This window comes from Halobellus marinus (assembly GCF_032113415.1).
Taxonomy (GTDB): domain Archaea; phylum Halobacteriota; class Halobacteria; order Halobacteriales; family Haloferacaceae; genus Haloquadratum; species Haloquadratum marinus.
The window spans coordinates 57672-170173 of the sequence record NZ_CP134946.1 but is presented as its reverse complement, the minus strand read 5'-3'; the positions used below and the strand labels follow the sequence as shown (position 1 = coordinate 170173).

Genomic DNA, 112502 nt, shown 5'->3' with positions numbered 1-112502 from the left:
AAAGCCTATCCGATCTATTGTTAATGGAATTAAATACAGAAATGTAATGAGAGAACGGCGTTCTAGTATTCCAGAGTCCTCATCACGGGATCAAAACCGGTTCCAGTACGCTAATGAAATGAATGCCAGGATTAGAGAATTCCTCGCTGAAAGCGATGAGGACACATTTGTGGTAGCGAATTATATGGATATTCATCCACCTCTGGACGCGAGTGACGAAGCGCTCGAATTATTCTGCTCAGACTACTCGCGTGAGGAAATACCGATTGGCATCCGTGGACAGGACGTATACGAGCAGTTCAGAGATGGCGACAAAGTAATTGCTGAAAAGATGAGCGCTCTACTTCGTGCAGCTATCTGGGACACTGACCGAAAAGTCGCTTCACTTGTAGAATCACTACTCGATCGAGATGCATTCGTCGTCGTTACTGCAGACCACGGCACATGGTTCAAGCGTGAAACTGAACTTGATGAGGAGCGTATACACGTTCCGTTACTCATTTTTGCTCCGGACGCTACTCCGCAGAAAATAGATCACACCGTCAACCTTCAATCACTACCGAAAACTACACTCGCTGCACTAAATCGATCTGACGCTGAGCAATTTAAGGGTCGTGATCTTCTCGATATCGACGAAGATACTGTGTCAGTTACCGAATTCATTTATAATGCAGATGAAAAGGGAACCCCAGTTAATCCAACGGGGGATGAAACAGAAAATATACGATTTGATATGGCTGCTGTTCGTGGTGAGGATAGAGTTGATTATATTGCCGGAGACTATGTCACACAGCGTGGTGAAAACCACGACGAATTGAGAGAAGAAATTGAGGTTAGGCTCTCTAATGCCCCCGAAGGTAGTTATAGAGAGATCCAGTATGATGAAGAGGTCAGACAACGACTGAAGGATTTTGGTTATCTATAAATATTCCATATATTGAAAATTTTGGTTAACAGATGGAGAACTAAGATGAAATATTAATTTCTGGTTTGGTTATAAGATTGTCTTCTATTGCTAGTGCATCTAAACCTGTTGAATAGAATGTTTCGATCGCTTGAGTAGGTGACTCAATAATCGGATCTCCCGCTTTATTGAAGGAAGTATTCAACACCACAGGAGTTCCAGTTAACTCTCCGAATTTTTTATCATATTATAGTATTTTGGATTTGATTCTTCACGAACAGTTTGGGGACGTGTCGTACCATCTACGTGAGTGACTGCAGGTATCTCCTTTCGTTTGGTTTCATCAACACCATCCAATAATATCATAAATGGTGCTTCATCACCGTGAACTAGATACTCGTTCCGGGCTTCGTACAGCATACTCGGCGCGAATGGCCGCCAGGCTTCTCTCCCCTTAACATTTGAGTTCACTTTATCCATATATTCTTGCTTAGTTGGGTTTGCTAGGATGCTTCTGTTACCTAATGCTCGGGCACCATACTCCATCCGCCCTTGGAACCAACCCACCAGATAACCTTCTGCGAGTAATTCTGCAACCTTTGTACTAATATCGTTTTTCTGTTCGAATTCTATTTTATACTCCGATAGCGTTTCGTAGACTTCATTATTAGAATACTTAGGTCCGAAATATACATTTTCATATTCAACATTTGGTTTTTTTCCAGTTACTCTATAGAATGCTTCTAATGCAGCTCCAAGACAGATTCCTGAATCATTAGCCGCTGGCTGGATAAATAGATCATCAACACAGTCCAAATTTAGAATTTCACGATTCATTTTACAATTCATTGCGACGCCCCCAGCTGGCACTGTTCAGATAAGATCGAAAAGTGAGGCGGTCGTAGTTCGTTGGTGCCTATGCAAGAACCGGACCGCCTCATCGGATGTAGCGACTTTCCGGAGTTAGAGTTTGTGGAGCGAGAGGCGACACCCGAGCCGGCGATGAAGCTGGGTATCCAACTGCATTTAGCGGGATTATCGCTGTCGGATACCGTCTCAGTCCTCGCTGGCCTGGGTGTCGATCGGTGTCGTTCTACCGTTCACAACTGGATTCAGAAGGCTGATCTACAGCCAACAGGGGGTCACGATCCGAATTACGTCGCGGTTGATGATACCGTAATTCGAGTGAATGACCAGCGCTACTGGCTGTTTTCGGCGGTCGACCCCGACACGAACCGCCTGCTGTATATGCGACTGTTCCCGACCAGGACCCAGGCACTGACCGAGATGTTCCTCACGGAACTCCGCGAGAAACATCTCGTCGACGACGCGATCTTCCTGGTCGATGGCGCGCCTTGGCTGCAGGCGGCCTGCCATCGCCACTCGCTCCGATTCCAACACGTCACCCACGGGAATCGGAATGCCATCGAACGCGTGTTTAAAGAGCTGAAACACCGAACCGAAGCCTTCGCTAACCACTTCAGACACGCTGATCCGACCACTGCAGAAACGTGGCTCCAAGCGTTCGCCGTCTGCTTCAATCAGCTAATCTGAACAATGCCCTGTGATAACCGCCGGACGAGGCGAGTCTCGTCTGCCTTCTGTGCGTCTCTCATCGCCTGATCGAGTTCTTCTTCCGACAAGTGCTTCACCAACTGCCCTCCGCGACTACTCTTCATCAAGAGATAGACGCTCTCTCAAGGCTCAACTCTTTCGCAGACCACTCAAGTGCACGATGTTCTAAGCCAGTAACTTCCTATAATAGTAAAAATATCGACTATAGTGTGTGAAGACTTCTATGACACGCTCCACGAATGGGTAATTATGCTTTCGATTGGATCGTATATAACTCAGCATACTCTCCTTCCTCCGCTAGTAACTCCTGATGCGTCCCGGATTCGATGATCTCACCGTCATCGACAGTGTAGATCCGATCCGCGTTCTTCACCGTCGACAACCGGTGAGCAATCACGATAATCCCGTAATCGCGATCCATTGACTCGATAGCCGCCTGCACTTCCTTCTCCAGATTCGAGTCGAGATCACTCGTCGCCTCGTCCAACACCAGAAAGTCAGCGTCCTTAAGCAACGCTCGCGCCAGTGCCACCCGCTGTCGCTGTCCACCTGAGAGGCGAACACCATCGTCGCCTAGCTGGGAATCATATCCATTCGGAAGGTTGCCGACGAACTCGTCGACCTTTGCGATCTCACAGACGCGTTCGACCTCACGGCGCGTCGCATCCCGATTGCCGATAGTCACGTTATTCTCCAGTGTGTCGGTGAAAATGAACGGCTTCTGTCGAACGACTGCGATCCGCTCGCGCCACTCTCGGATGTCGTACTCGTCGATTGGCGTTCCGTCGGCCCGAATCTCACCGGCATCGGGATCGTACATCCGCGAAAGCAGCGAGACAATCGTCGACTTTCCGGCACCGGATTGCCCCACGAACGCAATAAACTCTCCTTTGCTAACGTCGAATGAAATCCCACCAAGCACTTGTTCGTCCTCGTTGTAGGCGAAACGGACATCGTCGAACTCAATAGTGGATACAGATGAAACCGACTGCTCACCGCTGTATTCCCGTCGGTCACCGATTTCATCAAGGAACTCGTGCGTACGAACAGCGTGCGAAAGGTTCCCTTCCGTCTTATACACTTTTGAATTAAGGACGCTCACTTTCGGTGCAAGCTGGAACATCGCGATCAGGAAAATCCCGAGTTCGCCGAGCGAGAGACCGGTGAACGTGAACCCAACGTAAATCAACGTGAAGATGATGAGTGCAGCCGACAACTCGAAGAAGTTCTTGATCGCAATCTCGTTCCGGCTGAGGTTGATCTCCGAACGAGCATACTTGTCGATAGCATCCGAAAAACTCGAAAACACTTCCGAACGCAGTCCGAAGAGTTTCACGTCGCGAATCCCTTGTGTACCGGCCTGTACCGTCTCCTGGACGCGCTCGTTCGCCTCCGCCACCCGTGTGCCGACAGTCACTGCAGGTTCGATCACGAATCGAAGGGTTCCGGTGATACCCCCCAGTAGTACAATAGCGAGGAGCGTCATCGTGGGTGTGATGTAGAACATTACGGCGACATACATCAACACGAGAAAAAGCGTCTCAAGCATCGCAATACCCTGCTTGATTACGCGCCCCGAGTATCGCGTCTCCGTAATAATCGCGTTCAGAATGTTGTCAGTACCCTCTTCATCGTAGTACCCGACTTTGGCATCGAGTGCGCGATCAAACGCACGCGTACGCAGTTCTTTCTCGTACTGTTTGCCGAGCACCGCCGCCAGCCACCGCACCAAGAACGACATCGTATACCGAACCGTCATCACGAGCGCGACACCGACAATCAGATAGCCGAGCGAGAACGGAATATTAAAGAATTGATACGTGCTGACGAAGGCCTCCATCACGGGGCCCCCCACGTTCGTCGGCTCCTGGGCCTGTGCGGTCTCGATTATCGGGTAGATGAAACTCAGCCCGATCCCCTCGAGGAAAGCCACGAAGGCGCCAAGCACCACGAGCCCGGCCGCGAACGTCGGCCGATATCGAGCGACCCGTCTGAGGGCCTGCAGCTTCTCTTGGGTCGACAGCGTCTCGGAGTCAGTCGTCATTACGAGATACCGAGTTTCATTCCGTGATGGTGATAAGGGTGCTGTTTGTCCACGACCAGCGTTTAATCGGCTGTGTCGAACCACCGGCCATAGCCGTCATACTGCTCAGAGATGATAATAGGCGGAGCTCAGATACGAATAGGCAAGCAGGTGGGTCGACCAACTGAGCAATTGCATTCCTAACGGGCTGCAAATTGGAGATTTTCGGCCACCCAGAAGACGGGGCCTTCTGGTAGAGTGAAAAACAAGAGCGTCCAGATCTTTTTACGTCTAGTTCAGTGTTTCGTCTGTTTATTTGGAAACCACCCAGAGTCGAAACACGTATCCAACTACTCTAGAAAGCCACCCTATGCGCGTCCTCGTCACCGGCGGTGCCGGATTCATCGGCGGCCACATCGCCGAACAGCTCGCCGCCAGCGGCCACGATGTTACGATCCTCGATAAGTTCGTTCCGTACTACGACCTCGGCATCAAAGACCACAACGTCGAGGCGATACGCGAGGCCGCCACAGCGAACGGTGGCTCCTGTACACTCGTCAGGGATACGCTTACCGATGCAGAACTCGTCGACGACCTCGTCGCCGACACGGACGTCGTCTACCACCAGGCCGCACAGGCCGGCGTGCGAAAGAGCGTCGAGGAGCCGGCGAAAGTCAACCGCTACAACGTCGACGGAACTGTCAACGTCTTAGAGGCGTCCCGCAAACACGACGTCCAGCGCGTCGTCATCGCCTCCTCGTCGTCGGTCTACGGAAAACCCGAGTATCTCCCCTACGACGAGGATCATCCCACGACCCCAGTCTCGCCGTACGGCGTCTCGAAACTCGCAACCGAGCAGTACGCCCGCGTCTACAGCGAAATCTACGGTCTCCCGACGGTCTCGCTGCGATACTTCACCGTCTACGGCCCGCGGATGCGGCCGAATATGGCGATGACGAACTTCGTCTCCCGGTGTCTCCACGGCGAACCCCCGGTAATCTACGGTACCGGCGAGCAGACGCGGGATTTCACATACGTCGAAGATATCCGCCGCGTCAACGAGCAGCTGCTCACCGACGACGGCGCCGACGGCGAGATTCTCAACATCGGCTCGACGGACAACATCGATATCCAGACGCTCGCAGAGGTGATTCGCGACGAGATCGATCCGTCGCTGGATATCGTCTACGACGATCCCCGCGAGGGAGACGCCGAACACACTCACGCCGATGTCTCGAAAGCGAACGAACTGCTGGGCTACGAACCGACGGTCGATATTCGCGAGGGCGTGAGCAAGTTCATCGACTGGTATCGCGAGAACGAAGACTGGTACGATCCGCTGGTTCGCCAGTCCTGACGTCCTGTCAGTGGCTCGGATCGCTTATTTGACCAGTCCCATCCGAGGAGAGACGTATCGAACGGAAAGACATTTCTCGGCATACCATTTCAGTACCTCTATGAAAGCTGTCGTTCTCGCGGCGGGGCAGGGCACGCGTCTCCGACCGCTCACCGAAGACAAGCCGAAAGCGCTCGTCGAAGTCGCCGGGGAACCCATCCTCAGTCACTGTTTCGACCGCCTGCTGGAACTCGACGTCGGCGAACTGCTCGTCGTCGTCGGCTACAAAAAGGAGAAGCTCATCGAGTACTACGGCGATTCCTACGAGGGAATTCCGATCACGTACGCTCACCAGCGTGAGCCGAAGGGGCTGGCTCACGCCCTCCTCACAGTTGAGGAACACATCGACGACGACTTCATCCTGATGCTCGGCGACAACATCTTCGATGCGAACCTCGCGGACGTCGTCAACCGCCAGCGCGAGGACCGCTCCGACGCCGCGTTCCTCGTCGAGGAGGTCCCCTACGAGGAAGCCTCCAGATACGGTGTCTGCGACACCAACGACTACGGCGAAATCGTCGAGGTCATCGAAAAGCCCGACGAGCCGCCGACGAACCTCGTGATGACGGGGTTCTACACGTTCACGCCCGAAATCTTCCACGCGTGTCACCTCGTCCAGCCCTCTAACCGTGGCGAGTACGAACTCTCCGATGCGATCGACCTGCTGATTCAGTCGGGACGGACGATCGACGCCATCCGAATGAACGGGTGGCGCATCGACGTCGGCTACCCCGAAGACCGCGACGAGGCCGAGCGGCGGCTCGAAGAGGACTACGAGGTCGAATCCACGGAGTCGAGTGCAGCTGCGGAGTGACGCATCTGGTTCTTCTGTCACGTGACGAATGAGACGTCCTAAATCCGCTCTCGTCCGCTTAACAAAAGGCTTATTCGCCCTTTCCGAAACAATCTCTCCATAATGGGTTCGCGTAGCGAAACAGACGATAGAGGAGGCCAGTCGGTCCTCGATCTGGTAGAAGACTGGTATCAGGTCCCCGCACTCCTTCTCGTAGTCGGTGCGATGTTCGCCGTCCGGATGCAGTCGTACTCGAACTTTATCCGAGACGGCGAGGTGTTCTTCTCCGGCAACGACGCGTGGTACCACTTCCGGTCGACGATGTACGCGGTACAGAACTGGCCCTCCACAATGCCGTTTGACCCGTGGACGGGCTTTCCCTACGGCACGTTCGCTGGCCAGTTCGGCACCCTCTACGATCAGACCGTCGCGACTGTCGCCCTCATCGTCGGTCTCGGATCGCCGAGTCCCGAACTCGTCGCCAAAACGCTCCTCGTCGCCCCCGCGGTGGCGGGAGCGCTCGCAGCCATCCCGGTGTACTTCCTCGGGAAGCACCTCACGGGACGTCTCGCGGGCCTTTTCGGTGCGGTCGTTCTTCTGCTCCTCCCCGGAACGTTCCTCAGCAGGACGCTCGTCGGTACTGCCGACCACAACGCCGTCGAACCGTTCGTGATGACGCTTGCGGTCCTCGGGCTGGTGATCGCTCTCCGGAAGGCCGCTTCGACGATGCCGGTCTGGGAGGTCGTCCGCGAGGAGGTCGTCGAACACCGCGAACTCGACACGATCGAAGAGCCACTGAAGTGGAGTCTTCTGGCGGGCTTTCTCACCGGCATCTACCTCTGGACGTGGCCGCCGGGGGTCGTCCTCGTCGGCATCGTCGGCGTCTTCACCCTCGTGAAAATCACGAGCGACGTCGTCAACGAGCAGACGCCGGAACCGACGGCGTTCGTGGTCGCGACGAGTATGATCGTCGTGACACTGATGGGGCTTCTCGATCTCGAACTGCTCTCGTTCGGGACGAACGATCCCACGCTGCTGCAGCCGTTGGCTGCGTTCAGCGTTGCTATCACCGCTGTCGTCCTCGCGTGGCTCGCACGCGTATGGGAGTCCACCGACCTCGATACGAACCTCTATCCGGTCGCGGTCGCCGGCCTCGGGGTCGTCGGGATTGGCCTCCTCGCGGTTCTTCCGATCGGAATCGTCGACACCATCGCGAACAATCTGCTCCGCATCGTCGGCTTCTCTGCCGGTGCAACCGCCCGAACCATCGGCGAGGCCCAACCGTTCATCGCGCCCTCGACCCTCCAGCGCTACGGCGTCGAGGCCGCCGGCCGAATCTCCATCGAATACGGCCTGACCTTCTTTTCCGGGCTCGCTGCGGCCGTCTGGCTCCACGCCCGCCCGCTCGTCCGGAAGGGAACAACCCGCGCGTACGGCTACATTGCGGGCGCACTTGCGATCATCACGCTGCTGTTCCTCGCCTCCCCGCTCCTCAACGGCATCGAAAGTGTCACCGGCGTCGACGAGCAGGTCGCCGGCCTGCTCATCGTCTCCGCGCTCATCGTCGGCGCGACCTACCTCGCCGAGTACGACGCCGATAAACTCTTCCTCGTCGTCTGGGCGGTGTTCATCACCTCGATGGCGTTCACGCAGGTGCGGTTCAACTATTACCTCGCCCCTATTGTCGCCGTCTTCAACGCGTATCTCTTCGGTCAGATTCTCCAGTGGCTCGATCTCGACGTCTCCGGGCGCGAAGCGGTCGACGACATCGACGGCTATCAGGTACTGGCCATCGTCGCTACGGTCCTGCTCGTTCTCGGCCCCGCTCTGGCGGTCCCGATCACAGTCGGTAACACCCAGACGTCGCCCGCCTGGGATCAAGCCGAGAACAACGGTCCCGGCGCAGTCACCGTCTGGGACGAATCCCTGGAGTGGATGCAGGGCAACACTCCCGAGGAAGGTAACCTCGGCGGTGCAGGCAACGCCGATCAGATGGAGTATTACGGCACCTACGAGTACACCGATGACTTCGAGTATCCGGACGGTTCCTACGGCGTGATGTCGTGGTGGGACTACGGCCACTGGATCACCGTCCGCGGCGAGCGGATCCCGAACGCTAACCCCTTCCAGCAGGGCGCGACCAGCGCCGCGAACTTCCTGCTCGCCCCCAACGAGACCCAATCGGAGGAAGTCCTCACCTCTCAGAGCACCGAGGGCGATAACACCCGCTACGTGATGGTCGACTGGCAGATGGCGACGCCGGGGTCGAAGTTCGGCGCGCCGACGGTCTTCTACGACGCCCAGCAGAACGTCTCCCGCGATGACTTCGTCCGAACGCTGTATCGCTTCGACGACGAGAACCAGGGGCGGTTCGTCGGGACCACCTCGGTCCGCACGCAGCGCTTCTACAACAGCACGATGACGAGACTCTACTACTACCACGGGAGCGCTCGGGCTCCCTCGCCGGTCGTCGTCGACTGGGAGGACAGGCAGGTTCAGACCGGCAGCGGCGACTCGGTGACCGTCCCCTCGAACCCGCAGGGTGAGAGTTCGTTCGTCCGGACGTTCGACAATATGAGCGCCGCCGAAGAATACGTCGAGGAGGACGGGAGCGCTCAGATCGGCGGCATCGGATCCTACCCGGCCGAACGCGTCGAGGCGCTGGAACATTACCGTCTCGCACAGGTCAGCGAAACCTCCGCCGGGAACTCCATCCTCCGGGAGACCGGCCGCAGCGCACAGATCGCCGGGTACAACCCGCAGGTGGCCGTGCCGAGCAACCCCGCGTGGGTGAAGACCTTCGAGCGGGTCCCCGGCGCGACGGTCGAGGGCAGCGGCGCGCCCGCGAACTCGACTGTCACCGCGCAGACGGAACTCCGCGTTCCGAACACGAACTCGACGTTCACCTACACGCAGCAGGCGGAGACGAACGCCGACGGCGAGTTCGAGCTGACGCTGCCGTACTCGACGACCGACTACGACGAGTACGGCCCGGAGAACGGCTACACGAACGTCAGCGTGCGCGCGACCGGTCCGTATACGGTCTCGACGCCCGGCTCGCTCAACGAGAGCGGCTACATCGTCACCTACCAGTCGAACCTCTCGGTCTCCGAGGGGGACGTCAACGGTGACCAGGACGGCTCCGTCGAGGTCGAACTCGAGCGGAACGCCCAGCAACTTCAGATCGGGGGCAGCTCCGGCGGCGACGGCTCCTCCGAGTCGACGACAGACGGCAGCAACGACGGTTCCGGCGGCGACACGCAGTCGTCGCTACGGAGTTCGGCAATCGGCGTCGACGCCGCACGCGCGAGCTGATGTCCCGCTCGGAAGGATAGACTCAGCCGGCGTCAGTTTCATTTGTCAACGCTGTCAACGCGCTCGTATGGGAACGAAACAGATCCGAGTGAGCGAGGACCTGTACGCCCGGGTGAAATCCGAAAAGCGGCCGGACGAAACACTCGGCGAGGCGCTCGAACGGCTCGTAGGTGGCTACTCCCTCACGGACTTCGCCGACGACGCCGCCGAACTCGACCTCGATTTCAGCGTCGAAGAGGCGACCGACGGAGCGGTCGGAGCGACGCCGCCGTCCCAGGAATGATCCTTGACACGCAGTTTCTCGGTGCGCTCGTCGACGGAAGCGACGGCGCCCGTGCGAAAGCGGCAGAAATCGACGACCGACGGGTCCCGACTCGCGTTCCGACCGCGGTTGTCTGGGAGGCGTACACTGGTATCGGAAACGCCGCCTCAGCCGAGACAGCCGAACAGTTGCGCGGACTGTACGAACGATTGCTGGCAAACCACTCGACAGTAGCGCTGACACCCGATGTCTCTCGGAGAGCCGGCGAGTTGAACGGGACGCACCTGAACTCGGATACGCTGACCGATCTCGACGGCGCGGACTCGATCGTCGCCGCTCACGGACTGCTCCGCGACGAACCGGTCGTCTCGAACGACGGAGATTTCCAGAACATCGACGGCCTCGAAGTCGTCACGTACTAGATCACGATACCCGAATCGACACGTCGTCCATCTTTAGAAACGCCGTCTCGTAGCCGTCGTGACGTGCGACCTGCGGCGGCACCGTCGTCGCGATCGTCAATTCGTCGCCGTCGCGGACCCCATCGACACTCGCTCCGTAGTGATACCCGAGTTCGGGATCGAGCGTACGCTGTAGGCGAGTCTCCGCGAGAACCTCGCCGTCCCGCCGCAGCGTCGCTTCCAGTCCCATCATCGGCAACACGAAACGGTTGTGCGGCGTCCGGGCCGACACGAAGAGATACGGCTCCGAGCCGAATCGCCCGTCCGCACTCCCGGGATCGACCGCGAAAACCTCGAAGACTGCATCGCCGGACTGTGCCCGGCTGCCCGAGGCGCTCTGCGCCTCGCTGTCGCCGCTGCGTGTGCTTCCCAGGTGTCGTCCCGGAAGCGATTCGACTTCGGGCGCTCGGCCGACCGGAACGCCGTCCATCTCCATCGGCGGGATCGCCCCACGCTCGCCCGCGTTCTCCGGCTCCGACAGCGACACGTCGTGCAGCTCGGCGGTGTCGAACGTGAACGGTATCGTCGCCGTCGCTGCCGACTCGAACGCATCGGCGAAGCCACCTGTCCGACGGAGCGAAACGCCGCCGATCTGCACGCGCGCCTCGTAGTCGCCTTCGCCGTCGAGCGCGTAGTTCGCGCCGTAGTGCATCCCCATCTTTTGCGACAGCATCGGATAGGCGACCTCCTGGGAGACGAGCCCGGAGTCGTCGCGGATCTCGATCGTCACGCCGGAATCCAGCGGGAGCACCTGCCCCGTCTCCGTGTCCCACAGCGAGGCCATCAGGTGGACGTCGTCGTCGGGCTCGACGACCGTCTTCGAGGTCTCCGTCCCCGAGAGCGTCCAGAAACGGTGCGGGTAGGAGTACGTGAGCGCGACGCCGTACCGGTCGACCGTGGTCCGTCCGTACATCCCCATTCCTTCGGTCACTGCAGGGACGTAGACTGCATCGGGGCGATCCTCGGCCAGCGGCGGGTCGCGCCAGGCGGATTCCCGCTGGAATCCGAGCGCGCCCAGACAGCCGGCGGTACTGAGCAGGCCGCCGGCCGCGAGGCTGCCGAGAAACGCACGTCGGGTCGGCGAGTGTCCGGATCGCGACCTGGATCCTGAGTCCATACTCTCTGTTCAGGTGTTAGGTTCCGACGATGATGACGGTTCCGAAGACCTCCGCCGCGTCCGCAGACGCGTGTGCGATGATTCGATCTGTGATCGTTGGTGAAACAGTATAGTCATCCACAAATTATTATACTGTGATATCGTACGTTAGCGTAATGCCTGACCGTTCGACCGGTCCGGAAGACGTCAACGAGCGCGCCGTCGACGAGTGGGTCGCCGAGACCACACCGTTCGAGCGCGTACACGGCGTCGTCCGGCGAACGTACGACCCCCAGTCAGCGGCCGAAATCAGCGAACGCGCCCGCGTCTCGCCGACGACCGCACGCAAACACCTCCGAACACTCGTCGACGTGGGGGAAGTTGTGACCGAAGCGGACGACCGGACGACGCTGTACCGGCGGTCGAAAACTGCGGTCGTCACCGAGCACGCCCAGCAACTACTCGCCGAGCGGACGACCGAAGAGATCGCCGCCGGGATCGCCGATATGAAGGCCGAACTCAGATCCTGGCGGGAGGAGCACGGCGTCGAGTCGCCCGAAGCGTTCGCCCGGGAACTCGACGTCGGCGACGCAGACACGGAACTCGGGGCCGTGCTCAGAGAGTGGCAGACCACGCGTCGCAACCTCGCACTCGCGGAGGCGGCACTCGCGATCGGTGAAGTCTCGAACGTCGGCCAGCGCTCGGATGTCGACGGCGACGACGGGGAATCCGACTCTTCTGTCGTCGTATGACCGAACGGGAGAGGACCGACGACGAACGGCTCGAGGGATTCGGTCCGATCGACGCCGGGGCCTTGCGCAAGATCCGCGATCTCTTCGTCGAAGTGGAACCGCTCGTCGACGAGGCGGAACTGGACGATCCACTGGATCCACAGACGCTGTCGATCGAGTTCGCCGACGGGATCAACGACGCGACGGCAGCGCGGTTCGACGTCCGGTGGAGCGTCACCGGTCACTACGCGTTTCATTATACCGACGACAACGGTCGCGACTTCCGCTTCGACTGCCATCCGAAGCCTGACGCGCCGACCCGACACTTTCGCCCACCGCCGGAGGCAGCTACTCGCCCGGTCGAGACCTCCTGTATCGAGATGACTGAGCTTCCGACCGTCACGCGGGCGGTGGTGGAGCGCTGGCGTGACGCCTACGAAGGGGGAACTCTTCAACGTCTCAACGACGGGGAGAATCCGCCCTGAACGCTCATTCCACGTCCTCGCGCGTGAGCCAGTCGTACTCCGCGTCGGCCCGTTTTTGCGCATCGCTTCGGATCCCCCCGTAGTTCCGGACGATGTCCGTCGTCGAGACGATTCCGACGACGTCGAGGTCGTCGACGACCACGAGCCGGTGGATGTCGTGGTCGTCGAGCATCTCGGCGGCTCGCCGCGCGGTCGCCGACGGTCCGACCGTGACGAGCGGCGCGCTCGCGGCCGCCCGCACCGGAATCGACGACAGCGGCTCGTCGGTCCGGTGCGCCGCGCGGAGGACGTCGCTCTTGGTCAGGATACCAACCGGCTCCTCCGCGTCGACGACGACCGCGCTCCCGACGTCTTCGTCGAGCATCCGGCCGACGGCCGTCGCAAGCGAGTCACCGACGTCGACAGCGACGACAGACGACGAACAGATGTCGCTGACGCGCATACGGCTGAATCGAACCGGGCAGTAATAAAACAGCCCTCGCATCGGCGACAGAACGAATAGCGCTGCAGCCGGATACCCCTGTATGGCGGACGGATCCGGGACGGCCGCGCTCACGGCGGCGCTCGGCGACTGGCGCCGCAATATCGGTGCGCTCCTCTTTGCGGTGGCAGTTCTCGCGCTCGCGGCGGTCATCGGGACGAGAGTGGCGTACTACACCGCGGTACTCCTGCTCTTTGCGACGTGGATGGCCTGGTTCGTGTTCGCCTGCATCGAGTGGATCAGACACGCCGAGTTCTGATACGGACTGTCCCCACTGTGTTCCGGTGATCGCTCACCCGTTGACAGTACTCACCGAGACGATAACAGTCTGTATCAGATGTCTGCCGGATCAGTTCGGCGCACGATGCCGTCGAAGTCGTCGTCGAAACTCAGCACTCGATCGATCCCGTGACGCTCTGCGAGCGCAACGGTCGTCGCGTCCGTGAAGCTCAACCGCTGATCGTCGTATCGTTCGAATATCGTCACTGCATCGTCGAAGACGGCCGCAGAGACGCGAATCATCTCGAAGACAGCCGGGAACGCTTCGGCTCCGCGGAGTCGGTCGCTCAGTCGCTTGGCCGAAGCGAACGAACCCGTCCGTCTGCGGGCGAGCGTGACCGCCTCGTCGAACACGTAGTCGCTGATGTACGGATGACCCATCTCTCCGTCGTAGACTGCTTCGAGCGCCGTCGCCGCCGACTCGTGTCTCGTCGCGTCCGTGTCGTGGTCGGCGTACAGGACGCCCGTGTCGACGAGGACGGTCATCCGTACAGGATCTCGTCGACGTCTTCCTCGTCGGTTTCGACGCCCGAACTGATCCGCCCCTCCCGCATCGCTTCTTTCTCTGCCGCCGAGAGCGGGACGGGAGACGCACGAAAGGAGTCGATGACCGCTTCGCGCGATTCGTAGGCGTCGTCGATCAGGCGCGTCAGGAGCTCCTGTTGGGTGACCTTCTCGCCCGTTCGGAGACGAATCTCGGCCTGGAGCTCTTCGAGCCGGGACTTCGCGGCCTCGTCGACCTTTACCGCCGTGGCCATACTGAAGGTTCGGCCCGAACTGCGGTAAACGTTTCCACTCAGTTCACTCCGCTACTGATAGAGGTGATACATCGAGACGCCACTGGCGATGAGAGCGTCGAATCTGCGACAGGGACGTCGGAAAACGAGAGGTGGATCGGTCGATTCGGAGCCCGGTTACAGGAAGTCCTCGACGTACTCGGCGACCTCGTCCGGCGTGTCGCCGACAGGGACGCCCGCGTTGTTGAGCGCGTCGATCTTCGATTCGGCGGTGCCCGTCCCCGACCCGGAGACGATGGCGCCCGCGTGGCCCATCCGCTTGCCCGGCGGCGCGGTGCGGCCGGCGATGAAGCCCGCGACGGGCGTGTCCATATTCTCGGCGATGTACTTCGCGGCCTGCTCTTCGTCCTCGCCGCCGATCTCGCCGCACATCACGACCGCCTTCGTCTCCCTGTCGGCCTCGAAGGCCTCCAGGGCGTCGACGAACGAGGTCCCGATGATCGGGTCGCCGCCGATGCCGATCGCGGTGGTCTGGCCGATCCCCCGCTCGGTGAGGTTCGAGACGACCTGATACGTGAGCGTCCCCGAACGGGACACGAGGCCGACGTCGCCGGACTCGAAGATGTTGCCGGGGAGGATACCCAGTTTCGCCTCGCCGGGCGTGATGATCCCGGGGCAGTTCGGCCCGATGAGGCGCGTGTCGACCTCGGACAGTCGCTTGTTCACCTTCGCCATATCCTGCGTCGGGATGCCCTCGGTGATGGCAACGGCGAGGTCGAGATCGGTGTCGAGCGCCTCGAAGATGGCGTCGCCCGCAAAGGCTGGCGGGACGAAGATGACGGAGGCGTCGGCGTCCTCGGCCTCGACGGCGCCGTCGACGGTGTCGTAGACCGGCACGCCCGCGACCTCTTGGCCGCCTTTGCCGGGGACCGCACCGGCAACGACGTTAGTGCCGTACTCGATCATCTGTTCGGTGTGGAACTTGCCTTCCCCACCGGTGATGCCCTGTACCACGACGCGCGTGTCGTCGTCGACGAAGATGCTCATTGGCTTGCCTCCTGTGCGTTTTCGACCGCTCTTTGGACTGCGTCTTCGAGTGTCGCCTCCACGTCGACGAGATCCGTGTTCAGGATCTCCATTCCCTCCTCGGCGTTCGTGCCGGCGAGGCGGACGACGACCTTCTTGGGGATCTCGTCGAACTGCTCGAGCGCCTCGTTGATCCCTTTCGCGACCTCGTCGCCGCGGGTGATCCCGCCGAAGATGTTGAAGACGACGGCGTCGACGTTCTCGTCGGAGAAGACCATATCTAAGGCGTTCGTGACGCGCTCGGCCTTCGCCCCGCCGCCGATGTCGAGGAAGTTCGCCGGCGCGCCGCCGTAGTGATCGACGAGGTCCAGCGTCGTCATCACGAGGCCGGCGCCGTTACCGATGATGCCGACGTTGCCCGAGAGGCGGACGTAGTCGAAGCCGTACTCGTTGGCCTTGGCTTCGAGTTCGTCCTCCGCGGCCTCGTCTTCCATCTCCGCGAGGTCGGGCTGGCGGAACAGCGCGTCCTCGTCGATGTTCATCACGGCGTCGGCCGCGACGACTTCCCGATCCGCGGTGACCATCACGGGGTTGATCTCGATCTCGGAGGCGTCCTTCGACTCGTAGAGGTCGTAGAGCGTCGAGAGGATCGACGCGACGTCGCCCGCGATGTCGCCGGCGATTCCAGCGTCGTAGACGATCTTCCGCGCCTGGTAGGAGTGTAGGCCGAACGCGGGGTCGATATGTTCGCGGGCGATCGCTTCGGGATTCTCCTCGGCGACGGACTCGATGTCGACGCCGCCCTCAGTCGAGACCATCGCGACTGGCATCCCCTCGCCGCGGTCCATCGTGATTCCGACGTACAGTTCGTTCTCGAAGTCGACGCCGGCCTCGACGAGGACCTTGTCGACGGTGTAGCCCTTCAGGTCCATCCCGAGGATCTCCTCGGCGTACTGGCGGGCCTCCTCCTCGTTCGTTGCGATCTTGATCCCGCCGGCCTTGCCGCGGCCGCCGACGTGTACCTGTGCCTTGATCGCCGCCGGGAAGCCGATGTCCTCGACCGCCTCGAGGACCTCCTCGACGGTGGTCGCGAGGTCCGAATCGGGCACCGGAATGCCGGCGTCGGCGAAGACACCCTTCGCCTGATACTCGTGTAAGCGCATCGTCCGAATGAGGGGTGTGCGCCTGCATAAAGCCCGTCGATATCAGTTTCCGGCACGCGGAGTCTCCCGGGGGCCGGAGACACCTGATTCATCCGCTCAGACGGCCGAATCCGGCCGTCTCGACCTCACTCGACGTACCGTTGTGTTTCGGTCAGGTGCTCCGCGAGCGTCCCGAGGAACCGGGCCGCGTCGGCACCATCGACGACCCGGTGATCGAAGCTCAAATCGAGCGTGAGCCGCTTTTCGGTGCCGATGCCGTTCTCGCTGTTCTCCTCGGGCACGACCGTCTCGCTGATCCGGTTCACGCCCAAGATTGCCACCTCCGGCGGGTTGATGACGGGGGTAAAGGAGTCGACGCCGAGCGGGCCGAGATTCGAGACGGTGAACGTCCCGCCCTGGAAGGTACTCATCGAGTACTCGCCCGCCCGAACGCGCTCTGTCAACTGGCGGCGCTCCTGCGCAATCTCGGCAAGCGACTTCGAGCCGACGTCTTCGAGCACGGGCGTGACGAGCCCGTCGTCGATGTCGACCGCGACGCCGACGTTGTGCTCCGCGTAGATTCGGTGTGTGCCGTCCTCGAACGTCGCGTTGAACGCCGGGTGTTCGGCCAGCGTCTCCGAGAGCCCACACAGGAGCACGTCGACGACGGACGGGTCGACGGACTCGCCGTCCACGTCGAGTTCGGTATCCGCCGCCGTCAGCATCGATTCGGCCGAAATCTCACGGCTCACAGTGACGTGAACGGCCTCCTGGTAACTCTCCTGGAGCCGGGAGGCGATCGTCCGCCGCATCGGGCTCAGCGACCGCTCGCTCGCGACCGTCCGTTCGGCTGGCTCGTCACTCGTCATTCGGCACCATCCACGCGAGGGTGTCGCCGCGGGCGAACTCGTCGTCCTCGCCGGCGACGATCTCTTCGAGCGTGCCGGCGACGGGCGCGAGCACGTCGACGCTGACCTTCTCGATCTGCACCTCACAGAGACTGGCCGATTCGTCGACTGCGGCCCCCTCGCGGACGAACCAGTTCACGATGACGCCCTCGTCGCTGTCGGCGTCGTCCGGCCACGCCGCGAGCGTCACCGCGACGCGATCGTCGTCCGACATTGTCACTGTGTCCGTCGCACGGCCGCTTCGATATCACTGGCGTCGGCGACGACCTCGTTCTCAAGCGGGCGCGAGTACGGGATGGGAACGTCGGGGAGCGCGACCCGTTCGACGGCGTCGAGCGCCCCGAGCGCCTCGTCGGCGACGCTTCCGACGATCTCGCCGGTCACGCCGTACGAGCGGTAGTCCTCGTCGACGACGACGAGGTTCCCGGTCTTTTCGACCGACTCGACGATCGTGTCGGTGTCCAGCGGAACCAGCGACCGGAGGTCGACTACCTCGGCGTCGATCCCGTCGGCAGCGAGGGATTCGGCGGCCTCGAGCGCCCGGTGGACGTGCAGGCCGAGCGTGACGACGGTCACGTCTTCACCCGCGCGCTTCACGTCGGCACTCCCGAACGGGATCGTGTAGTCCGTCTCCGGAACGGGCGTCTTCGGCCCGTCCGGCGCGGGCAGCCAGCCGATCCCCATCAGCCGCTTGTGGAACAGGTAGACGACGGGGTCGTCGTCGCGGATGGCGTTGTGCATCAGCCCCTTGGCCTCGTAGGCGGTCGAGGGAACGACGACCTTCATCCCCGGCATATGGGCGAACGTGCCGTAGAGGGTCTGGGAGTGCTGGGCGGCGTCGTTGTACGTGCCCCCGACGGCGGCGGTGAGCACCATCGGCACGGAGACGTTCCCGCCGCTCATATACGTGTTCTTGGCCATCTGATTGTAGATCTGGTCCATCGCGACGCCGAAGAAGTCGACGAACATCAGTTCGGCGATGGGGCGCATCCCTTCCTGGGCGGCGCCCACGGCCGCGCCGAGGTAGGCCGTCTCGCTGATCGGCACGTCCATAATCCGGTCGTAGCCGAACTCCTCGAGAAGGCCCTGCGTCGAGTCGAAGATGCCGCCGTAGTCGGCGACGTCCTCGCCCATATAGAACACCTCGTCGTTCTCGCGCATCTCGTCGCCGATGGCCTCGACCATCGCGCGGCTCATCGTCAGTTCGCGGTCGATCGTTTCGGACATCAGTCGTCACCCCCCGCAAGGTCGAAATCGGGCTCGCTATCTGTCACGCCGCTCGGCGGATTGACCCACATATCCTCGTGGGCGGCCGCCGGGTCGGGCTCGGGCTGTTCTTTGGCCCACTCGATGGCCGCTTCGACGCGAGCCTCGGCCTCCTCCCGGAGGGCATCGAGCTCCGCGTCGTCGGCGCCGGCGGCCCGGAGGTCGTCGGCGAGTCGCTCGATCGAGTCGCGCTGGGTCGCCGCCGTCTGATCCTCCTCTGGGCGGTAGCTCTCCGGGTCGCCCATGAAGTGGCCCATCCGGCGGTGGACCTGGATTTCGAGGACCGACGGGCCGTTCCGGTCGCGGGCGCGGCCGACGGCCTCCCGGGCGGCCTCGTAGACGGCGACGGCGTCGTCGCTATCGACCCGGCGACCGGGCATATCGAACCCGTCGGCCCGTTTCGACCCGTCTTCGAGGTCGGTCACGCGCTCTTTGGGCATACTGATCGCCCAGTCGTTGTCCTCGATGACGAACACGACCGGGAGGTCGTGAACGGCGGCGAAGTTGAGCGACTCCAGGAATGCCCCCTGGTCGATGGCGCCCTCGCCTAAGTACGCAACGGCGATGCTGTCCGTGTTGCGCTTCTTTGCGGCGAGTCCAGCGCCTGCGGCCGGAGGACAGCCCTCGGCGATGATGCCGCTACACGCGAAGTTGACGTCCGGATCGAAGAGATGCATATGGCCGCCTTTCCCCTTTCCGAGTCCGGTCTCCCGGCCGAAGATCTCGGCCGTCATTCGCTTCAGATCTACGCCCTTCGCGATCGCGACGTGATGCGGGCGGTGCGGCGCAGTGACCGTGTCGTCGTCACGGAGGTGCTGACAGACGCCGGCACCCGCGGCCTCGTGGCCCGCCGCGAGGTGGAGTTCGCCCGGGATCGGCCCCGCGGAGATGTCGAACGCCGGCTGTTTTCCTTCCAGGTACTCCTCCTGGAGGCGTTCTTCGTAGTGACGCGCCGTCACCATATCGCTGTACATCTCTTTGAGATCGTTAGCTGACAACATATATCACATACTACGATTAGGAATTCTCGCATATAATAGTGAGTATTGGACTGTCACTTCAAGAGCGGCGGCGGCGTGTCGACCCGGTGCAGCCGGCCATCCGCTTTCCGTGCCGCATCCGCCGTCTTTTATACCCTTCTGTCCCGAACAGCCGTCCGATGCGCGCAGTCAGATTCCACGAACACGGCGGCCCCGAGGTACTGACAGTCGACGAAGTCGACGAACCCGAACCCGAGTACGGCCAGGTCGTCGTCGACGTCGAAGCCGCCGGGGTGAACCCGGTCGATACGTACTTCCGCGAAGGCGCCTATCCCGTGCCGCACCTGCCGTTCATCGGCGGCGGCGACCTGGCCGGCACCGTCGCGGAAGTCGGGCAGGGCGTCGAGCGCTTCGCCGTCGGCGACCGCGTGTACGGAACCGGACTCGGCAACGGGATGCCGGGATCGTACGCCGAACAGGCCGCCGCACCCGCAGACCACATCGCACACCTCCCCGACGAGATAGACTTTATCGAGGGCGCTGCACTCGGTACGGTCGGCGCGACGGCGTGGCAGGCGCTCGTCCACCACGCCGCGGTCGACCCTGCCGAGACGGTGCTCGTCCACGGCGGCAGCGGCGGTGTCGGTCACCTGGCCATCCAGCTCGCGGAGACGATGGGCGCTCGCGTCCACGCGACGGCCTCGCCCGAGCACGCCGACGACCTCGAAGCCCTCGGCGCCGACGAGGTCTTCGATTACAGCCGCTCGGACCTCGCGGACGCCGTCGTCGACGCCGGCGCCCCGGACGCCGTCGTCGACCTGCATATGGACCAGTACCTCCAGTTCAACACCGACGTCGTCAACACCGGCGCGACGGTCGTCGGCATCGGTAACGACACCGCGGAGGGCGGCTTCGACAACATCGGGGCCACGAAGGGCAAGGAGGTCACGTTCCAGTTTATGTCGCTTTTCAACGCCGACGACCTCAGCGCGATCCTCGCGCCGCTCGCTGATCTCGGTGCCCGCGGGGAACTCGCGCCGGTCGTCCACCGGACGTACGACTTCGAGGACGCCGGTGAGGCCCAGCGCGCGGTGCTGGAAGACAGCTTCGTCGGGAAACTCGTCTTAGAGCCGTAGCGACCGGTAACATCTCATAGAATTATTCGCGGCCGATCAGGCGAGTTGCGTATTTCTCGTTTCCATTTACCAACCTCATATGGTGTTCTGTCCGTCCTGCAAGTGAGGGGTGCGAATATTTGGTAGTACACTAGGTCAAACACAGCGAGACTTCCGACCCGCGTGTTTTTTAATCGCCGTAGTCAGGTTAGTGATATGCCAGACCCACCGCTGAACATCGATTATTGGGCTTCGCTCTATCCTGCATTCACAGAGTATGCAGAACAATACGAAAATGCGATGGAGTATTCAACGGTGACAGATCGAGCCTACCATCTCTGGGAGTGGAAAGGCTTGAATCGGAGTGTTCCGTTTGGTGAAATCAGCCCCGTAATCCAACAATTGGATTGGGACGACTATCTCAGTAAAGATCGTAAAGAAGCAATTGAGGCCGTTTCATCTGAACTGAATGAAGCGGGAGTCGTCAAAACGGCCAGTCTCGTTACATCGGCATTCCTTCTTCATTTGGCTGCAAGTGGCGAGCAGTATTCGACAGAATATCCGATCTATGATAGTCGCGTCTGGAATGCGTACGTGTATCTCTGGGGGCTTCGAGATACAGACGATCAACTGTATGCACAAGCGAGTCAGGACACTACTGAATACGACAATTTCTGCACTGATTTTACTCAGACGTGTCCCGATGGAAAAGCCCAGTCATACGAACGCGCATTATTTATGTTCGGACGTTTCATCGCAAATCTGCCACCAAAAGGGTCCGCAACCCCAATAGAACGAATAGATGAGCACCTAGAGAAACAAGAGCGGTCACTCGCTGACAGGTGCGATGAAGCGAGCTACATCTTAGTTGATACCGAGAGTCGAAAGAGGTAGCATCTTCGCTCTGTGAGAGAACCGTGGCAATTGAAAGCTTACGGTGATTTATCGAATTGCTCACTGCAGTGATCGTCGCCCGATTCGGCTAATCCATCGGTTACTTGCTCCCAAAAGTTTTCTTCGAGGAATCTTGCAATGTCAGCTGCATCCGCATCTTCAGGGGGGCGATCCATAGTTCTAAGTCACAATTGCATTCCAAGAGCTAAATAGTCATTTTGCTACTCGTTGTTGGCTAGGGGAAATCGGAGAGAATAGACACAAACCGAGGATGAATCGGCCATTTGTAACCCTATACAGGGCGCCCATCATATCCGTGAGAAGCACTCTATAACACGCTATTCGGAGCAAACAAGTCGGTCTCTGAACCCCATCAAGTATCACCGGCGGCGGACCAGCGCCGTCTCGCCCGGATCTATTTACAATTATCATCCGCAATTCGTCCGCTAATCGCGCCGCTTATCACACGCGTACCGAGTAGCCCGAGTCAGTATGAGTCAACGAGAGACGTGGGCGACGCGGGTCGGGTTCATCCTCGCCGCGGTGGGTTCGGCGGTCGGCCTCGGGAACATCTGGCAGTTCCCGTTCAAGACCTCCGAGTACGGCGGCGCGACGTTCCTCGTCGTCTATCTGATCGCCGCGGTCGGTATCGGGCTCCCGGCGATGCTCGCGGAGTTCGTCGTCGGGCGGCGGAGCAACCTCAACGCAATCGGCGCGTTCGGGAAACTCGGACACGAGAAGTGGAAGTGGGTCGGCGTCCTCGGCGTCGCGACCGGCTTCTGGATCCTGTCGTACTACAGCGTCGTCGGCGGGTGGGTGCTCCGCTACATCGGCGGCAGCGTCACCGGGGCGTACTTCGCCGATCCCGGGGCGTACTTCGGGAGCGTCTCGGCGGGCCTCGACGCGCTCGCGCTCCACGCGCTGTTTATGATCCTCGTCGTCGTCATCGTCGCGGGCGGCGTCGAGGACGGCATCGAGAAGGCGACGAAGCTGATGGTGCCGAGCATCGTCGTGATCCTGGCCGTCCTCGCGGTCTGGGTGTTCACGCTGCCCGGTGCCGCCCCGGGCTACAGCTACTTCCTCTCGCCGGACCTCTCGACGCTCAGCCTGAGCGTCTCCTTCGATCCGCTCCCTTCGTTTAGCGGGCCGCTCACGGAGGTCATCCCCTTCGCGGTGAGTCAGGCGTTCTTCTCTTTGTCGCTCGGGATGGGCGCGATGATCACCTACGCCTCCTACGTCGGCGAGGATCAGAGCCTCTTCGGCGACAGCATCACCGTCGTCGTGCTCAACAGCGCCGTAGGGATCCTCGCGGGGCTGGTCGCCATCCCGCTGCTCTTCGTGCAGGGCGTCGAACCCGGCAGCGGCGGCGCGGGGGCGCTGTTTGTCAGCCTCGCGACCGCGTTCGCGGAGTTGCCGGCCGGTCGCCTCATCGGCGGCGTCTTCTTCGTCGTCGTCCTGATCGCGGCGCTGTCTTCGGCGATCAGCCTGCTGGAGGTTGTCGTCTCCTACGCCGTCGACAACTACGGCGCGCGCCGGCCGCAGATCACCACCGCTCTCGGCGGACTCATCTTCCTGCTCGGAATTCCCTCCGCGCTGGACACCGCGTGGCTGACCTGGTTCGACACCCTGGCGTATCAGCTGTTGCTCCCGCTTTCGGTGCTCGGCGTCCTGGTCTTCATCGGCTGGGTGTACGGCCGGCCGGCGGTCGAGGAACTCCTCTCGGGGTCGTCGATGGGGGCGGGCGTCGGCGCGACCTGGCTGTGGCTGGTGCGGACGGCCGTGATCCTCGCCGTCCTCCTGACGCTGTGGCTCGGCGTTCAGACGCTCTTCTTCGCCGAGAGTCCCGCGATCGTTCCACCGCTGTAGGGCGATCGTTCCGCCGTGGTAGCGTCCCGGGACGCGCTTTCGCAGGCTGACCGGAGCGTCTTACATCTCCGCCGACTCGCCGCGACACTGCCTGATGACTTCGCCGACGACGTCGCGGTCGGCGGCGATGATGTACCGACGCCCCTCGATCAGTTTCGTCGAGTGCTGGACGGCGACGTGCCCGTCGGTCTCGGCGACGACGACCGATCCCTCCGGGAGGGCGTCCGAGACGACCTCGCCCGCGGCCGGGGCGTCGTAGCCGACCCGGATGTCCAGAATTTCGAGGTCGCCGGTCACCTCTTCGAGGGTCCGGACGTCGCTCCCGGAGAGGGCGTTGACCGCCGCGCGGACGCTGGCGCGCTCGGGGAAGTAGACCTCGTCGACGTACGCCTCGTACGCGTCGCCGGCCCGCTCCTCGATGCGGGCGACAGTCCGGAGTCCGGTGGCGTACCGCTTTGCCGCCATACAGACGACCAGATTCGTGTCCTGCTTGTCCGTGAGCGCGCCCACGACGCCGGTCCGCTCGGTGATGGCCGATTCGAGCACTGAGGGCTTCGTGGCGTCTCCCTGGAGCACCTCGATCCTGTCGCTCTCGATGTCCCAGTCCGGATCGGGGTCGATGACGGTGACCTCTCGCTCTCGGTCGGCGAAATGCTGTGCGACTCGGTGACCGACACGTCCGCTTCCGGCGATCACGACGTGCTCCGCATCAGTCATATTTGATCATTATAATCCTGGTAAATAAGCCTCTCCCCGGACAGTTCGTGGTATTCAAACCGGCAACCCCGTCGTCGCCGACCCGTCAGCCGTGTCGCTCCAGGACGTCGTCGGCAGAGCGGAGCAGCGACCGGAGGTGGTCGGCGTCCGGCAGCACTCGAATCTCGGCGTTCGGGAGCCGCGCACAGAGCCGTCGAGCGTCTGCGAGCGGGACATTCGTGTCCGAGTCACCGTGCCAAAGGCAGGTGTCGGCGTCGACGTTCGCGAGGTCGATTCCCCACTCCGCCGCCGTCAGCGATAGCTCGGTCACCGCGCCGGCGGCAGTGTGAGCGAACGCCGTCAGGAAGTCGTCTTTCACGACCGCTGCGACCGCGTCGGGAATCCCCTCGGCGCCATTCTCACCTGTGTACTGGGCGATGACGAAGGCGGGTGCAAGCCGTTTTGCGAGCATCGACTGCCCGCGGAGCAGTCCGCCAAGCAGCGTCGGTGTCGTCGAAGCGAGGCCGACGAGTACCCGCTGCACTGGGGGGTACTGGCCGGTGACTTCCGGGGGCGTCGCGCCGCCGACGATATCGACGCGCGTCACGCGGTCGGGGTGTGTCGCCGCCGTGGCGAGCGCGTGGGGGCCCCCGCCGGAGAACGCGACCAGTCCGGCAGACTCGACCCCGACGTCGTCGAGGACGGCAGTGACGAACTTCCCTGCGTCGCTCATCGTGCGGTCCGGCCACGCGTCGGAGTCGCCGTAGCCGGGTCGATCCGGCGCGAGCAGTCGGATCCCGTGCGCTTCTGCCGCCGAAGCCAACACCCCGCCGAGTCGCCGCGACCCCGGCGTGCCGTGGAGAAACACGACCGGCGTTCCGTCGGGGTCGCCGTACGTTGCGTAGGCGAGTTGTCGACCGCCGTCGAGAGAGATCGTCGACAGCGGTGATGAGTCAGGTGATTCCGACGACGAAATGGAGGGCTGTGTCGCCATTACCGGTGGCGACGGGATCCGGCTACGAGAAAGTAGTGATGCGTTCGCGGACAGCCGGCTTTTCCGGATCGTCGACGTCCCGCAAACGGGGCACTCCGAAAGCGACTTACTCCCGAATTCGAGAGAGGTGATAATGACACGTGAGACGTGGGCGACGCGGGTGGGCTTTATTCTCGCCGCCGTGGGGTCGGCTGTCGGCCTCGGGAACATCTGGCGCTTTCCGTGGGTCACCGCCGACAACGGCGGCAGCGCGTTCCTGCTCGTCTATCTGGCCGTCGTGTTGCTCGTCGGCGTCCCGGGACTCCTCGGGGAGTTCGTCATCGGCCGGCGCGGAAAGCAAAGTCCCGTCGGCGCGCTTCGGAATCTCTCGGGCTCGCGGTCGTGGGGCGCGTGGGGTGTCTTTTATGTCGGCACCGCGGTCGCGTTGCTTTCGTTCTACAGCGTCGTCGGCGGGTGGATCCTCCGGTACTTCGCCGAGAGCGCGGTCGGGATCGTCGGCGGCAGCCCCGCGTACTTCGCCGCGCCCGGACAGTACTTCGGGGGCGCTGCAGCCGGGGTCGACGCCCTCGGCTTTCATCTGCTCTTTCTCGGCCTGACCGCGCTCGTCGTCGTCGGGGGCGTCCGCCGCGGGATCGAACTCGGGACGAAAGTGATGATGCCCGCCGTGCTCGCGCTGCTCGTCGGCCTCGCGGTCTGGGCGGGGACGCGACCCGGTGCAGCCGACGCCTACGCCTTCTACCTCCGGTTCGATCCGACGACGATCCGCGCGAATCTCTTCGACGTCCTCGCGCCGGCGGCCGGACAGGCGCTCTTCACCCTCTCGCTCGGGGCGGGGACGATGATCACCTACGCCTCCTACATCGACGAGGATCGCTCTTTGCCGTTCGACGGGACCGTCATCGCCGTCCTCAACACGCTCGTGGGCGTCCTCGCCGGACTCGTCGTCTTTCCCCTCCTGTTTTCGCTGGGCGTCGATCCCGCACAGACCGAACCGGGGCCGGGCGCGCTCTTCGTCGGACTGGCAGGGGCCTTCTCACAACTCCCGGCGGGCGCACTCGTCGCGACGGTGTTCTTCGGCGTCGTCGTGCTCGCGGCGCTGTCCTCGTCGATCAGTATGCTCGAAATCCCCGTGTCGTTTCTCGTCGACGAGTACGGGGTCGGCCGGCGGCGGGCCGTGGGGCTGGTCGCGGGCACCGTGGTCGTCACCGGCAGCGTCTGCGCACTCGATCCTACGATCGCCGGAGTCGGGGTGTTTGGGTTCGTCGCGGGCCCGCTCGTCGACACACTGCTCACGGCCGGTCTCGCGGCGGCGCTTTTGTTCGTCGGTTGGGTGATGGGTCGCGACGCAGTCGCGGAGTTCCGCGAGGGCGCGGGGCGGGCGGCCGCACTCGCGACGCCGTGGCTCCTCACCGTCGGCGTCGTCCTCCCAATCTTCCTCGTGTTCACACTCTTGACGACCTTCGGCGTCGACGCTCGGCTCGGGGTCTGGCCGACCGTTCTCGTCTCCGTCCTCGTCGGCGCCGTTGCGTTTCTCGGTCTTCGGACGGAACGGTCGGTGGTGTGACAGCCGCGTTCGACCCGTGTCAAAAACTGACTCGATTACGAATCCAGCGAGAGCGTCCGCCGCCGGATCGCACCGCAGCTCGGACAGACGTGCCGGTACTGGACCGTCCGGCCGGCGGTCGCCGCCTGCCACTCCCCGTCTTCGTCGTCGTAGCCACACGACGGACAGACGAGGTCGACGTCGTTGTACTGCGTGCGGAGTCGTTCGAAGGGTGATCGGTGCGTGCTCGCCATTGTGCTAGTGAGTACCACAACGTCGAGCGGCATAAACATCACTATTCTTCATATTAGATACTGTGGAAACAGCCCAGAGATATCGACGATCGACGAACCGGGCTGTACGGATTGCGGAAACCCTTTTGCCTCCCGTCGGTACGTACGTGACGATGATCGGAGGTGGTCCGACGTGACGATGGAGGACCGGATCGAGGAGCTGCGCGAGAAGCGCGAGCGCGCGCTGAAGGGCGGCGGCGAAGGCCGTATCGACGCCCAACACGACAAGGGCAAGATGACCGCCCGCGAGCGCATCGACTACTTCCTCGACGACGGGACGTTCAACGAGTTCGACCAGCTCCGGACCCACCGGAACCACAACTTCGGGATGGAGGAAAAACAGCTCCCGGGCGACGGCGTGGTCACCGGCTACGGCGAGGTCGACGGGCGGAAGACGTTCGTCTTCGCCCACGACTTCACCGTTTTCGGGGGCTCGCTCGGCGAGGTGTTCTCCGAAAAGATCACGAAGGTGATGGACAAGGCCGTCGAGGTCGGCGCGCCCGTCGTCGGTCTCAACGACTCCGCGGGCGCACGCATCCAGGAGGGCGTCCAGTCACTCGGCGGGTTCGGCGAAATCTTCCGCCGGAACACCGAGGCCTCGGGCGTGGTCCCGCAGATATCGGCGATTATGGGCCCCTGTGCCGGCGGCGCAGTCTACTCGCCGGCGCTCACCGATTTCACCTTTATGGTGAAGGACACCAGCCACATGTTCATCACCGGGCCGGACGTGATCAAGACCGTCACCGGCGAGGAGGTGAGCTTCGAGGAACTCGGCGGCGCGGTCACGCACGCATCCACCTCGGGCGTCGCGCAGTTCGCCTGCGACAGCGAGGAGGAGGCACTCGACGACATCCGGCGGCTGCTGTCGTATCTCCCCCCGAACAACGTCGAAGATCCCCCGCGGGTCGAACCGTGGGACGACCCCGACCGCGAGGACGAATCGCTGAATGCGGTCGTGCCCGACGAGCCCAGAAAACCCTACGATATGCACGACGTCTTCGCGGGCGTCCTGGACTCCGACTCCTTTTTCGAGGTCCACGAGGGCTTTGCGAAGAACGCACTCGTCGGCTTCGCGCGCCTCGACGGCCACTCCGTCGGCATCGTCGCCAACCAGCCACGCGTCAACGCCGGGACGCTCGACATCGAGGCCTCCGAAAAGGCCGCGCGGTTCGTCCGCATCTGCGACTCGTTTAACATCCCTATCGTCACCTTCGTCGACGTTCCGGGCTTCCTCCCGGGAACCGACCAGGAACACGGTGGCATCATCCGCCACGGCGCGAAACTGCTGTACGCCTACTCGGAGGCGACGGTGCCCCTGCTGACGGTGATCACGCGGAAGGCCTACGGCGGCGCCTACGACGTGATGGCCTCGAAACACCTCGGCGCCGACGTCAACTACGCGTGGCCGACCGCCGAGATCGCGGTGATGGGGCCGCAGGGCGCGGTCAACATCCTCTACGACGAGGAGTTGGCGGCGGCTGAGGACCCCGAGGAGCGCCGCGACGAACTCATCGAGGAGTACCGCGAGGAGTTCGCGAACCCCTACACCGCCGCCGATCGGGGCTTCATCGACGCCGTGATCGAACCGCCGGAGACGCGGGCGCGCCTGATCGACGATCTGGAGATGCTCCGCTCGAAGCGCTCGTCGCTTCCGGACAAGAAACACGGTAACCTGCCGATCTGAACCGATGAGGGCCGCAGACGACACCGGCGCCGACGACTTTCTCGATCGGCTGTCGCTCCCTGCCGACGCCGACGACGAGGAGGCGGCCGCCATCGCCGCCGCCGTCGCCGCCCACCTGCGGGACGGCGAGTTGGCCGCTGCGGCTGTCGCGGCCGCAGCCGGGGAGTCGGAGCCGACGTGGGACGGCGAGAAGTGGACGTTCGCGGGACGCGTCGCCGCGACGACCGGCCGCCGCGTCGACCGCGTCGCCGACGGCGCGCCGCGGGACAAATGGACCGCTGCCGGACGGGTCGAGCGGTTCTGATCCGGTCCGGTGCGGAAGACCCGGTTCGATGCGGACTGCCCGGTTCGGTGAGAGACGCGCTCCGCTGTCGATACCGGCGGCTACCGACGCGACGACACCGAGAAGGAAGTCCCGATCAGGCCGACGAGGAGGGCTTCGAGCCGCCCTTCTTCCGCGTAATGTAGCCCGCGATCCGGTTGCGCACACCCTTCGACTCGACGTTCGTCAGGGTCGCGACGCTCTCTTTGTTCGTCTCGAAGTCCGTGTTGAACGCTTCCGGATACTTCTCCAGCAGCACCTTCCCGAGCTGTTTGACGTATTTGGGTTTGATCGCCATATCCTCTCTTCCGCCAGCGCGCACAAAAACGATTCGTTCCGACTTGCGGACGGCCACGCGACGGACAGCGAGCGCCGCCCGTAACCCGCTACGGCGCCCGGCCGAGCCGCTCGTCGAGGATGAGCCTGGTCTTGGTATCCTGCACCTCGTCGAGTTCGCGGGCGCGCGTGATCAGTTGGTTCACTGCCCCCGTGTCGGCGGCGTCGACGATCAGCACCACGTCCTCCTCGCCGGAGACCTGCCAGACGAAGTCGACCTGCTCCCAGGTGGCCATCTCCTCGGATACCTCGGTCGTGTCGACGTCGACCTTCACCGAAATTTCGATCATCGCCTTGATGTTGCCCGTCCGCGTCGAGACGGTGAACCGCTCGATGATCCCCTCATCGAGCAGTCGTTCGACGCGGTTCCGGACCGTTCCCTCGGAGGTGCCCACCTGCGAGGCGATCTCCGTGTAGGGGGTCCGGGCGTCGCGTCGGAGGATGTCCAGGATCTGCCGATCGAGATCGTCCATACGGGGCCAACGGGTTCGGGGGGCTTACAGATTACGAAATTCGTAACTCAGCTACGAAAGTAACACTTATACCCCCAGATCACGTCCGTTTCTCGTAATGTCGGACGCCTACCTGGCCCTGGAGGACGGCCGCGTGATCGAGGCCCGCGGGCGCGCTCCGGGACGGACCCGCGGTGAACTAGTGTTCACGACTGCGTATACGGGATACGAGGAGAGCCTGACGGACCCATCCTACGAAGAACAGGTGCTCACCTTCTCGTACCCGCTCATCGGGAACTACGGCGTCCGAAGCGAGCGGTTCGAATCCGAACGCGTCCACCCGCGTGCGGCCGTCGCCCACGAGTTCACCGAGGACGTCGCCGAGTGGCTTCAGTCGGAGAACGTGCCGGCGATCGATCACATCGACACCCGCGAGTTGGTCACCTCGATCCGCGAGGGGGGTGCGATGAAGTGCGGGATCGCCGTCGGCGATGACGTCACGCCGGAAGACGCAAAAGCAGAACTGGAACAGTGCAAGGGGATGAGCGAGCACGTCGACATCGGCAAGCGCGTGACGACCGTCGAACACACCACACACGGCGACGGCGACACCGACGTCGCGCTCATCGACTGCGGCGCGAAGAAGTCGATCGTCGACTCGCTGGTCGAACGGGACGCGACAGTCCACGTCCTTCCGTACGACACGACCCCCGCCGAACTCGCCGACCTCGACCCCGACCTGCTTTTCATCTCGAACGGGCCCGGCGACCCGGCGAACTTCGAGGCCGCCGAGACGCTCGTCGACGAGTACGTCGGCGAACTGCCCATCGCGGGCATCTGTCTCGGCCAGCAGGTCGTCGCACGGGCGCTCGGCGGCACGACCGAGAAGATGGACTTCGGCCACCGCGGCGTCAACCAGCCGGTTCGTGATCTCGACTCCGGCCAGGTCGTGATGACGACACAGAACCACGGGTACACCGTCGGCGAACCCGGCGACGAACTCGACGTCAGACAGGTCAACGTCAACGACGGCACCGCCGAAGGACTCGCAAACGACGACCTCGGCGTCATCACCCGTCAGTACCACCCCGAAGCCCACCCCGGCCCTCACGACTCGCTCGGTTTCTTCGACGACGTCCTCGCGCTGACCGAAGAGAGCACACGCGCGGTGGCCGGCGACTGATACCGATTACTCTCACTTTTTATCGCCAATCGCCACCCTCGTTGACGGCGAATCCGTCCCTGACTGCCGCTACTCCTGTTGACGGATCGGCGACAGAATTCTCCCGTTCGGCCGGAATACCCACGGATTTATGACGAAACGGACGGTGGACTGATTTATGAGTCATCCGGAGATCGTCCAGAACGACCTCGCCGACGAAGACGTGGTCGCCCGCGTCGACCTCGGCAGCGAGGACGAACTGTACGTGACGCCGACGCGGACGCTGGTCTACCGCGCGGAGGGGTTGCTCTCCGACGAGTCCGTCGAGGAATACGCTCACGACGCCGAGCGGATCACGGTCTCGGAGGGGCGTCGGAAAGCGAAGATCACGCTGGACTACGGCCTCGACGGCCAGAAAACGATCTCGCTGCCCGCAAAGCGGCTCGAACGTGCTCTCCAGCCCATCCTCGAGGGGGTGTTCAAGGCGAACGACGTCCTCTCGGACGAGGAATCGATCGAGCGGCTGTTCCGCTTCAGCGAACTCACGATCGCGATCGCAGAGGAGCGCGTTGTTCGCCACATCGGATCGAACCTCTGGGACGAGGACTTCGAGTCGTACCACTACGAGGACGTGACAGATCTGGCATTCGAGGACGGCAGCGTCGCTACCTCGGTAGTCCTGAGCGTCGCCGGCCGCAGGGAGCGCTTCAAGGCGCCGAACGAGGACGCCCGCGCCGTCCGCTCCGCGCTCGAATCGACGCTTCTCTCGTACTGGGAGGTAGACTCGATCGAGGAACTCCGCGCGGTCACCCAGCCCGACGACGACGACGAGACCGACGGAGACGACGTGTCGGCGGAGGCTGCGGGCCGGGACGTGTCGTTCGGCGACGGGCCCGACCCACTGATCGCCGATCCGGCCGAGCCCGACGATCTCCCGGAGAACGCCACGCGGGGGAGCGTCGAGGAGCCGGCCACCGGGAACAGGTCCGCCGAATCCGAAGGTTCGATCGCAGCCGGGGACGCCACAGGAGCGGAGGAGCCGACCGCAACACAGCCGACCGCAGAATCGAGCGAAGGCGAGTCGGGTCCGGAGTCGGTCACACAACCCCTCGAGCAAGGGAGCACCGGGTCCGAAACGGGGACTCCAACCGACGCTGGAGGGACCGCACCGACGTCGACAGGCGGATCTGAGCCGGACGCAACCGAGACATCACCGGCGGATCCGCTCGGGGAGACTGCACAGGGTGCGTCCGCGTCAGAGACCCGATCCCCGACGGAAACGCAGTCCACATCCACGGAGGGTACGGAGCCGACACCGGGAAGCGAGGCTACCAGCCCGCAACAGGATGACGTGCAACAGGATCCGAGACGGGCGTCCGAAGAAGGGGCAACGGCGCCCGCGGAAGCGGTTTCCGAACGGGGGGAGGCGAGAAACAGCGCCGACTCGCAGGGCAGCGACGGATCGACCAGCGACAGGTTTGCGGGCTCAGGCTTCGAGTCGGCCGCGCCGGCGGCGGACGAACAGATCCGCGAGGAACTGTCGGAACTCCGCGCGGTCGTCGAGCGGCAGAACGAGGAACTCCGGGCGCAGCGGGAACTCTTAGAACAGCTCATCGAGGAGCTTCGACTCGGGCGGTAGCGGGCGTCTTAAACTGGCTCGTCTCGGAACCGGACGATTGGAACCTCTGGGATACCGTCGTAATCATCATCGGCACCGACAAGCAGCAGCCCGTCGACGGTGGCTGCAGTTCCCAGTGCGAAGGCGTCGCCGAGTGCAGGCGAGTAGCGAGACTTGAAGTCAGCCGCAGTCGCCCACGTCTCTTCGGTATCGACTCGGCGAATCCCGCTTTCCCGGAGGACGTCGACGACAGCATCAGCGCGATCCTCGCCGTCGATCGCACGCACGATATAGTGGACCTCAGCGAGATTGACTGCAGAGATAAATCCCTCCGCAAAACCTTCGACGGCATCGAGGTACCGCTCGACGAGGTCACTGCCCGGTTCGTTGCAAAAATAGGCGACGAGTGGTTCCGTGTCGAAAACGACTGTTTTCGGGATGTCAATCTCGTCGCTCATTCGTCGTCACTGTCTTCGACGTATCGCCGGCGCAACTCGGCCTCGCTGGCCGCGTCGGTGTCCCGCTCGTCTCGCAATCGCTCGGTTGCCGAACGACCTTGCTCGTCGGTTTTGCCTTCCAACACGCCGCGCAGGTCTGTGACCGACGTGATGGGACGAACGACGATCTCACCGTCTTCGGTCCGAACGAACTTCACCCGGCCGGGCGTCTCGATACCTAACTCCTCCCGGAACTCTTTGGGAATTGTCGCCTGTCCGCGGGAGGAGACTGACACAACTTTTTCAGACTCTGCGCTACTCATACTTTTTCACTTCATTACTTTATGTGATTCACACATAAGTATGTCGTGAGTGTCGAGCGACTCATTCACGGCCGAGAACCTTTTTGACACACGAGGGGCCGAACGGCCCCAGTTTGCCGGCCTCGAATTTGACGAAGTGCCCGGTCGAAAGCCCGGCGCCACAGCGCCGGCACTCGTAGTCGCCTTCCCGCTTGACAACCTGCCGTTCGAATCGGACGTACGTGCCCCCGCGACGTGTTCGGATCCGACCGTCCTCGCGCTCGATGATTCCCCGGAGCTCGGCCGTATCGAGGATCTCCCGCGTGAGCGCGGGATTGGTGGTCACGGTCTCGATGCGATCGACGGCCGCCGAAAGCGACAGCGATTCGGTTTCGACGTGTGCCAGCAGGTCGACGCCGAGTTCGACGCGCTCTGTGCGGTCGAGTTCGGCGACAGTCGGGTGAGTGGTGTTCGATTCGGTACTCACCTCTACCGGCGGGATATCGGACTCCTCGCCAGTTTCGGGTTCGGTCCCCTCGACGTGGGCGTGGTCCGCTCCGACGTCGTCGTCCGCTCTGGCGTGGTCCGCTCCGGCGTCGGCGTCCGCTCTGGAGTCGTCCGCTCCGGCGTCGGCGTCGCTCTCGGTATCGTTTGCAGACTCGAACGCCGACAGGTCCGGCTGCTCGTCGTCGACCACGGTTCGCTCCCTCGTCGGCGCCGCGGGAACAAAACAACTGTTATGCCCGCCCGGCCGCGACGCGGGCACGATGGATCGCTCACGACTCCGAAAGCGGGTCGTCGTCGGGGCGGCCGTTGCAGTCGTCGCTGCGGGCGCGCTCCTGGCCTCGCCTGACGCCGTGCTCTCGCGGGCGGCGTGGCTCGTCGCGGATCCGATTCGGCTGCTGGTGGCTGCGGCCGTGCTCGCGGTCGTTCGGCCGCTGCTCGCGTGGCCAACGACGCTGCTCGCCGTGCTCCTCGGCTACGGACTCGGGTTTGTGGGTGTGCTACCCGCGCTCGCTTTGGTCACGCTCACGAGCGTGCCCCCGTTCCTCCTCGCCCGACGGTACGGCCGCGGCGGCAGCGTCGCCGACGCGGGCGAGGCGTTCGTCGACCGCGCGGGCGGCGTCCGGAGCGTCGTCGCGAGCCGACTCGTGCCGGCGCCCTCGGACGTGGTCTCGATCGCTGCGGGGATGGCAGGCGTCCGACTCCCGACCTTCCTGCTTGGGACGGCGATCGGCGAGGTGCCGTGGGTACTCGCTGGCGTCCTCGCGGGGGCGTCCGCAGAGCGGCTGACCGCCGGCGCCGTCGCGGGCGCGGCCGACCTCCGGGTCGTCGTGGCTGCGGGCGCGGTCGCCGTGCTCCTGCTCGGTCCGACGGCGTACAGGTGGGCCGTCGATCGATTCGCAACCGCCGACGGGTCGGTGAAGATCGGGGAGTCGTGACCGGACTGACACCCGCGCCGTCGTCGGAGTTGCGAAGGTTTAAGAGCGTCATCGGACAACGAGGAGACGAGCCCGGGTGGCTTAGCTGGACATAGCGCCGCACTCATAGGGTTTCCCGAGATTCGGTGCGGTTCGCCTTGGAAGCCTCCGCCGCTCCCCACGGGGCCCGCCGAGCCTCGAACCTGGGACATGCGGAGATCGTGGGTTCGGAGCCCACCCCGGGCACTCGTCGTATTTTCATACGCTACGACTCGCTGGGACTGCAACGGCGACTTCTAGGAGCGGGTGCCGGGAAAGCCGACGATATCAATCTCAACGTTTGGACGGGCTAAGATGTATATCCTTCCGGACCCCACTCCCTGTATGAACCAAAACGTCGGCGCGACCGACCGTCAGCTCAGAACCGCCCTCGGAGCCATCTTTGGCACCGGATCACTCGCGATTCTCGCAGGCGTGGGCTCGCTTCCGACGATACTCTCGCCCGTGCTGGGAGTGATCGCCATTATGATGCTCGGGACGGCAGCGACAGGGACCTGCGGCGTGTACTCGGTCCTCGGCGTCAGTACGTGTCCGATGGAAGCAGAGAACTGATACTGTCGGAGGTATCTCTCTGGAAATCCTCGCACCACGAGGTGTCGGAATATTCCACGAACGGACGTCCGACAGTATGACAAAGGGGTGCATTCCAGCCGATGGACGGCGTCGGGACGCCACGAAACCGGCTGTGGTGGCTTGCAGGCAGGTGATGGCGTTTTGTTCGTCGACTCCCTGAAACACATATGAGTAGACGTCCGGAAACCCTCGCTGATGTGTCCGACGTCGACTGTACCGGGCTGCAAGCGCTGATTACGGGCTCGACGAGCGGGATCGGTCGTGCCGCCGCCCTGGCGCTCGGTCGACTCGGCGCGGATGTCATCGTCCACGGCCGGGACACACAGGCGGGCGCGGCGGTGGTCGACGAACTCGCCCGGATCGGCGCCGACGCCAGGTTCCTGCAGGCGGACTTCGCAGATATCGAGGCAGTCGAAGCGCTTGCGACCACCGTGCGCGAGGAGACTGACGGGCTGGATCTGCTCGTCAACAACGCCGGCGGGCTGTTTCGGCACGGAAAGCTGACCGACGCAGGCGTCGAGTACACCTTCCACGTCAACCACCTGTCGCCGTACCTGCTGACCGCCGAGTTGCTCGATCACCTCCGTGAGGGTGCCCGGGTCGTCACGACCGCCTCCGGCGCACACCAGGGAACCTCGCTGAACCTGGATCGAGTACGCGGCCCCGACCGATACACCGGATTCACGGCGTACAGCCACTCGAAGCTCGCAAATATCCTCTTTGCGACGGAACTCGCCCGACGGCTCGACGCAGGGGGTCGCGAGATCACCTCCAACAGCATCCACCCGGGCGCGATTCCGGGAAGCGGGTTCAGTCGGTTTCTTCCCGGCCCGCTGCCGAACCTGTTCCAGCGACTCGAAGCAGTCCCCGGGATAACGTCCGTCGCCGACGGGGCCGCCGAGATCCTCTTCGTTGCCGTCTCCCCACGCACTGCGGCCGTGTCCGGCCGGTACTTCGCGAATCAGCAGCCACGCACGCCGTCGGAGGCCGCCCGGGACGGCGAAGCTGCCAGGCGGCTCTGGGCGGAGAGTGCAAGGCTTCTCGGGATCGACGAACCGCTAGCGGAGTACGACAGACACCCCGCCGCGGCCGGCGATGGAAACGTCCCGGAAGACGCCTGATAATGATTACTCTCACTGTTTCCCACCGAGCGCCACCCCCCGGTGGGAAGAGACGAGAGTAATCATTATGAATCCACTGAGATGACGCACGATCGCATCCACGCACGGGAGCCCGCACACCACCGTGATCGGTGGTCGGTCGGGAGGATCAGGTCGATCACGGAGCGGGATGGCCACTGTGTCGTCACGGTCGATTCCGAAGATGGCGGGTCGATGGAACTCGTCGTCACGCTCGCCGTTCGGGACCTGTTCGTGAGTCGGCTAGATATCGACGAGGGGGAGTCACCCGTCGGCGAGCGTGTCTGGTACCGGAAACACGGCGAGGATTAGCGGTTTCGCAGTTCGCTATAGCGGGCCTCGACATCGATCATCGGCCGTGGGTAGTCGGTTCCCAGTTCGACGCCGTACTCCGCTTGCTCCTGATCGCTCATTCGCCAGGGCCGATGCGCGGACTCCGGCGGGAGGCCCGCGAGTTCGGGAAGCCAGGTCGTGACGTAGTCGGCGTCGCCGTCGTACCGGTCGGCCTGCGAGAGGACGTTGAAGTGGTTGTCCCGGGAGTCGTTGCCGACGCCGGCCTGGTAGGCCCAGTTGCCCCAGTTCGAGGCTACGTCGTAGTCGACGAGTCGCTCCTCGAAGTAGGCCGCACCCCACCGCCAGTCGACGCCGAGCGCGTCCGCCAGGAAGGAGGCGACGTTCTGGCGGCCGCGGTTGGACAGATAGCCCGTCCGGTTCAGTTCGCGCATATTCGCGTCGACGAAGGGAACGCCGGTCTCGCCGTCAGCCCAGCGCCTGAACGCCTCGCGGTCGCGGTCCCACTCTTTGTGGACGTCGCGGATGCCAGTCGGGGCGAAGAAGTCCGCGCCGTGTTTGCGGAACTGGAACTGGAAGAAGTCGCGCCACAGCAACTCGAAGACCAGCCAGTAGGTGTCCTCGTTTTCGACTCGTTCGTCCTCGTAGCGCTTGACTTCCCGGTGAATCCACCGCGGGGAGAGACACCCAGCAGCCAGCCACGCCGAGAACTTCGAGGAGTAGTCTGCCCCCAGCAGCCCGTTGCGTGTCCCCTTATATTCGCGGAGGTGATCGCCCTCCCAGATATACTCCCGAACCCGGTCTTTGCCCGCGGACTCGCCGCCCGAAAAGTGGAGGACTGCGCGGTTGTCTGCCGGCGAGACTTCCCGATCGTCCGCCGAGAGCGACGGGACCTCGCCGGGATCGAGTCCACGATCGGGCGTCGGCACCGTCTCGGGAGCGGCGACCGGGTCGCGGACCGAGGCGCCGGCTTCGACCTCTTTGCGCCACGGCGTGAACGTGTCGTCGATACGATCGTACGGTGTCGGCAGGTCCGAAAGATGGTACAGCGTGTGGGTCCACCGGCGCTCGAAGGCGACGTCCTCGGGCAGCGCCCGGCGAACCGCGTGCTCTCTCTCCAGTTCCTCTGTCGCGGGCTTCGTCTGCGCGTAGACGGCGTCGGCGTCGACCCGCTCGGCGAGATCTGGCACGACCGATTCGACCCGGCCCGCACGCAGTAGTATGTCACCGCCGCGCTCCCGGAGAGAGTCTCGGAGATCGAGCAGGCTTTCGCGGCGGAACCTGCCACGGCGTGGCCCGCGCTTGTCGGTCCCATAGCGGGTCTCACCTCGCCGGCGGGGGTCAGCGACGTAGACTGGGAGGACCTCGTCAGCGGCGGCGACGGCGTCGGTCAGGGTCGGGTTGTCGTCGAGGCGGAGGTCGTCGCGGAACCAGACGACGGCTGTGTCCATACCGACGGCAAGGACCGGTCCGGTATGAAATTGGGGTAGTCGTGAGTTCTCAGGTGGGCTACGGCGGGAGTGCGATTCGCCGGCGTCGGCAGCGGGCGTCCTTTCCGTCCTCAATTGCGGGCGAACCCGCTGTGATTCGGCACCGGGTGCTCCCGGAGCAGTGCTGCGACAGGATCACTCCGCTTCGAGCGCGAACAGCGCTCCGGCGATGTTGCCGACGTAGAGCCTCCCCCCGACGACTGCCGGCGAGGAGAAGACGGGACTGCCGGTCTCGAAGGACAGTTGCCGATCACCGTTCGCTGCGTCGAGTCCATAGACGTGGCCGTCGTTGCTGCCGACGTAGACCGTTCCGTCGACGACTGCCGGCGACGAGAAGATCGACCCCCCGGCTTCGAAGATCCACTCTGCATCGCCGCTGGCTGTATCGACGGCGTACAGGTTTCCGTCGTCGCTGCCGACGTAGACAATCCCGTCCGCCACCGCCGGCGACGAGAAGACGGAGTTGTCGGTCTCGAAGGTCCACAGCGGCTCTCCGTCCGCCGCGTCCATCGCGTACAGCCGTCGGTTGTCGCTACCGACGTAGAAGGTCCCGTCGGCGATCGCTGGCGAGGAGACGCCACCAGAGAGGGTGCCGTACGTCCACCGCGACTCCCCGCTTGCGGCGTCGAGCGCGTACAGGCCCCGGTTGTCGGTCCTGAGATAGACGGTCCCGTCGGCGACTGCCGGGGATGAATACACCGCCCCGTCGGTCTGGTAGGCCCAGATGCGCTCGCCGCTGGCCGCGTCGATCGCGTACGCGTAGCGGTCGGTTCCGCCGACGTAGACGGTCCCGTCGACCACCGCCGGCGACGACTGGACGGCAGCCTCGGTCGCGAACGACCACTGCCGGTCGCCGTCGGCCGCGTCGAGCGCGTAGAGGTTCCCGTCGTTGCTGCCGACGTAGACCGTTCCGTCGACGACTGCCGGCGAGGAGACCACACCGTCGTCGGTCGCGAACGTCCACCGTTCGCTGCCGTCGTTGCGGTCGACCGCGTACACGTGTCCATCCCGGCTTCCGACGTAGACGGTCCCATCGACGACTGCTGGGGATGACCCCACCGCGTCGTCGGCCGTGACGGTCCACCGGCGCGTAACACCGTCTGTGGGTCCGGTCGCGGTCCGCGGGTTCCCGGTGTTCGCGGCGTCGGACCGGTACATCGGCCACTCACCGTCGGCCTGTGGGGGCTGCTCGCTCTCGCCGGAGTCGTTGGAGAGCGCCGAACAGCCGCTCGTGAGCGTCAGTCCCGCTACACCCAGGAATCCACGGCGCCTCATTGTGTGTGTCTGTGTCTCACAGGGCAAAATGGTTGTTGGCGGGCGGAGTCCGGAGTCAGAGTGCACTCCGGAGGCTACGAACCGATCGCTACACGGACTCGGTGCGACCGATTGAGACGGGCTAGGCATCGGTCAGATCGTCGGTATCCGCCTCGGCACCGCGCTCCGGCAGGAACACGAACACGACGCCGGCAACGCCGGTCAGTCCCGCGAGCAGGAAGAACGACTCCGCGAACAGGTCCGCGTCCGCCAGCGCGCCCACGGCGGTGGAGCCGAACGAGCCGATGATGAAAAAGCCCGTTCGGAGCGCGCCCCACGCGGTCCCCCGGATCTCGGTCGGGAGCAGCGCGACGATGTAGGCGTTCGAGATGGGGCCGACCGAAAGGCGCATCCCGAGGAGCGAGACGGCAGCAGCGAGTGCGGGGAGCCCCTCGGCGTACGGAAGCGCGACGAGTGGGACGATGCCTACGAAGGAAACAACCGCGAGCACCCGCCCGTGGCCGTAGCGGTCGGCGAGCGCTCCGCCGCCGGACTGAAACACCGCGGCGCTGAGAAACAGCAGGCCGAAGAGCGTCCCGGCGGTCGCCTCGGAGAGCCCCTTCGCCGTGACGAAGTACGTCGTCAGGAACGCGGTCACGCCCTGGAAGACGAAAAGCATCAGGGTCGCACCGGCGACAGCGAGTCCGACCTTTCGCGAGGAGACCGCTCGTTTGACGGCGGTTGCGCCGGATTGGACGCGTGCGACTGCGTCGCTGTCCCAGACGTTGGTATCTGACGTCTCGGCGGTGCCATTCGAATCTTCGCGTGAGTCGAATTCCGGGACGAACGCACGCAGTGCGAATCCGGCGATCAGGAACCCCGGCGCGGTCAGCGCGAGCGCGCCCCGCCAGCCGACAAGCCCCGTGGCATAGGTCGCAGCGGGCGGGAGCACGGCGGCGCCGACGCTCCCCGCGGCGAGGACCGTTCCGAACGCCGCGCCGTCGTGCTCGGTGTAAACCCGGGAGAGCAGGGTTCCTCGCGGCGGGCCGAATAGGCCGGAGGCCAGCCCGAATCCGGCGGTCGCGAGCAGGAACACCCCGAAGGTCGGCGCGACTGCGTACACCGCCATCGCAAGGGCGCCGCCGACTGCGCTCGCTGACAGTAGCGTCCGCTCGCCGAGTCGGTCGATTAAGGCGCCCACTGGGAATTGCATTGCGGCGTAGGTAACCCAGAGTAAGGTGATCGCGGCGCCCGCGACAGTGTCCGAGACTGGAAAATCGGCTCTGATGGCCGGGAGGAGCGCGGGAATCACAAAGCGAAGTCCGAGAACGAAGAACCACCCGCCCGCGACCGCCGACACCGTCCAGCCGCGGCCTCCTCCGCGGAGTGCGTCGACCGCCGACGAGACACGGGCGGCGATGAAATTGGGCACGGATGTGATTACTGTGAGTAGTCGCGGTAAAAAGACCCTGACGAATACGGCAGACGTCGGTGGACCTGCGATGACACTATCGCTACCCGATAGCGTCGAAAGAAGTCGAAGGTGAAAGCCGGAGTCGGTTCCGGTAGTTCTCTGTTTTTCAGCCTAGTCTCGCCGTTCCCATCGAAGATGGAAGCTCGCGAGAACGTTAGTTCTCGCGGCGGATCGCGAGCAGGGCTGCGGCGAGGAGCGCGGTGAGCGCGACGAACACACCGAATCCTGGCGTGGAGGTCGGCGTCTCAGTGTCCGGCTCCGGTGTGTCCGTGTCCGGCTCAGGCTCGGCCGTCGTCGTGTCAGGTTCAGCCGTGGCGGTGTCCGTATCCGGTTCCGGCGTGTCCGTCTCCGGTTCCGGCATCGGCGTACTCGTATCGACTACTTCGACGACGGTGCCGTCTTCGGTCACTTGGTCAGCGCCACCCGAGCCGTCGTTGATGACGATCTCGTAGGTGTCGCCGACGTTCTGCTCGCTGAAGTCCAGGTCCGCGTTCCAGGTCCGGTCGGACTGGACCACGGGCGATGCGGTCTTCAGGAAGCTCGGACTCGTGCCGTCCGTACTGCGCACGCGGAGCGTTAGTTCCGTGCCGGGTGCGAGCGTCGTCGTGCCGCTGACAGTCTGCTCGGCCGCGTCCGAGACGTTGTACGGGGTGCCGACCGAGAGTTCGGGCTCGACGACCTCGTAGTCGACGAGGGTCTCCGCATCCTCGTCGTCGTCGAGGTCATCCGGCGCGAAGTCAAAGCCGTTGTCGTTGTAGACGGTGAAGTTCGCGGTCAGCCCTTCGTCGTCCGGGATGTCCTGATCGCTCCGTGTCGTGTTGATTTCGTCGGTGTCGAACAGCACGTAGTAGGTGTCGTTCGCACCGTCGGCGATGACTGTCGTGTTACTCTCGTTGAGCAGCACCTCGAACGCCTGCTGGTTCGCACCCGCTTCGGACTGTTCGACGGTCAGATCGTAGACGCCGGCGTCTTTGATCGTGTAGAACCGATCGGTGACGTCTTCAGTCTGCTCTGCACCGAGCGCGCCTTCGAGACCGGAGCTCTGCAGCTCGTGAACCACGATATCGCCGTTAGCGATCTCGGAGGACTGCGTCAATTCGCCGTTTTCGACAGCTTCCGAGACGTCTTCGAGGTCCGAGATGGAAACGTCGTCAGGTGCCGTCCAGGTCCGGAACTCCGTCGTTCCGCGATCCTGCAGGCTCACGGTTTCGACGTCGGTCGATTCAGTACCCGAGACGCCCGCGTCCGGACGCGCTTCGAGGTCGTACTCGCCGGCGTCGATCAGGTCCGAGGTGTTGGTCGTAAGGTCCCAGTTGCGGACTTCGTCGTCGCTGTCGTCATCGACGCTCCACAGCGAGGTGCTGCTGCTCTCTGTGAGTTCACTGCTGCCGGTCTCGCTAACAGCCCACAGCGAGTAGGTGTTCAGGTAGACAGTGACCTGATCGTCGCCGTTGTTGTCTTCGACACTCACGTTGGAGACCACACCCTGGCTTTCCGTGCCGAACGTCAGCGTCGCCGTGTCGGTCTGTTGGGTTTCGACTGTGAATTCTATCGTGTCACCACGCTGGTCGGTGACGACGCTCTCAGTGAAGTCTGCGCTCTTATCGCCCGCCTCGCTGACGGTGACGTCCGAGGACTCGACCTCGACGCCGGAGTAGTCGTCGGTCACGTGAACCGTGTAGTTACCCGTATCCAGGTCCAGCCCGGAGCTGGACGGATCGAAGCTGAAGTCGTACGATCCCTGCCCGCTGAGGGTCGCATCGGTCGTCGACCCGTCGACGGTGTCACCGCTGCTGTCGAGCAGTTCGACGGTGATGTCGCGATCGGACGCGCTGGCCTCGACGGTGCCCTCGATCGACTCGGCGGTCGTCACGTCGGTATCGTCGACGGTGAGTTCGAGGCCGAGGTCACGGAGCGTGAGTTGCGTGTCGTCGATGTTGCTCCCGGCGATGCTGATGTCGTACTCTCCGAGGTCGCGGTCGCTCGTATTGAACACGAACACCTCGCTGTTCGTGTCGGTCGAGCCCGAGAAGTAGTAGCCGTTGGGCCCTTCGATTTCGACGTCTTTGTTGTTACCGCTTTCGCTGACGATTGCGATGTTGCCGCCCTCGTAGGCGTTCTTGTCGTCGTCCTTTTTGACTGTCACCGGCGCGAACGTGACGGAGTTGTTGCCGGTGTCGGAGTCAATAAGGCTGTTATCGTCTGCGTCTTCGATATTACTCGACAGTTCGACTTCCAGATCGCCGGTGAGAATCGTGCTGTCGGTAGTGATGAAGACGCGCTCGGTGAATCCGGTATCTTGGACGGTGTAGTCACCGACTTCAGATTCGTCCTCGTAAAGGGTGATATCGCTTGCGGAAACGTCGACCGCTTCACTGAATGCGAGTTCGACACCCACGCCCTCGTCACCCGTATCGTCGTAGTGCGTGGCACTACTGAGTTCAGGGGAGCCCGAAGCCGTATCTTGGACGGTTAACGTATCGATTACGGTCGAGTCTTCGAAGGTGTCATCGGTGTTGTTGTCGACAGCGAACGTCGCTTCATAGTTAGTATTGCTCGATACGGACGGCGCTTTTACACCTGTGAGATCGAACGTGAGATTGATCTGTTCCGTATCGAGTCCACTACCGTCCGGATCGACGGTAGCAGTGAAGTTATTGTTTCCGTCGTCAACTGAGGTGCTTGTAATCGATACGTTATCCGCACTATTAATCTGGACTGTAGAATTGTCGGTTCCAGAGAGATCGAATGCTGCACCGTTCGGGAGTGAAAAGATGTAGTTTACGGGCGTAGTGTTAGAGGTATTTAGTGTCCCGTTGAGCTTAATCGTATGTGTGTTGTTGGAAGTCTCCACTACCGTCGTATTGGTAACATCGCCGCCATTTGTCTGCGGATCGTTCACAGCAGCGACGCTCCCCGAAAACGCGACGGTCCCCGCGAACACGCTGAAGATCATAAGCGCCGCGAGGAACACTGCGCGGCTCTTGGTTGTCTCTTTTGTCATATTTGCCCCCCTTAGCACGACGACAGTATCACGTGCGAGAATCGGGATCTTCCGACCGTACGCGAGCGATGCCGCCGATGTAGGAGTACTACAAACGATTGATAGGAGACCTAAATAGTTTTCTTCGTCGATATCAGGTATCTGACTTACTGACACTTTCGCGGCAGCGATACAGATTCTCATCAATCAAAATAGCGTCCGCGAACAGAGGATCGAGCACTATTCACCGTTGCTGGGGACAGCGAACGAGCAAGATAGACACGAGTGCCGCGGCTATCCGAAGTAGCGCCGAAAGAAAGTGGAAGTCGAAAGGCCGGAATCAGTTCCGGTGGTTCAGCCGTTCAGCTCAGTCGCGACGGATCGCGAGCAGGGCTGCGGCGAGGAGCGCCGTGAGCGCGACGACCACACCGAATCCGGGCGTGGAGGTCGGCGTCTCAGTGTCCGGCTCAGGCGTGTCCGTGTCCGGCTCAGGCGTGTCCGTGTCCGGCTCAGGCGTGTCCGTGTCCGGCTCAGGCGTGTCCGTGTCCGGCTCAGGCGTGTCCGTGTCCGGCTCAGGCGTCGCGGTGCCGACGGATTCGACGACCGCGCCGTCTTCGTCCACTTCGTCGGCGTTGCCGCCGTTGACGACGATCTCGTAGGTGTCGCCAACAGCCTGCTCACTGAAGTCCATCTCTGCACTCCAGGTGCGGTCTTCCTGAACGACGGGCGAGGCCGTCTTCAGGAAGCTCGGGCTAACACCGTCGTCACTGCGGACGCGGAGGGTAAGCTCCGTACCCGGAGCGAGCGACGTCGTGCCGCTCACGGTCTGGCCTTCGGCGTTCGAGACGTTGTACGGCGTGTCGACCGTGATAGTCGGCTCGGTAACCTCGAACGTGGCGCTGATTGTCTCGTTCTCGTCGTCATCGAGGTCTTCAGACGTGTAGTCCGGGACCGTCGAGTCATCGTCGTTGATGACCGTGAACTCGGCATCAAGCGCCGTATCGTCCTCGATCGAGTTACCGTTCTCGTACGTCACCGCGTCCGAATCGTACGCGATGAAGTACGTGTCGTTCTCACCGTCGGCGATGACGGTCGCATTCTCCGAGTCAAGCTGCAGGACGTCCGCATCCTGATTTGCACCCGGATCCGCTTCCTCGACCGTCAGGTCGGTGAAGTTACCCGTAGCGGTGAAGAACTCGTCGGTGATATCCTCCTGGTCTCGTGCGTCGAAGGCACCTTCGAAGCCGGAGGCTTCGAGCTGGTGGATGACGACGTCACCGTTAGCGACATCGGAAGACTGGGTGATTTCACCCTCGTCGAGACCCTCGTTGATGTCTTCGAGATCCGAGGGAGTGCCGACGGATTCCGGAGCGGTCCACGTACGGAAGGCATCCGTACTCCGCTGTTCGAGTGTGACAGTAGCGACATCGTCCGAGTCATCCGTGTAATCGTCTCCAGCACGGACGTCAAGGTCGTAGTCGCCAGCGTCGATCAGGTTTTCGAGGGGGTCCGAGTGAACGGACCGGGTCTCGATTTCGTCGTCGCTGTCGTCGTCGAGAGCGAAGACCTGACCGTCGGCGCTACTGTTGTTGAAGTTGAACGTGTCCGCGTACACCGTGACTTCACCGTCGTCATCATCGTCGATGACTGTGGCAGTCGCATTCACGCCGTCACTCTCCGAACCGAACACAACAGTTGCCGTGTCCGTGCTCGTCATTTCGACGGTGAACTCAAGGATGTCACCACGCTGGTCGGTGACAACGTTGTTCTCGAAGGAAGCTTCCTCGTCGGCCGCCTCACTGACGGTCACCGTCGAGGATTCAGAGCTAACGAAGCTATTGTCGTCCGTCACTTCGACGGTGTAGTCTCCTGTATCGAGGTCGCTCGCGTCGATGGAGAAGTCGTACTCACCCTGACCATTGAGTTGAATGTTATCAATAGTCTCGCCGTCCACAGCGTCACCGTCTTCGAGTAGCTCGATCGTGATCGGACGACTGGATGCGCGGGCCTCGACGGTACCCTCGATTTCTTCGTCAGTCGTGACGTTGGTTTCGTCGAGATCGATACTCAGACCGAGGTCACGAACGGTGAGGTTATATGTAGTATCGTCCAGTTCGTACTCTTCCGTTTCGAGGTTGTCGGTGTCAACGTAGAACACCGAGCTGTTGTCTCCAGAACCGTAATTCTGGAAGTAGTCGTCGTTTTCGATCGTGTAATCCGTGATTTCGTCGCCAGTATCGTTATAGAAGGCGATTGTCGTTCCCTGGTAGGAGTCTATGTCCTGAGTGAGGTCTTCATCGTACGACTCGGCAGCGAAGGCGACTTCGTGCGGGCCACCCAGGTCCTCCAGGTCACCGCTGAATTCGACTTCTAGGTCGTCAGAGGCGTATCGTTCGTTGTCCTGAAGCACTAAGACGACAGTACCGTCAGTGCTGGCGTTCTGACTGGCATCAAAGTCGATTTCGTCATTAATCTCGTCGCCGTCATCAGTAAGTTCGACGTTATTACTAGTGACGGTCGTATTGTCTATACTTCCATCCTGAACCGGTACTTCGATTATCCAGACGTCACTGCTGTTTTCATACTCAACAGCGCCGCCTGCGTATTCTGCTTGCGCAGCAGCACTCCCTGTGAACGCCACGGTCCCAGCGAAGACGCTGAAGACCATAAGCGCGGCAAGGATTACTGCGCGCGTCTTGTTTGAGTTTCCTGTCATAGTTTGTTGTGTTTACCGCAATCGGCGACAGCAGCTTTGCGCGCACCGAACGCCGGATGCGTGCGTCCGATCGGTCGGACGTGGTCCGCAGTACTCGCTTCTGCCACCATGGGTAGGGGTACAGGGCAAACAAGTACGACGTCCGGTAAATACTTTGTGTAGTTGTCTGACGCAAACCGCCGCGAGAACGCCACAGTCGCCGGAATTCTATGAGAAGACTTCACACGGTCGGGACTATCGATCGAGTAGGGTTCGTCCGCTCGATTCCGCGCAGGTATCAGATCGTTCGGCCTCGACAATCGAGAGCGAAACGGGGCACTGGAAGAGTAGTGTTTTCCGATCCCGGCGTCGTGGTCGTCGCCCCGCACTCCTTCGGCAACGTACCACGTCGACCCTACTCATCAGTCCGCAAGCGACTCCAGTTTCCGCACGATCCTCGCGTAGACGTCGGGCGCACAGTACCAGCCTGCGTCGACCATCTCGTCGATGACAGTCCGAGCAGCGTCGGGGGAGATCACACCACGAGACGCGAGCAGCAGAATCAGATATGCTGTCCCCCGCGTCTCGATTCCCTCCGTCGCCGCGACGTCACGACCGTACGTCTCGTCCATCACGGCCACCCCGTCGTTTCTCCCGGCGTAAGCGAGCACGGCGGCGTCGGCGTCACTCAGGTTCTGATTCTCCCGCAACCGCGACAGCAACTCGGTCTCGACGACCTCAACGATTTCAAAAACGCCGTCATCGACGGCGCACTCGACGCGCCGTGCGTCGGGATAGTCCTGCTCGATGCCCGCTTCGACGACCTCACAGTAGACCGGTTCGGGAATCACACACGGCTCGTCGAGGTGGTCCGGAAGCGCGATTCGGTCGACTTTCGCCAGATAGATGAGCGGCGTCGCGTCGAAGACCCACATTTAGAGGTCCTCGAGATCCTCCCGAAGATGCTCGTCGTCGACCCAGGTGACGTCCCGCTCGTCGGCTAGCTGCGCGAAGTCCCAGACCGACATCCCCGCGATTTCGGCTGCCCTGCTGAAGGTGATCGAGCCCGATTCCAGTCGTTCGAGCGCCTGCTCGCGGCGCCACTGTTCGAGTCCCTCTGCGAGCAGCTTCCGGATAGCTGTACTCCGGTCGAGTTTCTCGGCTTCGAGGTACGCTTCGAGTTCGGCTTCGACCTCGTCGGGCACCCGGGCTGATACCGTTCCCATACTGTATACGTCGTGTGCAACGTATACAAACCTTCGGTTGCACCAATAACGCCGAAGAAAGTAGGGGATCGATCGACTACCAATCCCTTTACCGGACGCCGCCCAACCCGACCCTATGGATTCCATCAACCGGATGGCCATCGAACTGATCGACGAGGCCATCGACTTCGCGGACGAACTCCGCGTCGACCCCTACGAACTGGACTCGGGCGCCACCGTCCTCGATTTCGGTGTCGACAGCGAGGGCGGCCTCGAAGCGGGAATGTTGCTCGCCGAGGTCCAGACCGCCGGCCTCGCGACCGTCCAGGCGCGAATGGACGAGATCGCCGGCGCACCGACGCCCCACGTCGAACTCGCAACCGACCACCCCGCCGTCGCCCTGCTCTGTTCGCAGAAGGCGGGCTGGGAACTCACCTTTGACGATCCGCCGTTCGACGGCCTCGGATCGGGACCGGCACGCGCGCTCGTCGCCGAGGAGGACGAGTTCCACGCCATCGAGTACGCCGACGAGTTCGATCTCACCGTCCTCGCAGTCGAGAGCATCGACCTCCCGGACGACCGGATCGCCGAACACGTCGCCGAGCGCGCGGGCATCGATCCCAGCGGCGTCTTTCTCCCCGCCTACGCAACGGGTTCGACCGTCGGCAGCGTCACCGCGGCCGCCCGCGCGGCCGAACTCGCGCTCTTCCGCCTCTTCGAACTCGGCTACGACGTCCGGAACGTGAAGTCAGTGTTCGGTTCCGCCCCAGTCGCGCCGGTAAGCTACGACGAGAGCGTCGCGATGGCGCGGACGAACGACGCCCTCGCGTACGGCGGCGAGGTCCACCTCACCGTCGCCGAAGACTTCGACGAGTTCGACAGCCTGCCGTCGAGCGCCCGCGAGGAGTACGGCACGCCGTTCGCGGAGATCTTCGAAGACGCCGACTGGGACTTCTACGAGGTGCCCGAATCCGTGTTCGCGCCCGCGAAGGTGACGATCGACGTCGTCGACGGCCCGACCCACGTCCTCGGTGAGACCGACGAGAAACTGCTCGCGGAATCCTTCGAGTACCGGTAGCAACGTGCGATTCAAACTCCTCCCCGAACCGCCCAAGTCGCTCGATCTCGTCGCGGACGCCCAGCGCGCCGTCCCGCTCGTCCCCGGCTCGGAAGACGACTGCTGCGCCCGCCTGATGCGCCGAGTGGACTTCCGCTCGCGCGACGTCGCGCGGACGTGGCTCACGTTCCTCCGTGCGCTCGAACTTGCCTCGGAGACGTCCTCGGGGTTCGTTCGGGAGTCGACCGAGCCGACGCCCGAACACCTTCGAGCGGCGTTCCGCGAGCGGGTCTACGGCGCCCGCGAGGTGCTGGCGTCGCTCGATAGCGACGAGCCGAAATCCGTCGACGACGTCTTCGCCGACTTCGAGGAGCGCGTCCCGGTCTGGGAGACCCACCGCGCGGCCGGAGACTGGCGCGACGTCTGGCGCGAGCGCGTCGAGCGGATCCTCGGATGGGCAGTCCTGCTGGATCTGGCTGCCGAGCGCGACGGCGGTTACGTGCGCGTAGAATAATCAGTCCGCTCCAGAATCAGTACGCTCCAGGACGCCCACGTCAGTCTGCTCCCGAGCGCTCACGTCGCTGGCGGAACGTCCGGCCCGCTTCCGTGCTCGTCGTCCGCGACGCCGTCGCCACCATCCGCATCGCCGTACTGCTCTCTGAGCCGCCGGATCCGCTCGGGAATCGGCGGATGCGTCAGGTGGAACGCGGCGTAGGCGGGGTGCGGGAACGGGTTACTCAGATTCTCGCCCGCGAGCGTGCGCAACGCACGCGCCATTGATTCAATTTCGCCCATCGTCTCGGCGGCGAAGTCGTCGGCCTCCCGCTCGTGGGCCAACGACAGCCGGTTCGTCAGCGGCGCAGTCAAAGACAGCACCGGCGCGGCGTACAGGAGGCCGATCCCGAGCGCGGCGTAGGTCACCTCCGGCAGCCCGAACGCCGCGTACACCCACTGCGACGTCGTCACCCACCACAGGAACGCGAAGACCACGGCCATCTGCACCGCGGAGGCGGCCAGTTGCTTCCAGATGTGGGCCTTCTTCCAGTGAGCGAGTTCGTGTGCGAGCACCGCCTGGATCGCCTCGCGGTCCATCTGCTCGACCAGCGTATCGAAAAGCACCACGCGCTTTGCGCGCCCGAACCCGACGAAGTACGCGTTCGAGTGCGAAGACCGGCGGCTCGCGTCCATCTCGTAGATCTGCTCGCAGTCGAAACCGGCGCGCTCGAAGACGTCCTCGACGGCCTCGCGGAGGTCGCCGTCCTCGATCGGCTCGAAGTCGTTGAAAAGCGGCGCGATCACACGCGGGTAGAGTACCATCATAAGCAGCGAGAAGCCGACGACCAGCGCCCAGCCGACGACGGGCCACACAGTCGGCAGCGCCGCGACGGCAAGGAGGATCCCGCCCGCGATGAGGCCGCCGAAGACGAGCGCGACGACCGTGCCGACGACCAGATCCCGCAGCCACAGCGCCGGCGTCTGGTTGTTGAAGCCGAACCGCTCCTCGACGACGAACGTCTCGTAGGCGTCGAACGGCGCCGACAGGACGCGCCCGGCGAGGACGGCCCCAGCGAAGAGGACCACGCCCTGCGCCGCGCTGGGGAGCCCGGTCTCGGTCAGCGCGGTCGCGATATCGCCGTAGAGTCCCGAGACGACGATCGCGAGGATTGCGAGGACGCTGACCCACGACTGGATCCGCGCGAGGATCGTTTTCGAGCGCTGATACGAAAGCATCGCCTCGGGGTCGTCGACGTCGAGCGCATTCTGCACCCACTCGGCGGCGTCGCGGACGGCCGAGGCGCCGTACCGGAGGTTCAGGCGGTCGAGGACCGTCTCGAGCAGTTGGACGCCGACGAGGAGTCCGACGAGCGCGAGTACCGCTATCGATACCATTATTCACTGGTGGGGCGTCGTGGAACTTCAACGTCGCGGACGGGAATGTTCGGCTTGGAGAACAGCAATACCGCGGTATTGTGGGTAACGTCTCGATTTCGGGGAATAGTTTTATATTCGCCCACTCTACGATAGCATATGTCCGATGCGAAGTTGGATGACAGAGGTCGATTGACGCTCCCGAGAGAACTCCGCGAGCGATACGGCGACCACTATTACGTCGTCGACCTCCACGACGGTATCAAACTGGTTCCGATCGCAGACGATCCGCTCGATGCGTTGCGAGACGAATTCGACGACGTCGAAAAGACGGCCGAAGAACTCCGTGAAGACGCTCGAAGGGCAGCTCTGGACGAGGCGGGACGCTGAATGTACGCGGAGACTGATTTTCTCTTGGCGCTCATCAAGGACGAAGACTGGCTCGGGACAGCCGCTGAGACCCTATATTCGGAGCACGATCAGGACCTCTGGACGTCACAGTTCACACTCATCGAACTCCTTCTCGTCGCGTACCGCGAAGAGTTGGATACAGAGCGGGTAGTCACAAACGCCGCAAATTTAGTGGAAGTTCGCGGTGATGAAAAAACGGTCGTCGCGGCGTCAACGTACGTCGAAGACCACGGCTTCACCCCTTTTGACGCGCTTCATCTCGTCGAATCTGATGGCGACACGATCGTTTCCAGTGACGACGCGTACGAGGGATTTGTGCCGCGACTCGACCTGAAGGAAGTAGACGAAGAGTGAGATACTTGTGAGGCGCTCAGCGAACGATCGTTGAGTATCGACGAAACACGGCTAGTCCCGACCGCCCTCTGCTTCCGACGTGCCGCCGTCGTCGACCTCCATCACCGTCCCGACGCCCTTCGATTGGCCCTCGCGGAAGACGAATCGCTGGCCCTCCTCGACGAGATACGGCCGGAACTTGAACTCGACCGTCGCCGTCCCGGTGTCGCCCGGCAGGAGTTGGCCGCCTTCCGGCCGGAAGATGGCCGCCTCGCCGACCGTCTCCAGGTGGACCACCGGCTCGTATCCGTCGCGGATGCGCGTCGGATGGTTCAGGACCATCACCTCCGCCTCGAACGACCGGACGGGCGTCGGGTCGGCGTCGGCGGGGAGCAGCGCCATCCCGCGTTCGATCTCCTCCTCGTCGACGCCTTTCAGCGCGATACCGACGATCCGGCCCGCCTTCGCCCGGTCGACGCGGTGGTGGTGCATCTCGATCGATCGGACCTCGACCTCGCGGAACAAGCCGTCCGACATCGGGCCCAGGAGGAGTTCGTCGCCCGCTTCGACGCTCCCGGAGTTGACGGTCCCCGAGGCGACCGCGCCGACCCCGGTGATCGAGTAGGTCCGGTCGACGTACATCCGGAAGTCCGCCCGCTCTTCGGTCGCGGTCTTCGGCAGCCGTCGGAACATCGCATCGAGGTCGTCGAGGCCGTCCATCGTGACCGCGCTGGTCTGCAGGACCGGCACGACCGAATCGCCCAGTTCCTCGACGGCGACCTCGACGCCGTGTCTGTCGACCCGCAGCGGCGTCCGGTCGACGTCCCGCAGCAGGCGCTCGACCTCGCGTTCGACCGCTTCGAGGCGTGCTTCGTCCACGGTGTCGGCCTTCGTGATCGCGACGACGGTCGGCAGTTCCATCGCGAGCAGGATGCCGAGGTGTTCCCGCGTCGTCTTCGTCGGCCCGTCGTCGGCCGCGACGACGAGCAGCCCGTAATCGAGGCGCTGGCCGACGAGGCCGCGGATCGTCGTCCGCAGCCACGGCTCGTGGCCGACCGTGTCGACGAACGAGACCAGCCGGTCGGACTCCTCCACCACGCGTGCGCGATCAGATTTCCGATGGGGGTTGTCCATATGGACCGCCGCCCCGTCGGCGAACCCGTAGACGGCGTAGGAGAGATCCGCCGAGAGCCCGCGCTCGACCTCGTGAGGTTGGACGTCCAGGAAACCGCGAGTCCCGCCCTCGCCGTCGTCGGCGGTCCCGGTGACGAGCGAGCCGACCAGCGTCGATTTCCCGTGGTCGACGTGGCCGGCGGTCCCGACCACGATGTGGTCCTCGTCGACGTCGAGCACCGCCCCCTCCTCGACGGTCGCGACGCCGACGATTCCGTTCTCGCCGTCGTCGCCGACGCCCCACGTTTCGGCATCGGCGATGTGTGCGCCGGCCTCTTCGGCGAGGATCGAGAGCACGTCCATCGATTCCGAGAAGGCTTCCGGCGAGATGCCCGCAATCCCGCCGTCGTCGGTGACCCCGACCACGTACGTCGCCGTGCCGTCCCCGGAGAGCACGCGGTGGCGGAGCTGCGCCGCGAGACTCTCCAGCCGACCGTCTGCGAGGTGGAGGTCCCGCGAGAGCCGCTCTTTGAATTCGACATTGCCACCCTCCTCCTCGCCGCGCTCGAGGGCCGCTTCGAGAACGGCCCGATCAGCGCTCATAGCCGGCGATAGGGAACGGCTTATTAAAACCCTTTTCGTGGTGTGAGTTAGCTTGACACAGTAGCGCTCCGGAGCGTCAGGTCGGCCCCGCTTGGCGGGCAGCGAGACACGCGATCAGTCTCTGAGTCGCTCGTAGGCACGGTTGATCTCTTTGAACTTCTCCCGGTCGCCGGAGTCGGTGTCGGGGTGGGCGGCTTTCACGCGCTCGCGGTAGGCGGCCTTGACTGCGGCCTGGTCGGCGCCCGGGTCGAGGCCGAGCGTCCGGTACGCTTCCGACCGCGTGAGGTCGTTCGCTTCCGGCCCTCGGCCACCCGGGCGTCGCCGTCCGCCTGCACCGCGGGCGCGCTCCCCGGGAGCCTCGGCAGCGCGGCGGCCGGGGCCGAACCCCTCGAAGTCGCGTGGACCGCCTGCTGCCGCGCTCCGCCGGCGCCGGGTGCTCCCCGCAGTCCGTTTCACTCGCTCGCCCAGCGACCCGCTTGCGTGGTACCAAAGCAAGTACGTCGCGGCGCCGAAGATGGCCGCAAACAGCAGCAGAAACGGCTGATAGACCGCCGCGAGGACCGTAAAGAGCACAGTCGTCCCGGCGAAGACCGCTGCGATTCCGACGACGATTCCGTCTCCGTCCACGACCGAAGGGAGGGAGCGGAGGCCTGTAAGCGTCTCGGCGGCGAGGCGTGTTTCACGTCGCGAGGACCCCCTACCCGTGTCCGAGACGACAGAACGAATACGGCGGTCCGGAAAGGAGGGGCTATGATCGCGCTCGAGGAGACGTACATCGAGAACCGGGTTCTCGTCCATCCCAACGACACGAACAACTACGATATGGCCCACGGCGGTAACGTCGTCAAGTGGATGGACGAGGTCGGCGCGATGTCGGCAATGCGCTTTGCCGGCCAGACCTGCGTCACCGCCCGGATGGAGAGTGTCGACTTCCACCAGCCGATCCCCCGCGGCAACGCCGCACTGATCCAGTCGTACGTATACGCTGCGGGGACGACGAGCGTCAGCGTCTACCTCCGGGTGTTCAGCGAGGATCCCCTGTCCGGCGAGCGGAAGCTCACCACGGAATCACACTTCGTCTACGTCGCCGTCGACGAAGACGGGAGCCCGACACCGGTGCCGGAGTTGGACAGCTCCTCGGAGCGGGCGACAGAACTCAAAACGGCCGCCGACGGCGACGGGGACGTTCCGACCGTCGACAAACAGTGGAGCGAGTGACGCGGATCGGGAATCTCTGCGGCTGCGTCAGGGAGATTTCCGGGGGACGGAACCTGAGCTGAGCGCTACTGACCGCCACGCGGATCGCGGCCGGGGAGCAGCCCCTGAGAGAGGAGTCGGCGAGCGATCACGATCAGCCCGTTGCGGAACCCGCCACCGAAGATTGCCTGTTCCTGGCGCGTGTCTTGGACGATCGTGCTGACGAGAATGTTCGACCGATCGACCAAGAGAAGCCGCCCGATCACCAGGTCGTCGTCGAACTCCGCCTGCGGACGCATCCATCCCAGTCCCGACACGAACGTCGTTGCGTCCGGGAGCGAGTTGTGGATCTCCCGCTCCAGGGATTCGGTGACCGCTCCGACGAGGACGTCGACCGTCTCGTTCAATTCAGTCAGTGTCGTGATCAGGTCCTCTGTCAAGAGCGTGTCCTCGCCGAGAACCAAGACCACTTCGTCCTTGGCCTCCGTGATCAGCCTCCGCGAGCGGTTCGCTACCGCGTCGTTGCCGGAGAGCGCCCACACCTCCTGGACCGGTCCGTTGGATTCCGGTTCGGCGTCGCCGGCGGTTTCGAGCGCGTCCGCGAGTCGATCAACTCGGGCTTCGTACTGATCTCGGAGGGTCTCGGTCGCCTCCTCCAACGGGACCGCCCGGAACTGCTGCGGGCTCGAATGCTGAATCTCGACGAGCCCCTGCGCCTCCAGGACCCGGACGGCGTCGTACACCCGGGTCCGCGGGACTTCGGTAATCTCGCTGAGCTGTTTAGCCGTTCCCGTCGAGAGCCGCGAGAGCCCGACGAAACATTTCGCTTCGTACTCTTTTAGCCCGAGTTGCTGCAGTACCTCTGTCGCCTCTTGGAGTGCGTCTTCAGTGCTCATTTGTCCCAACCACAACCCGGGAGAACCCGAGGTCCTTCAAAACTCTCGCCGCAAGACAGATATGTGTTGTTACTCCGAAAAATAGAGAATGGCGCGTCTCCACAAAAAGGGGGCCAGACCGACGATGACACCGGAATCGGGTTGTCACAGTCGGAGTCACAGTTCTTGCTGGCTGGGACAAGGGGCAGTTCCGACGGGACAGAGCCGGTCACTCGATTAATCACAAAATCGTTATACGTAGGGGGGGAGTAGCCCAACCTGGCACGTCCAACGGATCTGTGTCCCAACCACAACCCGATGCGTGCCGACTCAGTCACGTTCCGTGGCTGAGTTCGTCTGGCTGAACGGCGAACCCCCGAGCAGTCGCTATGGACCGCGCTGGGGCACGAATTGTCACAGAATTATCAAAACCTCTCCTTCGACTGGCCATTCCCGCGCCGACCGGTTTCGATATCGCGACATCAGATTTATCGCGACGCCACTGCGGGACGAATCAGTATTTTCAACACTGCCGGAGTCGAACGGGGCTGTATGAGCCTCGAACGCGAGTACGAGTGTCCCGAATGCGGTCACTCGGGCTTCTGGAAGACTGCGTCGATGGAGCTTCACCTGGGGACGAAGACGAAGTGGAGCTGCAACGAGTGCGGCTACGGGCTCATCGAGATCAACGGAATCAGCACCGCAAAAGCGTAATCTCTCGTTTTACCGGGTCGTAATCCCAAGGCGCTCCTACGACTCGTCCAGCGCCTGCCAGGAGAGCCGCGGGTTCCGCGCGGCGTCGGCCTGGTCGATACGCCCTGCTGTCGTCTTCGAGGGCGATGCCGCCAGTTCGGACTCGTCGTCGGTCATCGCCGCGTTGAACGCGGCCGCGAGGTCGTCGAGGGACTGGCGATCCTCCGCCTCCGTCGGTTCGGTGAGCATCGCCTCGGGAACGAACTCCGGCCACTTGGTCGTCGGCGGGTGGACGCCGTAATCCAGCATCCGCTTTGCGACGTCGGCCGCGTCGCGGTCGCCGGCGGTCGCCGCGAATTCGTGGTGGAACGGGTCGTAGGGAATCTCCATCTCGAGCTGTTCGGCCAGATAGTTCGCGTTCAGGACAGCCTTCGCCGATGCATCTTCGAGGCCCGAATCGCCCAGGCGGGCGATATAGGCGTAGGCTTTCACGAGAACGAGCCAGTTGCCCTCGTAGCCGTGGACTTTGCCGATGGTCTGCTCGGGGTCGTAGAGCTCGTACGTTCCTCCCTGTTCGCGGACGTGCGGACTCGGCAGGAAGGGCACGAGTTCCTCACGCACGCCGACCGGCCCCGCGCCGGGGCCGCCGCCGCCGTGCGGCGTCGCGAACGTCTTGTGGACGTTGTAGTGCATCACGTCGAAGCCCATATCGCCCGGCCGGGCTCTGCCGAGCAGGGCGTTGAGGTTCGCGCCGTCGTAGTAGAGCAGTCCACCGGCGTCGTGGACGATCTCGGCGATCTCGACGATGTCGCGCTCGAAGAGCCCCACCGTGTTCGGGTTCGTTAGCATCAGCGCGGCCGTATCCTCCGAGACCGCCGCACGAAGGGCCTCGAGGTCGACGCGGCCGTCGTCCCCGGAGGGAAGTTCGACCACGTCGTAGCCCGCCATCGCGGCGCTCGCGAAGTTCGTCCCGTGGGCCGACGCGGGGACGATCACCTCCGAGCGGTCGTGGTTCTGTGACTCGTGGTAGGCCTTCGCGATATGGATGCCCGTGAACTCCCCGGCGGCACCGGCCGGCGGCTGCAGCGTCACTGCGTCCATCCCGCCGATGCGCGCGAGGTAATCCTGCAGCGCATAGAGGAGTTCCAGCGTCCCCTGGACGCTCTCCGGCGAGCGGTCGGGGTGGACGGCCGCGTTCGGATCGGCCGCGACAGCCTCTGTGAACGATGGATTGTACTTCATCGTACACGACCCAAGCGGATACGGGCCGGTCTCGACGCTCCAGTTCATCTGGGAGAGTCGGGTGTAGTGTCGCGACAGTTCCGGCTCAGACAGCCTGGGGAGTTCGAGTTCGTCCCGGGTCAGGTCGTCGGGGAGCGGCGACGCCTCGTCGACGTCGACGTGCGTCGTGTCTTTCTCCGAAAGCAGCGTTTCGTAGCGGTCCTCGTCGCCGTAGCGTGCTTGATCGTGGTTCATCGGTGCGCCTCCAGAGTCGGTGGTGTGGTACGCTGTCGGTGCGGGTTCCTCGGCCTCATACTGCCTCCTCGAACGCGTCGACGAGCGCATCCGTCTCTGCGGCGTTCACGTCCGTGACACACACCTGGAGCCGGTGTTCGTCGACCACGTGGACCGCAAAGCCCTCGGATTCGAGGTCGGCGGCGATGGCCGAAGCGGGCTGGTCCGTCCGGACGAGGAACTCCCGGAAGTGGTGGCGGTCGTGGACGGGCGCTTTGATCCCGCGGACCTCGTTAAGCCGCGCGGCCAGCGACTCCGCTTCCCGGACGCACTGGCTCGCGAGGTCGACGAGGCCGTCGGGACCGAGCCACGCGAGGTGCATCGCGGTCCGCAACGCCACCCACGCCTGGTTCGTACAGATGTTCGAGGTGGCGCGCTCCTTGCGGATGTGCTGTTCGCGCGTCTGTAACGTCAACGTGTACGCGCGCTTGCCGGACGCATCCTCGCCCGCCCCGACGAGCCGACCGGGAACCTGCCGCAGGAACGACTCGCGGGTGGCAAACAGCCCCAGTCCCATCCCGTAGGCGGTCGGGAGGCCCAGGGCGTCGGCCTCGCCGACGACGACGTCGGCGCCGACGCTCGCCGGTTCTTCGAGCAGCCCCAGCGCGACGACGTCCGTGCCGAGACAGAACAGCGCGCCGGCCTCGTCGGCAACCTCGCCGACCGCCGAGAGCTGTTCTTCGATTGTCCCCCGAACCGTCGGGTTCTCCGCGTAGATCATCGCCGTCTCCGCGTCGGCACTCTCCGAAAGTGCGTCGACGTCGACGTTGCCGTCGTCCGTCGGGTACGTCGCCACGGTCAGGTCCGTCCCGTCGACGTAGTTGTCCAGTACAGCGCGTTTGTTCGCCGAGAGCAGGTCAGGGACGAGCACGGTCGTGCCCGAAACCCGCCGAACCCGCCCGGCGAGTCGCGCCGCCTCGCCGAGCGCCGTCGCGGCGTCGTACATCGAACAGTTCGCGACCGGCAACCCCGTCAGTTCGACCAGCAGCGACTGGTACTCGAACAGCGCCTGCAGGAAGCCCTGGGTGATCTCCGGCTGGTACTGGGTGTAGGAGGTGAGAAACTCCGCCCGCTGAGAGAGGTCATCGATCACCGAGGGGACGTAGTGGGTGTGGTGCTCTCGGCCGAGGAACTCCGTGAGGTCGTCGTTCTTCGCGAACATCGCCCCGAGCTCGTCACGGAGTTCCCGTTCGCTTCGGGGTTCGATGCCGAGGTCGCCGTCGAATGCGACCGACGACGGCACGTCGAACAGATCCGCCTCGCTGTCGACGCCGACCGCCTCGAGCATCGCCGCCGTCTCCTCGGGTGTGTGCGGCGCGTAGGGACTGCCCACGACGCGTTCGTGTCGTCCGGTGTCAGTCATCGTCGGTTACACCCACTCACTCAGTCTGCTCACGGTACTCCTCCGCCGACAGGAGGTCGTCGAACTCGCTTTCGTCTGCGACCTCGACTTCGAGCATCCACCCGTCGCCGTAGGGACTCTCGTTGACCAGTTCGGGCTGGTCGAAGAGCTCGTCGTTCACCGCAGTCACGGTGCCCGAAACGGGCGAGTAGAGGTCTGAGACGGCCTTGATCGACTCGATGACGCCGAACTCCTCGTCTCGGGCGATCTCGTCGCCGACCTCGGGCAGTTCGACGAAGACGACGTCGCCCAGTTCGTCCTGTGCGAAGTCGGTGATCCCGACGGTAGCGGTGTCTCCGTCGGTCGTGGCATACTCGTGCGATTCCTGATACTTGCGGTCTTCGGGTACTTCGAACATCTATGAATCCTGGATGAATGGTGTGGATGCGACTTCCGCGCGTTTCTCCTGGCCTCGAACGACGACCGGGAGGTCCGTCCCCGGGTCCGATAGGGCCGTCGGGACGTAGCCGAGTGCGATCGCCTCGCCCAGCGTCGGGCTCATCGTCCCGCTCGTGACGTGCCCCACGACGTCGCCGTCGGCGACGATCTCGTAACCGTTGCGGGCGATCCCGCGCTCGCGTAATCGGATCCCGACGAAGATCTCGTCCGGCCCCTCGGCGGCGACACCCGCCAGCGCCTCGCTGCCGACGAACTCCGTGTCGAGGTCGACAGTCCAGCCGATCCCCGCCTCGTAGGGGGTGCGCGGCTCCGCAGCGGGATCGAAGTCCTGCCCCGAGAGGAGATAGCCCATCTCGGTGCGGAGCGTATCCCGGGCACCGAGCCCGCAGAGTGTGCAGTCCGCTTCGAGTGCGTCCCAGACGGCTTCGGCGTCCTCCCACGGACAGAGGATCTCGAACCCGTCCTCGCCGGTGTATCCCGTGCGGGATACCCACGAGCGAACGCCGCCGACCTCAGCGTAGGCTCCCTCGCCCCACGAGAACGACTCGACGTCCACATCGGACGTCGCGTCCGTGAGGACGTCGACCGCGTCGGGCCCCTGCACTGCCACCATCGCCCACATCTCGGTTTCGTTATCGACCTCGGCATCGAGGTCCCACTCGTCTCTGTGATCGACCCACCGCCGGTAGATCTCCTCGTCGTGGCCGGCGTTCGGCACGAAGAGGTACCGGTTGGCGTCCGCTTCGGGGAGTCGATAGACGATCGTATCGTCGATGATTACTCCCGAGTCGTCGGTGATCGCGGAGTACTGGGAATCGCCCGGGGAGAGATCCCGGACGTTGTTTGTCGTGAGCCGTTGCATCAGCGTCGTCGCGTCCGGGCCCGTGACGACGATTTCGCCCATGTGGGAGACGTCGAAGAGGCCGACCGATTCGCGGACGGCAGTATGTTCCGTCCTGATCGAGTCGAACTCGACCGGCATCTCCCACCCCCCGAAGTCGGTGAACGTCGCGCGAGCGCCGTACACATCGGACAGCGGCGGCTTTCGAAGGGCCATACTGGCCCTTGGTACGGGAGAACAAAGGTTTTGGTATGTTTGCTGAGATCCGGAGCAGCCGAGCGAAATAAACCGTCGAGTGCGATATCAAATTCGGAACTGATAGATCGGCTGGGGATTCTCCGCAGAGTGGTGGTGAAGACGGACTCTGAGAGATGTGGGGACCGCTGAGGCGATCTCTGGAAAATTGCGAGGGGGTCTCGTCTCTGAGACGTTCGACCTGCCATCACTACCTGGTGAGTATCGTTCGAGAGGGCAACGACTTCCATCCCCACGACGGGGACAGCGCGGTCATCTCGGGGGCAGTGTTCAACTCCCGGCGGCCGAACCGGCAGGCGAGACGCTCGATTCCGCACGGGGGGCGCCCTCAGCACGCCAGACGTTCCCCCGAGCCCCGACCCGGGAGAGGTGGATCCGTACTGACTCGCCGCTCGCCAGCGACGAAAGCGATTCGCGCGTGGACTCGTCGGCGTATTCGACGAGGTGGTACGTTGCGTTCGTCGCGGTCGACCGAACGGTGACTGCACCGTGTGCGTTCATCTCTTTCTCGATTGTGTATAATCCTGGTGATCCGAGCGTATTCGCACTCATTATATCCAGTCGTACGGCATATCAGTTGATAAATCTAGCCTATAAGGAGTAATAGGTGTATATTCGGATACTGGATGCGTCGACGCGCCAACGGGCTAGCAGGCAACTGTCGTTCGCCGCATCGTCGCCGTTATGTCGATTCCCGCGGTACCGGGAGTATGGACCTTCTGGGACGGCTGTTCGCCGAGGACGCGCCGGCACCGCGCGTGGCGCTCTTCGTCGACGGCCCGAACGTCCTCCGCGACGAGTTCGACGTCGACCTGGATGACCTCCGGGAGGCGGCCGCGGCGGTGGGGCAGTTGACGGCGACGCGACTCTATCTCGACGAACACGCGACGCCAGGGTTGATTCAGGCCGCGGAAGCGCGCGGGTTCGAGGTAATCGTCACAAGCGGCGACGTTGACGTCCGCCTGGCGGTCGACATCACCCGCTTCGCCGTCGAAGGGCGCGCGGACGTGATCGCAGTCGCCTCGCGTGATACGGATTTCAAGCCGGCGCTGGAGACCGCAAACGAGTACGGCTGCCGGACGCTCGCAGTCGCCCCGGGGGAGTTCGGACGCTCGGACGCGCTCCGCAATGCCGCGACCGAACGGGTGACGCTGGAAGAAAACGAGGACGACGGGCCGACGCTGGTCGGCTACGACTCGTAGTCGCCTGAGCGGGGACCCGTCTAACCCAGACGACGCGAGCGATGTCCGCTCGACCGAAAGCGGACGGACTTTTGCGCCGGACCGCCCATAGCGGTGTATGGACGACCTCGACACGCCAGTCCTCGATAACCACCTCCATCTCGACCCCGAGCACGGGCGCGGCGTCGACGCCGTCCGCGACTTCGCCCGCCTGGGCGGAACCCACCTGCTCGTGGTGAACAAACCGTCGTGGCTCCTCGGCGTCGAACCGGAATCGGGCGCGGACTTCCGTCCCGTCTTCGAGACGACACTCGACGTCGTCGACGCCGCCTCCGACCTGCTTTCCGGCCGGGCGTGGCCGGTCCTCGGCGTCCATCCGGGACTGATCTCCCGGCTCGTCGACGAGCGGGGCTTCTCGCCCTCGGCAGCGGCGGAGTTGATGCAGGCCGGACTCGACTGCGCCGCGGAGTGCGTCGCCGACGGCGACGCGCTGGCGCTGAAGTCCGGGCGTCCTCATTACGACGTGAGCGACGCCGTGTGGGAGGCCTCGAACGACGTGATGCGCCACGCGTTCGCGCTGGGCGCAGAACACGATTGCGCCGTGCAACTGCACACCGAGGCGGCCGAGGACCTAACCGAAGTAGCGGCGTGGGCCGAGGAACGCGGCCTCCCGGCCCACCGCGTCGTGAAACACTACGCCGGCGGTCGGCTCGCGGGGCCGACGCCGAGCGTGATGAGCGAGAAGGATCGGCTCACGACCGCCGCGGAGTCAGGGGAGCCGTTCCTGATGGAGACCGACTTCGTCGACGACCCCGACCGACCGGGAGCGGTACTCGGGCCGAAGACCGTCCCGCGTCGCGTCCGGTGGCTCCTCGAATCGGGTTACGACGAGGCTGTCGAGCGCGCTCACGTGACAACGCCGAAGCAGGTGTACGGGATCGACACGCGCGCGACGCTGTCGCGGTGACAGAGTCCGTAGGATTCCTGCGTCGACGACACACGGGCGATCCCGCTTCGGCGACCGCTGTATCGGCGGAACTGCGACCCTCGACAGGAAAGGCATTTGAATCCCGGCGGGAATGGTGGAGTATGACCGACGAGGCCGAGGAGACCTACTACACCGAAGAACGATGGCAGAACTGGCTTTCACGCGTCGAGGAGGAGGACCTCGACCCCGAGAACGAAGACTCCGCGCGCCTGCTTTTGAACCTTCAGGACGACGCCGCCATCGCGGTGGCGAAGATTCTCTCCGCCTACGAGGACGGTCGTCTGGACGACGAGGAGGCAATCGAGGAACTCGAAGGGGTGCGCACGATCGTCCTCTCGGAGCCCGATCTGGACATCGAGGATCCGGACGTGCGCGCGGACAAGGAGATGCTCGTCGACGGCGTCCAGACCAGTCTCGTCTGCGTCTTCTACGCCGCAGAGGAGTACATCGTCGCGGGCGCGGCCGAGGAGGCGCCGCTCGAAGAGTACGTCGACGCCGCCGCCGCGGCCGAGACTGACGACGATATGGACGCCGCGCTCGGCTACCTCGTGCAGGCGGGCACCCGGATTATCGAGGGCGACGAACTCGATATGACCGTCGTCGACGACCTGGAGTACGGCCTCGTCTCCGAGTGGATCAACGGCCTCGACAGCCTCCAGAGCGCGATGAGCGACCCCGAAGTTGTCGAAGAAGAGGACTGATAATGAGCACTCTCACTAAACGAGAGTAATCAGTATGAAACGGTCCGCCAGATGGGTGTCCAGTTGTCGTCTCCCTGCGGCGGCGGGTCGCGTGAAACGGTCGTGTCCGACCGGATGATCGGCTGACGGCGTCGACGGGACTCCCAGGCCTCGGGCGCTCGGAATCAGCGGCACGTTTTTACACGCCAACCTCAGAATCGAACGTATGTCGTTCCGGGACGCCGACAGAGCAGTGACGGTCCAGATCGGCGCCGTCATTCTTCTCGGCTTCCTCGTCATCTCGCTGTCGCTGTATCAGGCGACAGTCGTCCCAGATCAGAACAAACGCATCGAGTTCGAACACAACCAGCGCGTGCAGGCGGATCTTCAGGGTGTCAGGAACGCAATCCTCGGGACAGCCGCGACTGGCTCTTCGGCGCCGACAGGCGTGGAACTCGGAACGGCCTATCCCTCCCGTGTCGTTGCGGTGAACCCGGCGCCACCGAGCGGCACGCTCTCGACTACTGACCTCGGGGCGATCGAAGTGCGGAACGCGACAGCCGACGATCCCGCCACGCCCGGGACAGATTATCCGGAGACGGCGGACTTCTGGAACGGATCGACACACAGCTACCCGACGAAATCGCTGGCGTACCAGCCGAACTACGCGAACTACGGGAACGCGCCGAAAACGATCTTCGAGAACGGCGTAGTGTTCAACCGGTTCCGGTCTGGCAACGTCACACAGACCGGTCAGCCGGTCGTCTCAGGGAGGCGAATCTCGGTCGTCGCACTCTCCGGAGACCTCTCACGCGGGGGAACTGGCACCCTTACGCTCGATCCACAGCCCGTGAGTGTCTCGACGCGGACGATCAGCGTCTCCAACACGACAGCCGGTGAGAACGTCTCAGTGTTCCTCCCTACACGACTGAGCGCCGATACGTGGAAAGACCTCCTGAACGAATCCGGCGAATACGACCCCGACGCGAACGCGACCAACGGCGCGTACGTCTACCGGGTCGAGGACCGATCGAACGGCGTCGAGTTGTACTTCGAGGCCGGGACGACGTATCAGCTGAAACTCTCGAAGGTCGGCGTGGGAGCGAACGCCGGCGACACCGATCCGGCGTATCTGACGAGTGCCGAAGGCCTCACCACGAGCCCGTTCGAGGGACGGACGTACCCATTCGTGGTCGAAGCGCGCGATAAGTACAACAACCCGATCGGCGTGCAGGTCAACGCCTCCGCCAATCGCGGGACGGTCCCGCCGGGAACTGTGCTGGAGCCGGGACGCTACCGGTACGAATACACCGCACCCGACAGCGACGGTCCAGACTGGGTGAACGTGAGTTACCGGTCTGCGGCCGACGGTGCTGAGTACGACATCACCGATCCGGCGTTCAACGGGAGCAAAATAGAGAACGTGCAGTACGCCGTGATGGTTCAGGGGGCAACTGGTGGCGGTGGCGGTGGTGGGGGCGGTGGCGTCTGTACTGTTGGAACCAACAACAATCCGACTGCATTCCAATTTAACAACCTCGACGGCTTCAACTCGAAACCGTCGCCTGATCGCTGGGACATCAGCCAAGTGAATGTTCAGGACCAGGACGGCGATAATGACCTCAGCGAATTGAAGTTCGAGATAGCTGACGAAGGTGGAGTCGTTCGGGCGACATATACGGTCCAGATATCCGGCCAGCAGTACCAAGATAAGAACCTTAGGATAGATCCTGATGATTCGACGTACGATGTGCAGAGTGGAGAGATATACACTCTCACTGCCACAGTATGTGACGGTGACGGGAATAGCAGGACAGAGACTCGCCAGGATTCATCGTAGTTTGAATATTCATATCTAGCCTAGATCATCAGTTATCGGCGAAAGCACAACCATATACCTGGATTGATATTTTATATAATAGTATACATCAGCTGTTCGAATAATCTATACTGTCTGAGTTTGTGGTCTGCGTTTCAGATATGAGAATAGTTACGAAAGGTTTAGCCTCAAACGGAGGTCGATATGTATATAGTGAATATTTTCGCCACTGACCGCGCGCAGGTCGAATCCCTCGGGAGCCTGCTCCTCATCGCGGTGGTCGTTGTCAGTGCGACGACGTTCGGCGCCTACTACGTCGCGTCATCGACCGGCGGATCGGCCAACGGCGGCGCGGGCAGCGCGGGGAACGCAGGCAGTGTCGACATCGAGGCCTCGGCGCGCGAGGACGTTCTGCGGCTGTCGCACAACGGCGGTCCGGCGCTTTCAGTCGACGCGCTCCGCGTCGTGGTCGCCAACGGCTCCGGGGACGTCACCTACACGTTCGACGACGGCAGGATCCGCAACGGTGGCGGAAACGGCCTGTTCGATCCGGGCGAGACGTGGCAACTCGACTGGACTCAGCCGGCGGGCACGGACGTCACCGTCTCGGTGATCAACGACGACGCCGGGACGCTCGTGTTTCAGGAAACGATAACGATCCCGGCGGAATCAACTGATCGACCCGCGAACCTCGCACAGGGGGAGACGGCCGTGGACGGTGGCGGCGAAGATCCCGGCGAGAGAGACGGGGACGACGAAGATGGCGGAGACGAGGGAAACAATGGGGAAGACGCGGAGGTCCCTGCCGAACCGTGGCTAGACATCGACGACGACGGAGCGTTCGAGACTACCGACGGGGATGTGACCGTCGACCTCTCGTCTGGAACTGTGCCCGGAAGTTACTCCGAGACGGCGTCGTCAGCCACGCTTCGGATTCCGAGCGACGTAACGATCGATACTGGGCGAAACGCGATCGATCTGAGTGCCGAGAACGTAAGCCTTTCCGGAACGCTCCGAACGAAAGGTTCCGTCACGCTCGACGTGCCTGGATACGTCGACCTGACTGAAGGTACGATCGACAATGCAGCCGGATGGAACAGTGTTACGATAAAATCAGGCGAAGGCCGCGTCAGCGGCGACAGTACATCCATTCAATCAAGGGGAAGTATCTCGATCTCCGGAAACCAGGGCGTGCGGCTGACAGAGTCGGTCGTCGACAACGCCGCCAACTGGAACAGCATCAGTATCAAGTCCGGCGAAGGAGAGACTGATCTCGCAGGGACAACCGTATCCTCGCGGGGGAGTATCACCGTCTCGGCGCCAGGTTCGGTGCACCTACGCGATGCACAGATCAATAATCTCCGAGGATCGAACAGTGTCACCCTCAAGTCCGGGGAGAGTACCGTCGTCGCCATCGGGGGGAGCGTCACCTCGAAGGGATCTATCGTCGTCTCCGGATCGCAGGGCATCCAGATGAGGTCGGCTTCGATCACCAACGCCGCCGGGAGTAACAGCATCACCCTCGTGTCCGACAACGGGGCTGTCGACGCTCCCAGCACTGATATTAGCTCGAAAGGAAGTATCTCCGTCACCGGATCGACGGACGTAGATCTCGCCTCCGCATCGATTGACAACGAAGCGGGATGGAACAGCGTCACTGTCTCGACGGACGGGGGCTCGGTGTCGGGCGATCGGCTGACGATCAGGTCAAAAGGAAGCGTGACTGTCGAAGGTGAAGATGGGATTGCCGCTCGAAACGCAGAGATATTCACCCAGAGTTCGATAGCGATCACAGGATCAAGCGCCGTCGATGTCGGCCAGTCGCTGATCACTAACGACGATGGAGACGGTAGCGTTACCGTGACGTCGGACAGCGAGAGTGTCAACGCCGTCCGCAGCCGTCTTACCTCCGGTGGGAAAGTGTCCGTCACCGCAGAGTCGACAGTGCGACTGACGGAGGCAAAGATCGATAGTACAGCCGGATGGAGCGGGGTGTACGTCACTTCCAAGAGCCGTCATCTCGCGGGCCGTGACTTATCGGTCAAAACAAAGGGTGCTATCCATCTCACCGGTGGTGAGAACGTGACGCTGACGAGCGCTGACCTGGACGCCTCCGAGGGCTGGAATAACATCAAAGCGAGCTCCGGAAAACACCTCAAAATCGATGACGCCTCGGCGGTCAGCCGAGAAGAAATCTCGCTGACTGCGGGACGCGGCATCAACGCTACAGCGTCGACGCTCGACAACGCAGAGAGCTACAACAGCATCTCTCTCACAGTGGGCGACGTGGGCGACATAAAGCTCGTCGAGGCGAAGATTCGGTCACGCGGACATGCAACAGCGGTGGTGCCTGAGGAATCGAGTGACGGCCCAGGAGAAGGCAGAGGACGTGGGAGGGAACAAAGCCAGGGTCGCGGACAGGACGACGGAGATGACAGAAACGGTTACGTCGTCAATGTCACCGACGCCGTTATCGACGACACGGACGAGTATCTGAAGGTCTCTCCGGAGAACGCAGTGGTCGGCGACCCGGAATCGGGAGCAGCCGGTGGCAGCTGAGACAGACGCCTTCGACAGACGACGTACGCAGTCATCGACAAAACCATATGCGCAGCCACGAAACTCGGGGCTATGACCGCCGTCGGCATCGACGCCATCGAGATCCGGACGGGAAAACTGCGACTTGATCTCCCCGAGACCTTCGCCCCGGCCAAGGGCGAAGACCCCGGGAAGTACGCGAAGGGGATCGGGATCCAATATTCCTCGCTCCCCGACGTCTACGAGGACATCGTCACGATGGGCGCAAACGCCGCGAGGGAACTGATGGATCGCAGGGGGCTCGTCCCCGACGACATCGGCCGGATCGACGTCGCGACCGAGTCCGCGTTCGACAACTCGAAACCCGTCTCGACGTACATCGCGGGCTGTCTCGAATCGGTGTACGACGGCGACTTCCACCACGCGAACAAGGGCGAGCGGAAGTTCGCGTGTCTCTCCGGCACCCAGAGCGTCGACGACGCGTACAACTGGATCCGCGCCGGACGGAATCGCGGGCGCGCGGCGCTTGTGATCGCGACCGACACGGCGCTCTACGCACGCGGCGACCCCGGCGAGGCGACCCAGGGCGCCGGGGCGGTCGCGATGCTCATCGACGAGGACCCGAACATCGTCGCGCTCTCGACGGAGCAGGGTTACGGGAGCGCCGACGAGACCGACTTCCTCAAGCCGAACCAGCAGTTCCCGAGCGTCGACGGCAAGCGGTCGATCCAGGTGTACCTCGCGCGGATGCGCGAAGCGCTGGAGGATTACGAGTCCGTCGCAGGCGACACGCATCCGGACGACTTCGTCTACTTCCCGTTTCATACGCCGTACCCGGGGATGGTCCGGAAGGCCGCGCTGCTCGGCTACCGGCACATCACCCGGAACACCGAAGTCGAGGAGGCCCTCGCCGAGGACATCGGGATGCAGCCACGCGAGGGCGACTACGGGAGCCGGGAAGACTACGAGGAGGCGATCCGCGGGTATATGGACGAACTGAAAGAGACGCGCCGCTATCAGGAGTGGTACGAGCGAGCCATCGACCCGACTGTCGACATCTCGGGACAGGTCGGCAACTGGTACACCGGCTCGGTGCACGTCGCGCGGCTTTCGGCGCTCCGTGCGGCCATCGAAAACGACGTCGCGCTCGCGGGCGAGAAACTTCTGGTCGGCTCCTACGGGTCCGGCGCACAGGCGGAGATTCACGCCGAGACCGTCCAGGACGGGTGGCACAAGGAGGTCGACGCCGTCGACGTCGACCAGCAACTGGACGGGCGCTACGACCTCTCCTTCGAGGAGTACGAGCTAGTCCACGACGCACACAACCACGAGAAGGAAGTCGACGTCGACGCGTTCACCCAGCCGTCCGGGGAGTTCGTCTTCACCGGCTGGGGGCGGATGAACGAGCGACGTTACGAGTACGTCGAATAGCGGGACGTGAGGAGAGAGCGCCCCGGCGAATCCGGAAAGCGACCGCCGTCGCTTCAGGGCAACCGACGCAGGTCCTCCAGCATCTCGTCGAGATCGCGGTTCGAGATCGCGAGCGAAAAGCCGTCGATCGTCGCGAGCGACGGCGCGTGCTCCCAGAGGTCGTCTTCGGTGAGTCCGTGGAGGACGACCGCGTTCGGCGTGGGGTTGACGACGCGCATCGCGACCAGCGGCGACTCTCCCCGCGTGACGCCGGTGAACACGAGCGCTCGCGAGGTCGACTGCCCGTAGAGGCGGTAGAACTCCTCGGAGGACAGTCGGGTGATCGCCTCGATGCTGTTGATCACGGTGTGACCGCTGATGCGGTCCTGGTCGCCGCGAACGAGTTCGGTCGCATCCATCGCGTCGTACAGCGTCTCCAGCGGGATCGAGGTCGGATACTCCCGGAGGTCCTGGACGATGTCGCTTTCGAAGCCCGCAGAGATGACACGGGCGTACTGGCGGATCCGGCCGCCGCCGCGTGACTCGTCGATATCTAAGAGCGCCTCGACCATCCGTCGGACGACGCCGATTCCCGGGCTCTCGCGGCGGCCGCTCTCGTAGTCGGAGATGACGGAGGAGGAGACCTCCAGTTGCTCGGCGAGGGCTGTCTGTGAGACGTCGAAGTCCGTGCGCCACTTCCGGAGGGTCGCCCCGGGGTCGTCGCTCAGCGTGATCTCCCCCGCGATCCGTCGCGCGAGATCCTCCCGCGGAACCGTGGTCACGGCAGTCCCCTCGCGATCGGCCTCTCTCGGTTCATACCGGTCTCACGTCCGGGAGGCGGGCGCAAAAGGGTGTCGAACGGGGGGTTCGACGACCGCCGATCACCCCTCGCGGGAGAAACGTCGAGGCGTCCGTGCAGGAAGAACGCCAAGCCGTCCGCGTGGGAAGAAACCCAAGCCGACCTCGCAGGAACGTTCAAGTCCGCTCGCGCGCCAGAGTCAGCCGTGCCGTCGACCCTCGTCCACGTCGCGCTCGCGCTTCTGCTGGCTGCGGCCCTGCTCGGCGAGGAGTTCGACGGGCGGGCCGCACTGGTCGTCGCCGCCGCGACCGTCCTCCCGGACCTCGACGTGGCGCTCGAACCGTTCATCTCGGGTGCCCATCGCTCGGTCGGCCACACCTTCCTGTTTCCCGCGCTGCTTTTGGCCGCGCTCGTGTGGGACGCACGGCGTCGCGATCGTTCGCACCTCCGCTCACGCTTCGGCGACCGCGGGGTCCGTCTCGCGTTCGTCGCCGTCGCTTGCATCTTCGGGGCCGCGATCGTTCCCGACCTCGTCGTCGGCGGCGTCAACGCGTTCTATCCGCTACACGACGCCTTCATTACGGTCGACGGCCGGCTGTTCTACTCGACGGACCGGGGATGGGTCCAGACGTTCGTCGACCTCTCGCCGCCGGAGCCGTCTGAGCCGTCCGAACCGTCCCAACCACGGACGACCGAGAACTTCCGGTTTCGGACGGTTCTAGACGCCGAACCGACGCTCGGAGTCGAGGACAGCGGTGGCGGCGGCAGCGGAGAGCCACAGCGCGTCGAGCGGCTCTTCCCGGTCGCGATGACCGGCTTTCGCGCGTGGCTGCTCCCGCTTTCGGCGTTCGTGACGGCCGTTCGGCTCCGGCGGGCGTGAGCGGGGGAGGAGAGATGGGAGCGCTCTTGTCGCCGCACGGCCGAGCGTGACCGATGACCGGACCAACCGACGGGCGCGAGACCGACGCGGCCGACATCGACGTGCGGCCGTACGAGCCGGCGACCGACGACCGCGAACTGTGGGCACTCAAGCGCGGGTTCGAGCGCGGCATCGGCGCGGAGACCGGCGGCGCGGAGAAAGAGGGCGTCTACGAGGCCAAACTGACCGAGGACTACCGCGAGCGGTGGCTTGCGTGGGTGGACCGATGCGTCGGCGAGGATCCGGACTGCGTCGTCGTCGCCGCCGCGGTAGCAGCGGACGGGGAGACGACCGACACGGGCGGGGCCGACCCGCTCGTCGGCTACGCGTTCGTCCTCCCGGAGTCGCTCTCGTTCGTCTGGGATGCCGCCGTCCTAAACGAGCTCTACGTCGCGCCCGCGTATCGAGGCACGGGCGTCGCCGACGACCTCTTCGAGGCGGCGCTCGCCCGTGCCCGCGGGCAGGACCTGCCGCTCGATCGGATGGTCCTCGACGTCGATCGGGCAAACGAGCGGGCTCGGGCGTTCTACGAGCGCTACGGCTTCGAGCACTGGGGTGAGATGGTCGCGCGCGAATTGTGAGCGCCCGCGGCGTCGACGCCCCGGTCACTCCCCGGACGCGAGCGAACCGACGGCACCACCCACGGCACCGAAGACGAGCGGGTAGACGATACCGACGAGCAGAATGGCCGTCACGAGCGTCGGGCCGGCGGTGGCGTCGCCGACGTCGATGCCGAAGAGGAAGGCCCCGAGGACGCCAAGCGGCAGGTACCCGAGCAGGACCGTCGCGCCGCTCAGGGCGCCGGAAAGCGGCGTCTCGGTGTGGCTGGCCGCCGCCGCCACCCCGCCGGCGAGCAGCAGGAGAACCGGCGGTAGCAGGAACAGCGCCGCGGCGAATCCGTCCTCGCCGCCGACGAAGTTCGTCGCCGTGGATCCGAGCAGCCCGGGAATCTCAGTCGTGACGAAGTGCTCGTTGTAGAACACCCAGCCGACGATCTTCCAGGTGCCGGGGTCGCCAGTCGCGACTTCCAGGATTCTGGAAGCGATCGAGTTTTCGATCCGCTGGCCGGTCGCGGCGTACGTGAGCGCGTAACCGAGGAGGTACGCGAGCACGCCGCCCAGCGCACCTGCACCCAGGGTGCGGGTGCCGAGTGCACTGGACGGGGAGGGTGTCGACGAGGGTGAGGACTCGGGCTGTGACATCATCCGACCAAGAACGCGCATCCGTAGGAGTCTTCTGGTCGGCGGATCGCCAGTCGGCGGGTTCGGTCTGTCGAATTTTTCGTCATCCGACAGCCCAGGGTCGGAACGGAGACGTTGCGAAGCCGCTCACTCGATGCCGGCGGGCGGTTTCTCGCGACGGCCGGTCACCTCGTCAGGCTGCAGCCGGTAGAGCTGATAGTCGAGTTCCTGGACCGGTTCCTCGGTGATCGTAAAAAACGGGATGTCGATCGAGCGGATCGCTTCCACGATGGTCCCGTCGATGCTCGCTTCGGGGATCTCCGAGAGCGGGCCGCGGACCACCACCGACTGCCAGCCGCGGTCGCCCTCGACAGTGACGACGAGCACCGCCCGGTTCGATTGCTCGACGTACTCCCGCTTCTCGGAGTCGGTCCCGAAGCCGAGGCGGAGGTAGACGTCGCCGGCTTCGGCTTCGTAGCCGTACGAGATTGGAACCGCGTACGGGTCGTTGTCGTCTGCGAGTGCGAGCACGCCGACGCCGCCCCGGCCGAGGAGTTCGTCGATCTCCGCTCGATCCAGTACGACGGATTCGTTGTCTCGGGACATATGTGAACATTTGTCCTACAATAGCATAAACTGTCGCTCGACTGGCGGCTCGTCCTCGCGTGTCGGCGGCGGCCGATCGACCCCACCCCACAACTACCCTATAGTAGCGGTTGCAAGTCCTCGCTCACTCGATCGCACGCAGTCGTGCGGTCGGATGCGCAGTCAGTTGCGACGATACTATAGTGAACTCCCCTAGTCGCTCACGGTTGATCTGGCTCGATCAGTGGCGGCGATAGGGCGCAACCACTATACGGGATTCAGTCCAACTGCGCGTAATGACCGACTGGACGGAGAAGTACCGCCCGACGACGTTGTCGGCGGTCCGCGGCAACGACAAGGCCCGCGATGCGCTCCGGGAGTGGGCGGAGACGTGGCCCGAGCACCGCGAACCCGTCGTCGTCCACGGGGCCCCCGGCGTCGGGAAGACGTCGGCCGCCCACGCGCTGGCGAACGATATGGGCTGGGGGATCGTCGAGCTAAACGCCTCGGACGAACGGACCGGAGACGAGATCGAGCGGTTCGCCGGGCGTGCCTCGCGGAACACGACGCTCGCGAGCGCGGCCAGCGGCGAGGAGGGCCGGCAACTCATCGTGATGGACGAGGCCGACAACATCCACTACCAGTACGACCGCGGGGGCAAGCGCGCGGTCACACAGCTTTTGAAGGAAGCAGGCCAGCCCATCGTCCTGATCGCAAACGAGTACTACGATATGTCCCAGGGGCTCAGAAACGCCGCCCGGGAGATCGAGTTCCGTGACATCTCTCCACGGTCGATCGTCCCCGTCCTCCGAGACATTCTCCGAAAAGAGGGGATCGAGTTCGACGAGGAGGCCTTAGAGCGGATCGCAGAGGCGAACAGCGGCGACCTCCGGGCGGCCGTAAAGGACCTCCAGGCGACCGCAGAGGGGAAATCACACGTCACCCTCGAGGACGTGACGACCGGCTCGCGGAACCGGGCTGTTGGTCTCTTCGAGTTCCTCGACGCCGTACTCAAGGAGAAGCCCGCACAGGACGCACTGCAGACCGCCTACGACGTCGACGAGACCCCCGACGACCTGCTCAAGTGGGTCGAGGACAAGGTCTCGTTAGTCTACGAGGGCGAGGAACTCGCCCGCGCCTACGAGTTTCTCTCGAACGCGGACGTCTGGACCAGTCGTGTGTACACGACCGACTTCGACTACAGCTGGTGGCGCTATGCGACCGACAACCTCGCCGGCGGCGTCGCGGCCGCGCGGGACCGCACCCGCGGCGGCTGGACCAGATACGGCGGCGCACCCTACCGCTCGACGCGAGATTCGACTCGCGGCGAGGTAGTCCGCTCGATCGCCGAATCCGGCGGCTTCTCGATGGCGACCGCGCGGCTCGACGTCCTGCCGTTTCTCGCGGCGATGACGCACCACTGTAAACCCCGGGAACTGACCGTCGCGATGGCCGCGTGGTACGACCTCGACGAGGCCGCGGTCTCCTATATCACCGGAAGCGGGGAGACGACGAACAAGGTGCAGTCGATCGTCGAAGACGCCGCCGACCTGCGCTCGGAAGCGGTCGAAGATCACGCCGGCGGCGCCTTCGTCGAACGCGAGGGCGAGGACGTCGCAGACGCGGGCGCGAACGGAGCGGACGCAGCGGACACAGAGCCCGACGGGGAGAGCGGGAGCGACGACGGAGACGACCAGCAGACGCTCGACGCGGACGTGTTGGATCGTTCCGACGATGAATCCGCGGACGGCTCCGCGGCGGATGCCGACGAGCGCGAAGAGTCGGAGCAGCCCGACGATCAGGCCGGGCTCTCCGACTTTATGTGATCACGGGGTCGGCAGTTGCCCGCGGGATGCCACCGCTTCGAGCACGGGGGCGGCGACTGCAACCGGCCCGGCCAAGAGCGCGCCGAGTACAGCCGCCTCGATGGAGCCAGTGAGCGTCAGACCGCTGAGCGCGCCGCCGACACCCCCGAGTGCGTAGCCGACAGTCGCGTACCACAGCCCTCGGCGCCACGACGCCTTGCCGACAACCACCGTCAGCGCTGCGCCGACGGCGATGGGGATGCCTTCGGCAACAACTGCGACGACCAGTCCGCCGCCGACGACGCCGAGGGCGAATCTCACGAAGCCGACGGCCGCGCCGACTGGTGCGTCCTGCACACCGTCGATACCGGACGTCGTAACGAAGACGGCGAGGCCGACCGCGATCGCCGCGGTGTGGACACCGAACAGCGTCCAAAGGAGGGATTTGCGGGTCGCTCGCGCGACGAGCAGGCTTCCGCCCGCCAGGAGGGGCAGCGCGAGGAGTGTCACACCCACGGCGAGGAGGGCGACGAAACCGGCGCCGGGGACGTTGGTCACGGGCGGATGTACACGGGGTGCGAATAAGTGCTTTGTCCGCGAGCGGCCGTGAAACGGTACAGCAATCCGGATCAGTCGCCACCGGGGACGCCAAGTGCGTCGGCGGACCGACTGCCCTCCCGCGCGGCGTACCACGCGAGTGCGACGAGCGCGAATGCGGCGAGGCTGCCGCCCAGCGAGACGTACTGCAGCGTGCCGCCGTACACGAGTCGGCCGGCGACGAGCAGGGAGACGACGATGAGCGCGGCTGCGCCAGCGAGGCGGGGAACGCGGGAGGCTCCGACAGCCCCCGCCGTTGACGCCGACCAGACGGTCGCTGCGAGGAGCGACGCGTACGTCCCGAGCCCAAGCAGGTAGTACGCCGCCTGCACCGGCGGGCCGAACGCGAGGAACGTATGCGGTGTCAGCACGACGAGGACGGGCAGCAGCAGGCCCGCCGCGCCGAGCGCTTTCGTAACTGGCCCCGTCGTCCCCGACGATCCATAGCTCCACGCGGCCGCCAGCGCGACCCCGGTGAAGATGATCGACGCCGTTCCGAAGTGCGCAAGCAGGACGAGCCACTCGTAGGTCGTCACCGTGAGCGCGCCGAGGATGATCTGCGAGGGCAGCAGGATCGTCGACACTGCGAGCGCGAGACGAACCCGGCGGTCGGCGTCCTGCCGCCACGCCAGGATCGTCGTCCCGAGAACGACGAAGCCGGTGATCATCGCGACGAGGCGGTGGAACCACTCGACGAAGCTACTCCAGTTCGCCGGAAACAGCCCGAGATAGCCGTCACAGAGCGGCCAGCGGCCGGCGCAGGTCAGGCCGGCACCCGTCGCGGCGGTGTACACCCCGAGTACCATCAGGACGCCGGTAAGGGCGGCGGAGACACCGACGAACCGTCGGAGGCGCGTGTCCATATCCGCAACTCGGGAGCGGAGGCACTTGAATGGCTCTCTCGACGGCGAAGGGAGCCTCGTCGTCACGCCGTGGGAGCCCCAATAGATGCGCCGCGGCGCTATCGGCACGTTTCATAATGATTACTCCCACTTTTTCGCGCCGAGCGCCGTCAACGGGGGTGGCGCCCGGCGGGAAGAGACGAGAGTAATCATTATCAAGTCGCGGCGAGGCGAGACTGAGGTATGAACGAGGAGGAGACCGACAGATGAGCGACGAGACGCCTCCGGGGCCGCGGCCCGACGAGTCGGGGGCCGATTTCGCCGAGCAGCAACTCGATCACCGACGCGAGCGGCTGTCGGCCTTCCTCGACAGCGAGGGCCTCGACGCCGTCTGGTTCGGCCGCCCGAACTCCTTCGCGTGGCTCACCGGCGGCAGCAACGTCGTCGACCGCGATGCCGACGTCGGCGTCGCGGCCGCCGGCTACACCCGCGAGGACGGCTTCGTCACCATCACCGATAACATCGAGGCCGAGCGCCTCGCTGCCGAGGAGTTACCCGACCCCTTCGACGTCGTCTCCGTTCCGTGGTACGAGTCGTCCCTTCGCGGGGCCGTCGCGGAGGCGACTCCCGGCGCCGGCGCCGCGGATTTCGACGTTCCCGGACTGGCAGCCATCGATGCGAGCCGGCTCCGTCGTCCCCTGTCGGCGACCGACATCGACCGATATCGGACGCTGGGCCGGGAGGTCGCAGCCGCGATCGAGCGAGTCGCGCGGGAACTCCGGCCCGAAGATACCGAACGCGAGGTGGCCGCGGGTCTGCGTATCGCGCTCGCGACCCGGGGTATCGAAGCGCCGGTCGCGCTCGTCGGCGGCAGCGAGCGCGCCCGCACCTACCGGCATTTCACGCCCACGACGGCCGAACTCGGCGAGTACGCGCTGCTGTCCGTGACCGCCGAACGGGGCGGGCTCTACGCGAGTGCGACGCGGACGGTCGCGTTCCAGGACGCCCCTCCGTGGCTCACCGAGCGCCACGAGACGGCAATGCGCGTGGAGGCCACCGCGATCGATGCGACCGTTCGGGCGTCCGGTGTCGGAGCCGGCGGCGAGGAGGACGCGCCCGGGGGAACGGCCGGGGGCGTTTTCGCGGCGATCAGAGACGCCTACGAGACGCTCGGCGAACCCGGCGAGTGGCGGCAGCACCACCAGGGTGGCGCAACCGGGTTCGCCGGTCGAGAGTGGTTTGCGATGCCCGAAAGCGACGAACCGGTGGAGACGCCACTCGGGTACGCGTACAATCCGACGGTCCGGGGCGCCAAATCTGAAGACACCGTCCTCGTCACCGACGCGGGCGCCGAAGTGCTGACGACCACGGGCCAGTGGCCGACGCAGTCGGTGACGTCGGTGGCCGACGACGAGTCCAGCATCGAGAGACACACGGTATACACTCCAGCCGAGGAGTGACCTGTCGGCGGTCGCACACAGACCGCCGGACGTCGACCCGACCGTGTGATTCGTTGTCTGTCGAAACAGCCTTCGACAGGTAGCTTTTTTTGTACCGATATCCTCGCCGCGGCTATGGGACTAGACGACGACGCACGTGAATATCACCGCACGGAGCCAGCGGGGAAGATCGAGATCTCGACCACGAAGCCGACGAACACCCAGCGGGACCTCTCTTTGGCGTACTCGCCGGGCGTCGCCGCGCCGTGTCGCGACATCGACGCCGATCCCGACCGGGCCTACGAGTACACGGCCAAGGGCAACCTCGTCGGCGTCGTCTCGAACGGCAGCGCGGTGCTCGGTCTCGGCGACATCGGCGCGCAGGCGTCGAAGCCGGTGATGGAGGGGAAGGGCGTGCTGTTCAAGCGCTTCGCCGACATCGACGTGTTCGACGTCGAACTCGACCTCGCAGACCCCGACGCCATCGTCGAGACCGTCCGGGCGATGGAACCGACGTTCGGCGGCATCAACCTCGAAGACATCAAAGCCCCCGAGTGTTTCGAGGTGGAGTCGCGGCTGCGTGAGGAGGTCGACATCCCGGTCTTCCACGACGACCAGCACGGCACCGCGATCATCTCCGGCGCCGCATTGCTGAACGCCGCCGACGTCGTCGACAAGGATCTCTCGGATCTCCGCGTCGTGTTCTCCGGCGCCGGCGCCTCCGCGATCGCGACGGCGCGCTTCTACACCACCCTCGGCGTCCGGAAAGAAAACATCGTGATGTGTGACTCCTCGGGCGTCATCGGAACCGACCGCGAGGAACTCAACGAGTTCAAAGCCGAGTTCGCCTCCGACATCGAGGCCGATACGCTCGCTGAAGCGATAGACGGCGCGGACGTGTTCGTCGGCCTCTCGGTCGGCGGCATCGTCTCACAGGAGATGGTCGCCTCGATGGCGGAGAACCCGATCGTCTTCGCGATGGCGAACCCCGACCCCGAGATCAAATACGAGGACGCGAAGGCCGCTCGCGACGACACGGTGATTATGGCGACGGGCCGCTCGGACTACCCGAACCAGGTGAACAACGTCCTCGGGTTCCCGTTCATCTTCCGCGGCGCGCTCGACGTCCGCGCGACCGAGATCAACGAGGAGATGAAACGCGCGGCCGCGAAGGCGCTCGCGGACCTCGCGCGGCAGGACGTGCCGGACGCCGTGGTGAAAGCCTACGGCGACCAGCCACTGCAGTTCGGCGCCGACTACGTGATCCCGAAACCGCTCGATCCGCGGGTGCTCTTCGAGGTCGCTCCTGCTGTGGCGAAAGCGGCGATGGAGTCCGGCTGCGCCCGCAGCGAGGTCGATCTCGACGCCTACGAGGAGCGCCTGGAGGCGCGGCTGGGCAAGTCCCGCGAGATGATGCGCGTCGTCCTCAACAAGGCCAAATCCGACCCCAAGCGTGTCGCGCTCGCGGAGGGCGGCGACGAGAAGATGATCCGCGCGGCCTACCAGATGCAAGAGCAGGGGATCGCCGAACCGGTCCTCATCGGCGACGCCGACTCGATCACCGGCACGGCGTCGGAACTGGGGCTGGACTTCGAGCCGGAGGTCGTCGATCCCCGGGGCGGCGACTGGGACCGGTACGCCGACCGCCTCTACGAACTGCGACAGCGGGAGGGTGTCACGAAGCGCGAGGCCCACGAGCGGATCCGCGGGAACAGCAACTACTTCGCCAGCGTGATGGTCGAGGAGGGCGACGCCGACGCGATGCTCACGGGGTTGACCCACCACTATCCCTCGGCGCTCCGCCCGCCGCTGCAGATCATCGGCACCGCGCCCGACGCCGACTACGTCGCCGGGGTCTATATGCTGACGTTCAAAAATCGGGTCATCTTCGCCGCCGACACGACGGTCAATCTCGATCCCGACGCGGAGGTGCTCGCGGAGATCACCAAACACACCGCCGACCTCGCCCGCCGGTTCAACGTCGAACCGCGCGCCGCGATGCTGTCGTACTCGAACTTCGGCAGCGTCGAGAACGACCGGACCCGGAAGGTCCGTGACGCCGTCTCGCTCCTCCACGACGACGCGGAGGTCGACTTCGCGGTCGACGGCGAGATGCAGGCCGACACCGCCGTCGTCGAGGACATCCTCCGCGGGACCTACGAGTTCTCACAGCTGGAAGAGCCCGCGAACGTCTTAGTCTTCCCGAACCTCGAAGCCGGGAACATCGGCTACAAGCTCCTCCAGCGGCTCGGCGGCGCGGAGGCCATCGGCCCGATGCTCGTCGGGATGAACAAGCCCGTCCACGTCCTCCAGCGGGGCGACGAGGTGAAAGACATCGTCAACCTCGCGGGCGTCGCCGTTGTCGACGCACAGGAGTAGCAGATCCGGCGGCTCGCTGATAGAGATCCGCCACTCGGTGGCGCTTCGATCGTGAAGTTGCGGGGTCGCCGATTCTATACGAGATCCATCGCCTGTTCGGTCAACCGGTAGCGATACGCTGGTCGCACAAACACGATCTGCCCGTAGTCTTCCGATTTTGTGACTTCCTCGGAGGATTCGATCGCTTCGACAGCCGTATTGAGTCGGTCCACTGGGTCACCGGACCGTAGATAGTCGATGACCTGCTCTGGCTCGATACCGAACTCCGTAGCCAGGATACTTCGATTTGTTCGACCGGCCCCGTCAGCGACGGCGACAGACGGTGCTGACACGCGGGTATGTGGGCCGTCCCGCTCTGCAGCGTCTTCGGAGAGCGCCGTGACCTGCAGTTCGTCGTCGATATGCGCGATCAGCGCATCCAGATTCGCTTCCGCTTCCTCAGTTACCTGCCCATTCACGATGTCGTCAAGCCGCTCGCTGATCGCAAAGACGTCCGGTCCGGGCGGCGCGGTCTGGGCGAGCACTCCAGCGTCGACAAGGTGATTCAGTACTGTTCGCGGTTGGTACTCGACGTCGATATCGAGCGAGTCCAGTAGCTCCGTTCGCTTGATTCCCTCTTGCTCGGGGCCCATCCCCGCGTTGTAGAACGCCTTTGCAACGCTTACCTGATCGTCGACGCTGTGTGTGTTCCCCTTTCGTTCCCGGATATACCGCTCCAAGCGGGCGAAATCTGTGTCGCTATCCTCGTCAATCGTGAGCGCGTCTCTGACGTTGTCTGGAAGTTCTGGACGCGGCGCGTCACGGTGCCGCTGGGCTTTCTCCGACAGGCGCGTGTTGTCGTAGAGGGCACGCGCGACGGGGAGCCCACGGAGATAATTGTACTCGTAGAGAATTTCCACACCGTGTTCGGTCAGGCCGTAGAACTGACTGGGAAGATCGCGCGCGTCCTCGTTCGGTGGATGCCGATAACAGTCGATGATATCGTTGTCACTGAGAACCTCCAGCTGGTCCCGGATTGCGGCCTTGTTCTTCGGCATCATATACGCCAACTCATCGAGTGAGGGGAGATGCTCCGGGTGGCCGAGGATGAACTGCAGAATCAAGTGCCGCGTCTCCTGGGAGAGAAGGTCGTAGATCTGCCGCTGCTCTTCGAACGGACCGCCACCCTCCGCGGCAGGCGCATCACTCATAATCTCGCTTGGGAGTACCTCGGCGATGCGAATAATACTTTGGATCAACTGGTGTGGTTAATTAGCGTATTAGCCATATTAGTCGGTAACCTATTTATTCACTCCCCGAGGAGCACGCAGTATGGCTGACCCCGGCCCGCCCCCGAATGCAGCGGAGATTATGGAGAGTGTGAACGACGCGCTCCAGGGTCTCGAATTAGAACCTCACGAAACATCGGAAATACTTGGGTTCGCGAGCCGAGAACTTCCACACCTTCACACCCCCGAGGACTCGTATTTCATCCTCGGCAGTTACCGCGACCCATACCTTCGACGGCTCCGCATCGTCCAGAACGAACTGGACAAGCGCCTCGGTACATACCCATTCCTGATGGCCGATCTCTCCGAGTTGGATATCGACCGGCTCCCCGTCTTCCGCATCCGATTCACTCTGCTCGCCGCGCATACCGATACCATCGTCGCCGTGTATGAACAGGACGCCGGGGGTGAAGTCACCGAACTCGGCAAGATCAGCACGACACCGTACTTCGACAAATCGTACGTGCTGCCGCGGGACTACGCGTGGATGAGCGAACAGAACCTCGCTACGGAAACAGACGTCATCGCGGCCGCCGCGACGATCTACTTCAACGACGATCTCGACGAAGCGGCTACCGAAGAAGAGCTGGATTCGCTCATCACCGCAGCCAACAAAAAAGACATCAGTCTCACGAAACCAGACGTCATCGACCGTTTAGAGGAACGAGAGGACAGCGAACACGCACCCGTCTCATACAGCTGGGTTCACCTCAACGAGTTCCGTCTCTTCGAGCTCCAGGACCGCTGCTTCGCCTGGTCTAGTCCGGATGACCTCCGCGATGTCGTCGATGATGTGCCGTAGTACTGGGTCACCAGGCTCTATCGGTTGACGGTGTGCTGCACTCACAGCGCGACGCGCGTATCGTGACTCAGTCGCTCGCCCGGCTCTCGAACCGCGACGGCGGCGGGTACTGCGGATCGCTCGACTCGGCAGCCTCGGCCACCGGATCGGCGTCCCCGTCGACGATGGGTTCGGGGATCACACAGCGATCCGGCCCCTGGTTCACGTGGGCGTAGTCCCGCGGCGTGTTCGCCAGCGGGTGGGCGGGGTTCTCTCGGCCGTCGATGCGTGCGGCCCGCAGTTCCGCGAAGCGTGCGATGCGGGCGCGGATGCCGCGCCAGTGGGACTCGCTGCCCGGCGGGATCCGTCCGCCATCGCCCGGCCGCCAGCCGCCGTCGCCGCCGCTTGCGGCCAGCACCTCGCCGTTGACCGCCCCCGCGAGCTCGTCGTGATCGACGAGGACGCCGACGCGTGCGTTGTCGGGGCTGTGCGCCGCGAGGACGTCGAGGCCGAGGTGCAGCGCCCGATACTCCGCGACGTTGTTGTTCGGCGCTGTGTCGGGGACGGACACGCGCGTGACGCGCGTCCCGTCGCCCGTCTCGATGACCGCTCCCAGTCCGCCCCCGTCGCGGCGATACGACCCGTCGGTCGCGACGTAGAAGTGTCGGTGGTGTGTTCGCGGCGGGTGCGCGATGTGGGGCGTCGGGGAGTCGTCGAACAGGTCGCGGAGCGTCTGCCGGCCGTGAGCGGCCATACACCCGCTTGCGACTGGGGGCTCTTAAATATACCCTCGATAACGGCGCGACAGCGTCGACGGCTGACAACCGAACAGTCGACAGTATTAGACACCGAGGCCTCGAAGACCGGACTATGACTCCGATCGAAACCCTGACGGCCCGCGATCTGATGACGACCGACGTCGAGACGGTCTCGCCCGACGACGACGTCAGCGAAGTACTCGGCCGACTCGCCCGCGCGGAGTTCAACGGCTTCCCCGTCGTCGACGAGACGGACGCAGTCGTCGGGATCGTGACCCAGACCGACCTCGTCGACCTGTTTCAGACCCGTGATCGGACGCTGTGGATCCCCGTCGGCTTCCCGCCGTTCCTCGAAACGCTCACCTACGCCGTCGACGTCTCGTGGGACGACCTCGATCTGGGGATCGACCTGCTGCGGAACACCAACAAGCCGATCAGTTCGGTGATGACCGAGGACGTCGTGACCGTCGATCCCGACACCCCGATCGACGAGATACTCGACCTCCTGGCCGACGACGAGCGCGACATCAACCGCCTGCCGGTGATCGAAGACGGGACGCTCGCCGGAATCGTCGCGCGCCAGGACGTCATCCGCGCAATCCGCGACGAGCGACGGGCCGCCGAGGGCGAGGCCAGATAAAAACGAGTCGTGAGTGGCCTCACGACGATCCTGAAGATACGTCGTGAACGGCCGCCCGCGACGTAGACGATCGGTGCGACAGGTGAGGTCTTCCCTGCAGAACGAAACGTTGAGGGCGGCCGCCGCCACACTTCCGCTGTGACCCGGTATCGGAACCTGCTGCTGTTCGTCCTCCTCGCGGCCGCGTGGGGCTCGGCGTTTATGGCCATCAAGGCCGGTCTCGCGTACATCCCGCCGGTCCTCTTCGCGGCGCTCCGCTACGACGTCGCCGGGATCCTGATGCTCCTGTACGCGTTCTACGTGACGGATCGACCGATCCCGCGCGGTCGAGCACAGTGGACCGTCGTCGCGGTCGGCGCGACGCTGATCATCGCCGGCTACCACTCGCTGCTTTTCATCGGCGAGACCGATCCGGCGGTCACCTCCGCGGCGGCGGCTGTCATCGTGAGCCTCAGTCCGGTCCTGACGACCGGCTTCGCGCGGCTGTTCCTCCCCGACGAGCGGCTGACGATCGTCGGGATCGCGGGACTGCTGCTCGGCCTCGTCGGCGTCGTGATCCTCTCGAACCCCGACCCCGACAACCTGCTTGCCGGCGGTGCCGTCGCGAAGCTACTGATCTTCGGCGCCGCCACGGCCTTTGCGCTCGGCTCTGTGCTGACCCGACGGATCGACGCGGATCTCCCGATCGAGACGATGGAGGCGTGGTCGATGATGGGTGGTGCGCTCATTATGCACGGGATCAGCCTCGGACTCGGCGAGTCACCGGCCGACGCCGTCTGGAACCTCGAATCGCTGGCGGCGCTCGCGTACCTCGCGTTGGTCGCCAGCGCCCTCGGCTTCCTGATCTACTTCGACCTGCTGGACCGGCTCGGCCCGATCCAGATCAACCTCGTCTCCTACGTCGCGCCGGTGTTCGCGGCGCTCGCCGGGTGGGTCGTCCTCACCGAGGTGCCGACCGTGTACACCGTCGTCGGCTTCCTCGTCATCTTCGTCGGCTTCGTACTGGTGAAGCGGCGGGCTGTCCGGGCGGAGCTCCCCAGAATCAGGCGGTTCGTCCTCCGGTCGTAGGTGCCACTGCCGTATCGAATCCGGCCCGCGAAGGAGGGAGGACCGCGGTGATGTAGACATCACTCCCGACCGTCGTCTATGTGCCGGATCGGATCGACGGAGCGAGAGCCGAGCCACAGCGGGACAGGAAGCGTCTCGGGGAGCGGTCGCTGTCGGTCGTGAGGGGTATCGTGGTCACGGCACAGGAGACGCTCGCCGGACTTCTTTCCGCCCGTCATATGATAAACTATTGAGAATAACATTAAATCATTTAGATTAGAACTAGAGCGCGAGGATGAGCACCGACGACCCGCCAACCCAATCGGAGCACAGTAGCCACGACCACCACGACCACCACGAGGTCGAGGGCCCGGGCTATTCGACACCCGCCGCGATGCGGACCGAGGGCGGACGGGAGAAGACCGCGTACGTGATGGCGCCCCGAGTCGGAATGGCGAACGACGGCCCGGACTTCGTCGGCGTCGTCGACCTCGATCCGGAGTCGAACACGTATAGCGAACTCATCGACACGATCGAGATGCCGAACAGGGGCGACGAACTCCACCACTTCGGCTGGAACGCCTGCTCGTCGTCGTGCCACGCCGAAGGGCTGTCCCGCCAGTACCTCGTCGTCCCCGGACAGCGCTCGTCGCGCATCCACATTATCGACGCGGAGGACCCGCGCAACCCCGAGATGGTGAAGGTCATCGAACCCGAGGAGGTGTTCGAGTACGACCTCTCGGCACCCCACACTGTCCACTGCGTTCCCGGCGGCAAGATCGTCGTCAGTATGCTCGGCGACGCCGACGGCGAACTCCCCGGCGGCTTCCTGCAGCTCGACCAGGAGGACTTCAGCATCGAGGGGCGCTGGGAGACCGACCGCGGCGAGATGGAGATGAACTACGACTACTGGTATCAGCCGCGCCACGACGTCCTGATCTCCAGCGAGTGGGCCGCACCGAACACCTACTATCCGGGATTCGACCTCGAGGACGTCGAGGAGGGCAAATACGGAGACAGCATCCACGTCTGGTCCTGGGAGGACCGCGAACACATCCAGACCCTGGAGTTCGGCGAACAGGGCCGGATCCCGCTGGAAGTCCGGATGAGCCACAATCCCGAGGAGACGCAGGGCTACGTCGGCGCGGCACTGTCCTCGAACATCATCCGCTTCTACGAGCAGGACGACGGCACCTGGGACTGGGACGTCGTCATCGACGAGGACCCCCGCGAACACGACGACTGGGATATGCCCGTCCCGCCGCTGATCACGGACATCCTGCTTTCGCTCGACGACCAGTACCTCTTCTACTCGAACTGGCTCCACGGCGACGTCCGGATGTACGACGTGAGCGACTCGGCAAATCCCCGACTCGTCGATCAGCTCTGGGTCGGCGGGCTGTTCGGCGACAGACAGGAGGTGCAGGGGACCGAGGTCCGCGGCGCACCGCAGATGCTCCAGCTCTCGCGTGACGGACGGCGGCTCTACTGGACGACGTCGCTTTTCTCCTCGTGGGACAATCAGTTCTACCCGGACATCGCCGAGGAAGGCTCGCTGATGCTGAAGGCGGACGTCTACCCCGAGGAGGGACGGATGGAACTGGACGAGGAGTTCCTCGTCGACTTCGGTGACGCACCGGGTGGTCCGGCGCGCGCCCACGAGATCCGCTGGCCCGGTGGCGACTGCACCAGCGACGTCTGGCAGTAGATGGTCGTCGCCGACGAGGGAATCCACGCCGTCGAACTCTGTTGGTCGGACGGGCGGACCGAGACGGTTCGCGTCGGGAGCGACGAGACCGTCGTCGACGCCGCCGACGCCGCCGAGGTCGCCATCCCGTACGGCTGTCTGTACGGGGCCTGCGGAACCTGCATCGCCGAACTGCTCGACGGCGAGATGACACACCTGCGGTCGCCGCGGGCCCTGAAAGAACGAACGCTCGCGGCGGGGTACGTCCTGCCCTGTATCGCGACACCGGACACCGACTGTCGGCTTCGCGTCGGCCACGACATCCAGGCCGAAGTCGTCGGCACACCGTGGAAATGAGCTGTGCGCTCTGTGATCTCCCGACGCCGAACCCGCCCGTGACCGACCCCGAGGTGGCGGGAGAGTACTGCTGTCAGGGGTGTCTGGCGGTCGCACGAACGGTCGAAGACCTCACTGCGGACGGATGCGACTCCGGCGAGTCGGCCGGCCACTGCCCGGGCGATGCCGGCGGCTAGCCCGCGACGTCACGATGCTATCCTGGCGTCGTCTCCCGGTCAGCGGAGCAGAAGAAACGGGAGGCAGCTCAGAGATCGATGTCTCTCGTCCGGAACGCGCCCTCGTCGACCTCGGGGTCGTACTCCTCGATCGCGGTGAGAACCATCTCCAGGGTCGCCTCGGGGCTCCAGCGGGCGGTGTTGATCGAGAGGTCGTAGAAGGACTGATCGGTGACGTCGATGTCGTAATACGAGCGGTACCGGCCCGCTTCGCTGACCTCGCGGACCCGCATTTCGGCTTCCATCTCGTCGCGATCCCGGGTCCGATCGACGCGGACCTCCTCGGGGGCGTCGAGCCAGATGCGGAAGTCGGCGCGGTTGCCGGCCAGCCAGCCGGCGAGTCGCGATTCGAGGATGAACGCCTTGTTCGACGAGCCCCACTTTTCGGCGATCGTCCGGAGGCGACGGTCGAGCGCGCGGTCGATCTCGTCTGTCTCGTCGGTCTTCGCGATGAGCTGTGAGAGCGACATATCCCGATCCTCGGCGAGTTCGCGGAAGATGTCGCCGCCGGAGACGTAGCCGCAGTCGAGCGCGGCCGACAGCCCGTCACAGAGGGTCGTCGCGCCGCAGCCCGGCGGTCCCGAGACGGTGATGAAGAGATTGCTGTCGACCGACCGCGCTGTCGGGACGTGGTCGTCTGTCATATGTGTTGGGAGTCGCGCCCGGATACTAAAAGCCGTGTGACCGAGGACTGCTGTGTCGCCCGCGAACAGCCCCCTCGCTTGCGAACAGTTGATACTGTCGGCTGTAACTATAGTAGCCTTTGCAAGTCTTCACTCACACGATCGCACGCAGTCGTGCGATCGGATATGCAATCAGTTGCAAAGGTTACTATATTTCAAGATATTCGCGACCCCGGGGTCGCGAAATTCTTCACAGACTTACAGCCGACAGTATGAGGAACCACTCGTGAACCGGTCGCGTTCGCTTGGAACCGTCAGACGTTACGGGTCGGACCGCGTGGGGTCCTGTATGACCGACGACGCCGAACCGGGACCCGACCGCGAGAGCGATTACGAACGTGAACTGGAACGGAAGCGCGAAGAGAAGGACGACTTCTTCGGGTCGCACCCGCAGTCGCCGGTGCCACCGGAGGAACGCGACGACTTCGACGGGCTGTCGTACTTCGCCGCCGCGCCCGAGTACCGAATCGAGACCGTCGCCGACGTCCACGACGACCCCGAACCGGTGCCGATGGAGACGACCGCGGACGGCGAGGTGCGCTACGTGCGCGTCGTCACCTTCCGCTTCGACCTCGGCGGCGAGACACACGAACTCCACGGATACAGACAGCGCCCCGACGACGAGGAGGAGCCGATCTTCGTGCCCTTCCGCGACAAGACCACCGGGCAGGAGAGCTACCGGGGCGGGCGCTACCTCGAACTCCACCCCGAGGGCGACCTGACCGACGGTGAGACCGTCGTCGTCGACTTCAACCTCGCGTACACGCCGTTCTGTGCGTACAGCGAGGCCTTCGAGTGCCCGCTGCCGCCGGAGGAAAACTGGCTGGAGACGGCGATTCCGGCGGGCGAGCGCGACCCGCCGGTGTCGGAGTCGCAGTAGCGGCCAACGACAACCGGAGCATCGGCATCAGGCCGCGCGCAGTCGTCGTCGATACGCGGGTTCCGAACGACTGTGTCCGACGCGGCAGACCACAGCCGGTGGCGAAAGGCGTTTGATCCACACGGACCACCCTCAGGTATGGACCCGCGAATCCGCGAACACGCACGGACTGTCGTCGATCACTCGACCGGGATCGAGTCCGGGGACTACGTCGTGATCAGCGCGCCGTCAGCGGCGTCGGATCTGGTCGTCGCGCTCCACGAGGAGTGCGCCGATCGCGGCGCTCATCCGGTCTCGCTGGCGAGCGACTCCCGCGCGAAGCGGGCGTTCCTCCGGAACCACGACGGCGACTTCGAGACGCCCGAGCATCTGCTCGCGATGTACGAGGAGATGGACGCCTACGTCGCCGTCCGCGGCGACGTCAACGCCTCCGAGACGGCCGACGTCGACCCCGAGACGAACGCCGCCTACCGGCGGGCGATGGAACCCGTCCTCCAGGAGCGGCTCTCGAAGACCTGGAGCCTCACCCAGTATCCCACCTCGGGCAACGCCCAACTCGCGGGGATGAGCACGGACGCCTACGAGAACTTCGTGTGGGACGCCGTGAGCCTCGACTGGGAGGCCCAGCGGGAACACCAGGAACAGATGGTCGAGATCCTCGACGACGCCGACGAGGTCCGCATCAAATCCGGCGAGGAGACCGACGTGCGGATGCGCCTGACGGGCAACGAGACACTCAACGACTACGGCGAGGCGAACCTGCCCGGCGGCGAGGTGTTCACCGCGCCGGTGAAGGAATCAGTCGAGGGCGAGGTCCACTTCGATATGCCGCTGTACCGACAGGGGCGGGAGATCGAGGACGTCCGGGTCCGATTCGAGGACGGTCGCGTCGAGTCCTACAGCGCCGGCCGCAACGAGGACGTCCTCGACGGGATCTTCGAGACCGACGAGGGCGCCCGCTACCTCGGCGAACTCGGGATCGGGATGAACCGCGAGATCGACCAGTTCACGTACAATATGCTGTTCGACGAGAAGATGGGCGACACCGTCCATATGGCCGTCGGCTCGGCGTATCCCGACACCGTCGGCGAGGAAAACGAACGCAACGAGAGCGCAGAACACGTCGATATGATCGTCGATATGGGCGAGGAGTCTGTCATCGAGGTCGACGGCGAGGTCGTCCAGCGCAACGGGACGTTCCAGTTCGAGGACGGCTTCGAGTCGGCCTGATACTGATTGCTCTCACTTTTTACCGCCGAGCGCCGCCCGCGTTAGCGGCGCTCGGCGGGAAGAGACGAGAGTAATCAGTATGAGCTGGTAGGCTCGTATGGGGTCCGGCGACAAGTAAATACATAACGGGGCGGGAAGTACTCCGGAGGGTAAATGGAACTTCCCCCGTCGCCGACGGCTCTCATCCGGCGACTCTCCCGGTTATCTCTCTTTCCGGGGCTGTTGTTCGCCGGCGGGAGCGCGCTGCTTTTGGCCGCGATCGCGAAGGTCGCCGTCGCGCTCGTCGGGGGCGGGAACGTCCCCGTCGCAGTCCTGGAGTTCGTCTTCGTCGGGACGCCCGGCATCGCACTCGCATACACGGGGATTCGGCTGCCGGAGTCGGAGATCCACCGGGAGCAGTATCCGCGAGTGATCGGCTGGGTGCTCGGCGGGGTCCTGCTGATGTACGGGTTCATCCTCCTGCGTGCCCTCCACCCGGCGGTCGCCGTCCAGTGGTCGATCGGAACGCAAGTGATCGCGGTGACGGTCGGCTCCCTCGGCGGGCTGGCGGTGGGCATCCAGGAGACGAAAGCCAACACGCGGCGGGAGCAACTCCGGACGCGGACGGAGGAACTCACAGAACGGGAGGCGGAGCTCGAACGGAAAAACGAGGAGTTAGAGCGGTTCGCGAGCGTGCTCTCACACGACTTCCGGAACCCGCTGAGCGTCGCACAGGGGAATCCGGAGCTGGCACGGGAGGACGCAGACAGCGAGCGCCTGAAAACGGTCGCCGACGCCCACGAGCGGATGGCGACCCTGATCGAAGACCTCCTGACGCTCGCCCGTCAGGGCGACGCCATCCGCGATATGGAGTCGATCGAACTCGGGGCGCTGGCAACGGCCTGCTGGGAGAACGTCACGACCGCCGACGCGACGCTGTCTGTGGAGACGGCCGACACGATCCGGGCCGACCGGGACCGGCTGCAACAGCTCCTCGAGAACCTCTTCCGGAACGCTGTGGAGCACGGCGGCGAGGACGTGACCATTACGATCGGAACGGTCGACGGCGGCTTCTACGTCGCCGACGACGGGCCCGGGATTCCGCCGGAAGACCGCGATCGCGTCTTCGAGAACGGCTACTCGACGGCGCGGCAGGGGACCGGCCTCGGCCTCTCGATCGTCCGTCAGGTCGCTGCCGCCCACAGCTGGGAGATCGACGTCACGGAAAGCGACAGCGGCGGCGCGCGGTTCGAGTTCAGCGGCGTCGAGTTCGCGTAGGTGACCGCCTGCGGCGGTCTCCCAACTGCGCGGTCACTCCCACGAGAGCCCGACACTGTTTTCTGGTGCTGTGAGCGGACTGGTCGGCAGCCCACCCGCCACCTCCGGGTCGTTGTAACCGCCGGGGGCGACGTCGTTGGGGCCGTCCGGATAGAACAGCGACGCGAGCAGTTGGATGTGGTCGCGGCCGACGCCGAGTTCGAACTGACCGCCGCCGTACAGCGTGACGTCGTGGGCGGCCGCCCACTCGATCGTCGCGAACAGCGACCGAACGGTGCCGAACCGCGACGGCTTGATATTGAGCCAGGCGGGCTCGAACGGCCGTGCTTCGACCGACTCGACACCCGTGATCGGGTAGTCCCACGACACCTGCCCCTCCGCGCCGTCGAACAGTGGTCGCGTCTCCGGTGTCAGCGCGGGATCCTCGAAGACCGCCTCGGGGAACGTCGACAGGAGGCGCCGGTAGAGACCGGGATCCGGGTCGGTGTCGACCTCTGTGCCCTCGTAGAGCCCCTTCAGATCGAGTATCCGAACCGCCTCGGTCGCCGCGACCGCGTCGACGACGTCGTCGGTCCACGCCGGCGTCGGATCGAGTTTGAACTCGGCGTCGGGGTAGGCATCCAGGATCGACTCGATCCGGTCTGTCGTCGGCGGGTCCCCGAGCCGCGTCGAGACGACGAAGCGGACAGACGAGAGCTCTCTGTCGAGCACGTCGGCGAGCGAGCGGCCGTTCTGCCGCAGGGCGAGATCAAGCGCCGCCGACTCGATCGCCCACCGACGGTACGGGCGTGCAGTCTCCCGTTCTGGCGGCTTCGTCGGGAAGAGATCGATGTCGTCGAGGTGGGTCGAAAAGGACGCGAACGTGTACTCGCCGGCGAGATCGAGCGGCGGGGCGTCCGCGAGCGCGTCGTGGTCCTCGGTATCGTAGGTGACGTCCTCGCCGCGTCCAGTCGTCCCTTCGCCCGAGAGGTGGAACGTGGTCGTCGTCCGGACGAAGTCGCTCGAAGTGTCGCGGTCGCGCCGTGTCCGCTCGGTTGCATCGACGGCGAGCGGCAGGTCGGCGATAGCGTCGAAGAGTTGGCTCATCGCAACTGCATAGGCGCGACGCGGGGAAAAGCGTGGTCGGTCGGAGCAACATCGGATGGGGCAAACGCCGTCGCACCCTTCTCAGGCGCACCACGCTTCCACCTTCTTCACGCGAGTCGCGAGCGCGAAGAATGTCGCGAGGAACGTGAGGACCACGGCCCCGGCGGCCGCGAGCTGCAACACGGTCGATCCGCCCACGACGACGCTGTCAGCGAGTGGGAGGGCGGTGTGGTGGGGGTCGCCGACGATCGGAACGAAGTAGTCCACGATGTCGTTGAGGCCGTACCACGCGAGGGCGACGGCGACCGCCCGGACCGGGAGGTCGGCGAACCGGTGGATGACGAACGCCTCGACGACCATCGCGAGGTGGCTGAAAAAGAGGAACACGTAGAGCGGGAACCACGTCGTCTCCAGGAAGGCGTCGGCGAAGACCGCCAGGACATAGGGCGTCCACAGTCCGAGCTTCCAGCAGCCGAAGAAGGCCAGCGCCGCGAGATACTCGTTCGTTCGCCCGAGCTTCCAGCTAGCGAAGGCCAGAGCGATGAACAGCGTGGCCATCGGGCTGTCGGGGACAAAGGGCCACATCACGACCGGTTCGGCCGCGAACTGCCAGGTGATGAGCGGGTCCGTGAGCGGCAGCGGGTGAAAGCCGTAGTACCAGAAGCCGAAGGCGGTCCCGAGAAGGTTGATCGCTACGACGGCCCACGCGAGCCGGAGGCCGAGGTTTTCGAGCCACGTCGGCAGCGGCGCGAGCCACCGCGGGAGGCCATCGGAATCGGGAAGCCCGTCGCCGGCGACCAACCGACGCAGCCTGGATCGTGATGTGCGGGACGATGCCATACTGGAGGCTCGGATTCCGACGAAAAATGGGTGCCGGTTCCGGGTTGGAGCAGCGGGTGAATTCGCTCTCGGACGAGGCCATCTCGACGACCAGATCGCGGACGAAATCCGGGTCCTCGCGGGCGGGACTAAACTGTTTAAGTGCGTCCAACCCCAACGAATTCGTATGTCTGAGGAGACTGATCTGTCCGAACTCCGCCGCGGGACCGAACTCGTCAAGCGCGGGTTCGCACAGATGCAGAAGGGCGGCGTCATTATGGACGTCGTCGACGCCGAACAGGCACGGATTGCCGAAGAAGCCGGCGCGGTCGCGGTGATGGCGCTCGAAGCCGTCCCCGCAGACATCCGGAAGCGCGGCGGCGTCGCGCGGATGGCCGACCCCGCCGACGTCACGGAGATCGTCGAATCCGTCTCGATTCCGGTGATGGGCAAATCCCGGATCGGCCACACGAAGGAGGCGCAGATCCTGCAGTCGGTCGGCGTTGATATGATCGACGAGAGCGAAGTGCTCACGCCCGCTGACGACAAATACCACATCGACAAGCGCGACTTCACGGCACCGTTCGTCTGCGGCGCGCGCAATCTCGGGGAGGCGCTCCGCCGGATCGACGAGGGCGCGGCGATGATCCGCACCAAGGGTGAGGCCGGCACCGGCGACGTGAACCAGGCCGTCCACCACCAGCGCAACATCAAAGGGTCGATCCGCGAAATCCAGGGCAAGACCCACGAGGAGCGCGAGGCGTGGGCCCGCGAACACGAAGCGCCCGCGGACCTCGTTCACGAGACCGCCGAGATGGGTCGGCTGCCGGTCGTGAACTTCGCGGCGGGCGGCATTGCCACCCCGGCTGACGCGGCGCTGATGATGCACCACGGCTGCGACGGCATCTTCGTCGGCTCCGGGATCTTCGGCGCGGAGAACCCGCCGGCGATGGGCGAGGCGATCGTCGAGGCCGTGAACAACTGGGACAACCCCGACGTGCTCGCGGACATCGCCTCGAACCTCGGCAAGGGGATGAAAGGCGAGTCCAACGCCAGCCTCCCCGAAGAGGAGAAGATTCAGGGCCGCGGCGTCTGAGCGGACTGACGGCTTTCTCTGCTGTTTTCGCGAGTGCTCGCCGGTCGTCGTCTTCTGAACGTTCGACGAACCCCGTCAGTACAGCGTCGCGCCCGCGCTCACCCGCGTCTGGTACGCGCGCGATTCGACGCCGGCCTGCGCGAAGGCGTCGACCATCGCGGCGGCGACGTGCCGACGGTCGGCTTCCCGGCAGGGTGCGATGATCGCTGGCCCCGCTCCGGAGACCGTGACGCCCGTCGCGCCGGCCGCCAGTGCGGCCTCGTGGACAGCGTCGTATCCGGTGATGAGTTCCGCCCGGGCGGGCGTGACGACCCGCTCGTCCATCCCGGCACCGACGAGTTCAGGGTCGTCGCGACACATCCCGACCGCCAGCGTCGCCGCGGAGCCGACGGTGTGGACGACGTCCTCCATCGAGGCCGACTCGGGGACGACACCGCGGGCGTCGCGAGTCGAGACGGCGATCTCCGGCAGGCAGGCCACGAGCGGGATCGAGGCGTCGACGGCCGTGACGGCGTCACCGCGGGCGACGGTGAAGCCGCCCAGAAGCGCGGGGGCGACGTTGTCCGCGTGGGCCTCCCCCGAGACGACGGCCTCCCCCTCGGCCGCGACGGGGACGAGTTCCTCCCGCGAGAGCCCCCGATCGTAGAGCGCGTTCAGCGCGAGCGCCGCCGCCGCGGAACTGGCCGCCGAGGAGCCGAGTCCCGACGAGGGACGGACGCCCTTGTCGATCCGGATGTGCGCCGGCGCATCCAGCGCCTCGGCGACGGCACCGACGACGTTCTTCTCGGGATCCTCGGGGATGTACTGGCTGCCCACGCCGGTCATCTCGATCGTCGTCCGGTCGGCCTTCTCGACGCGGACGACGTCCGTGGGGCGGTCGAGGGCGACGCCGAAGACGTCGAACCCGCTTCCGAGATTCGCGCTCGTGGCGGGGGCCCTGACCGTCTGCATACGCGTTCGGTTGCCCAACTGCGAATAAAAAGGTAGCGAACGACGGAACCACAGCGGACGGACCGTGGCCGAACGGAAAGCACTTTCCGGACTGCGGAGTAGTGAGGGTATGATCGGCGTCGTCGGCGGCGGGATCGCGGGACTCGCGGCCGCCTATCGGCTGCAGGAGCGTGGGCACGACGTACAGGTGTTCGAGGCCACCGGCGACATCGGTGGGCTCGCGGCCACCTACGAAACCGCCGGCGACGACATCGAGAAGTTCTACCACCACCTCTCGAAGTCCGAAGAGACCATCGTCGAACTCGCCGAGGATCTCGGTCTCGGCGACCGGGTCGAGTGGCGGGTCGGCACCAACGGCTACTACGTCGACGGCGTCGTCCACCCGCTGGATACGCCCTGGGAGATCCTCGCGTACCCGCATATGAGCCTCTACGACAAGTTCCGGCTCGGGATGCTCACCCTCGGCGTCGACGTCCGCGGTGGGATCCCGGACTTCGACGCCTACGACGACCTCGCGGCCTACGAGGACGTGACGGTCCGGGAGTTCGTCGAGGAACACACCACCACGAGCGTCTACGAGAACTTCGTCGATCCGTTACTCGACGGGAAGTACGGGGATCGGAAAGACGAGATCTCGGCGGCGTGGTTCCTCGGCCGGGTGCGGTTCCGCGGTGAGCGGGATCCCCTCCGCGGGGAGATCCTCGGTTACTTCGACGGCGGGTTCGGCGCCCTGCTCGACGCGCTCGTCGACGCCGTCGGCCGGGAGAACATCTCGACGAACGCGCCGGTGACCGACCTCACGGTGGAGGACGGGCAGGTGCAGTCGCTGACGGTGGATCACGGAGAAGCGCAAGAGTCCGCCGAGGCGCAGGAATCCAGCGAGGCGCAGGGATCCAGCGAAGCGCAGGAATCAGGCGAGACGACCCACGACGTCGACGCCGCCGTCGTGGCGACGATGCCGAACGTCCTGGAGTCGCTGACGGGCTACGCCTGCGAGATCGACTTCCAGGGCGCGGTCTGCGGACTCGCCACGATAGAGGAGTCGCTGCTGGACACCTACTGGCTGAACGTCGCACACGACGCCCCGTTCGGTGCGCTCATCGAGCACACGAACTTCATCGAGCGGGAGCGCTACGGCGGCGATCACCTGCTGTACGTCGCCGCGTACGTCCAGGACAGCGAGGAGGACCTGTGGCAGATGGACAACGACGAAGTTCGGGAGGCGTGGCTGGCCGAGATCGAGTCGATGTTCCCCGACTTCGATCGACCCGCGGTCTCGGAGTTCCGGATCGCCCGCAACCCCCGCGCCGCGCCGATCTACGAGCGCGGTTACCTGGATCTCGTCGTGCCGTACCACCTCGATACGGAGGTCGGCGAGGGCGTCTACTACGCCGGGATGGCCTCGGCGGCGCAGTACCCGGAGCGGTCGCTCAACGGCGGAATCCTCGCGGGCTACGAAGTCGCCGATCGGATCGACGCGGCGCTGGGAGACGGGAGACAGTCGGATTCCGCGGGCGACACAGCGCCGGAAGCGGGGTTCGATTTCAGCGGGGCCGACGGCGTCGAAAACGAATAGCCGGCAGGCCGAGCGACTTACGCCTCGGTCTCGTCGCCGTCGTCGACCTCGGCGTCGACGTCCTGTAATCCGGGCGCGACCTCGACGTCGACGTCGTCTGGTTCGTCCTGTCCGCCGACGCGGAGTTCGCCGTCCTCGCCCTCCACGTAGACGTCGTCGGCGAAGCCGCCCTCCGCGTGGGGATGCTCTGGCTCGTCGAGCCGTTCCGGTGTCGACGGCGCCTCGGGAATCTCCCGCGTCCGGAAGTCACCGAGCGGATTCGCGATGTCGATGTTGTACCGCTCGAAGAACGACTCGTAGCGCTCGTAGTGCGGTTCCAGTTCCGAGGCGGGGAACTCCATCATCTCGGTCCAGCCGTGGTTGTAGAAGTCGAAGTTGGCCTGGATGTGGGTGATCTCGCGGGCCTCGGCCTCCGTGAAGCCTTCTTCGAGCGCTTGCACGTACGTGTCGAACGTGCACTCGAAGAACGCCTCCATATGGGGTTCCCGTTCCTCGCGGTACTCGTCGTCAGCCCGGTCGCCGAACACGCGGACGTGCAGGTCGACGAGTTTCTCCGTCGCGATGTCGCCGACGACCGGCATCGTCAGCGCCTTCTTCGCCGCGAAGTGGCGGATGTTCTGGTGGATTTTCATTGCCCCCGCTTGGGACCCGTCGAACTTGAATGACACGCGTCGATGGGACCGAGTGGTGTCGATACCGACAGTGAGGGTCGAGATGGCCACCGAATATGTGAGCGAACAGTCGGCACAACCCCATCCCTGCGTCGACGTGCCGAACAATCGCTGCCCGACGCGGGGCTTCTCCTACGTCACGGGGACGCTGGCCCCCCGATCTGTGATAAAATTACGGCCAGGAGCGATCGAAGCGGCGTCTTATAATGATTACTCTCACTTTTTCCCGCCGAGCGCCACTCCCGGTGGCGGCGCTCGGCGGTAAGAGACGAGAGTAATCATTATTAGTCGTCGGCCCGGCCGCCCCACTGCTCGATGCGGCGCGGGCGGTCGGAGACGGCTTCGACGTCGATCGGTTCGTCCTTGGCGCCGAGGGCTTCAAGCGCCGCGGCGGCCGACGCCTCCGTCGAGAAGTACGTGATCTCCTCTTCGACACACACCTTGAGGGGGTCGCGGTCGCGGGAGACCACGAGGTCGATCCGCCCCTCACGGAGCGCCGAGACGAGTTCGTCGTTGTCCTCGAACGTCTCGAGGTCGAAGTACTCCGCGTAACCGTCGAGCAGTTCCTGCCCGGCCTCGGTGTCGGGGTCGGGGAACTCCGCGGCCGAGAGGTCGATCCACGCGGCGCCGGACTCGGGGATCGACTTGCCGGTCGCGTCCTGGGCCTTGTCGTAGGCCTTCGCAAACGTCGACGCCGTGCCCATCACCTCGCCCGTCGACTTCATCTCGGGGCCGAGCCGCGGGTCCGAGCCCGGCAGGCGGTCGAACGGCAGCACGACCTCCTTGACGCTCACGTCCTCGGGGATCTGCTCGTCGACGTCGAGGTCGTCGAGCGTCTCGCCGGCCATCACCTTCGCCGCGAGCTTCGCGATCGGGACGCCCGTCGCCTTCGAGACGAACGGGACCGTCCGCGAGGAGCGGGGGTTGGCCTCCAGCACGTAGACTTTCCCGTCCTTTACTGCCAACTGGACGTTCAGCAGGCCGACCGTATCGAGCGCGGTCGCGATGTCTTCTGTGACCTCGCGGACGCGCGCCATCGTCTCCTCGTCGAGCGCCCGCGGCGGGATCATACACGCGGAGTCGCCCGAGTGGACACCCGCGCTCTCGACGTGTTCCATTACGCCGCCGATGATCGCCCGCTCGCCGTCGGAGACGGCGTCGACGTCGAGTTCGATCGCGTCGGCGAGGAAGTCGTCGATGAGAATCGGCTTGTCGGGGGAGACCCGCACCGCCTCCTCGATGTACTCTTTCAGTTCGTCGTCGGAGTAGACGACTTCCATCGCCCGGCCGCCGAGCACGTACGAGGGGCGAACGAGGACCGGGTAGCCGATGTCGCTCGCCAGTTCCAGCGCTTCGGCCTCGCTGGTCGCGGAGCCGCCTTCCGGCTGGAGGATCCCCAGATCGTCCATCAGTCGGTTGAACCGGTCGCGGTCCTCCGCGAGGTCCATCGCGTCGACGCTCGTCCCGAGGATCTCACAGTCGAGGCCGCGGCGCTTGATCTCCGATTCCAGCGGGTGGCCGATGTTGACGGAGGTCTGGCCGCCGAACTGGACCATCACGCCGTCGGCGTCGGCCGCCTCGACGACGTCGGCGACCTCTTCGGCGGTGATCGGCTCGAAGAACAGGCCGTCGGAGGTGTCGTAGTCGGTCGAGACCGTCTCGGGGTTGTTGTTCACGACGTGGGCGTCGATGCCCATGTCCCGGAGCGCCTGGACGGCGTGGACCGAACAGTAGTCGAACTCCACGCCCTGGCCGATCCGGATCGGGCCGCCGCCGACGACGACGACGCTCTCGACGTCGCGATCGACGCGGAGTTCGCCCGCCGCGGCGTCCCCCTCGTAGGGCCCGGTGTAGAACTCGGGCCTGCGCGAGGAGTAGTAATACGGCGTCTGCGCGGCGAACTCGCCGGCGCAGGTGTCGACCTGTTTGTAGGTGCGCCCCGGCACGTCGGTCTCGACTTCGCTGACAGTCGCGCCCGTCGCGGTCGCGATCTCGGCGTTGGTGACGCCGGCGGTCGCGGCGGTGGTGAAGTCGCCCTCCTGGGCGGCGTCCATCGCCTCGGAGACGCGCTGGTAGCGTTCGAGGTACCACTCCTTGATCCCGGTCAGTTCCTGGACTTCCGCGACGGAGTAGCCGCGGTCGAACGCCTCGAAGATGGCGAAGGTCCGGTCGGGCGTCGGCCGTTCGAGCAGTTCCGTCTCCAGGGTCTCGTCGGAGACGGTCTCGACGTCCGTCGCGGGCTCGTACTCCGTCGAGCGGATCGCCTTCAGCATCGACTCCTCGAACGTCCGGCCGATCGCCATCGCCTCGCCGGTCGACTTCATCGCCGTCGAGAGCGTGAAGTCGACGTCGTCGAACTTGTCCTTGGGCCACCGCGGGATCTTGGTGACCACGTAGTCGATCGCGGGCTCGAACGCCGCGGTCGTCTCGCCGGTGATCTCGTTTTCGATTTCGTGGAGGCGCTTGCCGAGTGCGACCTTCGCGGTCACGCGGGCGATCGGGTAGCCGGTCGCCTTCGATGCCAGCGCCGACGAGCGGGAGACGCGGGGGTTCACCTCGACGACGCGGTACTCGCCGCCGGGGGTGCCGTCGTCGTGCCAGGCGAACTGGATGTTACAGCCGCCCTGGATGCCGAGTTCCCGGATCACTTCCAGCGCCGCGTCGCGCATCTCCTGGTGGCCCTCGTCGGGGATGACCTGCGAGGGCGTGACCACGATGGACTCGCCGGTGTGGATGCCCATCGGGTCGATGTTCTCCATGTTGCAGATGATGATACAGGAGTTGTCGGCGTCGCGCATCACCTCGTACTCCAGTTCGACCCACCCCGAGATCGACTCGGTGATGAGGACTTCGCTGTTCCGCGAGAGGCGGAGCCCCTTCCGGACGCGCTCGTACAGTTCCTCGAACTCGTGGACGACGCCGGAGCCCGATCCGCCGAGCGTGTAGGTGGTCCGCGCGATCACGGGCAGGCCGCCGACCGCCTCGACGGCGTCGTCGACGCGGTCGCGGAGGTCCTCTTCCGTTAGCCGCTGGACCTCCTCGTCGTCGTCGAGAGAGATCGTCGTCGATTCGGGGACTGGCTGACCGATGTTCTCCATCCGCTGCCGGAACAGATCGCGGTCCTCCGTGGCGTAGATGGTGTCCAGCGGCGTGCCCATAATGTCGACGTCGTGCTCCTCTAAGATGCCCTGTTCGGCGAGTTCGGCCGTGACGTTCAGCCCGGTCTGGCCGCCTAGTCCGGCGATGACGCCGTCCGGCTTCTCCTCGCGGATGATCTCGGCGATGGCCTCGGGCGTGATCGGTTCGATGTACACCCGGTCGGCCATCTCCGGGTCTGTCATAATCGTCGCGGGGTTCGAGTTGACGAGGACAACTCGGGCGCCCTCCTCCTGGAGCGCCCGGCAGGCCTGTGCGCCGGAGTAGTCGAACTCGGCCGCCTGTCCGATCTGGATCGGTCCGCTGCCGATGAGCAGGATCGTCCGGTCTTCGGACGTCGCTGCACCGCCGGTCGAAATGTCCTCGTCAGTCATCACTGAGACGAAGTCCGCACATCGTAATAAGCCCGGCGGATTACTACGAGATGCGAAAGTCGATTTCGAAATTCGTAACCGGAGGGAGCGACACGGCACTCGGACGCACCGCTCGGCAGCGAGGGCAGGTTACTGACCGAGGCTCCGACGTCAGTCCCGTCCCTCGACCCGGTAGCGGTACGGGCTCCCCTCGACGACGACGACCGGGCCGCCACGTTCCGCGATCTTTCCCAGAACGGTCGCGACGCGGTAGGAGGAATCGAACGCGTCGACCTCGCGCTCCCGCAGGCGATCGAGAATCTCGCGTGCGGTCAGCGGTTCGTCTGCGTCGGCGAGCACGTCGTAGAGTTCCTCGAACCCGGAGGGCCGGGTCGCGATCATATTCGGGGACACGACCTGGGAGGGCTTAGATTCCAGTGCGACAGGCGTCAGACGGCCGCAGTCAGTCGGATTGATGTGCGTTCTGAGGGAGTCCCCGATCGATCCGAACCGGGCTCTCCCGTGCGCTGTGGCGAGCGCGCCCAGCCGACATCTCAGACCGAAACGTCGTCCGCGGAGAGATCACGCTCGGCACGGTACTGGCTGACGAACTCGCTCACGTCGAACTCGTGCATCCGTGCTTCGAACTCCGCGATCGCCGAGTCCGCGTCGGCGTGGCTGACGGCGTGTTCCATCAGTTCGACCACGAGTTCGACGACGATCTCGTGGAGGCGACGGGCGTCGAAGTCGGTCATCCAGACGATCCCGGCGCCGACGTCGCCGTCGTCGCTCACGTCCGCGGAGGCGACGTCTCCGGGGAACTCCTCTAAGACCATCCCCATCAGGTGGGCCGTCCCGAACTCCGGCATCTCCTCGCTCGTCGTCTCGACGGCCTCGCGGAGCACCGAGACCAGGAAGTCGGGGAGGAACCGCTCCGGGGGGTGGACGTCCATCACGACCGCGTGGCGGTCCCCGCAGTCGCACTCGTACTCTCGCATTCCCAAGTCGAGCCGCCGAACGTCGATATCCTCGCCGCACGGCAACTCGAGCGTCTCGCCGCCCCCGCCGGGAACCTGCGGCTGTGTCATACCGGTCGTTCTCGTCGGTCGGGGTTAAACGTCGCGCTCCGGGCTCCCACGGCGGCGTCCCGGCGGTCGGTCAATCGCTCGCGGTCGTGTACAGGACCGGCCCGATGACGAGCAGTCCGAGCCCGAGGAACAGGTAATGGATCGGCACGAGCGACTGCGGCGTCAGTGCGAAGATCACACCGAAGAGCATCACGTTGAGCGCGAGGAGCTTCTGTGATCGTAGGGGCAGCACACCCACTGTCGCGACCACGAACCCGAGCAAGAGTGCCTGCCCGACGTTGTACTGGAGCAGGAAACTGTCGACGAGCTGTAGGGGGAGCATTCTTATCCGGACGTTCGGCGCGAATCGAGTATTAAAGTTCCGTTCTCCGCGGGATCGTGGGAACGAACCCATCCCGCTCGGGGCGACCGCGGGCGACCCGTCAGTCGATCAGTCGAACATTGGTCGTGGGGTGATCAATCGAGGCCAGTGACGTCTGTCGGTCGAATACTGGTCGCGAGGCGATCAATCGGGGCCGGTGATGTCCATCGGACGGATCCAGCCGTACCAGATTGCGAACACCATCCCGCCGTAGCCGAGGATGAAGACGATCGCACCGAGACCGTCGTAGCCGAGTTCGCCGAGCAGCCGGCGAACGATCCCCGAACCCGCGATCCCGACGAAGAGCAACGTCACGAGCAGGATTTTATCCCGCGTCAGCTCGAAAATGCGTCTCTCCCCCTCGTGTCCGCTCCCGGTGTCATCTTCGGCCATCAATCGCTTTTGGGGCCGCGGGACCCTCAAAGGATCGGTTGGCGAACGGACGGGATTCGGCCGGCTGTACCAGTCGCGAGGGTGGGTGGACGGAATCGATCGGCAGCCCGGTAGCGAAAGAGAGCGGACGAGATCCGATTGTCTTACCGGTCGCGAGGATGGCCGGATAGCACTCGGCAAGTGCCCGGGCGAAAGAATATCGGCCAGGACTCGGCGAATACGGGCAAAAGGGGCACCGTCGGGCTCTCAGAGCTTCTGGCTGAGCTGTTTGAGGTCCGAGGTGACCTTGAACACCTTGGCAGTCTGTTGTTCGTTCGCGGTGGCGACTTCGTCGATTTCCTCGTTGATCTCGTTGATGCGGTCGGCCGCTTCATCGAGCATCCGGGCGATCTGATCGCCGCTCCCGGCCTGGTCGTCGGTGGCCTTCGAGACCTCCTTGATCCCGTTTGCGGCCTCCTCGACGACCCTGACGATCTCGTCGAGCTGTTCCATCGCGTCCTCGACCCGATCGATCCCGGTGTCGATGTCCGCGGCCGTCGCCTCGACATTCTCCACGGTCCGGTCGATCTCGCCTTGGATGTCGCGGATCGTCGTCTCGATCTGGTCGGCTTGGTCCTGGGACTCCTCGGCGAGGCTCTTGACCTCGTCGGCGACCACCGCGAAGCCGTCGCCGGCTTCGCCGGCCCGCGCCGCCTCGATCGACGCGTTCAGCGCGAGCAGGTTGGTCTGCTCGGCGATGTCGTTGATCACGTCGACGATCTCGTCGATCTCCTCGGTGCGGTCCTGGAGGCCCGCGACGCTCGTACCGATCTGCTCCGCCGACGCCTCGATGTCCTCCATCACGTCGATCGCCGTCGCGCCCGACCGCTGGCCCTCCTTTGCGGCCTCGACGGCCCGTTCGCTCGTCTTTTCGACCTCGTCGGCAGTGGCGGCGATCTCCTCGATCGTCGCGCTGAGGTTCGACATCTCCGCGCGGATCTCGTCGATGTTGCCGGCCTCGGTGTCGGTGAGGTCGCTGATCCGTCGGGAACTCTGGGAGACGTTGTTGGCGAACTCCTGGAGATCCTGGGCGGCCTCGTTCGTCTCCTCGGCGATCTGCCGGCGGCGTTCGATCTCGTCTTCGAGTTCGGCCTCCCGGCTCGCGGTGTAGGTGTCGATCGCCACCTGCATATCGAGGTTCATCAGCTTCAGCGCCGAGAGTGTCTCGTCCACCCCGTCGTCGATCTGTTCGTGGACGTCGAGGATCGTCTCCTCGTCGACGCCGGCGGACTCGAGGACCTCTGTCACCTGCGACTGCATCCGCTGGTTCATCACGTCGAACAGAAGCTCGTAGTAGACACCGTACTGCCCGATATAGTGCTTTTCCGGCATATCGAGCAGTTCGTGAAGTTTGCCGATGCGCGCACGGTTGGTGAAATACTCCCGGCCGTACTCGCCGCCGGTGAGTGTCCGCCAGTACGCTCGCTGTGTCTGCTTGAGCGCCTCGACATCCTTCGGCGACCGCTCGATCACCTCGACGGTCTCGTCGTGCTCTGTGAGATTATCGTAGAACGCGTTTGCGACCGCGTCCTCGTGTTGCTCGAAGGTCGCGGCGAGCGACGCAAGCCGGGCAGCGTCGTCGTCGCCGAAGTTCAGGAAGTCCTTCCGCCATTGGATCTCCTCGTCGTCGAGCCCGATCCGTTCGACCAGTTGTGACTCGTCGACCTCGGAGTTCAGTCCGCCCTGTCCGAATACGTCTGCGTATGTGCTCATACGTGCTGATTAGTTGGTCGGGCGTTATCCCTTTCGACGGCGAAGAATCGGCCGTTCGCCCGTCGGAAGCGACCGCCGTACGCGTAGGTGGCTGCCGTCGCGCGGGACCAGCCCTCATACGGACTGTTGTAGCATCTCACCGGTGATCGCGGGACCGCTTCGGACGATCACCGACGAAACGGTACAACCGTCCGTCTCACTCGAACTGGTAGTCGTCGACCTCCTCTTCGTAGTACTCGCTGTAGCCCATATCCTGCTGGCTCCCGGCGATGTGGGAGTCGAGCCAGTCGCGCGCGAACTGGAGGACCTCCATCGTGATGTACTCGCCGTTCTCGTGTTTCTCGCGGAGTTCGGTCACCTTCGCGGCGAAGTTCTCGTGCATCTCTTGGTGGTCGTGGAAGCAGTCCGAACAGTCCTGAGCGTACCCACAGCCCTGCATGAACTCCTCCTCGTCGCCGAAGTGGTACTCCGTGTACCGTTCCAGTTCCCGCAGGGTGTCGCCGATTTCCTCCTCGGCGTGGCCCTCTTCCATCGCCTCGTGGAGGTCGTTCAGCAGGGTGAAAAGCTGCTGATGCTGTTCGTCCATCCGATCGATTTCGGTACTGTATCGCTCGTCGTCCCACTCGATAAGTGCCATAGTAACTCCGTCCAGTATCAGATTCCGGATTTGTACTGTATTGACGGCCCGATGATTCCCAGATTCTAAAAATTCCCCGTTCATGGGTTATTTAGGCCTTTTATCGGGATTTTAGGAGATCAAATCTTTCGATAAAGATGGCGGAGAGCAGCGTTCAGATATCATATTTTGTAATAGAACGGCATCTTTTCGGCAGTAACAACGCGAACGTCCCCGTTCACGCTGAGGTCCGCATCTCGAACCGGGCACCGCCGTCGTCGCCATCGGCGACCGTCACCGTCCAGCCGTGTGCCTCCACGATCTCCTTGGCGATCGCCAGGCCGTAGCCCGTCCCGTCGCTATCGGTCGTGTATCCGAACTCGAAGATCCCCGAGTGATCCGACGGCGGGATCCCCGGACCGTCGTCTTCGAGGAAGAAGCCGTCCTCGAGCGGGCCGACGGTGATCGTGACGTCGCTGCCGGCGTGTTCGATACTATTGCGAACCAGGTTCTCGACGAGCCGCTTCAGCCGCCCCGGATCGCCCCGGATTCTGCGATCGGTTTCGACGCGGAGCCTCGCGTCCGCTGTCGCGACGTTCCCCCAACAGTTCGTGACGAGTTCCGAGAGGTCGATCCACTCCGAATCCGTGACTGTCTGTCCCTCCCGGGCGAGCGTGAGGACCTCTTCTATCAGCGAACTGATTCGTTCGAGTGCGTCCGCGGCCTCCTCGAGATCCTCGCTGTCGCACTCCGCCTGTGCCAACTCCAGCCGTCCCTCCGCGACGTTCAGCGGGTTCGGGAGGTCGTGTGCGAGCACGCTCGCGAACCCTTCGAGCCGGTCGTTCTGTCGTTGGAGTTCGCTCGTCATCCGATCGTGGTCGAGTTCGTAACTCGCCCACCTGCTGATCAGCCGCACCAGCGTCTGCTCGGCCTCGGTGAACGGTCGGCCGCGGGGGTCAGTCGAGGCGAAACAGAGCGTCCCGTAGAGGTCGCCCTCGACGGACACCTTGCCGCCGATGTAGCTGCCGAGTCCGAACAGCTCGTAGGCCGGATCCGTCTCCCATCCGGCGTCGACGGCGTCGGCGATCGCGAGCAAGCCCTCCGTTTCGATCGTCTTCCGGCAGTAGGCCGTCGAGAGGGGGCAGGACTCGCCCGTCTGGAGCAGTTCGTGGTCGCCGTGGGACTGAACGATCCGCTGTGTACCGCCGGTCTCGGCGTCGCCCTCGTCGGTCTCGATGTGGGAAAGGAAGGCATACGGGAGGTCAAGCCGCTCGCTGCCCAGTTGCAGGAGCCGCGAGACATTCTCGTCGAAGGTCAGTTCGGTGTCGGTGGTCACGTCGTAGAGGTCCCGCAGGAGTTCGATCGTCATATCGCGCTCCCGGAGGCCGTCGTAGCGTTCCCGTCCTCGGTCGATGGCCGCCTCGATCCGCGCAGCGAGGGTGTCGACGGCGGCGGCAGCGTCCCGGGGGACGTACTCGGTCACGCCCGCCGCGATCGCCTCGCTGGCCACCGCCTCGGATCCGTCTGCGGTATACAGGACGAAAGGGAGGTACGGACGGACCGACCGGACGTCTTTCAGGGTCGCCAATCCGTCGTGGTCCGGTGGACGGTGGTCGCTGACGATGCAGTCGGCCCCGGAGTCGCCGGCTGAGAGCCGATCGAGGGCCTCGTCGGGCGTCGCCGTCGTCACGGTGAACTGATCGCGTTCGCCAGTGACGCCGCGACGGCCGCGTCGGGATCAGCAGCGGCGTCGACGTATAGTACCCGGGTCGAACTGCCCATACCGGGTTCAGCCAGATGCGGCACTAAAAACTGCCCGCCGTGGACTGGTAATGACTCTTGTCGTCTCTCCCCGGTGCTCGCCGGTACCGGGGACGACGAGCATCGGTGAAAGTTACAGCAGCCATTATGAGAATTGGCCACAGGATTATGCTTCCCGCCGTGGAACTAGAGAGTATGGCAGACACCAAGGAAGGACGCGAGAAGCAGGCCGCCGACGAGAAGCGGCGACAGATGCAACGGGACATCAGGGAGGCCCGCGAGCGTGCAGACGAGGAGGAACCACCGATTCTCCGCACCGACGAGTCAGACGAGGACTGGCCGCCGGAGTGCCGCCGCCGCGACTGTTCGGAGCCAGCGACGTTTCTGGTGCTCGAACGATACCAGGAGGAAACCGGACACGGGGCCGTCGAGGCGACGGCGGCGCTCTGTCAGCGGCATACGGCCGCCGAGAGCCCGACGAACCTCGACGGCGTCTACGAGGACTACGTGTTCCGCGTGGAGCCGCTTCCCACAGCAACGGAGTGATACTGATTACTCTCACTTTTTACCGCCGAGCGCAACTCCCGTTGGCGGCGTTCGGCGGTAAGAGACGAGAGTAATCAGTATGAAACGGCGGCTGTGGTCTGGCGGGCGGTCGCGGGCCCTGGTTCAGATCCGTCCTCGTCGGAGATAGTGTGCGCTTTTCCCAACAGTCGGAGAGAGTGTGAGCATCTCCCAACAGTCCGAGAGGGTGCGAGCCTAGCCGAACAGCCGTTTGGTCGCGACCTCGGCGCCCTCGACGAGCGTTTCGAGTTTCGCCCACGCGATCTCGGGGTGGACCATCGCGAGGCCGGCCTGCGTGTCGAACCCGCAGTCGGGGGCGGCCACGATCCGCGTCGGGTCGTCGATGGCCCCGGCGACGCGCTCGAGGCGGTCTGCGACGACTTCGGGGTGTTCGACGATATTCGTTTTGACGTCGACGACGCCGGGGATCAGGGTCCAGCCGTCCGGAAGCGGGTGTTCGCGGAAGACGCGGTACTCGTGTTGGTGTCGGGGATTCGCCTCCTCGATCGAGAGGCCGCCGATGTCGAGATCGTAGAGGATCGGCAGGATCTCTTCGAGCGGCTTGTCGCGGTGGTGCGGTCCCTCGTAACTCCCCCAGCAGGTGTGGACGCGAATCTGTTCGTCGGGGATGTCGGCCGTCGCCTCGTTGAGCGCCTCGACGTGCATCCGGACGATGGGCTTCAGTTTCTCGATCGGCCTGTCCCCGAAGCCGCGGTGACCGGTCGTCAAGAGGTCGGGGGCGTCCAGTTGGAGCGTCGCGCCGGTCTCGGCGATCAGTTCGTACTCCCGCTTGAGCGCGTCGCCGACGACGGAGAGGAACTCCTCGTGGGAGTCGTAGTAGTCGTTGACGAGCGTTGCGGCGGCGATGCCGGGCGAGGCGGCCGTCAGGAACGTCCCCTCGAAGTCGGCGTCGGCGGCGTCGAGCAGTTCGACGAAGGTGTCGATCTCCTCGCGGGCGGCCTCCTCGCCCGCGTACTCGACGGGGCCGGTGACGGACGGTTGTTTCGTGAGATCGATTCCCTCCGCCTCGAAGGCCTCCTCGGCGTACTCGGGGTAGTCCGCGAGGTCGTCCCACAGCGGCGCATCGCGGGTATCGCCGATCCCGGTGAGGCGGTTCGCGACGTACCAGTTGAACGACACACGGGGCTGTTCGCCGTTGTTCACTATGTCGAGGCCGATATCGGCCTGTCGCTCGATGACGGATGCGGTTGCCTCGCAGACGCGGTCGTGCCACTCCTCCTCGTCGACGTCCTCGCCGGCCTGACGCCGCTTCAGCAGTTCGAGCAGGTCCGGCGATCGCGGGAGGCTTCCGATATGAGTCGTCCGAATACGGTCGGCGGTCATTCGTGTCTGTGGGGACTCTATCGCCCCTAATATGAGTTATGGTACTATAATATCTCTGAGTATGTCCAAAGGTAATCATTCGATCGAGGCTGATTCGTCGGCTGGCTACCGGAGACGGTGGGTTACGATCCCGTTTCTACCTCGTTGTCGTCGGCCGCGTTACTCTCGTCCGTTCCGTCGGCGGCGTCCTCCAGAGCCTCGTCGAGTTCCTCACTCACCGTCTCTTCAACCGTCTCCTCGACTGTTTCTTCCACTGTTTCCTCGACCTTTTCTTCGACTTTGTCAGACACTTCATCGGAGACCGTCTCGGCGACCTCGTCGACCTCCTTGCTGACGGTTTCGCCGACCGTCTTCTCGACTTCTTTGGTGACGGTTTCGCCGACAGTCTTTTCGACTTCCTTGCTTACCGTATCGCCGACAGTCTTTTCGACTTCCTTGCTTACCGTATCGCCGACAGTCTTCTCGACTTCTTCGCCGACAGTCTCCTCGATCCGTTCGGCCACCTCGCGGGTCATCCAGTCGGGATCGAACCGCGACATCTTCCAGCCGATGTGGATGACGTAGGAGACCAAGACGCCGAGGCCGAACGCGACGCCGACGCTCGTCCCGACGAGGAGGATCAGTCCGATCGCGACGAAGATCGTCACGCCGTAGGCGAGATCGACGATGAAGTTGACGCGTGCCGGCGTCATTGCTCCCTCCCTGTCAATTTGGCAGGTTCGCTTTGCGAGTTCACAGAGAGTGGTTTCGGCTCCAGGCATGAATAGCCGTTTGTTCGGCCGCGGGAGCGACACGGGACGTCCGGAGGTCCAATCGCTTAAGAGACTGCGCCCAATTTTCAGGATATGGTCGAAGTGCTTCTTCTCGTTGGGATCGCCGTGTCGCTTTTTGTCGGATTCAACATCGGCGGGGCGACGACAGGCCCTGCGTTCGGGCCGGCTGTCGGAGCGGATGCGATCTCAAAAACGGGTGCAGCAGCGCTGATGGCGGTGTTCTTCTTCGTCGGCGCGTGGACGATCGGCCGCCGGGTCGTCGATACGCTGGGCACCGAACTGGTCACCGACCCCGCCGTGTTCACGATCCAGACCAGCATCGTCGTGCTCTTTTTCATCGGCGGCGCGCTGTTCGTGGGCAACTACTTCGGCGTCCCGGCGTCGACGTCGATGACGGCCGTCGGCGCCATCGCCGGCCTCGGTGTGGCCGCCGGGGAACTGAACTGGCAGGTGATGGGCGAGATCGCGATCTGGTGGATCGTCGCCCCGATCGTCGGCTTCTGGGTCTCCGGGATGATCGGCCGGTACTTCTACACCCGAATCAACGCCTGGGTCGCGATCGAGAACACGCCCGGCCCGCTGATCGAGATCGACCGATCCGGTTCGGTTCCCCGACCGATCACCGGCCCGAACACCACGCGACGCGAACTGGCCGGCGCGGCCGTCGTCGTCTCGATCGGCTGTCTGATGGCCTTCTCCTCGGGCACCTCGAACATTGCCAACGCCATCGCGCCGCTCGTCGGCGTCGGCGTCGATATCAACCTCCTGATCGTCCTCGGCTGTCTGGCTGTCGCGGTCGGAGCGTTCACCATCGCACGCCGGACGCTCGACACGCTGGGCAACGACATCACGGACCTGCCGCTGACGGCCGCTATCGTCGTGGCCGTCGTCTCCTCGATCATCGTGACCGGGCTCTCGGCGATCGGCATCCCCGCCTCCTTCGTCATCATCGCAACGACGTCCATCGTCGGGCTCGGCTGGGGCCGGGCGACCCGGACGTCCACCATCCCGGACGTGGCGCGCGGCGAAAGCTCGCCGAACGTCTCTGTCGGCGCCCTCAAGGCCGAAGAACCCGGCGAGGAGGCGCCGGCGATCGGCGAGGAGGAGCCCGAGGATATCCCGACGGCGGCCGACCTGTTCGATCCCGCCACGACCGGGCGGGTGATCGTGATGCAGAACGTCGTTCCGATCCTCTCGACGGCCGGCGCCTACGCGACGTTCACGATCCTCTTCCAGGTCTGGTGAGGACCCGGCAGCAACCGCGCCCGCAGGCGTTACCCGACACTTCTCTCTCAATCGAGCAGACCGGGATAGTCTGCCTGAACCGCCGTCGCGACGTGTTCCCCGCTGATGAGACACATCGGCATCCCGATCCCGGGAGCGGTGTACGAACCGGTGTAGTAGAGCCCGTCGAGGCCGGCCCGGTGGCCGGGGCGGAACGGCCCGGTCTGCAGCAGCGTGTGTGCGAGCCCCAGCGCGGTCCCCTCCGGGTTGCCGTATCGCTCACGAAACTCGCGCACGCAGGCGCGCTCCTCGACGACGATCCGGTCGCGGAGGTCGACGCCGGTCTGGATCGCCAGATCCGCCAGGATCTGATCGCGGAATGACGAACGGACGTCGGGCGTGTCGTCCAACCCCGGCGCGATCGGGACGAGTACGACGACCGCGTGGTGGCCGTCGGGCGCGACCGACTCGTCGGTCTTCGACGGCACGGAGAGGTAGTACGCGGGGTCGTCGGGCCACGCGGGATCGTCGAAGATGGCTCTGAAATGCTTGTCCCAGTCGGTCGGGAAGACGAGGGTGTGGTGTTCGAGCGGGTCGACGTCGCCCTCGACGCCCAGATAGAGCATCAATGCCGAGGGCGCGTACGTCTGCGACTCCCAGTAGTCGGCGTCGTGATCGCGCGACGATGGGGGAAGCAGTTCCTGCTCGGTGTACGCGGGGTTGGCGTTGCTGACGACGAGATCCGATTCGAGCGTCCCGGAATCGGTCCGGAGCCGGAAGTCGCCGGCGGCGCCCTCGATCCGTTCGACAGTCACGCCCGTGGTGATCTCGGCCCCCCGCTGGCGTGCGAGGTCGGCGAGAGCGTCGACGACACCGGCGATCCCGCCCTCCGGGTAGAAGACGTTCAGATTCAGATCGACGTGGCTCATCACGCTGTAAAGCGCGGGCGTGTTGTGCGGGGAGCCGCCGAGGAACACGAGCGTGTACTCCAGCAACTGGCGGAGTTTTGGGTGTTCGACGTAGCGGGAGACGTAGCGATCCATATTTCCGAACAGCCGGTATCGCGGGAGGAGCGGCAACAACTCGGGGTCGAGAAACTCGCGGAACCGCTCTCTGCCCGCATACAGCACGCGATCCATCGCCAGTTCGTAGTTCCGTTCGGCGCGGTCGAGATACGTCGCGAGCGCATCGCCCGCGCCCGTCTCGTACGATTCGAAGAGGTCGTGGACGTTCGCCCGCTCTGGCCGGATCGTCGCGCTGTCGCCGTCTTTCCAGAACACCCGATACTGCGGATCCAGCCGTTCGAGGTCGTAGAAATCCTCCGGCGAGCGACCGAAGTGGGCGAAAAAGCGCTCGAAGACGTCCGGCATCAGATACCACGAGGGGCCGGTGTCGAACCGGAACCCCTCGCGTTCGAGGACGCCGGCGTGACCGCCGAGGCGGTCGTGCTGTTCGAGCAGGCGGACGTCGGCGCCCGCGTCGGCGAGGTAGGCGGCCGTCGCGAGCCCGCCGAAGCCGCCGCCGACGATAGAGACCGTTGCATCTCCGGAAAGCCGAGCCGACATACGCGCCCGTTCGGACCGGACGCTTATCCGCGCGCCCGCCGTTTTCAGTCCGCTGGAGTTTGGCTGGTTTTTTATATGTGATCGGTCCCGACCGCCCGATGATGAACGCGCTAAGGATCGGTTCCGTCCGTCGGTTCTGGCTGGACAGTGACGCCCACCCGTCGCTGCCGCTCTCGCGGGCGGCACTGCTCGTCCTCGCCGTCGGGTTCGCCGCCGCAGGGGCGGCGGGAGCGAGTGTCCCGCTCCGGGCGCAGATGGTGCTCTACCTCGTCGGGATGGTCGCGTTGAACCTCCCGCACGGTGGGTACGAGCACTTCGAGAACCTCCGTCGTCGGCGCCCGTCGTTCCGCTGGCGCTACGTCGCGATCTACCTGGGGGCAATCGCCGGCTTCGTCGGCCTGCTGCTCGTCGCGCCCGTGCTGGGACTCGCGCTCGCAGTGACCGTCGCGATGGCGAAGGGCGGTCTCGGCGGGGTGAAGGTACTCGACGCCACGTCGGGAACCGAGCATCTCCGGACGCGACCCCAGCGCTGGCTTGCAGCGGGCGTCAGGGGCGGTGCGGTGATGCTCGTGCCGATTGTCTTCCACCCCGACACGTTCGCGACGTTCAGCGCGCTGATGGTCGGCCTCGTCGATCCGAGCGCGTTCGGGCCCTACGCCGCACACT

111 protein-coding genes, 1 tRNA gene and 2 pseudogenes (2 of these 114 cut by a window edge) are annotated in these 112502 nt (G+C 64.2%); 54 read left to right on the top strand and 60 right to left on the bottom strand.

Going from position 1 to position 112502, the window contains the following annotated elements:
* Positions 1-925: the 3' portion of a sulfatase-like hydrolase/transferase gene (locus RJT37_RS00860; protein WP_313686988.1), read on the top strand. Its footprint begins 467 nt before the window's first position; 925 of the gene's 1392 nt are visible here — the last part of the coding sequence; its start codon lies beyond the left edge, outside the window; it ends in the stop codon at positions 923-925.
* A 40-nt stretch (positions 926-965) separates the two neighbouring features.
* Here the strand turns inward: RJT37_RS00860 and RJT37_RS00855 are convergent.
* A pseudogene (locus RJT37_RS00855) lies at positions 966-1741 on the bottom strand (carbamoyltransferase C-terminal domain-containing protein).
* 81 nt (positions 1742-1822) lie between these two features.
* Here RJT37_RS00855 and RJT37_RS00850 point away from each other — a divergent pair.
* The gene (locus tag RJT37_RS00850) at positions 1823-2458 is read left to right on the top strand and encodes an IS6 family transposase (RefSeq protein WP_313686984.1); all 636 of its coding nucleotides are present in this window, start codon (positions 1823-1825) and stop codon (positions 2456-2458) included.
* Between the two features lie 268 nt (positions 2459-2726).
* Here RJT37_RS00850 and RJT37_RS00845 read toward each other — a convergent pair whose 3' ends face one another.
* Positions 2727-4523: an ABC transporter ATP-binding protein gene (locus RJT37_RS00845; protein ID WP_313686983.1), complete on the bottom strand. Its 1797-nt coding sequence runs from the start codon at positions 4521-4523 to the stop codon at positions 2727-2729.
* 349 nt (positions 4524-4872) lie between these two features.
* Here RJT37_RS00845 and RJT37_RS00840 point away from each other — a divergent pair, with 349 nt between their 5' ends.
* From RJT37_RS00840 to RJT37_RS00820, 5 genes are all read left to right on the top strand, one after another.
* Complete coding sequence (locus RJT37_RS00840; RefSeq protein ID WP_313686981.1) at positions 4873-5859, top strand: GDP-mannose 4,6-dehydratase; 987 nt, start codon at positions 4873-4875, stop codon at positions 5857-5859.
* Positions 5860-5959: 100 nt separating this feature from the next.
* Positions 5960-6712 (top strand): UTP--glucose-1-phosphate uridylyltransferase AglF, encoded by a 753-nt coding sequence (aglF, locus tag RJT37_RS00835; protein WP_313686979.1) that lies wholly within the window; start codon positions 5960-5962, stop codon positions 6710-6712.
* Positions 6713-6814: 102 nt separating this feature from the next.
* A complete protein-coding gene (locus RJT37_RS00830; RefSeq protein ID WP_313686977.1) occupies positions 6815-10006 on the top strand; it encodes an oligosaccharyl transferase, archaeosortase A system-associated in 3192 nt (1063 codons plus the stop codon).
* Positions 10007-10073: 67 nt separating this feature from the next.
* Positions 10074-10289, top strand: a complete 216-nt coding sequence (locus tag RJT37_RS00825; protein WP_313686975.1) for a hypothetical protein — start codon at positions 10074-10076, stop codon at positions 10287-10289.
* The gene (locus RJT37_RS00820; protein WP_313686973.1) at positions 10286-10690 is read left to right on the top strand and encodes a PIN domain-containing protein; all 405 of its coding nucleotides are present in this window, start codon (positions 10286-10288) and stop codon (positions 10688-10690) included. Before RJT37_RS00825 ends, RJT37_RS00820 begins: the two co-directional genes overlap by 4 nt.
* 1 nt (position 10691) lies before the next feature.
* Here the strand turns inward: RJT37_RS00820 and RJT37_RS00815 are convergent, their stop codons facing one another.
* Entirely contained in the window at positions 10692-11846 is a 1155-nt protein-coding gene (locus tag RJT37_RS00815; RefSeq protein WP_313686971.1) for a DUF7350 domain-containing protein, read from the bottom strand.
* A 155-nt stretch (positions 11847-12001) separates the two neighbouring features.
* Here RJT37_RS00815 and RJT37_RS00810 point away from each other — a divergent pair, with 155 nt between their 5' ends.
* Entirely contained in the window at positions 12002-12577 is a 576-nt protein-coding gene (locus RJT37_RS00810) for a DUF7342 family protein (protein WP_313686969.1), read from the top strand.
* Positions 12574-13041, top strand: coding sequence for a toxin-antitoxin system TumE family protein (locus tag RJT37_RS00805; RefSeq protein WP_313686967.1), 468 nt, complete (start codon positions 12574-12576; stop codon positions 13039-13041). The genes RJT37_RS00810 and RJT37_RS00805 overlap by 4 nt, the downstream gene beginning before the upstream one ends.
* Before the next feature lie 4 nt (positions 13042-13045).
* Here RJT37_RS00805 and RJT37_RS00800 read toward each other — a convergent pair whose 3' ends face one another.
* Positions 13046-13483: a CBS domain-containing protein gene (locus RJT37_RS00800; protein WP_313686965.1), complete on the bottom strand. Its 438-nt coding sequence runs from the start codon at positions 13481-13483 to the stop codon at positions 13046-13048.
* 82 nt (positions 13484-13565) lie between these two features.
* Here RJT37_RS00800 and RJT37_RS00795 point away from each other — a divergent pair, with 82 nt between their 5' ends.
* The gene (locus tag RJT37_RS00795) at positions 13566-13781 is read left to right on the top strand and encodes a hypothetical protein (protein WP_313686963.1); all 216 of its coding nucleotides are present in this window, start codon (positions 13566-13568) and stop codon (positions 13779-13781) included.
* 74 nt (positions 13782-13855) lie between these two features.
* On the opposite strand, the gene RJT37_RS00790 is transcribed toward RJT37_RS00795, so the two are convergent.
* From RJT37_RS00790 to RJT37_RS00755, 8 genes are all read right to left on the bottom strand, one after another.
* Positions 13856-14287: a type II toxin-antitoxin system VapC family toxin gene (locus RJT37_RS00790; RefSeq protein ID WP_313686961.1), complete on the bottom strand. Its 432-nt coding sequence runs from the start codon at positions 14285-14287 to the stop codon at positions 13856-13858.
* The gene (locus RJT37_RS00785; protein ID WP_313686959.1) at positions 14284-14559 is read right to left on the bottom strand and encodes a hypothetical protein; all 276 of its coding nucleotides are present in this window, start codon (positions 14557-14559) and stop codon (positions 14284-14286) included. The genes RJT37_RS00790 and RJT37_RS00785 overlap by 4 nt, the downstream gene beginning before the upstream one ends.
* 156 nt (positions 14560-14715) lie before the next feature.
* Positions 14716-15585, bottom strand: coding sequence for a succinate--CoA ligase subunit alpha (sucD, locus tag RJT37_RS00780; protein WP_313686957.1), 870 nt, complete (start codon positions 15583-15585; stop codon positions 14716-14718).
* Complete coding sequence (gene sucC, locus RJT37_RS00775) at positions 15582-16727, bottom strand: ADP-forming succinate--CoA ligase subunit beta (protein WP_313686955.1); 1146 nt, start codon at positions 16725-16727, stop codon at positions 15582-15584. Before sucC ends, sucD begins: the two co-directional genes overlap by 4 nt.
* 125 nt (positions 16728-16852) lie before the next feature.
* Positions 16853-17575, bottom strand: coding sequence for a 2-oxo acid dehydrogenase subunit E2 (locus RJT37_RS00770; RefSeq protein WP_313686953.1), 723 nt, complete (start codon positions 17573-17575; stop codon positions 16853-16855).
* Positions 17565-17828 (bottom strand): lipoyl domain-containing protein, encoded by a 264-nt coding sequence (locus RJT37_RS00765; RefSeq protein ID WP_313686951.1) that lies wholly within the window; start codon positions 17826-17828, stop codon positions 17565-17567. The genes RJT37_RS00770 and RJT37_RS00765 overlap by 11 nt, the downstream gene beginning before the upstream one ends.
* Positions 17829-17830: 2 nt before the next feature.
* Positions 17831-18841 carry an alpha-ketoacid dehydrogenase subunit beta gene (locus tag RJT37_RS00760; protein ID WP_313686949.1) on the bottom strand — a complete coding sequence of 337 codons (1011 nt, stop codon included), beginning with the start codon at positions 18839-18841 and terminating at the stop codon, positions 17831-17833.
* Positions 18841-19854 (bottom strand): thiamine pyrophosphate-dependent dehydrogenase E1 component subunit alpha, encoded by a 1014-nt coding sequence (locus RJT37_RS00755; protein WP_313686947.1) that lies wholly within the window; start codon positions 19852-19854, stop codon positions 18841-18843. The genes RJT37_RS00760 and RJT37_RS00755 overlap by 1 nt, the downstream gene beginning before the upstream one ends.
* 185 nt (positions 19855-20039) lie before the next feature.
* On the opposite strand from RJT37_RS00755, the gene RJT37_RS00750 reads away from it, so the two are divergent.
* From RJT37_RS00750 to RJT37_RS00740, 3 genes are all read left to right on the top strand, one after another.
* Positions 20040-20996, top strand: a complete 957-nt coding sequence (locus RJT37_RS00750; RefSeq protein WP_313686945.1) for an NADPH:quinone reductase — start codon at positions 20040-20042, stop codon at positions 20994-20996.
* Between the two features lie 195 nt (positions 20997-21191).
* Positions 21192-21869: a hypothetical protein gene (locus RJT37_RS00745; RefSeq protein ID WP_313686943.1), complete on the top strand. Its 678-nt coding sequence runs from the start codon at positions 21192-21194 to the stop codon at positions 21867-21869.
* Positions 21870-22361: 492 nt separating this feature from the next.
* Positions 22362-23735: a sodium-dependent transporter gene (locus tag RJT37_RS00740; RefSeq protein ID WP_313686941.1), complete on the top strand. Its 1374-nt coding sequence runs from the start codon at positions 22362-22364 to the stop codon at positions 23733-23735.
* A 60-nt stretch (positions 23736-23795) separates the two neighbouring features.
* On the opposite strand, the gene RJT37_RS00735 is transcribed toward RJT37_RS00740, so the two are convergent.
* Both RJT37_RS00735 and RJT37_RS00730 read right to left on the bottom strand, forming a co-directional pair.
* Positions 23796-24452 (bottom strand): potassium channel family protein, encoded by a 657-nt coding sequence (locus RJT37_RS00735; RefSeq protein ID WP_313686939.1) that lies wholly within the window; start codon positions 24450-24452, stop codon positions 23796-23798.
* An 85-nt stretch (positions 24453-24537) separates the two neighbouring features.
* Positions 24538-25425: an alpha/beta fold hydrolase gene (locus RJT37_RS00730; RefSeq protein ID WP_313686937.1), complete on the bottom strand. Its 888-nt coding sequence runs from the start codon at positions 25423-25425 to the stop codon at positions 24538-24540.
* A gap of 133 nt (positions 25426-25558) precedes the next feature.
* Between RJT37_RS00730 and RJT37_RS00725 the strand changes: the two genes are divergently transcribed.
* Positions 25559-26989 carry a sodium-dependent transporter gene (locus tag RJT37_RS00725; protein WP_313686935.1) on the top strand — a complete coding sequence of 477 codons (1431 nt, stop codon included), beginning with the start codon at positions 25559-25561 and terminating at the stop codon, positions 26987-26989.
* 35 nt (positions 26990-27024) lie between these two features.
* On the opposite strand, the gene RJT37_RS00720 is transcribed toward RJT37_RS00725, so the two are convergent.
* Positions 27025-27222 carry an HVO_0649 family zinc finger protein gene (locus RJT37_RS00720; protein WP_313686933.1) on the bottom strand — a complete coding sequence of 66 codons (198 nt, stop codon included), beginning with the start codon at positions 27220-27222 and terminating at the stop codon, positions 27025-27027.
* 178 nt (positions 27223-27400) lie between these two features.
* Between RJT37_RS00720 and RJT37_RS00715 the strand changes: the two genes are divergently transcribed.
* Both RJT37_RS00715 and RJT37_RS00710 read left to right on the top strand, forming a co-directional pair.
* A complete protein-coding gene (locus tag RJT37_RS00715) occupies positions 27401-28945 on the top strand; it encodes an acyl-CoA carboxylase subunit beta (protein WP_313690046.1) in 1545 nt (514 codons plus the stop codon).
* 4 nt (positions 28946-28949) lie between these two features.
* Entirely contained in the window at positions 28950-29249 is a 300-nt protein-coding gene (locus RJT37_RS00710; protein WP_313686931.1) for a DUF8022 family protein, read from the top strand.
* A gap of 115 nt (positions 29250-29364) precedes the next feature.
* Here RJT37_RS00710 and RJT37_RS00705 read toward each other — a convergent pair whose 3' ends face one another.
* Together RJT37_RS00705 and RJT37_RS00700 are read right to left on the bottom strand one after the other, a co-directional pair.
* The gene (locus RJT37_RS00705; protein WP_311172557.1) at positions 29365-29565 is read right to left on the bottom strand and encodes a 30S ribosomal protein S17e; all 201 of its coding nucleotides are present in this window, start codon (positions 29563-29565) and stop codon (positions 29365-29367) included.
* A gap of 88 nt (positions 29566-29653) precedes the next feature.
* Positions 29654-30076 carry an Lrp/AsnC family transcriptional regulator gene (locus RJT37_RS00700; RefSeq protein WP_313686929.1) on the bottom strand — a complete coding sequence of 141 codons (423 nt, stop codon included), beginning with the start codon at positions 30074-30076 and terminating at the stop codon, positions 29654-29656.
* 97 nt (positions 30077-30173) lie between these two features.
* Between RJT37_RS00700 and carA the strand changes: the two genes are divergently transcribed.
* Both carA and RJT37_RS00690 read left to right on the top strand, forming a co-directional pair.
* Entirely contained in the window at positions 30174-31238 is a 1065-nt protein-coding gene (gene carA / locus RJT37_RS00695) for a glutamine-hydrolyzing carbamoyl-phosphate synthase small subunit (RefSeq protein WP_313686927.1), read from the top strand.
* A gap of 157 nt (positions 31239-31395) precedes the next feature.
* Entirely contained in the window at positions 31396-32856 is a 1461-nt protein-coding gene (locus RJT37_RS00690; protein WP_313686925.1) for a DUF7115 domain-containing protein, read from the top strand.
* An 8-nt stretch (positions 32857-32864) separates the two neighbouring features.
* Here RJT37_RS00690 and RJT37_RS00685 read toward each other — a convergent pair whose 3' ends face one another.
* The 3 genes from RJT37_RS00685 to RJT37_RS00675 all read right to left on the bottom strand — a co-directional run bounded on the left by RJT37_RS00685 (position 32865) and on the right by RJT37_RS00675 (position 34061).
* Positions 32865-33293, bottom strand: a complete 429-nt coding sequence (locus RJT37_RS00685) for a PIN domain-containing protein (RefSeq protein ID WP_311172553.1) — start codon at positions 33291-33293, stop codon at positions 32865-32867.
* Positions 33290-33595, bottom strand: coding sequence for an AbrB/MazE/SpoVT family DNA-binding domain-containing protein (locus RJT37_RS00680; protein ID WP_311172552.1), 306 nt, complete (start codon positions 33593-33595; stop codon positions 33290-33292). Before RJT37_RS00680 ends, RJT37_RS00685 begins: the two co-directional genes overlap by 4 nt.
* 61 nt (positions 33596-33656) lie before the next feature.
* Positions 33657-34061, bottom strand: a complete 405-nt coding sequence (locus RJT37_RS00675) for a DUF5830 family protein (protein ID WP_313690044.1) — start codon at positions 34059-34061, stop codon at positions 33657-33659.
* 280 nt (positions 34062-34341) lie between these two features.
* Between RJT37_RS00675 and RJT37_RS00670 the strand changes: the two genes are divergently transcribed.
* From RJT37_RS00670 to RJT37_RS00650, 5 genes are all read left to right on the top strand, one after another.
* Positions 34342-35016, top strand: a complete 675-nt coding sequence (locus RJT37_RS00670; protein ID WP_313686921.1) for a TVP38/TMEM64 family protein — start codon at positions 34342-34344, stop codon at positions 35014-35016.
* A 70-nt stretch (positions 35017-35086) separates the two neighbouring features.
* Positions 35087-35241: transfer RNA gene (locus RJT37_RS00665), tRNA-Met, on the top strand.
* Between the two features lie 138 nt (positions 35242-35379).
* Positions 35380-35607, top strand: coding sequence for a YgaP family membrane protein (locus RJT37_RS00660; protein WP_313686919.1), 228 nt, complete (start codon positions 35380-35382; stop codon positions 35605-35607).
* A 188-nt stretch (positions 35608-35795) separates the two neighbouring features.
* Entirely contained in the window at positions 35796-36749 is a 954-nt protein-coding gene (locus RJT37_RS00655) for an SDR family NAD(P)-dependent oxidoreductase (protein WP_313686918.1), read from the top strand.
* A gap of 81 nt (positions 36750-36830) precedes the next feature.
* Positions 36831-37079, top strand: a complete 249-nt coding sequence (locus tag RJT37_RS00650; RefSeq protein WP_313686916.1) for a DUF7861 family protein — start codon at positions 36831-36833, stop codon at positions 37077-37079.
* Here RJT37_RS00650 and RJT37_RS00645 read toward each other — a convergent pair.
* The 7 genes from RJT37_RS00645 to RJT37_RS00615 all read right to left on the bottom strand — a co-directional run bounded on the left by RJT37_RS00645 (position 37076) and on the right by RJT37_RS00615 (position 48180).
* Entirely contained in the window at positions 37076-38509 is a 1434-nt protein-coding gene (locus RJT37_RS00645; protein WP_313686914.1) for a DASH family cryptochrome, read from the bottom strand. The two genes, RJT37_RS00650 and RJT37_RS00645, sit on opposite strands and share 4 nt — an antisense overlap.
* A 174-nt stretch (positions 38510-38683) precedes the next feature.
* Entirely contained in the window at positions 38684-39823 is a 1140-nt protein-coding gene (locus RJT37_RS00640) for an outer membrane protein assembly factor BamB family protein (protein WP_313686912.1), read from the bottom strand.
* A gap of 121 nt (positions 39824-39944) precedes the next feature.
* Positions 39945-41234, bottom strand: coding sequence for an MFS transporter (locus RJT37_RS00635; RefSeq protein WP_313686910.1), 1290 nt, complete (start codon positions 41232-41234; stop codon positions 39945-39947).
* A gap of 196 nt (positions 41235-41430) precedes the next feature.
* Positions 41431-43674 carry a DUF7827 domain-containing protein gene (locus RJT37_RS00630; RefSeq protein ID WP_313686908.1) on the bottom strand — a complete coding sequence of 748 codons (2244 nt, stop codon included), beginning with the start codon at positions 43672-43674 and terminating at the stop codon, positions 41431-41433.
* Between the two features lie 952 nt (positions 43675-44626).
* Positions 44627-46975 carry a DUF7827 domain-containing protein gene (locus RJT37_RS00625; protein WP_313686906.1) on the bottom strand — a complete coding sequence of 783 codons (2349 nt, stop codon included), beginning with the start codon at positions 46973-46975 and terminating at the stop codon, positions 44627-44629.
* Between the two features lie 401 nt (positions 46976-47376).
* Positions 47377-47889: a PIN domain-containing protein gene (locus RJT37_RS00620; RefSeq protein WP_313686904.1), complete on the bottom strand. Its 513-nt coding sequence runs from the start codon at positions 47887-47889 to the stop codon at positions 47377-47379.
* The gene (locus tag RJT37_RS00615) at positions 47890-48180 is read right to left on the bottom strand and encodes a UPF0175 family protein (RefSeq protein WP_311172531.1); all 291 of its coding nucleotides are present in this window, start codon (positions 48178-48180) and stop codon (positions 47890-47892) included.
* A 115-nt stretch (positions 48181-48295) separates the two neighbouring features.
* On the opposite strand from RJT37_RS00615, the gene mch reads away from it, so the two are divergent.
* Both mch and RJT37_RS00605 read left to right on the top strand, forming a co-directional pair.
* Entirely contained in the window at positions 48296-49237 is a 942-nt protein-coding gene (gene mch / locus RJT37_RS00610; protein WP_313686901.1) for a methenyltetrahydromethanopterin cyclohydrolase, read from the top strand.
* Positions 49238-49241: 4 nt separating this feature from the next.
* Positions 49242-49730, top strand: a complete 489-nt coding sequence (locus RJT37_RS00605) for a double winged helix-containing putative transcriptional regulator (RefSeq protein ID WP_313686900.1) — start codon at positions 49242-49244, stop codon at positions 49728-49730.
* Positions 49731-49789: 59 nt separating this feature from the next.
* Here RJT37_RS00605 and RJT37_RS00600 read toward each other — a convergent pair whose 3' ends face one another.
* On the bottom strand, positions 49790-51106 hold the full coding sequence (locus tag RJT37_RS00600) for a M48 family metallopeptidase (RefSeq protein ID WP_313686898.1): 1317 nt from the start codon (positions 51104-51106) through the stop codon (positions 49790-49792).
* 138 nt (positions 51107-51244) lie between these two features.
* Here RJT37_RS00600 and RJT37_RS00595 point away from each other — a divergent pair, with 138 nt between their 5' ends.
* Both RJT37_RS00595 and RJT37_RS00590 read left to right on the top strand, forming a co-directional pair.
* Positions 51245-51475, top strand: a complete 231-nt coding sequence (locus RJT37_RS00595; protein WP_313686896.1) for an AbrB/MazE/SpoVT family DNA-binding domain-containing protein — start codon at positions 51245-51247, stop codon at positions 51473-51475.
* Positions 51476-51850: a PIN domain-containing protein gene (locus RJT37_RS00590; protein ID WP_313686894.1), complete on the top strand. Its 375-nt coding sequence runs from the start codon at positions 51476-51478 to the stop codon at positions 51848-51850. It abuts the gene before it with no gap.
* Positions 51851-51901: 51 nt separating this feature from the next.
* Here the strand turns inward: RJT37_RS00590 and RJT37_RS00585 are convergent, their stop codons facing one another.
* Complete coding sequence (locus RJT37_RS00585; RefSeq protein ID WP_313686892.1) at positions 51902-53545, bottom strand: GTPBP1 family GTP-binding protein; 1644 nt, start codon at positions 53543-53545, stop codon at positions 51902-51904.
* Positions 53546-53659: 114 nt separating this feature from the next.
* Positions 53660-54172, bottom strand: coding sequence for a J domain-containing protein (locus tag RJT37_RS00580; protein ID WP_313686891.1), 513 nt, complete (start codon positions 54170-54172; stop codon positions 53660-53662).
* Between the two features lie 123 nt (positions 54173-54295).
* Here RJT37_RS00580 and RJT37_RS00575 point away from each other — a divergent pair, with 123 nt between their 5' ends.
* Complete coding sequence (locus tag RJT37_RS00575; RefSeq protein WP_313686889.1) at positions 54296-54763, top strand: acyl-CoA thioesterase; 468 nt, start codon at positions 54296-54298, stop codon at positions 54761-54763.
* 65 nt (positions 54764-54828) lie between these two features.
* On the opposite strand, the gene RJT37_RS00570 is transcribed toward RJT37_RS00575, so the two are convergent.
* Positions 54829-55638, bottom strand: a complete 810-nt coding sequence (locus RJT37_RS00570) for a TrmB family transcriptional regulator (protein WP_313686887.1) — start codon at positions 55636-55638, stop codon at positions 54829-54831.
* A gap of 531 nt (positions 55639-56169) precedes the next feature.
* Between RJT37_RS00570 and RJT37_RS00565 the strand changes: the two genes are divergently transcribed.
* Entirely contained in the window at positions 56170-56331 is a 162-nt protein-coding gene (locus RJT37_RS00565) for a DUF7838 family putative zinc beta-ribbon protein (RefSeq protein WP_313686885.1), read from the top strand.
* A 36-nt stretch (positions 56332-56367) separates the two neighbouring features.
* Here the strand turns inward: RJT37_RS00565 and gcvPB are convergent, their stop codons facing one another.
* The 5 genes from gcvPB to RJT37_RS00540 form a co-directional block, all read right to left on the bottom strand.
* Positions 56368-57786: an aminomethyl-transferring glycine dehydrogenase subunit GcvPB gene (gene gcvPB / locus RJT37_RS00560; protein ID WP_313686883.1), complete on the bottom strand. Its 1419-nt coding sequence runs from the start codon at positions 57784-57786 to the stop codon at positions 56368-56370.
* Between the two features lie 55 nt (positions 57787-57841).
* Positions 57842-59188, bottom strand: a complete 1347-nt coding sequence (gene gcvPA, locus RJT37_RS00555) for an aminomethyl-transferring glycine dehydrogenase subunit GcvPA (RefSeq protein ID WP_313686881.1) — start codon at positions 59186-59188, stop codon at positions 57842-57844.
* A 16-nt stretch (positions 59189-59204) separates the two neighbouring features.
* Positions 59205-59585 (bottom strand): glycine cleavage system protein GcvH, encoded by a 381-nt coding sequence (gcvH, locus tag RJT37_RS00550; RefSeq protein WP_313686879.1) that lies wholly within the window; start codon positions 59583-59585, stop codon positions 59205-59207.
* Positions 59586-60683 (bottom strand): glycine cleavage system aminomethyltransferase GcvT, encoded by a 1098-nt coding sequence (gcvT, locus tag RJT37_RS00545; RefSeq protein WP_313686877.1) that lies wholly within the window; start codon positions 60681-60683, stop codon positions 59586-59588.
* Positions 60684-60992: 309 nt separating this feature from the next.
* A complete protein-coding gene (locus RJT37_RS00540; protein WP_313686875.1) occupies positions 60993-61274 on the bottom strand; it encodes a DUF7999 family protein in 282 nt (93 codons plus the stop codon).
* Between the two features lie 158 nt (positions 61275-61432).
* On the opposite strand from RJT37_RS00540, the gene RJT37_RS00535 reads away from it, so the two are divergent.
* From RJT37_RS00535 to hmgB, 6 genes are all read left to right on the top strand, one after another.
* Positions 61433-61924 carry an NYN domain-containing protein gene (locus RJT37_RS00535; protein ID WP_313686873.1) on the top strand — a complete coding sequence of 164 codons (492 nt, stop codon included), beginning with the start codon at positions 61433-61435 and terminating at the stop codon, positions 61922-61924.
* Between the two features lie 97 nt (positions 61925-62021).
* The gene (locus tag RJT37_RS00530) at positions 62022-62870 is read left to right on the top strand and encodes a TatD family hydrolase (RefSeq protein ID WP_313686871.1); all 849 of its coding nucleotides are present in this window, start codon (positions 62022-62024) and stop codon (positions 62868-62870) included.
* A 122-nt stretch (positions 62871-62992) separates the two neighbouring features.
* Entirely contained in the window at positions 62993-63592 is a 600-nt protein-coding gene (locus RJT37_RS00525; RefSeq protein ID WP_313686869.1) for a DUF2150 family protein, read from the top strand.
* A 205-nt stretch (positions 63593-63797) separates the two neighbouring features.
* Positions 63798-65411 (top strand): hypothetical protein, encoded by a 1614-nt coding sequence (locus RJT37_RS00520; protein ID WP_313686867.1) that lies wholly within the window; start codon positions 63798-63800, stop codon positions 65409-65411.
* A 192-nt stretch (positions 65412-65603) separates the two neighbouring features.
* Positions 65604-67949, top strand: a complete 2346-nt coding sequence (locus RJT37_RS00515) for a hypothetical protein (protein ID WP_313686865.1) — start codon at positions 65604-65606, stop codon at positions 67947-67949.
* A 72-nt stretch (positions 67950-68021) separates the two neighbouring features.
* A complete protein-coding gene (gene hmgB / locus RJT37_RS00510) occupies positions 68022-69359 on the top strand; it encodes a hydroxymethylglutaryl-CoA synthase (RefSeq protein ID WP_313686863.1) in 1338 nt (445 codons plus the stop codon).
* 53 nt (positions 69360-69412) lie between these two features.
* On the opposite strand, the gene RJT37_RS00505 is transcribed toward hmgB, so the two are convergent.
* Positions 69413-70120, bottom strand: a complete 708-nt coding sequence (locus tag RJT37_RS00505; RefSeq protein ID WP_311172510.1) for a helix-turn-helix domain-containing protein — start codon at positions 70118-70120, stop codon at positions 69413-69415.
* A 222-nt stretch (positions 70121-70342) separates the two neighbouring features.
* On the opposite strand from RJT37_RS00505, the gene RJT37_RS00500 reads away from it, so the two are divergent.
* Positions 70343-71017, top strand: a complete 675-nt coding sequence (locus RJT37_RS00500; RefSeq protein WP_313686861.1) for a metal-dependent hydrolase — start codon at positions 70343-70345, stop codon at positions 71015-71017.
* A gap of 53 nt (positions 71018-71070) precedes the next feature.
* Positions 71071-71637 (top strand): GNAT family N-acetyltransferase, encoded by a 567-nt coding sequence (locus RJT37_RS00495; protein ID WP_313686860.1) that lies wholly within the window; start codon positions 71071-71073, stop codon positions 71635-71637.
* Positions 71638-71661: 24 nt separating this feature from the next.
* On the opposite strand, the gene RJT37_RS00490 is transcribed toward RJT37_RS00495, so the two are convergent.
* Together RJT37_RS00490 and RJT37_RS00485 are read right to left on the bottom strand one after the other, a co-directional pair.
* Positions 71662-72258, bottom strand: coding sequence for a DUF7978 family protein (locus RJT37_RS00490; RefSeq protein ID WP_313686859.1), 597 nt, complete (start codon positions 72256-72258; stop codon positions 71662-71664).
* A gap of 126 nt (positions 72259-72384) precedes the next feature.
* Complete coding sequence (locus RJT37_RS00485; RefSeq protein WP_313686858.1) at positions 72385-72843, bottom strand: pyridoxamine 5'-phosphate oxidase family protein; 459 nt, start codon at positions 72841-72843, stop codon at positions 72385-72387.
* A 275-nt stretch (positions 72844-73118) separates the two neighbouring features.
* Between RJT37_RS00485 and RJT37_RS00480 the strand changes: the two genes are divergently transcribed.
* On the top strand, positions 73119-74648 hold the full coding sequence (locus RJT37_RS00480; RefSeq protein WP_313686856.1) for a replication factor C large subunit: 1530 nt from the start codon (positions 73119-73121) through the stop codon (positions 74646-74648).
* Here the strand turns inward: RJT37_RS00480 and RJT37_RS00475 are convergent, their stop codons facing one another.
* Positions 74649-75185, bottom strand: a complete 537-nt coding sequence (locus RJT37_RS00475; protein ID WP_313686854.1) for a hypothetical protein — start codon at positions 75183-75185, stop codon at positions 74649-74651.
* 71 nt (positions 75186-75256) lie between these two features.
* Entirely contained in the window at positions 75257-76087 is an 831-nt protein-coding gene (locus RJT37_RS00470) for a COX15/CtaA family protein (RefSeq protein ID WP_313686852.1), read from the bottom strand.
* Between the two features lie 245 nt (positions 76088-76332).
* Here RJT37_RS00470 and RJT37_RS00465 point away from each other — a divergent pair, with 245 nt between their 5' ends.
* Positions 76333-77526: a M24 family metallopeptidase gene (locus RJT37_RS00465; protein ID WP_313686850.1), complete on the top strand. Its 1194-nt coding sequence runs from the start codon at positions 76333-76335 to the stop codon at positions 77524-77526.
* A 114-nt stretch (positions 77527-77640) separates the two neighbouring features.
* Positions 77641-79884, top strand: coding sequence for an NADP-dependent malic enzyme (locus tag RJT37_RS00460; protein WP_313686848.1), 2244 nt, complete (start codon positions 77641-77643; stop codon positions 79882-79884).
* Positions 79885-79958: 74 nt separating this feature from the next.
* Here RJT37_RS00460 and RJT37_RS00455 read toward each other — a convergent pair whose 3' ends face one another.
* Complete coding sequence (locus RJT37_RS00455) at positions 79959-81074, bottom strand: hypothetical protein (RefSeq protein WP_313686846.1); 1116 nt, start codon at positions 81072-81074, stop codon at positions 79959-79961.
* 121 nt (positions 81075-81195) lie between these two features.
* Here RJT37_RS00455 and RJT37_RS00450 point away from each other — a divergent pair, with 121 nt between their 5' ends.
* Entirely contained in the window at positions 81196-81954 is a 759-nt protein-coding gene (locus tag RJT37_RS00450) for a DUF8170 family protein (RefSeq protein ID WP_313686845.1), read from the top strand.
* A gap of 67 nt (positions 81955-82021) precedes the next feature.
* On the opposite strand, the gene RJT37_RS00445 is transcribed toward RJT37_RS00450, so the two are convergent.
* Positions 82022-82687: a ribonuclease H family protein gene (locus RJT37_RS00445; protein ID WP_313686843.1), complete on the bottom strand. Its 666-nt coding sequence runs from the start codon at positions 82685-82687 to the stop codon at positions 82022-82024.
* Between the two features lie 116 nt (positions 82688-82803).
* Here RJT37_RS00445 and RJT37_RS00440 point away from each other — a divergent pair, with 116 nt between their 5' ends.
* Together RJT37_RS00440 and RJT37_RS00435 are read left to right on the top strand one after the other, a co-directional pair.
* Complete coding sequence (locus tag RJT37_RS00440; RefSeq protein ID WP_313686841.1) at positions 82804-83331, top strand: CBS domain-containing protein; 528 nt, start codon at positions 82804-82806, stop codon at positions 83329-83331.
* Positions 83332-83469: 138 nt separating this feature from the next.
* On the top strand, positions 83470-84399 hold the full coding sequence (locus tag RJT37_RS00435; protein WP_313686839.1) for a DMT family transporter: 930 nt from the start codon (positions 83470-83472) through the stop codon (positions 84397-84399).
* A 59-nt stretch (positions 84400-84458) separates the two neighbouring features.
* On the opposite strand, the gene RJT37_RS00430 is transcribed toward RJT37_RS00435, so the two are convergent.
* Entirely contained in the window at positions 84459-84617 is a 159-nt protein-coding gene (locus RJT37_RS00430; protein ID WP_313686838.1) for a hypothetical protein, read from the bottom strand.
* A 56-nt stretch (positions 84618-84673) separates the two neighbouring features.
* Here RJT37_RS00430 and RJT37_RS00425 point away from each other — a divergent pair, with 56 nt between their 5' ends.
* The 3 genes from RJT37_RS00425 to RJT37_RS00415 are packed head-to-tail and all read left to right on the top strand — an operon-like array spanning position 84674 to position 86598.
* The gene (locus RJT37_RS00425) at positions 84674-86086 is read left to right on the top strand and encodes a selenium-binding protein SBP56-related protein (protein WP_313686836.1); all 1413 of its coding nucleotides are present in this window, start codon (positions 84674-84676) and stop codon (positions 86084-86086) included.
* Positions 86087-86422, top strand: coding sequence for a 2Fe-2S iron-sulfur cluster-binding protein (locus tag RJT37_RS00420; RefSeq protein WP_313686834.1), 336 nt, complete (start codon positions 86087-86089; stop codon positions 86420-86422).
* Positions 86419-86598 (top strand): hypothetical protein, encoded by a 180-nt coding sequence (locus RJT37_RS00415; protein WP_313686832.1) that lies wholly within the window; start codon positions 86419-86421, stop codon positions 86596-86598. The genes RJT37_RS00420 and RJT37_RS00415 overlap by 4 nt, the downstream gene beginning before the upstream one ends.
* Positions 86599-86666: 68 nt before the next feature.
* Here the strand turns inward: RJT37_RS00415 and cmk are convergent, their stop codons facing one another.
* Positions 86667-87281: a (d)CMP kinase gene (gene cmk / locus RJT37_RS00410; protein WP_313686830.1), complete on the bottom strand. Its 615-nt coding sequence runs from the start codon at positions 87279-87281 to the stop codon at positions 86667-86669.
* Positions 87282-87609: 328 nt separating this feature from the next.
* Here cmk and RJT37_RS00405 point away from each other — a divergent pair, with 328 nt between their 5' ends.
* The 3 genes from RJT37_RS00405 (at position 87610) to RJT37_RS00395 (ending at position 90687) form a co-directional block, all read left to right on the top strand.
* Positions 87610-88200 (top strand): DUF1684 domain-containing protein, encoded by a 591-nt coding sequence (locus tag RJT37_RS00405; protein WP_313686828.1) that lies wholly within the window; start codon positions 87610-87612, stop codon positions 88198-88200.
* A gap of 138 nt (positions 88201-88338) precedes the next feature.
* On the top strand, positions 88339-89430 hold the full coding sequence (locus tag RJT37_RS00400; protein WP_313686826.1) for an aminopeptidase: 1092 nt from the start codon (positions 88339-88341) through the stop codon (positions 89428-89430).
* Between the two features lie 153 nt (positions 89431-89583).
* Entirely contained in the window at positions 89584-90687 is a 1104-nt protein-coding gene (locus tag RJT37_RS00395) for a sensor histidine kinase (protein ID WP_313686825.1), read from the top strand.
* A gap of 33 nt (positions 90688-90720) precedes the next feature.
* Here the strand turns inward: RJT37_RS00395 and RJT37_RS00390 are convergent, their stop codons facing one another.
* Positions 90721-91773: an enolase-like domain-containing protein gene (locus RJT37_RS00390; protein WP_313686824.1), complete on the bottom strand. Its 1053-nt coding sequence runs from the start codon at positions 91771-91773 to the stop codon at positions 90721-90723.
* 81 nt (positions 91774-91854) lie between these two features.
* On the bottom strand, positions 91855-92613 hold the full coding sequence (locus RJT37_RS00385; RefSeq protein WP_313686822.1) for a DUF1405 domain-containing protein: 759 nt from the start codon (positions 92611-92613) through the stop codon (positions 91855-91857).
* Between the two features lie 166 nt (positions 92614-92779).
* Here RJT37_RS00385 and pdxS point away from each other — a divergent pair, with 166 nt between their 5' ends.
* Positions 92780-93688, top strand: a complete 909-nt coding sequence (gene pdxS, locus RJT37_RS00380; RefSeq protein WP_311172486.1) for a pyridoxal 5'-phosphate synthase lyase subunit PdxS — start codon at positions 92780-92782, stop codon at positions 93686-93688.
* A gap of 75 nt (positions 93689-93763) precedes the next feature.
* On the opposite strand, the gene RJT37_RS00375 is transcribed toward pdxS, so the two are convergent.
* Entirely contained in the window at positions 93764-94639 is an 876-nt protein-coding gene (locus tag RJT37_RS00375; RefSeq protein ID WP_313686820.1) for a homoserine kinase, read from the bottom strand.
* A gap of 109 nt (positions 94640-94748) precedes the next feature.
* On the opposite strand from RJT37_RS00375, the gene RJT37_RS00370 reads away from it, so the two are divergent.
* Positions 94749-96215, top strand: a complete 1467-nt coding sequence (locus RJT37_RS00370; protein WP_313686818.1) for an NAD(P)/FAD-dependent oxidoreductase — start codon at positions 94749-94751, stop codon at positions 96213-96215.
* Positions 96216-96232: 17 nt separating this feature from the next.
* Here RJT37_RS00370 and RJT37_RS00365 read toward each other — a convergent pair whose 3' ends face one another.
* The 9 genes and pseudogenes from RJT37_RS00365 to RJT37_RS00325 form a co-directional block, all read right to left on the bottom strand.
* Entirely contained in the window at positions 96233-96847 is a 615-nt protein-coding gene (locus RJT37_RS00365; RefSeq protein ID WP_313686816.1) for a DUF6149 family protein, read from the bottom strand.
* Positions 96848-97170: 323 nt separating this feature from the next.
* A complete protein-coding gene (carB, locus tag RJT37_RS00360; protein WP_313686814.1) occupies positions 97171-100416 on the bottom strand; it encodes a carbamoyl-phosphate synthase large subunit in 3246 nt (1081 codons plus the stop codon).
* 150 nt (positions 100417-100566) lie between these two features.
* Positions 100567-100797 (bottom strand): hypothetical protein, encoded by a 231-nt coding sequence (locus RJT37_RS00355; RefSeq protein WP_313686784.1) that lies wholly within the window; start codon positions 100795-100797, stop codon positions 100567-100569.
* A gap of 152 nt (positions 100798-100949) precedes the next feature.
* Positions 100950-101483 (bottom strand): DUF5815 family protein, encoded by a 534-nt coding sequence (locus RJT37_RS00350; protein ID WP_313686813.1) that lies wholly within the window; start codon positions 101481-101483, stop codon positions 100950-100952.
* A 70-nt stretch (positions 101484-101553) separates the two neighbouring features.
* Entirely contained in the window at positions 101554-101805 is a 252-nt protein-coding gene (locus tag RJT37_RS00345) for a DUF8006 family protein (RefSeq protein WP_311172479.1), read from the bottom strand.
* 183 nt (positions 101806-101988) lie between these two features.
* Positions 101989-102237, bottom strand: coding sequence for a DUF7996 family protein (locus tag RJT37_RS00340; protein WP_313686780.1), 249 nt, complete (start codon positions 102235-102237; stop codon positions 101989-101991).
* Positions 102238-102483: 246 nt separating this feature from the next.
* Positions 102484-103989 carry a globin-coupled sensor protein gene (locus RJT37_RS00335; RefSeq protein WP_313686779.1) on the bottom strand — a complete coding sequence of 502 codons (1506 nt, stop codon included), beginning with the start codon at positions 103987-103989 and terminating at the stop codon, positions 102484-102486.
* A gap of 199 nt (positions 103990-104188) precedes the next feature.
* Positions 104189-104626 (bottom strand): annotated as a pseudogene (locus tag RJT37_RS00330) (bacteriohemerythrin); the annotation flags it as partial.
* A 217-nt stretch (positions 104627-104843) separates the two neighbouring features.
* Positions 104844-106295, bottom strand: a complete 1452-nt coding sequence (locus tag RJT37_RS00325) for a hybrid sensor histidine kinase/response regulator (RefSeq protein WP_313686809.1) — start codon at positions 106293-106295, stop codon at positions 104844-104846.
* A 266-nt stretch (positions 106296-106561) separates the two neighbouring features.
* On the opposite strand from RJT37_RS00325, the gene RJT37_RS00320 reads away from it, so the two are divergent.
* Positions 106562-106912, top strand: coding sequence for a hypothetical protein (locus RJT37_RS00320; RefSeq protein WP_313686773.1), 351 nt, complete (start codon positions 106562-106564; stop codon positions 106910-106912).
* 213 nt (positions 106913-107125) lie between these two features.
* On the opposite strand, the gene RJT37_RS00315 is transcribed toward RJT37_RS00320, so the two are convergent.
* Both RJT37_RS00315 and RJT37_RS00310 read right to left on the bottom strand, forming a co-directional pair.
* On the bottom strand, positions 107126-108274 hold the full coding sequence (locus tag RJT37_RS00315; protein WP_313686771.1) for a cobalamin-independent methionine synthase II family protein: 1149 nt from the start codon (positions 108272-108274) through the stop codon (positions 107126-107128).
* Between the two features lie 122 nt (positions 108275-108396).
* Positions 108397-108966 (bottom strand): DUF485 domain-containing protein, encoded by a 570-nt coding sequence (locus tag RJT37_RS00310; RefSeq protein ID WP_313686769.1) that lies wholly within the window; start codon positions 108964-108966, stop codon positions 108397-108399.
* A gap of 153 nt (positions 108967-109119) precedes the next feature.
* On the opposite strand from RJT37_RS00310, the gene RJT37_RS00305 reads away from it, so the two are divergent.
* Positions 109120-110292: an inorganic phosphate transporter gene (locus RJT37_RS00305; protein ID WP_313686767.1), complete on the top strand. Its 1173-nt coding sequence runs from the start codon at positions 109120-109122 to the stop codon at positions 110290-110292.
* A 47-nt stretch (positions 110293-110339) separates the two neighbouring features.
* Here RJT37_RS00305 and RJT37_RS00300 read toward each other — a convergent pair whose 3' ends face one another.
* Positions 110340-111836: a phytoene desaturase family protein gene (locus tag RJT37_RS00300; RefSeq protein WP_313686808.1), complete on the bottom strand. Its 1497-nt coding sequence runs from the start codon at positions 111834-111836 to the stop codon at positions 110340-110342.
* 101 nt (positions 111837-111937) lie between these two features.
* On the opposite strand from RJT37_RS00300, the gene RJT37_RS00295 reads away from it, so the two are divergent.
* A protein-coding gene (locus RJT37_RS00295; RefSeq protein ID WP_345785399.1) for a Brp/Blh family beta-carotene 15,15'-dioxygenase crosses the window boundary here: on the top strand, positions 111938-112502 show its 5' portion. 500 nt of this gene lie beyond the right edge of the window; only the first 565 of its 1065 coding nucleotides appear in the window; its start codon is at positions 111938-111940; the stop codon falls past the right edge of the window.

Coding starts and splice junctions, on each gene's coding strand:
- RJT37_RS00850 (WP_313686984.1), top strand. CDS start 1,823: ATGCAAGAACCGGACCGCCTCATCGGATGTAGCGACTTTCCGGAGTTA.
- RJT37_RS00845 (WP_313686983.1), bottom strand. CDS start 4,523: ATGACGACTGACTCCGAGACGCTGTCGACCCAAGAGAAGCTGCAGGCC.
- RJT37_RS00840 (WP_313686981.1), top strand. CDS start 4,873: ATGCGCGTCCTCGTCACCGGCGGTGCCGGATTCATCGGCGGCCACATC.
- aglF (WP_313686979.1), top strand. CDS start 5,960: ATGAAAGCTGTCGTTCTCGCGGCGGGGCAGGGCACGCGTCTCCGACCG.
- RJT37_RS00830 (WP_313686977.1), top strand. CDS start 6,815: ATGGGTTCGCGTAGCGAAACAGACGATAGAGGAGGCCAGTCGGTCCTC.
- RJT37_RS00825 (WP_313686975.1), top strand. CDS start 10,074: ATGGGAACGAAACAGATCCGAGTGAGCGAGGACCTGTACGCCCGGGTG.
- RJT37_RS00820 (WP_313686973.1), top strand. CDS start 10,286: ATGATCCTTGACACGCAGTTTCTCGGTGCGCTCGTCGACGGAAGCGAC.
- RJT37_RS00815 (WP_313686971.1), bottom strand. CDS start 11,846: ATGGACTCAGGATCCAGGTCGCGATCCGGACACTCGCCGACCCGACGT.
- RJT37_RS00810 (WP_313686969.1), top strand. CDS start 12,002: ATGCCTGACCGTTCGACCGGTCCGGAAGACGTCAACGAGCGCGCCGTC.
- RJT37_RS00805 (WP_313686967.1), top strand. CDS start 12,574: ATGACCGAACGGGAGAGGACCGACGACGAACGGCTCGAGGGATTCGGT.
- RJT37_RS00800 (WP_313686965.1), bottom strand. CDS start 13,483: ATGCGCGTCAGCGACATCTGTTCGTCGTCTGTCGTCGCTGTCGACGTC.
- RJT37_RS00795 (WP_313686963.1), top strand. CDS start 13,566: ATGGCGGACGGATCCGGGACGGCCGCGCTCACGGCGGCGCTCGGCGAC.
- RJT37_RS00790 (WP_313686961.1), bottom strand. CDS start 14,287: ATGACCGTCCTCGTCGACACGGGCGTCCTGTACGCCGACCACGACACG.
- RJT37_RS00785 (WP_313686959.1), bottom strand. CDS start 14,559: ATGGCCACGGCGGTAAAGGTCGACGAGGCCGCGAAGTCCCGGCTCGAA.
- sucD (WP_313686957.1), bottom strand. CDS start 15,585: ATGAGCATCTTCGTCGACGACGACACGCGCGTCGTGGTACAGGGCATC.
- sucC (WP_313686955.1), bottom strand. CDS start 16,727: ATGCGCTTACACGAGTATCAGGCGAAGGGTGTCTTCGCCGACGCCGGC.
- RJT37_RS00770 (WP_313686953.1), bottom strand. CDS start 17,575: ATGACGAGTGACGAGCCAGCCGAACGGACGGTCGCGAGCGAGCGGTCG.
- RJT37_RS00765 (WP_313686951.1), bottom strand. CDS start 17,828: ATGTCGGACGACGATCGCGTCGCGGTGACGCTCGCGGCGTGGCCGGAC.
- RJT37_RS00760 (WP_313686949.1), bottom strand. CDS start 18,841: ATGTCCGAAACGATCGACCGCGAACTGACGATGAGCCGCGCGATGGTC.
- RJT37_RS00755 (WP_313686947.1), bottom strand. CDS start 19,854: ATGTACAGCGATATGGTGACGGCGCGTCACTACGAAGAACGCCTCCAG.
- RJT37_RS00750 (WP_313686945.1), top strand. CDS start 20,040: ATGCGCGCAGTCAGATTCCACGAACACGGCGGCCCCGAGGTACTGACA.
- RJT37_RS00745 (WP_313686943.1), top strand. CDS start 21,192: ATGCCAGACCCACCGCTGAACATCGATTATTGGGCTTCGCTCTATCCT.
- RJT37_RS00740 (WP_313686941.1), top strand. CDS start 22,362: ATGAGTCAACGAGAGACGTGGGCGACGCGGGTCGGGTTCATCCTCGCC.
- RJT37_RS00735 (WP_313686939.1), bottom strand. CDS start 24,452: ATGACTGATGCGGAGCACGTCGTGATCGCCGGAAGCGGACGTGTCGGT.
- RJT37_RS00730 (WP_313686937.1), bottom strand. CDS start 25,425: ATGGCGACACAGCCCTCCATTTCGTCGTCGGAATCACCTGACTCATCA.
- RJT37_RS00725 (WP_313686935.1), top strand. CDS start 25,559: ATGACACGTGAGACGTGGGCGACGCGGGTGGGCTTTATTCTCGCCGCC.
- RJT37_RS00720 (WP_313686933.1), bottom strand. CDS start 27,222: ATGGCGAGCACGCACCGATCACCCTTCGAACGACTCCGCACGCAGTAC.
- RJT37_RS00715 (WP_313690046.1), top strand. CDS start 27,401: ATGGAGGACCGGATCGAGGAGCTGCGCGAGAAGCGCGAGCGCGCGCTG.
- RJT37_RS00710 (WP_313686931.1), top strand. CDS start 28,950: ATGAGGGCCGCAGACGACACCGGCGCCGACGACTTTCTCGATCGGCTG.
- RJT37_RS00705 (WP_311172557.1), bottom strand. CDS start 29,565: ATGGCGATCAAACCCAAATACGTCAAACAGCTCGGGAAGGTGCTGCTG.
- RJT37_RS00700 (WP_313686929.1), bottom strand. CDS start 30,076: ATGGACGATCTCGATCGGCAGATCCTGGACATCCTCCGACGCGACGCC.
- carA (WP_313686927.1), top strand. CDS start 30,174: ATGTCGGACGCCTACCTGGCCCTGGAGGACGGCCGCGTGATCGAGGCC.
- RJT37_RS00690 (WP_313686925.1), top strand. CDS start 31,396: ATGAGTCATCCGGAGATCGTCCAGAACGACCTCGCCGACGAAGACGTG.
- RJT37_RS00685 (WP_311172553.1), bottom strand. CDS start 33,293: ATGAGCGACGAGATTGACATCCCGAAAACAGTCGTTTTCGACACGGAA.
- RJT37_RS00680 (WP_311172552.1), bottom strand. CDS start 33,595: ATGAGTAGCGCAGAGTCTGAAAAAGTTGTGTCAGTCTCCTCCCGCGGA.
- RJT37_RS00670 (WP_313686921.1), top strand. CDS start 34,342: ATGGATCGCTCACGACTCCGAAAGCGGGTCGTCGTCGGGGCGGCCGTT.
- RJT37_RS00660 (WP_313686919.1), top strand. CDS start 35,380: ATGAACCAAAACGTCGGCGCGACCGACCGTCAGCTCAGAACCGCCCTC.
- RJT37_RS00655 (WP_313686918.1), top strand. CDS start 35,796: ATGAGTAGACGTCCGGAAACCCTCGCTGATGTGTCCGACGTCGACTGT.
- RJT37_RS00650 (WP_313686916.1), top strand. CDS start 36,831: ATGACGCACGATCGCATCCACGCACGGGAGCCCGCACACCACCGTGAT.
- RJT37_RS00645 (WP_313686914.1), bottom strand. CDS start 38,509: ATGGACACAGCCGTCGTCTGGTTCCGCGACGACCTCCGCCTCGACGAC.
- RJT37_RS00640 (WP_313686912.1), bottom strand. CDS start 39,823: ATGAGGCGCCGTGGATTCCTGGGTGTAGCGGGACTGACGCTCACGAGC.
- RJT37_RS00625 (WP_313686906.1), bottom strand. CDS start 46,975: ATGACAGGAAACTCAAACAAGACGCGCGCAGTAATCCTTGCCGCGCTT.
- RJT37_RS00620 (WP_313686904.1), bottom strand. CDS start 47,889: ATGTGGGTCTTCGACGCGACGCCGCTCATCTATCTGGCGAAAGTCGAC.
- RJT37_RS00615 (WP_311172531.1), bottom strand. CDS start 48,180: ATGGGAACGGTATCAGCCCGGGTGCCCGACGAGGTCGAAGCCGAACTC.
- mch (WP_313686901.1), top strand. CDS start 48,296: ATGGATTCCATCAACCGGATGGCCATCGAACTGATCGACGAGGCCATC.
- RJT37_RS00600 (WP_313686898.1), bottom strand. CDS start 51,106: ATGGTATCGATAGCGGTACTCGCGCTCGTCGGACTCCTCGTCGGCGTC.
- RJT37_RS00595 (WP_313686896.1), top strand. CDS start 51,245: ATGTCCGATGCGAAGTTGGATGACAGAGGTCGATTGACGCTCCCGAGA.
- RJT37_RS00590 (WP_313686894.1), top strand. CDS start 51,476: ATGTACGCGGAGACTGATTTTCTCTTGGCGCTCATCAAGGACGAAGAC.
- RJT37_RS00585 (WP_313686892.1), bottom strand. CDS start 53,545: ATGAGCGCTGATCGGGCCGTTCTCGAAGCGGCCCTCGAGCGCGGCGAG.
- RJT37_RS00575 (WP_313686889.1), top strand. CDS start 54,296: ATGATCGCGCTCGAGGAGACGTACATCGAGAACCGGGTTCTCGTCCAT.
- RJT37_RS00570 (WP_313686887.1), bottom strand. CDS start 55,638: ATGAGCACTGAAGACGCACTCCAAGAGGCGACAGAGGTACTGCAGCAA.
- RJT37_RS00565 (WP_313686885.1), top strand. CDS start 56,170: ATGAGCCTCGAACGCGAGTACGAGTGTCCCGAATGCGGTCACTCGGGC.
- gcvPB (WP_313686883.1), bottom strand. CDS start 57,786: ATGAACCACGATCAAGCACGCTACGGCGACGAGGACCGCTACGAAACG.
- gcvPA (WP_313686881.1), bottom strand. CDS start 59,188: ATGACTGACACCGGACGACACGAACGCGTCGTGGGCAGTCCCTACGCG.
- gcvH (WP_313686879.1), bottom strand. CDS start 59,585: ATGTTCGAAGTACCCGAAGACCGCAAGTATCAGGAATCGCACGAGTAT.
- gcvT (WP_313686877.1), bottom strand. CDS start 60,683: ATGGCCCTTCGAAAGCCGCCGCTGTCCGATGTGTACGGCGCTCGCGCG.
- RJT37_RS00540 (WP_313686875.1), bottom strand. CDS start 61,274: ATGAGTGCGAATACGCTCGGATCACCAGGATTATACACAATCGAGAAA.
- RJT37_RS00535 (WP_313686873.1), top strand. CDS start 61,433: ATGGACCTTCTGGGACGGCTGTTCGCCGAGGACGCGCCGGCACCGCGC.
- RJT37_RS00530 (WP_313686871.1), top strand. CDS start 62,022: ATGGACGACCTCGACACGCCAGTCCTCGATAACCACCTCCATCTCGAC.
- RJT37_RS00525 (WP_313686869.1), top strand. CDS start 62,993: ATGACCGACGAGGCCGAGGAGACCTACTACACCGAAGAACGATGGCAG.
- RJT37_RS00520 (WP_313686867.1), top strand. CDS start 63,798: ATGTCGTTCCGGGACGCCGACAGAGCAGTGACGGTCCAGATCGGCGCC.
- hmgB (WP_313686863.1), top strand. CDS start 68,022: ATGACCGCCGTCGGCATCGACGCCATCGAGATCCGGACGGGAAAACTG.
- RJT37_RS00495 (WP_313686860.1), top strand. CDS start 71,071: ATGACCGGACCAACCGACGGGCGCGAGACCGACGCGGCCGACATCGAC.
- RJT37_RS00490 (WP_313686859.1), bottom strand. CDS start 72,258: ATGTCACAGCCCGAGTCCTCACCCTCGTCGACACCCTCCCCGTCCAGT.
- RJT37_RS00485 (WP_313686858.1), bottom strand. CDS start 72,843: ATGTCCCGAGACAACGAATCCGTCGTACTGGATCGAGCGGAGATCGAC.
- RJT37_RS00480 (WP_313686856.1), top strand. CDS start 73,119: ATGACCGACTGGACGGAGAAGTACCGCCCGACGACGTTGTCGGCGGTC.
- RJT37_RS00470 (WP_313686852.1), bottom strand. CDS start 76,087: ATGGACACGCGCCTCCGACGGTTCGTCGGTGTCTCCGCCGCCCTTACC.
- RJT37_RS00465 (WP_313686850.1), top strand. CDS start 76,333: ATGAGCGACGAGACGCCTCCGGGGCCGCGGCCCGACGAGTCGGGGGCC.
- RJT37_RS00460 (WP_313686848.1), top strand. CDS start 77,641: ATGGGACTAGACGACGACGCACGTGAATATCACCGCACGGAGCCAGCG.
- RJT37_RS00455 (WP_313686846.1), bottom strand. CDS start 81,074: ATGAGTGATGCGCCTGCCGCGGAGGGTGGCGGTCCGTTCGAAGAGCAG.
- RJT37_RS00450 (WP_313686845.1), top strand. CDS start 81,196: ATGGCTGACCCCGGCCCGCCCCCGAATGCAGCGGAGATTATGGAGAGT.
- RJT37_RS00445 (WP_313686843.1), bottom strand. CDS start 82,687: ATGGCCGCTCACGGCCGGCAGACGCTCCGCGACCTGTTCGACGACTCC.
- RJT37_RS00440 (WP_313686841.1), top strand. CDS start 82,804: ATGACTCCGATCGAAACCCTGACGGCCCGCGATCTGATGACGACCGAC.
- RJT37_RS00430 (WP_313686838.1), bottom strand. CDS start 84,617: ATGACGGGCGGAAAGAAGTCCGGCGAGCGTCTCCTGTGCCGTGACCAC.
- RJT37_RS00425 (WP_313686836.1), top strand. CDS start 84,674: ATGAGCACCGACGACCCGCCAACCCAATCGGAGCACAGTAGCCACGAC.
- RJT37_RS00420 (WP_313686834.1), top strand. CDS start 86,087: ATGGTCGTCGCCGACGAGGGAATCCACGCCGTCGAACTCTGTTGGTCG.
- RJT37_RS00415 (WP_313686832.1), top strand. CDS start 86,419: ATGAGCTGTGCGCTCTGTGATCTCCCGACGCCGAACCCGCCCGTGACC.
- cmk (WP_313686830.1), bottom strand. CDS start 87,281: ATGACAGACGACCACGTCCCGACAGCGCGGTCGGTCGACAGCAATCTC.
- RJT37_RS00405 (WP_313686828.1), top strand. CDS start 87,610: ATGACCGACGACGCCGAACCGGGACCCGACCGCGAGAGCGATTACGAA.
- RJT37_RS00400 (WP_313686826.1), top strand. CDS start 88,339: ATGGACCCGCGAATCCGCGAACACGCACGGACTGTCGTCGATCACTCG.
- RJT37_RS00395 (WP_313686825.1), top strand. CDS start 89,584: ATGGAACTTCCCCCGTCGCCGACGGCTCTCATCCGGCGACTCTCCCGG.
- RJT37_RS00390 (WP_313686824.1), bottom strand. CDS start 91,773: ATGAGCCAACTCTTCGACGCTATCGCCGACCTGCCGCTCGCCGTCGAT.
- RJT37_RS00385 (WP_313686822.1), bottom strand. CDS start 92,613: ATGGCATCGTCCCGCACATCACGATCCAGGCTGCGTCGGTTGGTCGCC.
- pdxS (WP_311172486.1), top strand. CDS start 92,780: ATGTCTGAGGAGACTGATCTGTCCGAACTCCGCCGCGGGACCGAACTC.
- RJT37_RS00375 (WP_313686820.1), bottom strand. CDS start 94,639: ATGCAGACGGTCAGGGCCCCCGCCACGAGCGCGAATCTCGGAAGCGGG.
- RJT37_RS00370 (WP_313686818.1), top strand. CDS start 94,749: ATGATCGGCGTCGTCGGCGGCGGGATCGCGGGACTCGCGGCCGCCTAT.
- RJT37_RS00365 (WP_313686816.1), bottom strand. CDS start 96,847: ATGAAAATCCACCAGAACATCCGCCACTTCGCGGCGAAGAAGGCGCTG.
- carB (WP_313686814.1), bottom strand. CDS start 100,416: ATGACTGACGAGGACATTTCGACCGGCGGTGCAGCGACGTCCGAAGAC.
- RJT37_RS00355 (WP_313686784.1), bottom strand. CDS start 100,797: ATGATCGCGACCCGGCCCTCCGGGTTCGAGGAACTCTACGACGTGCTC.
- RJT37_RS00350 (WP_313686813.1), bottom strand. CDS start 101,483: ATGACACAGCCGCAGGTTCCCGGCGGGGGCGGCGAGACGCTCGAGTTG.
- RJT37_RS00345 (WP_311172479.1), bottom strand. CDS start 101,805: ATGCTCCCCCTACAGCTCGTCGACAGTTTCCTGCTCCAGTACAACGTC.
- RJT37_RS00340 (WP_313686780.1), bottom strand. CDS start 102,237: ATGGCCGAAGATGACACCGGGAGCGGACACGAGGGGGAGAGACGCATT.
- RJT37_RS00335 (WP_313686779.1), bottom strand. CDS start 103,989: ATGAGCACATACGCAGACGTATTCGGACAGGGCGGACTGAACTCCGAG.
- RJT37_RS00320 (WP_313686773.1), top strand. CDS start 106,562: ATGGCAGACACCAAGGAAGGACGCGAGAAGCAGGCCGCCGACGAGAAG.
- RJT37_RS00315 (WP_313686771.1), bottom strand. CDS start 108,274: ATGACCGCCGACCGTATTCGGACGACTCATATCGGAAGCCTCCCGCGA.
- RJT37_RS00310 (WP_313686769.1), bottom strand. CDS start 108,966: ATGACGCCGGCACGCGTCAACTTCATCGTCGATCTCGCCTACGGCGTG.
- RJT37_RS00305 (WP_313686767.1), top strand. CDS start 109,120: ATGGTCGAAGTGCTTCTTCTCGTTGGGATCGCCGTGTCGCTTTTTGTC.
- RJT37_RS00300 (WP_313686808.1), bottom strand. CDS start 111,836: ATGTCGGCTCGGCTTTCCGGAGATGCAACGGTCTCTATCGTCGGCGGC.